Origin of the sequence: Paenibacillus sp. FSL L8-0494 (assembly GCF_038003695.1) — a bacterium.
GTDB classification, from domain to species: Bacteria; Bacillota; Bacilli; order Paenibacillales; family Paenibacillaceae; genus Paenibacillus_AQ; species Paenibacillus_AQ odorifer.
Genome location: NZ_JBBOPQ010000001.1, coordinates 4,726,236 through 4,841,578, shown reverse-complemented (window position 1 = coordinate 4,841,578; position 115,343 = coordinate 4,726,236). Strand labels below are relative to the sequence as shown.

Annotated in this window: 108 protein-coding genes, 1 pseudogene, 3 riboswitches and 1 other annotated feature (2 of these 113 cut by a window edge); of the genes and pseudogenes, 90 read left to right on the top strand and 19 right to left on the bottom strand. The window is 44.5% G+C overall.

The features are described from left to right. The 4 genes from NYE35_RS22010 to NYE35_RS21995 form a co-directional block, all read left to right on the top strand. On the top strand, nucleotides 1–549 hold the 3' end of the coding sequence (locus tag NYE35_RS22010; RefSeq protein ID WP_341122049.1) for an MFS transporter. Its footprint begins 867 nt before the window's first position; the window shows 549 of its 1,416 coding nt (coding positions 868–1,416); its start codon lies beyond the left edge, outside the window; the stop codon is at nucleotides 547–549. A 134-nt stretch (nucleotides 550–683) separates the two neighbouring features. After that, entirely contained in the window at nucleotides 684–1,451 is a 768-nt protein-coding gene (locus NYE35_RS22005) for an ABC transporter ATP-binding protein (protein WP_341122048.1), read from the top strand. Then, nucleotides 1,441–3,417 carry an FtsX-like permease family protein gene (locus tag NYE35_RS22000; RefSeq protein WP_076297382.1) on the top strand — a complete coding sequence of 659 codons (1,977 nt, stop codon included), beginning with the start codon at nucleotides 1,441–1,443 and terminating at the stop codon, nucleotides 3,415–3,417. Before NYE35_RS22005 ends, NYE35_RS22000 begins: the two co-directional genes overlap by 11 nt. A 46-nt stretch (nucleotides 3,418–3,463) precedes the next feature. After that, nucleotides 3,464–3,685 (top strand): hypothetical protein, encoded by a 222-nt coding sequence (locus NYE35_RS21995; protein ID WP_042190339.1) that lies wholly within the window; start codon nucleotides 3,464–3,466, stop codon nucleotides 3,683–3,685. Between the two features lie 88 nt (nucleotides 3,686–3,773). Here the strand turns inward: NYE35_RS21995 and NYE35_RS21990 are convergent, their stop codons facing one another. Next, nucleotides 3,774–4,781, bottom strand: coding sequence for an ABC transporter substrate-binding protein (locus NYE35_RS21990; protein ID WP_036676075.1), 1,008 nt, complete (start codon nucleotides 4,779–4,781; stop codon nucleotides 3,774–3,776). 213 nt (nucleotides 4,782–4,994) lie between these two features. Between NYE35_RS21990 and NYE35_RS21985 the strand changes: the two genes are divergently transcribed. The 9 genes from NYE35_RS21985 to NYE35_RS21945 all read left to right on the top strand — a co-directional run bounded on the left by NYE35_RS21985 (nucleotide 4,995) and on the right by NYE35_RS21945 (nucleotide 16,854). Next, entirely contained in the window at nucleotides 4,995–6,053 is a 1,059-nt protein-coding gene (locus NYE35_RS21985; RefSeq protein ID WP_036676077.1) for a FecCD family ABC transporter permease, read from the top strand. 62 nt (nucleotides 6,054–6,115) lie between these two features. Continuing rightward, nucleotides 6,116–7,090 (top strand): FecCD family ABC transporter permease, encoded by a 975-nt coding sequence (locus NYE35_RS21980; protein WP_370510596.1) that lies wholly within the window; start codon nucleotides 6,116–6,118, stop codon nucleotides 7,088–7,090. Between the two features lie 42 nt (nucleotides 7,091–7,132). Further along, on the top strand, nucleotides 7,133–8,848 hold the full coding sequence (locus tag NYE35_RS21975) for an ABC transporter ATP-binding protein (protein WP_076104415.1): 1,716 nt from the start codon (nucleotides 7,133–7,135) through the stop codon (nucleotides 8,846–8,848). A 42-nt stretch (nucleotides 8,849–8,890) separates the two neighbouring features. Continuing rightward, a complete protein-coding gene (locus tag NYE35_RS21970) occupies nucleotides 8,891–9,931 on the top strand; it encodes an NAD(P)/FAD-dependent oxidoreductase (protein ID WP_036676089.1) in 1,041 nt (346 codons plus the stop codon). 144 nt (nucleotides 9,932–10,075) lie between these two features. Then, nucleotides 10,076–11,701, top strand: coding sequence for a helix-turn-helix domain-containing protein (locus NYE35_RS21965; protein WP_076101514.1), 1,626 nt, complete (start codon nucleotides 10,076–10,078; stop codon nucleotides 11,699–11,701). A gap of 132 nt (nucleotides 11,702–11,833) precedes the next feature. Beyond that, a complete protein-coding gene (locus tag NYE35_RS21960) occupies nucleotides 11,834–12,847 on the top strand; it encodes an iron-hydroxamate ABC transporter substrate-binding protein (RefSeq protein WP_341122047.1) in 1,014 nt (337 codons plus the stop codon). 156 nt (nucleotides 12,848–13,003) lie between these two features. Beyond that, entirely contained in the window at nucleotides 13,004–14,518 is a 1,515-nt protein-coding gene (locus NYE35_RS21955; protein WP_341122046.1) for a spore germination protein, read from the top strand. Further along, on the top strand, nucleotides 14,515–15,720 hold the full coding sequence (locus NYE35_RS21950; protein WP_341122045.1) for a Ger(x)C family spore germination protein: 1,206 nt from the start codon (nucleotides 14,515–14,517) through the stop codon (nucleotides 15,718–15,720). The genes NYE35_RS21955 and NYE35_RS21950 overlap by 4 nt, the downstream gene beginning before the upstream one ends. 36 nt (nucleotides 15,721–15,756) lie before the next feature. Next, on the top strand, nucleotides 15,757–16,854 hold the full coding sequence (locus NYE35_RS21945; protein ID WP_341122044.1) for a GerAB/ArcD/ProY family transporter: 1,098 nt from the start codon (nucleotides 15,757–15,759) through the stop codon (nucleotides 16,852–16,854). A gap of 6 nt (nucleotides 16,855–16,860) precedes the next feature. On the opposite strand, the gene NYE35_RS21940 is transcribed toward NYE35_RS21945, so the two are convergent. The 3 genes from NYE35_RS21940 to NYE35_RS21930 all read right to left on the bottom strand — a co-directional run bounded on the left by NYE35_RS21940 (nucleotide 16,861) and on the right by NYE35_RS21930 (nucleotide 19,940). Beyond that, a complete protein-coding gene (locus NYE35_RS21940; protein ID WP_036676096.1) occupies nucleotides 16,861–17,091 on the bottom strand; it encodes a hypothetical protein in 231 nt (76 codons plus the stop codon). 142 nt (nucleotides 17,092–17,233) lie between these two features. Further along, nucleotides 17,234–18,193, bottom strand: coding sequence for an ABC transporter substrate-binding protein (locus NYE35_RS21935; protein ID WP_445321973.1), 960 nt, complete (start codon nucleotides 18,191–18,193; stop codon nucleotides 17,234–17,236). A gap of 160 nt (nucleotides 18,194–18,353) precedes the next feature. After that, entirely contained in the window at nucleotides 18,354–19,940 is a 1,587-nt protein-coding gene (locus NYE35_RS21930) for an AraC family transcriptional regulator (protein WP_341122042.1), read from the bottom strand. A 149-nt stretch (nucleotides 19,941–20,089) separates the two neighbouring features. Here NYE35_RS21930 and NYE35_RS21925 point away from each other — a divergent pair, with 149 nt between their 5' ends. The 4 genes from NYE35_RS21925 (at nucleotide 20,090) to NYE35_RS21910 (ending at nucleotide 23,767) form a co-directional block, all read left to right on the top strand. Further along, nucleotides 20,090–20,449, top strand: a complete 360-nt coding sequence (locus NYE35_RS21925; RefSeq protein WP_036676102.1) for a (2Fe-2S) ferredoxin domain-containing protein — start codon at nucleotides 20,090–20,092, stop codon at nucleotides 20,447–20,449. Nucleotides 20,450–20,692: 243 nt separating this feature from the next. Further along, nucleotides 20,693–21,847, top strand: a complete 1,155-nt coding sequence (locus tag NYE35_RS21920) for an AI-2E family transporter (protein WP_036676105.1) — start codon at nucleotides 20,693–20,695, stop codon at nucleotides 21,845–21,847. Nucleotides 21,848–21,866: 19 nt separating this feature from the next. Further along, complete coding sequence (locus tag NYE35_RS21915) at nucleotides 21,867–23,339, top strand: carboxylesterase/lipase family protein (protein WP_076273529.1); 1,473 nt, start codon at nucleotides 21,867–21,869, stop codon at nucleotides 23,337–23,339. A gap of 23 nt (nucleotides 23,340–23,362) precedes the next feature. Beyond that, on the top strand, nucleotides 23,363–23,767 hold the full coding sequence (locus tag NYE35_RS21910; protein ID WP_038572459.1) for a VOC family protein: 405 nt from the start codon (nucleotides 23,363–23,365) through the stop codon (nucleotides 23,765–23,767). A 48-nt stretch (nucleotides 23,768–23,815) separates the two neighbouring features. Here NYE35_RS21910 and NYE35_RS21905 read toward each other — a convergent pair whose 3' ends face one another. Together NYE35_RS21905 and NYE35_RS21900 are read right to left on the bottom strand one after the other, a co-directional pair. Further along, on the bottom strand, nucleotides 23,816–25,318 hold the full coding sequence (locus tag NYE35_RS21905; protein WP_076274169.1) for an N-acetylmuramoyl-L-alanine amidase family protein: 1,503 nt from the start codon (nucleotides 25,316–25,318) through the stop codon (nucleotides 23,816–23,818). Nucleotides 25,319–25,525: 207 nt separating this feature from the next. After that, the gene (locus NYE35_RS21900) at nucleotides 25,526–26,698 is read right to left on the bottom strand and encodes a substrate-binding domain-containing protein (RefSeq protein ID WP_341122041.1); all 1,173 of its coding nucleotides are present in this window, start codon (nucleotides 26,696–26,698) and stop codon (nucleotides 25,526–25,528) included. A gap of 209 nt (nucleotides 26,699–26,907) precedes the next feature. After that, nucleotides 26,908–27,056: riboswitch (FMN riboswitch) on the top strand. Between the two features lie 126 nt (nucleotides 27,057–27,182). Between NYE35_RS21900 and NYE35_RS21895 the strand changes: the two genes are divergently transcribed. From NYE35_RS21895 to NYE35_RS21840, 12 genes are all read left to right on the top strand, one after another. After that, a complete protein-coding gene (locus NYE35_RS21895; RefSeq protein ID WP_076101508.1) occupies nucleotides 27,183–28,139 on the top strand; it encodes a DMT family transporter in 957 nt (318 codons plus the stop codon). Nucleotides 28,140–28,383: 244 nt separating this feature from the next. Beyond that, a complete protein-coding gene (locus tag NYE35_RS21890; protein WP_341122040.1) occupies nucleotides 28,384–31,905 on the top strand; it encodes a glycosyl hydrolase 53 family protein in 3,522 nt (1,173 codons plus the stop codon). 139 nt (nucleotides 31,906–32,044) lie between these two features. After that, nucleotides 32,045–33,790, top strand: a complete 1,746-nt coding sequence (locus NYE35_RS21885; RefSeq protein ID WP_341122039.1) for a sensor histidine kinase — start codon at nucleotides 32,045–32,047, stop codon at nucleotides 33,788–33,790. Nucleotides 33,791–33,808: 18 nt separating this feature from the next. After that, the gene (locus NYE35_RS21880) at nucleotides 33,809–35,449 is read left to right on the top strand and encodes a response regulator (RefSeq protein ID WP_341122038.1); all 1,641 of its coding nucleotides are present in this window, start codon (nucleotides 33,809–33,811) and stop codon (nucleotides 35,447–35,449) included. A 107-nt stretch (nucleotides 35,450–35,556) separates the two neighbouring features. Continuing rightward, a complete protein-coding gene (locus NYE35_RS21875) occupies nucleotides 35,557–37,275 on the top strand; it encodes an extracellular solute-binding protein (RefSeq protein WP_036676124.1) in 1,719 nt (572 codons plus the stop codon). Between the two features lie 233 nt (nucleotides 37,276–37,508). Further along, nucleotides 37,509–38,399, top strand: coding sequence for an ABC transporter permease (locus NYE35_RS21870; protein WP_036676126.1), 891 nt, complete (start codon nucleotides 37,509–37,511; stop codon nucleotides 38,397–38,399). 27 nt (nucleotides 38,400–38,426) lie between these two features. Beyond that, nucleotides 38,427–39,305: a carbohydrate ABC transporter permease gene (locus tag NYE35_RS21865; RefSeq protein ID WP_076104427.1), complete on the top strand. Its 879-nt coding sequence runs from the start codon at nucleotides 38,427–38,429 to the stop codon at nucleotides 39,303–39,305. A 318-nt stretch (nucleotides 39,306–39,623) separates the two neighbouring features. After that, on the top strand, nucleotides 39,624–40,280 hold the full coding sequence (locus NYE35_RS21860) for a stage V sporulation protein AA (protein ID WP_036676129.1): 657 nt from the start codon (nucleotides 39,624–39,626) through the stop codon (nucleotides 40,278–40,280). A 2-nt stretch (nucleotides 40,281–40,282) separates the two neighbouring features. Next, nucleotides 40,283–40,708 carry a stage V sporulation protein AB gene (locus NYE35_RS21855; RefSeq protein WP_036676132.1) on the top strand — a complete coding sequence of 142 codons (426 nt, stop codon included), beginning with the start codon at nucleotides 40,283–40,285 and terminating at the stop codon, nucleotides 40,706–40,708. A gap of 576 nt (nucleotides 40,709–41,284) precedes the next feature. Then, the gene (locus NYE35_RS21850; RefSeq protein WP_076104482.1) at nucleotides 41,285–42,985 is read left to right on the top strand and encodes a spore germination protein; all 1,701 of its coding nucleotides are present in this window, start codon (nucleotides 41,285–41,287) and stop codon (nucleotides 42,983–42,985) included. Nucleotides 42,986–43,111: 126 nt separating this feature from the next. Further along, nucleotides 43,112–44,446: a diaminopimelate decarboxylase gene (gene lysA, locus NYE35_RS21845; protein ID WP_036676133.1), complete on the top strand. Its 1,335-nt coding sequence runs from the start codon at nucleotides 43,112–43,114 to the stop codon at nucleotides 44,444–44,446. A 145-nt stretch (nucleotides 44,447–44,591) separates the two neighbouring features. Further along, nucleotides 44,592–45,023 carry a peptidylprolyl isomerase gene (locus NYE35_RS21840; RefSeq protein WP_036676135.1) on the top strand — a complete coding sequence of 144 codons (432 nt, stop codon included), beginning with the start codon at nucleotides 44,592–44,594 and terminating at the stop codon, nucleotides 45,021–45,023. A gap of 55 nt (nucleotides 45,024–45,078) precedes the next feature. On the opposite strand, the gene NYE35_RS21835 is transcribed toward NYE35_RS21840, so the two are convergent. Next, nucleotides 45,079–45,834 (bottom strand): YwaF family protein, encoded by a 756-nt coding sequence (locus NYE35_RS21835; RefSeq protein ID WP_076141324.1) that lies wholly within the window; start codon nucleotides 45,832–45,834, stop codon nucleotides 45,079–45,081. Between the two features lie 243 nt (nucleotides 45,835–46,077). On the opposite strand from NYE35_RS21835, the gene NYE35_RS21830 reads away from it, so the two are divergent. After that, on the top strand, nucleotides 46,078–49,545 hold the full coding sequence (locus NYE35_RS21830; protein ID WP_341122037.1) for a collagen binding domain-containing protein: 3,468 nt from the start codon (nucleotides 46,078–46,080) through the stop codon (nucleotides 49,543–49,545). A 16-nt stretch (nucleotides 49,546–49,561) separates the two neighbouring features. Here NYE35_RS21830 and NYE35_RS31480 read toward each other — a convergent pair. The 3 genes and pseudogenes from NYE35_RS31480 to NYE35_RS21820 form a co-directional block, all read right to left on the bottom strand. Further along, nucleotides 49,562–49,756, bottom strand: a pseudogene (locus NYE35_RS31480) (stalk domain-containing protein); the annotation flags it as partial. Between the two features lie 231 nt (nucleotides 49,757–49,987). Further along, a complete protein-coding gene (locus NYE35_RS21825) occupies nucleotides 49,988–51,091 on the bottom strand; it encodes a sensor histidine kinase (protein ID WP_341122036.1) in 1,104 nt (367 codons plus the stop codon). Further along, complete coding sequence (locus NYE35_RS21820) at nucleotides 51,088–51,798, bottom strand: response regulator transcription factor (RefSeq protein ID WP_341122035.1); 711 nt, start codon at nucleotides 51,796–51,798, stop codon at nucleotides 51,088–51,090. The genes NYE35_RS21825 and NYE35_RS21820 overlap by 4 nt, the downstream gene beginning before the upstream one ends. 459 nt (nucleotides 51,799–52,257) lie before the next feature. Here NYE35_RS21820 and mscL point away from each other — a divergent pair, with 459 nt between their 5' ends. From mscL to NYE35_RS21715, 21 genes are all read left to right on the top strand, one after another. Further along, nucleotides 52,258–52,653, top strand: a complete 396-nt coding sequence (mscL, locus tag NYE35_RS21815; protein ID WP_036676141.1) for a large-conductance mechanosensitive channel protein MscL — start codon at nucleotides 52,258–52,260, stop codon at nucleotides 52,651–52,653. A gap of 188 nt (nucleotides 52,654–52,841) precedes the next feature. Then, nucleotides 52,842–53,015: riboswitch (FMN riboswitch) on the top strand. 217 nt (nucleotides 53,016–53,232) lie between these two features. Further along, nucleotides 53,233–54,333, top strand: coding sequence for a bifunctional diaminohydroxyphosphoribosylaminopyrimidine deaminase/5-amino-6-(5-phosphoribosylamino)uracil reductase RibD (gene ribD, locus NYE35_RS21810; protein ID WP_341122034.1), 1,101 nt, complete (start codon nucleotides 53,233–53,235; stop codon nucleotides 54,331–54,333). A 55-nt stretch (nucleotides 54,334–54,388) separates the two neighbouring features. Next, the gene (locus NYE35_RS21805; RefSeq protein ID WP_036676145.1) at nucleotides 54,389–55,057 is read left to right on the top strand and encodes a riboflavin synthase; all 669 of its coding nucleotides are present in this window, start codon (nucleotides 54,389–54,391) and stop codon (nucleotides 55,055–55,057) included. A gap of 62 nt (nucleotides 55,058–55,119) precedes the next feature. Next, the gene (locus NYE35_RS21800; RefSeq protein ID WP_051490904.1) at nucleotides 55,120–56,373 is read left to right on the top strand and encodes a bifunctional 3,4-dihydroxy-2-butanone-4-phosphate synthase/GTP cyclohydrolase II; all 1,254 of its coding nucleotides are present in this window, start codon (nucleotides 55,120–55,122) and stop codon (nucleotides 56,371–56,373) included. Between the two features lie 36 nt (nucleotides 56,374–56,409). After that, nucleotides 56,410–56,877, top strand: coding sequence for a 6,7-dimethyl-8-ribityllumazine synthase (ribH, locus tag NYE35_RS21795; protein WP_036676377.1), 468 nt, complete (start codon nucleotides 56,410–56,412; stop codon nucleotides 56,875–56,877). A gap of 136 nt (nucleotides 56,878–57,013) precedes the next feature. Continuing rightward, nucleotides 57,014–57,805 (top strand): segregation and condensation protein A, encoded by a 792-nt coding sequence (locus NYE35_RS21790; RefSeq protein ID WP_036676147.1) that lies wholly within the window; start codon nucleotides 57,014–57,016, stop codon nucleotides 57,803–57,805. After that, entirely contained in the window at nucleotides 57,774–58,376 is a 603-nt protein-coding gene (scpB, locus tag NYE35_RS21785) for an SMC-Scp complex subunit ScpB (RefSeq protein ID WP_036676149.1), read from the top strand. The genes NYE35_RS21790 and scpB overlap by 32 nt, the downstream gene beginning before the upstream one ends. A gap of 181 nt (nucleotides 58,377–58,557) precedes the next feature. Then, nucleotides 58,558–59,265: a DUF2953 domain-containing protein gene (locus tag NYE35_RS21780; protein ID WP_340940682.1), complete on the top strand. Its 708-nt coding sequence runs from the start codon at nucleotides 58,558–58,560 to the stop codon at nucleotides 59,263–59,265. Between the two features lie 89 nt (nucleotides 59,266–59,354). Further along, nucleotides 59,355–59,843 carry a GerW family sporulation protein gene (ytfJ, locus tag NYE35_RS21775; protein ID WP_036676154.1) on the top strand — a complete coding sequence of 163 codons (489 nt, stop codon included), beginning with the start codon at nucleotides 59,355–59,357 and terminating at the stop codon, nucleotides 59,841–59,843. Nucleotides 59,844–60,092: 249 nt separating this feature from the next. Beyond that, nucleotides 60,093–61,292 carry a D-alanyl-D-alanine carboxypeptidase family protein gene (locus NYE35_RS21770; protein WP_178420405.1) on the top strand — a complete coding sequence of 400 codons (1,200 nt, stop codon included), beginning with the start codon at nucleotides 60,093–60,095 and terminating at the stop codon, nucleotides 61,290–61,292. 36 nt (nucleotides 61,293–61,328) lie between these two features. Next, entirely contained in the window at nucleotides 61,329–61,994 is a 666-nt protein-coding gene (locus tag NYE35_RS21765; RefSeq protein WP_036676157.1) for a nucleoside recognition domain-containing protein, read from the top strand. A 7-nt stretch (nucleotides 61,995–62,001) separates the two neighbouring features. Continuing rightward, entirely contained in the window at nucleotides 62,002–62,535 is a 534-nt protein-coding gene (locus NYE35_RS21760; RefSeq protein ID WP_036676158.1) for a spore maturation protein, read from the top strand. Nucleotides 62,536–62,595: 60 nt separating this feature from the next. Further along, nucleotides 62,596–62,940, top strand: coding sequence for an N-acetylmuramoyl-L-alanine amidase (locus NYE35_RS21755; protein WP_036676164.1), 345 nt, complete (start codon nucleotides 62,596–62,598; stop codon nucleotides 62,938–62,940). 20 nt (nucleotides 62,941–62,960) lie between these two features. Then, on the top strand, nucleotides 62,961–63,719 hold the full coding sequence (locus tag NYE35_RS21750) for a pseudouridine synthase (protein WP_036676166.1): 759 nt from the start codon (nucleotides 62,961–62,963) through the stop codon (nucleotides 63,717–63,719). 120 nt (nucleotides 63,720–63,839) lie between these two features. Then, nucleotides 63,840–64,361: a redoxin domain-containing protein gene (locus NYE35_RS21745; RefSeq protein ID WP_038572444.1), complete on the top strand. Its 522-nt coding sequence runs from the start codon at nucleotides 63,840–63,842 to the stop codon at nucleotides 64,359–64,361. Beyond that, entirely contained in the window at nucleotides 64,361–66,046 is a 1,686-nt protein-coding gene (gene resB / locus NYE35_RS21740; protein WP_076141320.1) for a cytochrome c biogenesis protein ResB, read from the top strand. Before NYE35_RS21745 ends, resB begins: the two co-directional genes overlap by 1 nt. Next, nucleotides 66,043–67,305 (top strand): cytochrome c biogenesis protein CcsA, encoded by a 1,263-nt coding sequence (gene ccsA, locus NYE35_RS21735; protein ID WP_036676173.1) that lies wholly within the window; start codon nucleotides 66,043–66,045, stop codon nucleotides 67,303–67,305. The genes resB and ccsA overlap by 4 nt, the downstream gene beginning before the upstream one ends. A gap of 76 nt (nucleotides 67,306–67,381) precedes the next feature. Then, nucleotides 67,382–68,098, top strand: coding sequence for a response regulator transcription factor (locus tag NYE35_RS21730; protein WP_036676174.1), 717 nt, complete (start codon nucleotides 67,382–67,384; stop codon nucleotides 68,096–68,098). Continuing rightward, nucleotides 68,099–69,535 (top strand): ATP-binding protein, encoded by a 1,437-nt coding sequence (locus NYE35_RS21725; RefSeq protein ID WP_036676176.1) that lies wholly within the window; start codon nucleotides 68,099–68,101, stop codon nucleotides 69,533–69,535. A gap of 118 nt (nucleotides 69,536–69,653) precedes the next feature. After that, the gene (gene glpK, locus NYE35_RS21720) at nucleotides 69,654–71,147 is read left to right on the top strand and encodes a glycerol kinase GlpK (protein WP_036676178.1); all 1,494 of its coding nucleotides are present in this window, start codon (nucleotides 69,654–69,656) and stop codon (nucleotides 71,145–71,147) included. Nucleotides 71,148–71,161: 14 nt separating this feature from the next. Further along, nucleotides 71,162–71,377, top strand: a complete 216-nt coding sequence (locus NYE35_RS21715) for a DNA-binding protein (protein ID WP_036676180.1) — start codon at nucleotides 71,162–71,164, stop codon at nucleotides 71,375–71,377. Between the two features lie 76 nt (nucleotides 71,378–71,453). Here the strand turns inward: NYE35_RS21715 and NYE35_RS21710 are convergent, their stop codons facing one another. The 6 genes from NYE35_RS21710 to NYE35_RS21685 all read right to left on the bottom strand — a co-directional run bounded on the left by NYE35_RS21710 (nucleotide 71,454) and on the right by NYE35_RS21685 (nucleotide 77,833). Continuing rightward, nucleotides 71,454–72,446 carry a ketoacyl-ACP synthase III gene (locus NYE35_RS21710; protein ID WP_341122033.1) on the bottom strand — a complete coding sequence of 331 codons (993 nt, stop codon included), beginning with the start codon at nucleotides 72,444–72,446 and terminating at the stop codon, nucleotides 71,454–71,456. A 54-nt stretch (nucleotides 72,447–72,500) separates the two neighbouring features. Further along, nucleotides 72,501–72,851, bottom strand: coding sequence for a hypothetical protein (locus tag NYE35_RS21705; protein ID WP_076101486.1), 351 nt, complete (start codon nucleotides 72,849–72,851; stop codon nucleotides 72,501–72,503). A gap of 207 nt (nucleotides 72,852–73,058) precedes the next feature. Beyond that, complete coding sequence (locus NYE35_RS21700) at nucleotides 73,059–73,427, bottom strand: carboxymuconolactone decarboxylase family protein (RefSeq protein WP_036676184.1); 369 nt, start codon at nucleotides 73,425–73,427, stop codon at nucleotides 73,059–73,061. Between the two features lie 10 nt (nucleotides 73,428–73,437). After that, nucleotides 73,438–75,078, bottom strand: coding sequence for a thiamine pyrophosphate-binding protein (locus NYE35_RS21695; protein ID WP_341122490.1), 1,641 nt, complete (start codon nucleotides 75,076–75,078; stop codon nucleotides 73,438–73,440). A 155-nt stretch (nucleotides 75,079–75,233) separates the two neighbouring features. After that, nucleotides 75,234–75,330, bottom strand: a riboswitch (cyclic di-GMP riboswitch). 174 nt (nucleotides 75,331–75,504) lie between these two features. Further along, nucleotides 75,505–76,755 (bottom strand): methyl-accepting chemotaxis protein, encoded by a 1,251-nt coding sequence (locus NYE35_RS21690; RefSeq protein ID WP_036676188.1) that lies wholly within the window; start codon nucleotides 76,753–76,755, stop codon nucleotides 75,505–75,507. A 121-nt stretch (nucleotides 76,756–76,876) separates the two neighbouring features. Beyond that, a complete protein-coding gene (locus NYE35_RS21685) occupies nucleotides 76,877–77,833 on the bottom strand; it encodes a helix-turn-helix transcriptional regulator (RefSeq protein WP_036676190.1) in 957 nt (318 codons plus the stop codon). A gap of 159 nt (nucleotides 77,834–77,992) precedes the next feature. Here NYE35_RS21685 and NYE35_RS21680 point away from each other — a divergent pair, with 159 nt between their 5' ends. Further along, nucleotides 77,993–78,826: an SDR family NAD(P)-dependent oxidoreductase gene (locus NYE35_RS21680; RefSeq protein WP_036676191.1), complete on the top strand. Its 834-nt coding sequence runs from the start codon at nucleotides 77,993–77,995 to the stop codon at nucleotides 78,824–78,826. Between the two features lie 354 nt (nucleotides 78,827–79,180). On the opposite strand, the gene serA is transcribed toward NYE35_RS21680, so the two are convergent. Both serA and NYE35_RS21670 read right to left on the bottom strand, forming a co-directional pair. Continuing rightward, on the bottom strand, nucleotides 79,181–80,773 hold the full coding sequence (gene serA / locus NYE35_RS21675) for a phosphoglycerate dehydrogenase (protein WP_036676193.1): 1,593 nt from the start codon (nucleotides 80,771–80,773) through the stop codon (nucleotides 79,181–79,183). Nucleotides 80,774–81,016: 243 nt separating this feature from the next. Next, nucleotides 81,017–81,247, bottom strand: a binding site (T-box leader). A gap of 110 nt (nucleotides 81,248–81,357) precedes the next feature. Then, entirely contained in the window at nucleotides 81,358–82,263 is a 906-nt protein-coding gene (locus NYE35_RS21670; RefSeq protein ID WP_076101483.1) for a hypothetical protein, read from the bottom strand. Between the two features lie 115 nt (nucleotides 82,264–82,378). Between NYE35_RS21670 and NYE35_RS21665 the strand changes: the two genes are divergently transcribed. Genes NYE35_RS21665 through NYE35_RS21655 form a run of 3 tightly spaced genes read left to right on the top strand, consistent with a single transcriptional unit; the run spans nucleotide 82,379 to nucleotide 84,209 of the window. Next, on the top strand, nucleotides 82,379–82,972 hold the full coding sequence (locus tag NYE35_RS21665) for a CPBP family intramembrane glutamic endopeptidase (RefSeq protein WP_341122031.1): 594 nt from the start codon (nucleotides 82,379–82,381) through the stop codon (nucleotides 82,970–82,972). Continuing rightward, nucleotides 82,969–83,373 carry a hypothetical protein gene (locus tag NYE35_RS21660; RefSeq protein ID WP_038572439.1) on the top strand — a complete coding sequence of 135 codons (405 nt, stop codon included), beginning with the start codon at nucleotides 82,969–82,971 and terminating at the stop codon, nucleotides 83,371–83,373. Before NYE35_RS21665 ends, NYE35_RS21660 begins: the two co-directional genes overlap by 4 nt. A gap of 23 nt (nucleotides 83,374–83,396) precedes the next feature. Then, nucleotides 83,397–84,209, top strand: coding sequence for a metallophosphoesterase (locus tag NYE35_RS21655; protein WP_341122030.1), 813 nt, complete (start codon nucleotides 83,397–83,399; stop codon nucleotides 84,207–84,209). A 151-nt stretch (nucleotides 84,210–84,360) separates the two neighbouring features. Here the strand turns inward: NYE35_RS21655 and NYE35_RS21650 are convergent, their stop codons facing one another. Further along, entirely contained in the window at nucleotides 84,361–85,248 is an 888-nt protein-coding gene (locus tag NYE35_RS21650) for a polysaccharide deacetylase family protein (RefSeq protein WP_370510595.1), read from the bottom strand. 103 nt (nucleotides 85,249–85,351) lie between these two features. On the opposite strand from NYE35_RS21650, the gene NYE35_RS21645 reads away from it, so the two are divergent. From NYE35_RS21645 to NYE35_RS21475, 35 genes are all read left to right on the top strand, one after another. Then, entirely contained in the window at nucleotides 85,352–85,723 is a 372-nt protein-coding gene (locus NYE35_RS21645) for a hypothetical protein (protein ID WP_036676200.1), read from the top strand. Nucleotides 85,724–85,957: 234 nt separating this feature from the next. Further along, entirely contained in the window at nucleotides 85,958–86,572 is a 615-nt protein-coding gene (locus NYE35_RS21640) for a genetic competence negative regulator (RefSeq protein WP_036676203.1), read from the top strand. Between the two features lie 153 nt (nucleotides 86,573–86,725). After that, complete coding sequence (gene prsW, locus NYE35_RS21635) at nucleotides 86,726–87,421, top strand: glutamic-type intramembrane protease PrsW (protein ID WP_076104440.1); 696 nt, start codon at nucleotides 86,726–86,728, stop codon at nucleotides 87,419–87,421. 322 nt (nucleotides 87,422–87,743) lie between these two features. Then, complete coding sequence (gene ypeB, locus NYE35_RS21630; RefSeq protein WP_076104441.1) at nucleotides 87,744–89,102, top strand: germination protein YpeB; 1,359 nt, start codon at nucleotides 87,744–87,746, stop codon at nucleotides 89,100–89,102. Nucleotides 89,103–89,236: 134 nt separating this feature from the next. Beyond that, the gene (locus NYE35_RS21625; protein WP_036676209.1) at nucleotides 89,237–89,890 is read left to right on the top strand and encodes a flagellar brake protein; all 654 of its coding nucleotides are present in this window, start codon (nucleotides 89,237–89,239) and stop codon (nucleotides 89,888–89,890) included. A 206-nt stretch (nucleotides 89,891–90,096) separates the two neighbouring features. Further along, the gene (cmk, locus tag NYE35_RS21620; RefSeq protein WP_339814714.1) at nucleotides 90,097–90,807 is read left to right on the top strand and encodes a (d)CMP kinase; all 711 of its coding nucleotides are present in this window, start codon (nucleotides 90,097–90,099) and stop codon (nucleotides 90,805–90,807) included. Then, entirely contained in the window at nucleotides 90,804–91,391 is a 588-nt protein-coding gene (locus NYE35_RS21615) for a lysophospholipid acyltransferase family protein (protein WP_036676211.1), read from the top strand. Before cmk ends, NYE35_RS21615 begins: the two co-directional genes overlap by 4 nt. Nucleotides 91,392–91,566: 175 nt before the next feature. Beyond that, nucleotides 91,567–92,889 (top strand): 30S ribosomal protein S1, encoded by a 1,323-nt coding sequence (gene rpsA, locus NYE35_RS21610; RefSeq protein WP_170914203.1) that lies wholly within the window; start codon nucleotides 91,567–91,569, stop codon nucleotides 92,887–92,889. A gap of 176 nt (nucleotides 92,890–93,065) precedes the next feature. Then, a complete protein-coding gene (der, locus tag NYE35_RS21605; protein WP_036676212.1) occupies nucleotides 93,066–94,391 on the top strand; it encodes a ribosome biogenesis GTPase Der in 1,326 nt (441 codons plus the stop codon). Between the two features lie 12 nt (nucleotides 94,392–94,403). Next, on the top strand, nucleotides 94,404–95,021 hold the full coding sequence (plsY, locus tag NYE35_RS21600; RefSeq protein ID WP_036676213.1) for a glycerol-3-phosphate 1-O-acyltransferase PlsY: 618 nt from the start codon (nucleotides 94,404–94,406) through the stop codon (nucleotides 95,019–95,021). After that, entirely contained in the window at nucleotides 95,014–96,054 is a 1,041-nt protein-coding gene (locus NYE35_RS21595; protein ID WP_036676214.1) for an NAD(P)H-dependent glycerol-3-phosphate dehydrogenase, read from the top strand. The genes plsY and NYE35_RS21595 overlap by 8 nt, the downstream gene beginning before the upstream one ends. 66 nt (nucleotides 96,055–96,120) lie before the next feature. After that, nucleotides 96,121–96,396, top strand: coding sequence for a stage VI sporulation protein F (locus tag NYE35_RS21590; RefSeq protein WP_038572437.1), 276 nt, complete (start codon nucleotides 96,121–96,123; stop codon nucleotides 96,394–96,396). A gap of 197 nt (nucleotides 96,397–96,593) precedes the next feature. Further along, nucleotides 96,594–96,773: a DUF2768 family protein gene (locus tag NYE35_RS21585; RefSeq protein ID WP_341122029.1), complete on the top strand. Its 180-nt coding sequence runs from the start codon at nucleotides 96,594–96,596 to the stop codon at nucleotides 96,771–96,773. Nucleotides 96,774–96,807: 34 nt separating this feature from the next. Further along, entirely contained in the window at nucleotides 96,808–97,176 is a 369-nt protein-coding gene (locus NYE35_RS21580; protein WP_036676220.1) for a 2Fe-2S iron-sulfur cluster-binding protein, read from the top strand. A gap of 30 nt (nucleotides 97,177–97,206) precedes the next feature. After that, a complete protein-coding gene (locus tag NYE35_RS21575; protein ID WP_341122028.1) occupies nucleotides 97,207–97,953 on the top strand; it encodes a hypothetical protein in 747 nt (248 codons plus the stop codon). A 451-nt stretch (nucleotides 97,954–98,404) separates the two neighbouring features. Further along, the gene (gene spoIVA / locus NYE35_RS21570) at nucleotides 98,405–99,883 is read left to right on the top strand and encodes a stage IV sporulation protein A (protein ID WP_036676222.1); all 1,479 of its coding nucleotides are present in this window, start codon (nucleotides 98,405–98,407) and stop codon (nucleotides 99,881–99,883) included. Between the two features lie 377 nt (nucleotides 99,884–100,260). Continuing rightward, nucleotides 100,261–100,533 (top strand): HU family DNA-binding protein, encoded by a 273-nt coding sequence (locus NYE35_RS21565; RefSeq protein ID WP_036676223.1) that lies wholly within the window; start codon nucleotides 100,261–100,263, stop codon nucleotides 100,531–100,533. A 115-nt stretch (nucleotides 100,534–100,648) separates the two neighbouring features. Further along, a complete protein-coding gene (gene mtrB, locus NYE35_RS21560; RefSeq protein ID WP_051490908.1) occupies nucleotides 100,649–100,897 on the top strand; it encodes a trp RNA-binding attenuation protein MtrB in 249 nt (82 codons plus the stop codon). Between the two features lie 92 nt (nucleotides 100,898–100,989). Continuing rightward, complete coding sequence (locus NYE35_RS21555) at nucleotides 100,990–101,532, top strand: hypothetical protein (protein ID WP_038572433.1); 543 nt, start codon at nucleotides 100,990–100,992, stop codon at nucleotides 101,530–101,532. Between the two features lie 115 nt (nucleotides 101,533–101,647). After that, on the top strand, nucleotides 101,648–102,517 hold the full coding sequence (locus NYE35_RS21550; RefSeq protein WP_036676391.1) for a heptaprenyl diphosphate synthase component 1: 870 nt from the start codon (nucleotides 101,648–101,650) through the stop codon (nucleotides 102,515–102,517). Nucleotides 102,518–102,526: 9 nt separating this feature from the next. Then, a complete protein-coding gene (locus tag NYE35_RS21545) occupies nucleotides 102,527–103,273 on the top strand; it encodes a demethylmenaquinone methyltransferase (protein WP_036676394.1) in 747 nt (248 codons plus the stop codon). Beyond that, nucleotides 103,266–104,138, top strand: a complete 873-nt coding sequence (locus NYE35_RS21540; RefSeq protein WP_036676227.1) for a UbiA-like polyprenyltransferase — start codon at nucleotides 103,266–103,268, stop codon at nucleotides 104,136–104,138. Before NYE35_RS21545 ends, NYE35_RS21540 begins: the two co-directional genes overlap by 8 nt. After that, the gene (locus NYE35_RS21535) at nucleotides 104,138–104,740 is read left to right on the top strand and encodes a UbiX family flavin prenyltransferase (protein WP_036676229.1); all 603 of its coding nucleotides are present in this window, start codon (nucleotides 104,138–104,140) and stop codon (nucleotides 104,738–104,740) included. Before NYE35_RS21540 ends, NYE35_RS21535 begins: the two co-directional genes overlap by 1 nt. Before the next feature lie 4 nt (nucleotides 104,741–104,744). Next, a complete protein-coding gene (locus tag NYE35_RS21530) occupies nucleotides 104,745–105,605 on the top strand; it encodes a menaquinone biosynthetic enzyme MqnA/MqnD family protein (protein ID WP_076101474.1) in 861 nt (286 codons plus the stop codon). Beyond that, nucleotides 105,602–106,570 (top strand): polyprenyl synthetase family protein, encoded by a 969-nt coding sequence (locus NYE35_RS21525; RefSeq protein WP_036676233.1) that lies wholly within the window; start codon nucleotides 105,602–105,604, stop codon nucleotides 106,568–106,570. The genes NYE35_RS21530 and NYE35_RS21525 overlap by 4 nt, the downstream gene beginning before the upstream one ends. A 99-nt stretch (nucleotides 106,571–106,669) precedes the next feature. Continuing rightward, nucleotides 106,670–107,113 carry a nucleoside-diphosphate kinase gene (gene ndk, locus NYE35_RS21520; RefSeq protein ID WP_036676234.1) on the top strand — a complete coding sequence of 148 codons (444 nt, stop codon included), beginning with the start codon at nucleotides 106,670–106,672 and terminating at the stop codon, nucleotides 107,111–107,113. Nucleotides 107,114–107,140: 27 nt separating this feature from the next. Then, the gene (locus NYE35_RS21515; protein WP_036676236.1) at nucleotides 107,141–107,944 is read left to right on the top strand and encodes a CheR family methyltransferase; all 804 of its coding nucleotides are present in this window, start codon (nucleotides 107,141–107,143) and stop codon (nucleotides 107,942–107,944) included. Nucleotides 107,945–108,049: 105 nt separating this feature from the next. Beyond that, nucleotides 108,050–108,211 carry a hypothetical protein gene (locus NYE35_RS21510; protein ID WP_169744788.1) on the top strand — a complete coding sequence of 54 codons (162 nt, stop codon included), beginning with the start codon at nucleotides 108,050–108,052 and terminating at the stop codon, nucleotides 108,209–108,211. 192 nt (nucleotides 108,212–108,403) lie between these two features. Continuing rightward, entirely contained in the window at nucleotides 108,404–109,573 is a 1,170-nt protein-coding gene (gene aroC / locus NYE35_RS21505) for a chorismate synthase (RefSeq protein WP_341122026.1), read from the top strand. 2 nt (nucleotides 109,574–109,575) lie between these two features. Then, nucleotides 109,576–110,679 carry a 3-dehydroquinate synthase gene (aroB, locus tag NYE35_RS21500; protein ID WP_341122025.1) on the top strand — a complete coding sequence of 368 codons (1,104 nt, stop codon included), beginning with the start codon at nucleotides 109,576–109,578 and terminating at the stop codon, nucleotides 110,677–110,679. Next, on the top strand, nucleotides 110,673–111,047 hold the full coding sequence (aroH, locus tag NYE35_RS21495; protein ID WP_036676241.1) for a chorismate mutase: 375 nt from the start codon (nucleotides 110,673–110,675) through the stop codon (nucleotides 111,045–111,047). Before aroB ends, aroH begins: the two co-directional genes overlap by 7 nt. Before the next feature lie 432 nt (nucleotides 111,048–111,479). After that, complete coding sequence (trpE, locus tag NYE35_RS21490; RefSeq protein ID WP_036676243.1) at nucleotides 111,480–113,045, top strand: anthranilate synthase component I; 1,566 nt, start codon at nucleotides 111,480–111,482, stop codon at nucleotides 113,043–113,045. A 41-nt stretch (nucleotides 113,046–113,086) separates the two neighbouring features. After that, nucleotides 113,087–114,127 (top strand): anthranilate phosphoribosyltransferase, encoded by a 1,041-nt coding sequence (gene trpD / locus NYE35_RS21485; protein WP_178944283.1) that lies wholly within the window; start codon nucleotides 113,087–113,089, stop codon nucleotides 114,125–114,127. Next, on the top strand, nucleotides 114,117–114,947 hold the full coding sequence (gene trpC / locus NYE35_RS21480) for an indole-3-glycerol phosphate synthase TrpC (protein WP_339210377.1): 831 nt from the start codon (nucleotides 114,117–114,119) through the stop codon (nucleotides 114,945–114,947). Before trpD ends, trpC begins: the two co-directional genes overlap by 11 nt. Beyond that, nucleotides 114,940–115,343, top strand: the 5' portion of a protein-coding gene (locus tag NYE35_RS21475) for a phosphoribosylanthranilate isomerase (RefSeq protein WP_036676248.1). Its footprint extends 274 nt past the window's final position; the window shows 404 of its 678 coding nt (coding positions 1–404); its start codon is at nucleotides 114,940–114,942; its stop codon lies off the right edge, out of view. Before trpC ends, NYE35_RS21475 begins: the two co-directional genes overlap by 8 nt.

Here is a 115,343-nt window from a genome sequence, read left to right as displayed (position 1 = left end):
TTTTTTATTTTGAGCTATTATATGCAATTTGGTTTGCACTATAGTGTTCAAGATACGAGTATGGTTTTCTTGCCTATAGGGATAGGCTTTTTTCTGACTTCCTTAATCTCGTCTCGAATGGTCAAAAGATGGGGGATGAGTGTTCTTAAGATAGGAGCGCTGATGATGGGTAGCTGTAGCCTGCTGCTTATGTTAGAGCTAAATGTGGACGTTACGCATCTGCTGGACCCTCGTAATATCCTAATATTATTGATATATGGTTTCGGTCTCGGAATGGCTACTACGCCCCTAGTTAACGTCACGCTTAGTTCAGTACCCACAAAGATCACGGGCACGGGTTCAGGCTTGATCACTACCTTTATGTATTTTGCGAATTCGTTAGGAGTGGCGTTAATCGGTATTTTATTCTCCGCTTCGCTAAAGCATTCTCTTTTGGAAGCAGATCTGGCGGATTATGTAAGGGCGTTTTCCTTCTCATTAGCAGCAATCGGAGGACTTGCTTTTACTGGTTTTCTTTGCCTTTGTTTTTTGCGGGAGCGGAAATTATAGAGGAGGTATCCTGCTTTTTTTGCGCTGTGAGCAATCTAACAAACGAACGCCCTTCTTAGCTTTATAGTAATACCGAGTGATTGAATTCCATTTAATGTAACTCAATCCAAACCTATCAATGAGAAGGTGCTAGGATGTCCATACTGCAAGTAGAGAATCTCTCAAAAGAATACAAAGGAAAAGGCAAAACGAATCGGTATCGAGCGCTGAACGGGATTAGTCTTAGTGTGGATAGCGGCGAGTTTGTGGCGATTATGGGACCCTCGGGGAGCGGAAAAACGACACTTTTAAATATACTAAGCGGAATCGACACGGAGTATAGTGGGGTTGTAAGAATTGCAGAGACTAGTATAAATGAGATGTCCAAGAACGAGCTTGCGCTTTTTCGCCGGCAGCGTATGGGATTCGTTTTTCAGGATTACAATCTGCTGGATAGTCTGACCCTACGGGAAAATATCATGGTGCCCATGGTGCTGGATGATCAAGAGGTAGAAGATATCAATGCCAAGACAGATGAGACGTTATCGCTATTTGATCTGGATGAGGTGAAGGACAAATATCCTTATATGGTTTCAGGGGGGCAACAGCAGCGGACGGCGATCAGCAGGGCGATTATTAATCATCCAGATGTGATTTTTGCGGACGAGCCGACAGGGAATTTGGATTCTAAATCCTCGAGTACGGTGATGAAGACCTTCGACAAGCTCAACACTCTAAAAGGAGCAACGATAGTGATGGTCACACATGATCCTTTTGCGGCCAGCTATTGTAATCGCGTGCTTTTTATCAAAGATGGGAAGGCTCTACTAGAGATTGCTAGAGAGAATAAAGAGCGCAGAGCATTTTTTTTTCTGATTCTGGAGAACCTGGCCTTTATTGGAGGGGGAGAAGATGACCTTTAGGAGAATGGCATTTCAGATATTTAAGGCGAATCTTAGAAGATATTTGTTGTTTTTCTTATGCAGCAGCTTTACAGTCATGATCTTTTTTACATTTTATTCGCTGTACAGTAATCCTGATTTTAATGACCCTTATCAAGTGAATGGGATGGTGTCAGGTAATTTATATGCTCCTTTTTTGGTGATAAGAGTGTTTGCTGTTCTGTTTATTGTATATGCGCAGATGGCCTTTTTGAAATTCAGAAAAAGCGACTTTGGGCTATTAATGGTACTTGGAATGACAAGCCACAATATCCGCAAAATCATTTTGTTCGAGAATAGCATGATCGCTTTAGCCTCGATTCTCACTGGTTTAGGTGCAGGGACGGTTTTCTCCGGTATTTTTTTCTTCATTGTTTCGCTGTTAGTTAATATTGGGGACAGTGCTTTTATACTGACGCTGGATAGTTATCTGTATACCATTAAATTCTTCGCGGTGATTTACATAGTTGTGATTGCAATCAATTTGCTATTCACTTTGAGATACAGCATTTTACGTCTTTTAAAAGAATCCAGAACCGCAGAACGCAACCTGATTCATGGGAAAATCACCGGAGTCATCGGAGTTTTACTGTTGGGAATCTCCGTTTATAATATGCTCACTCATTACAACCCTTCCGATGCTCGCATGATGTTAATAAATCTGGGAATTAGTATGTTGGGCGTTTATTTGCTGCTGTCAGGACTTGGGGACTGGATGAAACTTTTTATATCGCGATCAAGCAGAGCATATCACAAGCACCTGCTGTTTAGTTCCAATTTGATCTATACCCTTGGTCGCTCCAAAGTAGTGCTTTCTCTCATCACCTTTCTCGTCTTCATCACGATTTCTCTAAGCGGGATTATTTTTTATTTGACCTGGAATGCTGAGGAAATTCCGGTTGCAAACAATCCATATGATATTGCCTATTCAGAAGTATTCGGAAAAAATAGCATCTCACCAAAAATACTAAGTGAGATCACGGATCATGGCGCTACGCCGCTGCTTTCACACCAAAAGCTGGAGTATATCGACTTGTTTAATTTTAAAATATTTCTGGACCAGAATATAAACGCATTAATCGGCTCTGATTATCATGTGGAGAAAGATCACTTTCTAAATCTGGCCACAGTTGCACAAGGAGAAGAGTGGAAGAATCAAAGACCGGAAATGCCCACCTTTGACCTGACGCTTGCTTCCGGGAAGCATACGCTGTATTCACAAGGTATCCTATTTAACATGGTATTTAACCCTGTGCCGAATTTAATGAATGGTCTTCATATCATTGTAAACGAAGAGGATTATATGGCGCTGAAAGCGGAAAATAAAAAAGCGATCGGTATCCTTCAGCTCCTGAATTTTAAGGATTGGAAAAAAACTGCGGATATAGATGCTAAGTTAAATGCCGCTTTAGCCAAATATAACAAAGACAATACAGAGTCCTGGTATGGCAATGAGCGGCAAGAGGCCCTCGTATTTTCTACGAAGTCTAGAATAAGTGACTATCTACAGTTACAGGAGTCTGGCCGATTTGGAATCTTCGTAATTTCATTTGTTGGTTTAATATTTTTCGGCGCCTCCGGGATAGTGCTGCATTTCAGTATTCAGACCGATTTAGAGCGTGAGCGGATCAAATTCAGGAAGCTGAACAAGATTGGAATTACTACTAAGGACGTGGCTCGTATTATAGGCGGCCCTTTAAAAGTGCTGTTTTTTCTCCCTTATGCATTAGGTATTGCATTGTCTTCTTTTTATGTTGTTGGTTCTTCCAGGGTTGAAATGTCTACAGCTCTGGAGCCGATGTGGTTTTGTTTGTTAGTAGGCGGAGCGTATCTTTTATTTCAAGTCCTCTTTTATCGTATATACACTAAAATATACACTCACAATATGCTGGCACATATTAAGCTACTCGATATTCCCTTAATAGAACAAAATGAGATTTCAATTTAATCCCAAATATGATAATATTGGTGCACAAAACGTGGGGGGATTCCATTTGAAAAAGATTTTTTCCAGAATTGCAGTCGCATTAATGATCTTGACCCTTGTTGCGATAGTCACTTGCTTTTATATTGGTGAATTCACCTATGCGTATGGATTAATTTTGGTGCTGTTTTTCGTATTTGCGGGGATGGGGCAGCTCTATAAGCTTAAAAATGATGAGTATATGTACAAAAAATTAAATAACACCGATGAGTATAATGAATATACTAGATGATATAAATTTAACAGAAGCTTATTATGTATAGCCAAACACCCCACTTTAGACAGTGCCTAAAGTAGGGTGTTTTTGTATGTGCCTATGTTTATTTCTTACCGTTGCGTTCAAGAATCATATCTACGAACAGATCAATCTGTGCGGTAATCGCAATCGGATCATAGCGGTAGTAGGTATCAAAATCATTGTAGAATAGATGATCGTTCTTCGCAGCATCAAGTCCGTTCCAAACTGGAGATTCCTTCAGTTCTTTCAGCTTATCTCCTTTTTTGTCAGGATCATAAGTGGTGAGGAACATGTAGTCAGCTGCATATTCTGGCAATAGCTCCATGGACAGCTGCAACGTTTGGTTGTCATTGCTGTTCTTAGTAGGCATTTTTAGCTTAAGTGCGTTATAAAGGGCTTGTCCACCCCGGCCAGCATTATTTCCGAAGGTCCATAGCTCACCTTTATCAGTCAGCTCATAGATTCCAAAAGTATCATTTTCATTTACGACACCTTTAAGCTTCTCGCGGCCTTCAGCAGCCTTTTTCTCAAAGTCAGCAATAAATTGTTCAGCTTTGTCAGGCACACCTACAATGTCACCGAACAGTTTAACAGTTTCATAGATATTTGTAGCAGTTCCGTATGGAATATGAATGGTTGGAGCAATTTTGGATAAAGCATCGTAGTTATCATCATACATAACGACGATTAGATCAGGTGTAAGTTCCAGAGCTTTCTCGGCGTTAACTGGAGCACCGACATCTTGTGTGTTTGTGAGCAGGTCTTTCAAGAAGGGATTATCAAAGGTACTAGGTTCGACACCTACAACATTTGCTCCTACGGAGAGCAACTCCCCACCATAATAATCTGTAATAATCCGCTGTGGTTTTACAGGTATTTGCACAGTACCTTTAGTGGTTTCATAGCTACGCATTTCAGCAGCTGAAGCCTCAGGAGCAGTCGTTGGCTCTGTGCTCGGTGCTGTAGTTGCTTCTGTTGTTTCTGTTGGTTTATTAGATGAAGCATTGTTTGTTCCCCCGCAAGCTGTCACAAATACAGACAATAACATTATGAGTGCCAGGATGGGGAAGAGGGTCTTTCTTTTTAGCATGATAAACCTCCCTATATATGTGTACCAACAAATAATAATGAGAATCATTATCATTATTATTTTCAATTTGAACTTTATCAAATCCTAGAATTCCTGTCAATGCAATAAAATAAATGCCTCCTATTAAATCTATCTATTGCCAAACCTAGGAAGGCTCATTTACAATAGCATAGTGATAATGAGAATCAATTTCATAGAAATAGGGTGGCATTCATGAATCAACAGATATCTTCCAAGATTAGACCTAATAAAGGGTCAGCCATACAAGAGTTCCGTTCACGTCCTTGGGCTGCCACGTTAATCTTGGTTGGCGGTCTGGTACTATTAGCACTAGGTATCGCTGTTTCAGTCTCCTTTGGAGCGGCTGATATTAAACTTTCTGTGGTGTGGGCAGCTGTGTTTCACTTTGATCCGGAGATCATGGATCATCAGATTATTAGAGAATTACGATTACCCCGTGTACTTGGCGGGGCAATGATAGGGGCCAGCTTTGCAGTTGCGGGTGCCATTATGCAGGGAATGACCCGAAATCCACTCGCAGATTCAGGTTTGATGGGCATCAACTCAGGCGCAGGATTTGCGCTGGCGCTTTGTTTTGCATTTTTCCCGAATCTATCGTTTATGTATTTAATCCTATATTCCTTCATTGGTGCCGGAGTAGGGGCTGGGGTTGTGTATGGGGTCGGATCATTGGCCAAGGGAGGGCTGACTCCTGCTCGTCTGGTGCTGGCAGGTGCTGCTTTTAGTGCACTGCTGTCAGCGCTGAGTGAAGGGGTAGCTTTATATTTTCACATTGGGCAAGATTTGGCTTTCTGGTATGCGGGAGGCGTGGCTGGGACGAAATGGATTCAGCTTAAAGTCATGTTCCCTTGGATAGGAGCAGCGTTAATTGGGGCTATGGTAATATCCCGATCGATTACAATGCTCAGCCTAGGTGACGATGTTGCTAAAGGGCTAGGCCAGCGCACAGGGCTTGTTAAGCTGGCAGGGACTTTAATCGTATTGATTCTGGCTGGATCATCAGTTGCAGTAGTAGGAGCCGTTGGGTTCATTGGACTAATTATTCCCCATTTGACCCGTTTTTTTGTAGGTGTGGATTACAGATGGATCATTCCATGTTCAGCTATTCTTGGCAGTCTGCTTGCAGTATTTGCAGATTTAACAGCACGGATGATTAATCCCCCTAATGAAACGCCGCTTGGAGCAATTATTGCACTGATCGGTGTACCTTTCTTCCTTTATCTTGCACGTAAAGAAAGGAGGGAACTGTAATGATAGAGAAAACTTCATTCGATTCCTTCCAAGCCGCCAAAAATAAACGTGGCTTAGTTATAATGATTATTTTAGCTGTACTGATTGTTATTGCTTTTATTATTAGTATGAATACAGGATACATACGTTTGACACCTATGGAGCTGCTTAATACGTTATTCGGTAAAGGGACGGATAAGCAAGAGTTAATCTTGTTTCAATTTCGGCTACCGCGTATTGTGATCTCCGTTCTGATAGGCGCAGGTTTGGCTGTATCCGGAGCTGTGATGCAGGGCGTCTTTCGTAATGCTTTGGCCGACCCCGGCATCTTAGGGATTAACGCTGGTGCAGGAATTATGGTTATGCTGTTAATATCTTTTTATCCGACGGCAACCGCGGCTCCGGTGTATCTGCTGCCTATGGTGGCGTTTGTTGGTGCGGGAATTACTGCTGCCTTGATCTATGTCTTAGCTTATAAACGGCATGAAGGAATAAAACCCATGCGACTGTTGCTGACCGGTGTAGCGGTTGCAGCTGGAATGAGTGCAGCGATGATCGTGCTGACTCTTCGGCTGGATCCGGAGAAGTATCAGTTTGTGGCTACTTGGCTTGCGGGAAGTATTTGGGGCACAAGCTGGAAGTTTGTACTTTCTTTACTACCGTGGATCGTAATTCTCGTGCCGTATGTCATCTATAAAGCAAGGGTAATGAACGTCCTTAATTTGGGTGAACAGACAGCTGTAGGACTTGGGGCTGCTGTAACGAAAGAACAATTCCGGCTTCTTGCGGCTGCGGTTGGTCTAGCTGCGGCAAGTGTTGCTGTGAGTGGTGGGATTGGCTTTGTCGGCCTTGTCGGCCCCCATTTGGCGAGACGACTAGTTGGACCCAAACATCAGCTCATGCTGCCAACCTCAGCGCTGCTCGGCTCACTGCTAGTCATTATAGCGGATACCATTGGGCGCTGGATCTTACAGCCATCTGAGATCCCCACTGGAATTGTTGTTGCTGTAATTGGAGCGCCATACTTCTTGTATTTGCTAGCCCGTACTAAATCTTGATGAAAGAGGATGGTCAATCACCGGAAGGAGCGAATTTTTACAATGTTGCGTCGTTTTTTTGCTTACTATAGACCCTATAAGGGATTGTTTATTCTTGATTTCTCCTGTGCTATTGCTGCTGCACTGCTGGAACTAGTCTTCCCACTGGCGGTTAACCGGGTAGTGGATGATATGCTGCCAAGTGGGAATTGGAAATGGATTCTCTATTCTTGCCTCGGTTTGCTGGGGATATATATCGTCAGCGCCTTTATGCATTTTGTCGTTACTTATTGGGGGCATAAGCTGGGGATCAATATCGAGTCGGATATGAGAAAAAAGCTATTTGATCGTGTGCAGAAGCTCTCTTTCAACTTCTTCGATAATAACAAAACAGGCCATTTGGTCTCGCGGATGACAAATGATCTGATGGACATCGGTGAGATTGCCCACCATGGTCCTGAAGATTTATTCATAGCAGTGATGACGCTGCTTGGTGTATTCGGTATCATGCTTAGCATCAATTGGCAATTAGCTATTCTAACCTTTGTAATTGTCCCGCTGATGATTTATTTATCCATGTACTTCAGTCGCAAAATGTCCAAAGCGTTCCACATCATGTTCGCGGACATTGCTGACTATAACGCACGCGTAGAAAACAATGTAAGTGGGATCCGTGTTGTGCAAGCTTTTGCTAATGAGAATCATGAAATTTCCCGTTTTGCAGTTAATAACGAACGCTTCCGTATTACGAAGCTTATGACCTATCGAATTATGGCTTGGAATTCATCCTTTAGCTTTGTGCTTATGAAACTGGTCTCATTATTCGTACTCGTGTGCGGAACCTATTTTGTAATCCAGAAGCAAATGACTTACGGTGAATTTATTGCTTTTGTGATGTTGTCTAATGTCTTCTTAGGACCTTTGCAACAGATTAACTCGGTCATTGAGACCTATCCTAAAGGGATCGCTGGTTTCAAACGTTATCTTGAACTGCTGGAGACGGAGCCAGATGTTGATGACGCAAAAGACGCTAAGCCAGTGTCTCATCTGTCAGGGAATATAACCTTCCAGGATGTAGCTTTTGCTTATAGTGATAAAGAAAAGGTACTAACCAATGTGAACTTATCGATTTCGGCAGGAGAGACGGTTGCACTTGTGGGTCCATCCGGTGCTGGTAAGACGACACTTTGCAGCTTGCTGCCACGCTTTTACGATGTAAGCGAAGGCAACATCTCTATTGATGGAATAGATATTCGCTCCATGACGTTAGAATCACTTCGTTCCCATATCGGGATTGTACAACAAGATGTATTCCTGTTTGACGGAACCATCCGTGAGAACATTGCTTACGGCAGATTGGGAGCTTCCGATGAAGAAATCTGGGAGGCTGCGGGACGCGCTCAGCTGGAAGAACTGATCAAATCTCAGCCTGCTGGGCTGGATACAATGATCGGTGAGAGAGGCGTCAAGCTTTCTGGCGGCCAGAAGCAGAGGTTGTCCATCGCCCGGATGTTCTTGAAGAATCCGACGATTCTCATTTTGGACGAAGCAACCTCTGCATTGGATACTGAAACGGAGTCCGCTATACAAGAGGCCCTCGCCGAGTTGTCTGAAGGACGCACAACACTTGTTATTGCTCATCGCCTTGCAACGATCAGAAATGCGGACCGTATTGTTGTCGTTGCGGAAGGCGGCATCGCAGAACAAGGTAAGCATGAGGAACTGCTGCAGACTGCCGGAATATACAGCCGATTGCATGAAGCGCAGTTTGGAGCTTAAGTAGCTGAAGGGATCACTAGAATATAATTTTGGAGGGACACGATGAATAAACAACTGGAATTATACGATGTAACCATTATTGGTGGCGGACCTGCTGGGATGTATACAGCTTTTTATAGTGGAATGAGAGACTTGAAGACAAAGTTAATTGAAGCGAAGGATGAGCTCGGAGGAAGAATGCTTATTTATCCCGAAAAAATGATCTGGGATGTAGGAGGCGTAACCCCAACTCTTTGCCATCAACTGATCGGTCAGCTCAAGGAGCAGGCTCAAACCTTCGATCCGACTATTGTGCTGGGTCAGCAAATTATGAATCAAGAGAGACAAGAAGATGGGACGTACATCTTGACCTCTTCTACTGGGGAACAACATTGGACCCGCACAGTCATTTTGGCAATTGGTTACGGAATTCTACAGATGGCAAAGCTTGAAATTGAAGGTGCAGATCGTTATGAGGTGACGAATCTTCATTATACCGTTCAAGAGCTGGAGCCGTTCCGCGGTAAAAGAGTGCTAATCTCCGGTGGAGGCAACTCCGCAGTAGATTGGGCGAATGAATTGGAGCCCATCGCTGCAAGTGTGACGATTGCGCATCGCCGCGAACAGTTTGGCGGACATGAGAAAAACATTGTGCGGATGAAGGAATCCTCAGTCAATGTCCGTGCGCCATATGCAGTAAGCCAATTACACAGCAGTAATGGTGAAACGATAGATCAGGTTACGATCAGCCATATAGAGACAGGTGAAACAGAGCAGTTTGAAGTGGATGCTGTCATTGTGAATCATGGTCTGAAGAGCGATTTTGGTCCGTTAAAAGAATGGGGCCTTGATATGGGCGAGTGGTGTGCGAATGTAACTGATAAGCTGGAGACCAATCTTCCGGGTATATTCGCAGCAGGTGACTTTGTGGATTATGCGAGCAAGGTTCGTTTGATCGCAGGCGCTTTCACTGATGCGGCTCTGGCGCTTAATAGCGCAAAGCTGTACATTGACCCGACCGCGGCCAAAGTCGCTTACGTATCTTCTCACAATGAACGGTTCAAAGAGAAGAATAAAGCGCTTGGAGTCGTTGACGACCACTAAGGATAGAGGCTTCTCAAACCATAAAATCTGAAGTTTTATATAAAGCGTATAGGAGATCTTATCCATTTCGAGCGGAGAGAACCCTTATACGCTTGCTTTCTATTTTATGGGTTATTAAGTCTAGCAGTCTGGAAGGGAGCAGGAATGAAGCTATCAAATAATAACCCGGTTCATAGAATTTATCTGTTAAAAGAGGCAGGGAAACGCCAATGCGGCGGCGGTCACATCAATAAACCCCAGATTGCCCAGTCCCCACTCTTCCTGACACCAATAGAAGCTATCGTTCAAATAACCATAGAAGGAGAGACAGTAGCTCTTAAAAATGGTGAAATTCTTTTTCTAAGCACAGGTGTGACTTATCAAATTGATGCTCCATTAGAGACTGTTATCTCTGTTCTAGCAATCTCCTATGAGGTATATGGGCTAAGTAATAGCACGGAGCAAGAATTGGTCTATGGACTTTGCCGTGAAATTTTTCCGGTCAATGGGATTTTACCTATACGTACGACGAATAAAATAACTCGCTTATTCAGCGAATTAGAAGACGTTGCTGCCAATAATTTAGAAGTACAGGCAGATAGAATTCAATCCTTGCTGCATCAGCTACATCAACTGCTCGTAGAGGCTGACGCTGAAGCAGACATTACGGATAGTTCATATTTCAGAATGCTCGCTTATATCCACCAGAATTTCCAAAAGGAGATTACGCGGGAGATGATGTCTCGAATGATGGGCTTCAATCCTCGTTATTTCTCAGTATGGTTCCGCAAGCAGACGGGTTGGAGCTTCACCGAATATGTAACTCATTTAAGAGTAAATAAAGCGAAAAAACACTTGATGTCCAGCAAAGCAACAATACAGGAAATTTCGCAAAAAGTTGGCTATACAGATGGACTATATCTGAGCCGCAAATTCAAGCAAGTCACCGGGATGACCCCAACAGAATTCCGTTTACGTCCCAAACCGAAGCGGATAGTAGCGTTACAATTTTTAGGGGATTTACTTGCGCTGGGAGTGAAGCCTGTCGCGGTTGAAGAAGATGTGATGAACTACTCATTGCTTTTGCTGCCGGAACTGGCGGGTGTGCGATCATTTGAGTTGCAGGGATGTCCGGCGGAAGCGGACTGGTCTGGGCTAGAAGCCGATCTAGTTATTGCACCGACCTATCTGAGCCCTCGTCAGCTTAAATGCATGGAAAAGTTGGGTCCACTAGTTACTGTGGAGTGTGATAAAATGGACCGCCTGGAACAGATTCGTTTATTCGGCAGACTGCTGGGAGAAGAGGAGCGGGCAGAGGCATGGATAAGGCACTATCATTTGAAAATAGATTTGGCCAAGCAGCGTTTGTCCTCATTAATTGAATCTGGTGAAACGGTAGCGGTGTATGAGATTAGGCAAGATAACAGTATTTATATCTGGAATTATACAGCCCGAGGGGTGTACAATCTGTATCCAATGCTGGGGGTAACTCCACCGGACAAGGTAAGGTCAGATGTTCTGGAGCGGAATGATCATTTATGCATCTCACTGTCGGAATTGCCAATATACGCGGCTGACCATATGTTTGTGGTTGTATCAGGACAAGAGGACTGGATGTCGAGAACACGTAAACGCATTAGTAAAAGCGCGGTTTGGCGCAATCTTCCAGCATTCAGGAATGAATGCATATATTACCTGAAGCTTGAGGAATTTTGGGGCAGCGAAGGGCTTGCGCTCGAACGCCAGCTGGAAATACAGACAGATTTGTTAACCGGCCATAAATTAAGCTGACAATCGTCCATAGCTAAATTGATGTATTAGCGTGTATATATGTTTTCCCGCGGAGACGGTATATTAAACAAAGATCTTAATGATATTGATTATCAATATCATAATAATATAAAGTCTCAAGGGGGATTTACATTGTACAGAATTATATCGTTAGGAAAAACAAGCATGATAGCTGTTATGCTTACGCTGGTGCTGCTGTTGAGCGCATGCGGACAAGCTGCTAATCAGGGGAATGCTCCAGCTAGCACGTCGGCTACTAATAATGATTCTGTAGTTGCCAGCACGGAGCCGGCTGCTGATGCAGAGTATTGGACGTACGAAAGCGACAAAGGCCCGGTGCAGATCCCACGCAATCCACAAAGAGTTGTGATTCCGGTACAAGACTTTATTGGTGATCTTCTGACGCTTGGCGTGACGCCCATTGCCGTTGCCGGGAATGACATCTTGAACCATCCATATTTCAAAGAGGCGCTGACAGGTGTAGAAGTAGTAGGCGATGACATGACGGTGTCCCTGGAGAAAATAACGAGCCTCGAACCGGACTTGATTATCACTTATCAGGAAGATACCTATGAGCAAATCTCTAAGATTGCTCCGACTGTCTTTATTCCTTGGGGCAAATACGACTATAAGGAACGATTGATCGAGATCGGGAAAATCTTGAACAAGGAGCAGCAGGCTGTAAAGTGGGTGGCGGATTTCAATCAGAAGCTGGAAGCGAAAAAAGCGGAATTGGCTGATCTGATCGCAGCTGACAAAAAGGTGGCGATCTTTGAAATTGCCGGTAAAGAGCTGTATTTATACGGTTCGTCATATGGGCGCGGTGGAGAGATTATATATAACGGATTGGGGCTGCATGCACCTGATCTTGTCCAAGAGGCAGCCTTTAAAGAAGGCTGGGCTTCCCTCTCATTTGAAGCGTTGCCCGAGTACTTAGGTGAAGCTGATTATATCTTCCAAGGCTTCAGCCGTGGCGTGGAGCAGGATAAGCTGGACATTCTGGACAGTGTCTTCTGGCAAAGCCTGCCTGCTGTTAAGGCGGGTCATGTATTCACCTACGACCTTAAAACATATTATCTCTCCGATGCTTATGCGCTGGACAAGCAGCTGGATGAGATAGTTACGTTGCTGAAGTCTCTTCAATAAGTTAATTTCAAAAGAGTAAAAAGGGATGTTCGCTGAGCTATAGTAGCTCAAGGACATCCCTTTTGCGTATTTATATTCCAAGTTAAGGGAGGTTATAGATTCCATTTGTTGCATAAAAAAGCGGTGTAGAACAAATAGTATGAGCAGGAGGTGTTAATGATGGACCCCTTTAACTCTACTATTTTGGACGATAATCTTAAAGAGCTTCAAGAAAGGCTTGGCCATAGCCCTGATATTGTTATTCGTAGAATTAAATCCACTACCACACAGGTTGAGGTAGCTGCCGTATATATTGAGGGATTAATAGAAAAATTGATGGTCAACGAGTTTGTGGAGCATGCGATGTCGTTCGATAAGCTAGGTGAAGAAAACCCGGTGGTAACATCCGCTGAAGATATCTTTTTGTATATGAAAGAAGTGGCGAGAGGGATCGGAGAAGAACAGCCACTTGAAGATTGGGATGTGCTTTTTGAGGCTTTATTCTCTGGGGATACCATTCTTTGGGTCAACGGGATAAGGGAAGCTATCAGAGGGAATACAAGCGGCGGTGAGGTTAGAGCGGTATCGGACGCTACAACTCAAGTAGCCATTCGTGGCTCCAAGGAAGGCTTCACAGAATCTATTGGGACGAATATCTCTCTGGTGCGCAGGAAAATAAAAAGCCCTAATCTCTGGGTGGAGTCGATGAAGATAGGTGACGTCACGCAAACGAATGTATCTATTATGTATATTCATGGAATCGTCAATGATAATACCTTAAAGGAGCTCAGAAATAAGCTGCAAAGCATTGATATAGACGGGATTCTGGAATCTGGATACATTGAGCAATTTTTAGAAGATACTCCCTTTTCTCCATTCCCAACATTATATAATACGGAACGTCCTGACAGTGTTGCAGGAAATCTTTTAGAAGGACGAGTTGCTATTTTTGTGGACGGGACCCCGTTTGTGCTGATTGCACCTACAACCTTTTTTATGTTTTTACATGCCGTAGAAGATTATTACCAGCGTTATGATATTACGACTTTGATCCGATTATTGAGATTTATTTGCCTTGTTATTTCGTTATTTGGCCCAGCGTTATTTATTGCAATTCTAAACTTTCATCAAGAAATGATCCCAACGGCCTTACTTATTAATTTTGCTTCACAAAGGGAGGGGGTTCCATTTCCGGCTTTTATTGAGGCTATGCTGATGGAATTTACCTTTGAGATTATACGTGAAGCAGGAATTCGTATGCCATCCCCTATAGGCCAAACTGTGTCGATCATTGGGGGCTTAGTGTTAGGACAGGCAGCCGTACAAGCCGGTATTGTCTCTCCTGCAATGGTTATTGTAGTTTCACTTACAGGAATATCCAGCTTTGCTACTCCCGCTTTTAATATGGCTCTTTCCATACGTATCTTGCGTTTCATCATTATGTTTATCGCAGCCTTTATGGGGCTTTATGGAATAACGATCTTTACTTTTATTTTGGTTGCTCATATGTGTAGCTTGAAATCGTTGGGTTTTCCGTATATGTCTCCATTTGGTCCTTTTATCGCTGAGAATCAGAAGGACTCGATCTTGCGTGTGCCCTTGAAATATATGAAAACTCGGCCGCGTCTTGTTAGCCAAAAAAATAATACTCGACTTAAGGTGAATGATGGGAAGCCGGGGAGTGGCAAATGAAGGTCGGATGGATGATGCGTTCATTTATTTGTATATGCTGCTTAATGTTGCTGACAAGCTGCTGGAACAGTCGGGAATTAAACAATTTAGGCATTGTGACTGGTATAGGTGTGGATAAGGTGCCGAATAAAGAGGAATATCATGTTACTTTTCAGATTGTGAATCCATCCTCAACAGCCACAAGTGCAGGAGCTAGCACCGGACAACCCACGGTCACTATTTATTCTTCTACGGACCGTACGATCTTTGGCGCTTTTCGCAAGACTTCAAAAAAGGCGGCAAGACAGATGTTTTTTGCACACACGCAGCTATTAGTTTTAGGCGAATCTACAGTGAAGAGCGGTATTGATGGGATTTTTGACATCTTTGAAAGGTCCCATGAGCTGCGGCTCAACACGAATGTTATTGTAGCCAGAGATACGGAAGCATCCTCTATTCTGAAACTATTGCTTCCCGTAGAAAGCCTGCCTGCAATTGGGATTATTAAAAAGAGTAAAAATACCGCTAGAATATATGGAGAAAGCCGGGATATCAATGTTTTTGAGCTAATTAATGGTCTCAGTGGAGAAGGGTCAGTGGTGATATCCGGAGCCAGAATTCTTGGAGACGCTGAAGAAGGAACTAAAAAATCCGGGATGGAGCAAACTAAAGTAAAAGCACTTGTCACAATGAGCGGGCTTAGCGTATTGAAAAAAGGGGTTTTTCAGGGGTGGCTGGATGGCCCTCTTGCTCGGGGGGCACTATGGGTACAGAACGAGATTAATGAAACCAGTATTAATGTAGATTCAAATGAGGTTAAAGATTCGATAGCCGTTAACATTAATTATTCAAAAACAAAAATTAAGATTGAACTCCGCAATAAAGTACCCGTCATTCATGTAAATGTTGTGGAAGAGGGGACGCTTAGTGAGGCACAGAGTTATATTGAGCTAAGTGATAGAGAGGTAATCGTTCAGTTGGAACAACAAGTGGCTCTTAAAACTAAACAGGAAATAACCCAAGCCTTACAGGCTGCTCAAACTATGAAATGCGATATTTTCAATTTCGGGAATGAACTGAAGCGCACAAATCCAAAAGCATGGGAGACTGTTAAGGACGATTGGGAGTCAGTGTTCGCGGAAGCGGAAGTGGATGTTTCTGTAGATGCCTATATTCGCAGTGTTGGAATGAGATTAGAGCCGAAATTGTTAAAGGAAAAATGAAAGTGTTCAGTGAGAAAGGTGGGAGAAGGCCACTTTATGAAAAAAGAAACCATCAGCGCGAGTCAATTATTTGCTTTGATTTTTTTGTTTGAATTGGGAACGGCCCTTGTGGTACCGATTGGACTTGAAAGTGGCCATGCTGTCTGGATTGCTATTCTGTTAGCTTTGCCCGGTGGACTTCTTTTGTATTTGATTTATGTTTATTTATACCGGCAATATCCGGGCATGATTATTAGCGGGTATACAAGAAAGATACTGGGCAATGTATTAGGCTGGCCGTTAAGCTTAACATACATTCCAATCCTTCTCTTCAATGGCTCTCGAAATCTGCATGAATCAGGTGAGTTGTTAATAGCTGCTTCTTACGACAGAACACCCGTGTTCATCATTTATGCAATGATGGTTGTTGCGGTAATTTACATCTTAAATAAGGGGATTGAGGTGTTTGCGCGGGCGGCTGAGATTTATATGCTGATTATAATATTATTGGGCTTGACCAGTTGCTTTTTGGTTATTGCCGCCGGACTTGTAAAACTAGATAACTTGTTTCCGTTACAGGCCTCGGATTGGAAGAATGCATTGAAATCAGCCTATCTAAATATATGGCTATTTCCGTTCGGGGAGATGGTATGTTTCACTACGATTTTACCTCATATCAAAAAAACCAAGGTAGCAAAAAGAACCGGAATCATCGCAATGACTTTATGCGGATTATTACTCAGTTTTACCCATGCCATCGAAATATCCGTTCTAGGAACAGAAATCTACAGTAGAGCCAATTTTCCGATGTTCACTACGATAACGTTAGTAAACCTGGCCAATTTCATTCAACGTTTGGACGCGCTTGTGCTCTTAACCTTAATCATTGGAGTCTTTTTTAAAATGTCAGTATATTGCTACGCTGCAATGGTAGTCACCGCGGATCTATTCAAGGTGCAAGACAGCAGAAAGCTCGCCGTTCCCGTTGGTATTGTTGTTTTGTTCGGGGCTTTTATTAGTTCAGCGAATTATCCGATACATATGGACGAAGGAAGGATATTTCTGAAATATATTTTGCCGTATTTCTGTGCCGCTGTACCTATTCTCTTGTGCATCGTTCATTACATCCGCAGAAAATTAGGGAGCATAGGTTAGTTTATTTTATTTGATGGATTTATTGCTTCTATTTCGGATAGAGGATGTAATTGTAATAACAAAAGGTAAGGAGATAAAAACGAGCATAGTTATTGATTCCTGTATGCTTGTAGCTGCAAAGGAGTCATAGATCGTCCGCATTGAAGCGGTGAGGTTTTCTCCTGATAAAAGGTCGATGATTACTGCCATCAGCAACCCCATAAAAGCAAGCATGAAATATAGTAATAGTAATTTCATATTGATCAACTCCATTTGCTAGATTAACCTTAGGCTAAATGTATTATTACCTCTTGAGTGTTTTTGTAGTCAAAAGAAATAACAAATCCCCTACTGCTCCAACGTTGTTGGAAGCAGTAGGGGATTCTAATTTAAGCGCATTTTATTGTGTAAGCCAAGCAGCCAGTTCTTCGGTCTGGGATAACACGGCAATTGGATCATAGTACCAAGACCGTTCTTCTTTCCATACATAGAGATGGCCATTTTTTACAGCGGGTAGGCTACTCCAGATTGGATCAGCTTTGTAATCAGCTTCTGTACGGTTATTGGAAGTTAAGATAATATAATCTCCTGCGTATTTAGCGAGTGCCTCTGTAGAGATTTCCGCCCATTGCTTCTCCATAATTTCTGCGGCCACAGCTGTAGGGGGCTTACGACCCAGCGCCTGATAGACAGGCTGTCCGCCTCGGCCAAAGTTATCGCCATAGGTCCAAATGGATTTTCCGCCGTCTTCCATGATGGAAAATGTTGCATCTGCAGGGATTACTTTGTCTACTTTGGCTTTAGCTTCAGCTATCCGTTTGTCGTAATCTGCAAGCCAGCTTTTGGCTGCCTCTTCCTTACCAAGGAGTTCTCCGAAATAGGTTAATTCGGCATGAGCATCTTTCAGATCACCATATGGCACAACGATGGTTGGAGCAATTTTGCTTAGTGCTTCATAGCTTTCAGCTTGTCCAGAAATAATCAAATCAGGATTAAGTGCGATGATTTTTTCAGGTGACATTTTGCCGTAAGTTCCAGTGTCTGCAACTCCAGTAAGTGCCTCCTTAAAATACATATTCTCCAGTGTTAATCCGGGAGCACCAACAGGAATGGTATCTAGCGCAATCAGACTGCCCAGATATTCCTCAGCGACAATCCTTTTAGGTTGAACAGGGATTTCAATATCACCATTTATAGTAGTGACCTTTTTAAGAGCAGCTGTTTCCGTAGTTTCTGTTGGTTGACTAGTTTCGGTAGGTACTGCAGTTGCCGATGATGTGTTGCTGGTGTTACTGCCTGTATTCCCCACAGAATTATTGGAATTCCCGCAAGCTGATATGACTAGAATTAATGCCAGCATGAAGGGAAAAAGAAGCCAATGGGTTTGTTTGGAGCTATTTTTTCCTGGATTATGCAATTTGTTGTTCCCCCTATGTATATTGATTATCATTCTCAATAAGAACTTTACAAGCTTCACCGGGTATTTACTATGGACGGATATGATCTCAGCTTATGCAAATTTATGATGTCATTACCCGTAGCAATTCTTGAAGCTGTGCCTGTGAGGACAGTGGGTCAAATCCGCAGAACATATCAGCCTGGTTCAGAATATATACCCGTCCGTTTCGGACTGCATCTAATTGCTTCCAAGCTTTAGAATGTAGTAGGCGAGTAAAACGTTGTCTTCCCTCAGATGATGAAGGGATGCTAGTGATAATAATATGGTCAGCAGGAAACGATACGATATCCTCAATAGATGCCTCTAAGTACCCGGAATCTGTGATCCCTTTTTCAATAATTACGGAGGGGGGCTTGAAGCCAAGATCACCGTATAGAATTTGGCAACCTCTGCCGAAGCTGCTACTGAAACAGTAGGCGGATCGGGAGCTAACCTCCCACACGATAGCCGTACCTCTCTCCATTCCTATTGCATGGTTTAATAACCCGTTGGCGGTAAGACAAAGTCTGTCATAATGACTTAGCCACTGTTCAGCACGCTGTCGTCGATTCACAACCTCGGCAATCAGAGCAAATTGCTCTCGCCAACTCATTTGCATAAAGGGCAGCTCAATAACCGGAGCAACAGGAGTCAGAATCTTATTGTCGGGTAGACTGTAGCCGATAATGACATCTGGTTTTACCGCAGCTACTGAGTCATAGAGTAATGAAAATTTACCTTCGCTCATTTGAAGCTGTTTGGAAGCGGGAACTTGTTCCAAGCTATGTTGCCATTCGGAATAAACCCCGAGTTGAGGCATGATTTCCAGTACTCGCAGGCTAGCGGTGTGATTATAGTTCAGGGCAACGACCCGTTTATTCTTATTCTGGTAGGCTGTAGGTGAAACGCCAACAAACTGCTTGAATTTTCGGCTCAAATAAGTTCCCTCTTCGTAACCAACCTCATGTGCCAATGTTGTCAGATTGGGAGAACTGGTGAGGATTCGTTGCTGGGCTTTACGGATTCTTAGTAGTGTAATATAAGCACTGAAGGATAGACCTATTGATTTGCGAAAGGTTCGCGAAAAGTGCTCGGGGCTCACTTCAGCTAAAGCAGCCATTTGATCCCGCGTGATATCTTCATTGTAATGAGCTTCTATATACTCAGTCACCCGTTCCATCCAACTGCTTGATCTTTCTTTATGGGATGTCAGTTCACCATGAAGCTCCACGATGAACTGGGTGAATAGCTGCTGGACCCTAAACGGCTTTTGTTTATCAGCGTCTATCCAGGCACTGTAAAGCTCACCTGCCAAGGCTATCAAACGAGTGGAGGCATGGTGGACAGGGGAGTTGTCATTTATAAAAATGTCCTCATTTTTACTCTGGAGTATACAGGAATACTCAATCCATATCCCCTTTAACTGTAATTCAGGTTCCATCTTCAATAAAGAAGAACTACTAAGGGCTATTAAGCTTCCGGCCATGACCTTGTGTATCTTACCGTCTATTTCAAGAAAACCTTTCCCATCCCAGATCATCATAAGGCTGGAATTAGTAGAAGAAATGTTTGAGGCTGTGTAGTTGGTTATTCCCGATAAGCTGATGACCCGAAGGGGCATATAAAAAGGATGGGATGGATAAGGCATCCCGTCGGATTGGATCTGCATGTAGTAATCCCCTTCTTTTCATTGATAATCATTCTCATTTATAGTATAACAGTCTTTCTTACTATTGACTATAATGATGCTTATGATAGTGTTTAAAATAATCCACGAACGGAATAGGGTTAGCTGATAAGAAGGGGTTGAAGTCATCCATGACGACCTGGAATTTACAAGGAACTGTAAGTCACTTATTAATATGTAACGGTAGCAGCTGCAAGAAACACAAAGGTGAAGAGGTAGCTGAAGCGATAGAAGACGAGATTGAGAAGCAGGGCGCACAAAGTCTTATACATACGACTGTGACCCGTTGTAATGGAAGATGTTCAGATGCTTGTGTGGTGATCGCTTATCCCGAAGGTGTGTGGTACAAAGAGATTACACCTAAGCTGGCGAAATCATTAGTGCGGAAACATTTGCAGGGGGAGAAGCTTGAAGATCACTTGTTATACACCTATGATGGACAATTGATTGCTTCAAATGAAAAGGGCGCTAAAGGGAAAAAGAAAAAATAGCAAGGCTTGTAAGTACCTTTTAGCTGCGCTTCTAACCCTGTACAGATGAATATCTCGTGCAGGGTTATTTATTTATAAACAGGGGAGGATTATGATTGAATTGGATTATAACCAGACTCGTAATAGGACTGTGTGCTTAATTAAGGACATCAAATTTGACTTGCAGGGCTAACGTTGACTATGCTATTAAAAAGTGAATGAAATAACACAGTATATATGATGGTTTATAGGGGAGAGGGTACGATGGAGAGGCTGCAGGTGTGGCCAGAGAAGTTCAAAAAATTTTTTCTGAATAATAAATTTGTAGTAGTGCTGCTCATTATGCTGCTGGTTGGAATTAATATTCTGGTATTCTCCAAAATACCGTTTATTTTTAAGCCGATATCAGTATTGCTGCACACCGTGGCCGCACCATTATTACTGGCAGGTATAGCTTATTATTTGCTGAATCCGTTGGTAGATCGGATGGAGAAAAGATCCCGAATAAAACGTGTATATGCAATAATCATCCTATATTTGTTGATTGCTGGACTCATCACGCTGGTTTTGTTTATGGTCATTCCAATTATACGGACTCAGCTATCAGGTTTGATCGACAATTTTCCAAGGTATAGTGAATTAATTCAAGAACGGTTTATGGATCTGACCGGAACGGAGTTCTTTGGGCAAGTTCAAGATAGTATCGGAACGAACCTTAGTGAGATAACATCTAAGATTACGGCGTGGGGCAGTTCTTTTCTGAATAATGCCTTGACGGGTGTTGGCAGCTTTGTAGGAGCCCTTACAGAGATTGTCTTGGCGGTTGTAACGACGCCATTTATTTTGTTCTACTTGCTTCGCGATGGAAAAAAATTGCCGGATTATATTCTGAAGTTTGTACCTACTTCTCTGCAGCCGCAGACTCGTATGGTCATGTCGGAGATGAACAGTCAGGTATCCTCTTACATACGCGGGCAAATTATTGTCAGCTGCTGTATTGGTCTGCTGCTCTATATTGGCTATTTAATCATTGGTTTGGAATACTCTCTCGTTCTGGCTATTGCTGCTGCTTGTACAGCAGTTGTTCCTTATCTGGGCCCGGCAATCGCGATTACACCTGCCCTAATTGTGGCGATGGTCACTTCTCCATTTATGTTGTTGAAGATGATTATCGTGTGGACAGCTGTTCAGCTGATTGAAGGGAAATTTATCTCACCACAGATCATGGGCAAGACGTTGAAGATTCATCCGATAACCATTATTTTTGTAATTATATTCGCAGGTAAAATGTTTGGAATTCTGGGGATTATCCTTGCAGTTCCGGGTTATGCGGTACTTAAGGTGGTATTTACACATCTTTTTGAATGGTTCCGGTTTCGATCCGGCTTATATAAACAGATTGAAGAGAATAAGGAATAATGTGGAAGGGTGAAATGTAATGGGAGCACCAATAGCAGTAACCTCTTATGGTAAGCTTCAAGGAATACAGGAGGGGGACGTGAACATTTGGCGCGGGATCCCTTTTGCAGCTCCACCTGTTGGAGAACTTCGGTTTCGTGCACCACAGCCACCAGAAGCCTGGGATGGGGTTAGAGATGCTTCTGAATTTGGTCCAGTTAGTCATCAGCCAGCGGATACGAGAGGTACTCGGTTCGGTGGCAAGACGCCGCTTCATTCCGAGGATTGTCTGTATTTAAATATTTGGGCGCCAGCAGTTCATGATGAGCCCCTGCCTGTTATGTTCTGGATTCACGGGGGGACGTTTGTGACCGGGGCTGGAAGTCAGCCGCAGTTTGACGGCACAAGCTTCGCTGAACGCGGTAAAGTAATCTTAGTGACCATTAACTATCGGCTGGGTCCATTTGGATTCATGAATTTGTCTCCATTTGGTCATGGGCTTGCTTCTAATCAAGGATTATTGGATCAAATCGCCGCGCTGGAATGGGTAAAGCTGAATATTGCTGCTTTTGGCGGGGATCCGCAGCGGGTAACTGTATTCGGAGAGTCAGCAGGGAGTATGAGTATCGCAGCCCTTTTGGCCATGCCAGCAGCGAAGGGGCTGTTCGCTGGTGCGATTATGCAAAGTGGAGCTGCTCAGACACTGCCTTCCGAGCAGGGGAAGTACATTGCAGCTGCACTACTAGCTGAATTAGGGATTGCTCCAGATGGAGATGCCAGTCTTCTGCAAACATTTTCTTCTGAACAAATTATCGAAGCAGCCGCAAGAATGACTAAAAAATTAACGGGTGGCTCAATAGGTATGTTATTTCAGCCTGTCATTGATGGGGATACACTTCCTGTAGAACCTGCACAGGCTGTGGCAGAAGGATCGGCACAGGGTATTCCGCTATTGATCGGAACCAATCGTGATGAGGGCAACTTGTTCTTCAGAGAAGAATCGCCTGAGGCAGACTTTGACGATTCACTCAAGGCGCTGGAGCAGATGATGGGTACTGGGAGTCTGAAGGAGATTGCGAACCATTATTCATCCTCATGGGAGGGACAAGCCGAAATTCTAACGGATCTTTACTTCTGGGGAACCTCGGTGTCCCTGGCAGAGAACCAACTGAAATATGCACCTGTCTGGATGTACCGTTTTGACGGCACGATCCCAGGTCATCCATTGTTAAATAAAGCTGTGCATAGTGCAGAAATCGTCTATGCCTTTAATAATCTATCTCATCTAACCCATCTTAGGGCAGAAATTAATCCAACGATGCAGAAGTTGGCTGAAGTTATGCATGATGCTTGGATTGCTTTCGCTCATCAAGGAAATCCAGCTACAGCAGAGAGGTTATGGCCGAAATACAATCTGGAGGAACGGGCTACCTTGATCTTTGATGAAGATACGCATGTAGCTTATGATCCTGAGTCAGAGAAACGCAAAAGAATTGTCACTATGCTGGCTTAAGAAGATTGAGAGGCTGAATAAAGATGCAGGTAGAAGGCTTTAACCATGTGACCGTAAATGTCAGTAATTTAGCGAATTCCCTGAATTTCTATACAGGAGTTCTGGGCCTTCAGCTAGTTCATAGAGGTAAAACTGATGCTTATCTGGAATGGGGAAGTGCCTGGATATGTCTTCTTGAAAAGCCTGATTATATGGCGATTGCAGATAAAGTAGTTGGGGTAGACCATATCGCTTTTAGTATTGCAGAGGAACATTTTGAGGAAGCCGTCCAAGTATTGCAAACCCAGAATGTGCCCATAATTAGAGGGCCAATCAAACGGGGAATAGGCTGGACGGTCAATTTTCTAGATCCGGATGGTATACAGCTAGAGCTACATACCTCGAATCTGCGGGAACGAATGAGTGTTTGGAACACAACTACCGAATAAAAGATGGGTGTCCTATCAGCCTGCATGGCTAATGGGACACCCATTTTTTTAACGACCTAAATATTCTTTGATTCCTAAAACTACTGCTTCGGCTATTTTATTCTGGATGTCCGGGGTAAAGAGTAATGCTTCATCCTTGGTATTGCTTAAGTAACCACATTCTAATAATATTGCAGGCATTTTGGTTTCTCTTGTTACATGATAGTTAGCTTGACGAACCCCTCGGTCCTGCAGTCCTGTAGCAACTGCGAGGTATTTGTGAACGGTTTGAGCGAATAATAAGCTATCATTACGTGTGTAATAGGTCTCTGTGCCACTAGGATTACTTTTACTGCCCGCCGGAATACTATTGGCATGAACAGAGATAAATAGATCGGCTTTTACATTGTTGGCGAGGTTAGATCTGTCCTGTAGAGTTGGGTATGTATCGCCACTGCGCGTGAGTATAACCTCGATATTTGGTTCTTTCTTTAGTAATTCTGCAATTTTCAGTGCTGTCGGCAAGGTGAAATCTTTCTCTTTAAGCTTGTTAACACTTGAACTCCCTGGATCTTTCCCTCCATGTCCTGCATCAATGACGATTATCTTCTTGTCTGTGTTGCCGGTAGAAGGTGGAGGAGTTATAACCGGTACTTCTGGTAAGGTGGTTTCAGGAAGCGTAACGCTAGTCCCATTAAGATCCACAATAATAAGTCCATCATTAGCATTTATCAGACTGTAGCTATTAGCGCTGTTTAGATCAATGACGATCCGAATGGTCGATGGGGAACTGCTGAACAATGAATAGCGAACGGCAGAGACATTAGGATAGTCGGTAACCGTTAACTGTCCGCTTTGGTTCTTTCCTACGGAAAGATTCTGATGGAAGTCGGTTCCAAAGCCAGTATTCGGTAAATCCACGACAATTCGGTCTTTGTCTGTCATAGTGAACACGGTAGGTTTTATACTGCCGTTCACTGCAATAACCAGCTGGTTATTGATGAAGCTAAGATTGGTGACTGCAGCCACTGAGCTATTCCCTTCAGTTGCTGTATTCCCGGTTGATCCGCTCTCCGAAGGTGCTGTTGGAGTGGGTTCTGGAACCGTAACTTCCGGATCGCTTCCCCCAACCTCAGGCACTGGAGAGGTTAAATATACGGTTTTGGTTACATTGTCCCAACCGACAGTAGTTCCTGTCTGTTCCCCAACAAATCTTAAAGGAACAAGGGTTGTGCTGCCACTGAGAAACGGAGGGTTGTCCAGTTTGACTTGTTTCCCTGAAGCTTCTGCCATCGTATTATCCACGATCAGTTTTAAAGTAGTTCCCTTTTGCTCAATGATCGCTGTCTTGGCCACATTATCCCATTTCACGGTATAACCAAGCTGCTCCGCAACAACGCGAAGAGGAACCATTACACTGCCATTTACAATTTGTACCTGTGCTTCTTTGGAAATCTTAAGATCGTTGCCGTCTAGGTTGATGTGTGTTTCCGTAGAGCCGGCATAACCAGTTCCTGGATGAACCAGCACCAACAAAAGCAGCAGTAACGCCAAAAAACCAAACTTTTTCATCTGCAATCCCTACCATCCCCGTTTATTGGTCTCTAGCAATTCTTACTTTTTCTTCCTTTGATGCCGTTTAAGGCTCGTATAAAGTATAAACGACAATAGTTTCCAAAAGTTGCGCTCTACAAGCGATAAAAAGGAAAATTTTCGGTATAAAAATAGAAAAAGAGCCTTCCCAAACATTTGGGATAGCTCTCATTCGCTAGAGATATGTTATTTTAACGATGTATAACCTGTTTTCTCTACCAATTTCTGACCTTGAGAAGATTGAATCCAATCCAGAAAGGGTTGAATATTAGGGTTGTCGCTTCCCGCGGTCACTGCATAAAATTCTGTTGCCAATGGGTACTGTCCACTACGAATACTTTCCTTATCTGGTTGGATACCATCGATGGCCAGCAGGGCTATTTCCCCGTTCCGATTCATTTCTGAGGCGTAAAATAAGAAGCTGTAGCCCAGTGCATTTTTATAGTTTCGATAGCTGGAGGTTTGTTGAATGATACCGCTCATAATATCCGCTACGTCTTCTTGAGGCGGCTTCATGAGTGGAGTGTCCTTCATAAACTTTTGCAACATCGTCTGGCTTCCACTATCTTCAGGCCGTTGAAAAGCACGGATTCGGTTATTAGCTCCGCCTACATCTTTCCAATTTGTGATCTTGCCTGCGTAAATATCTTTAAGTTGAGCGGTGGAAAGTCCGGTTACGTCGTTTCGTTTGTTTACAAAAAATACGAAGGCCTCGCGGCCGATCGGCGTAAGCTTCAGTTCGACACCTTTGCGCTTAGCTTCTTTTTGTTGTGCGATTGACGGAGCCGCTACAAATATAATATCGGTTTCTCCTTCAATCAATCTCTTGTAAGCTTCAGGTGTGCTGCTGCAAATTACTTGACTTGTTTGAAAATCATACGGATTATAATAACCCTCAGGATAAGTAGTTTGAACGAAAGCTGAATACAGTGGATAAAGTGCGGTTGCGCCGTCCAATCTTGGAAGATTGCTATCGATATGATAGGAAGAAGGTTCATCCAGATTCACTGCTTTGGTCTTCTCAGCAAAGGGTTCATATTGTAGCAGATTAACCTCCCGATCATCGACCATGGCAATTCTGTTGACGTACGCTTGCTTGATCTCATATCCTGCGGTCGCGAGCAGACTAAGTCCGAGGATAGATAACAATACAATATAGCTTGTTTTTCGTGACAACACATTAAATATGATAAGTACAACATAGATGGCTAATACGATCGCTAAGATTGCCACAAGTGGGGTATAAAACAGCAGTCCTCCGTAAAGCGCAGTAATTATAGCACCTATGAATCCTAAAAAAGCTATTCCTCCAACGGCAAAGATGGAGAACAATAACTTCGTCCAGAATGCTTCTTTCATAACAACCTCCTCGACATGATTACTAAACTATGGAAAAATCAACATATTTTCATTATACAGAAGTTTTTTGGATGAAGCAGTAGAACAATTACGAACAAACATGTAATAAAATGCTGCGAAACATGAAAGTAATGTGTACATTTTCATAAAGTACTGGACGAATGGCAAGAAGAGGTTTATTCTGAGATTGTGAAAAAAACAACGGAATACAAGATTCTCGGGGTAGGGTGAAATTCCCGACCGGCGGTAATGTTCAAAGTGAACTGAGCCCGCGACTCACTTGTTCTGCTTGCAGAGAAGTGACTGATCTGGTGTAAATCCAGAGCCGACGGTAAAGTCCGGATGGGAGAGGATCATAAGATAAAGACGCTAGGAGTCTATCCTTGTACGTCTTTATTGATAATGCCCCCGAGTTTACCTTTTTGGTAATTCGGGGGTTTTTGGTCTCTTATCGAGGGTTTGTATCGACAAGGAGAATGAAATTATGAGTAATGTTACAGCTTCATCATCAACTAAGGTTGGCAGTACATCAGCGCTACGCAGTGGATTTTGGCTCGTTGTGATTGGTGCAGCATTATGGGGCGTTGATCCGCTCTTTCGTATCATCCTGTTAAAATCTTTGACCTCCTCGCAAATTGTTCTTCTGGAGCATGTGGTGCTTTTCTTGGCTGCTTCACCTGTTCTTTGGCGTCACCGGGCGGAGCTTAAAGGAATTGGATTTCGCCAGATTGGTGCTTTATTGATTGTTTCATGGGGAGGTTCTGCCGGGGCGACAATCCTATTTACGATGGCACTTTCCAGTGGGGATTTGAATGCGGTGCTGTTACTGCAAAAGCTTCAGCCAATATTCGCGATCGGTCTCGCTGCTTTAATTCTTAAAGAACGTTTGCCTAAAAATTTCGGACCACTCATTGTGTTGGCACTGGTAGGAACCTATCTGCTGACCTTTGGCTGGAGTATCCCTTTCGGACATGTGAATAACTTTATTGGGGTTAGCAGTCTGATGGCCTTGGGAGCAGCTGCACTGTGGGGCGGATCGACAGTCATGGGACGTTATCTGCTCGGTTCTATGAAATATGAGACAGTGACTTCGCTGCGGTTTATCCTTGCGCTTCCTTTACTGTTCGTTATCACTACGCTAGAAGGTGCACCGTGGCAGATTCATGGCGGGTTTGGTGCATCGGCAGCCATTGCGATTAATCTATTGCTGCAAGCTTTGCTGCCAGGACTTCTTAGTATGTTGTTGTATTACAAAGGGCTTAGCACGACCAAAGCTTCCTTCGCCACATTAGCTGAACTCAGCTTTCCTATGACGGGAGTAATCATCAACTGGATCGTGTTCCAACAGCTGGTCACTATCCCGCAGATTCTCGGATTTGCCTTGATCTGGGTCGCTTTATTCTTTTTATCTAATCAACAGTCCAAACCACAAACGCTCTGAGCAGATTGAAGTGGAATGGTTCTACCTATATAAAGATGATTCGAAGCCGTATGGCTTTCGGATCATCTTTTTTTGTATGTGATTTTACTCCTTGCTTAGATCAAATCGACTGCAAAAACTGCTGAAATGTTTCTAATGTAACATATAGCAGAATTAATAAAGCGTTTACAATTAGGGGGTGCACAAAATGACTGTGCCGCTGAGTACATAATCCATGATTAAATTATTTAGGAGGAAGTAGACATTGAAGAAATCATTTATATTATTTATGATTCTGACCTTTCTTATTTCCCCTTTTACGTTTGGGCCGTCTGCTCAAGCGGCAGGAGATGAGAATATTGCCCTAGGTAAGCCTGCAATATCAGATAGTGAGCTTGCAGGGTATGAAGCGGGTAACGCAGTAGATTCCGATGAATGGAACACACATTGGACGGTGAATGACGGGGGCTTTCCTCATTGGCTGGAAGTAGATTTGCAAGGTGCATATGATTTGTCAGGTGCAACCGTCATCTGGAATGCATGGAGTTACATTAATCAATATACGATTGAAGTATCACGTGATCATAAGGTATGGACAACAGTTGTGGACAAAAGTCAGAGCAGCAGTGTAGAGCAAACTCAGTACAATGCTTTTAAGCTGCGGAATGTTTCTTATGTAAGGGTCAACCTGACTGGCATCAACGGCGGAAAATGGGCAGCCATTAATGATCTGAAGGTCTGGGGTGTTCCCGCAGCCGGCCCGCCGCATGAGCCGGCACAGGGTGAAATACAAACTGTACTGCCAGTACGGTTGGACACGGAAATTGGGCAAGCCCCTGAGCTTCCAAGTGTTGTAACTGTGGTATATAGCAATTCTGACACGGAGGATGCTCAGGTTACTTGGGATGTGATCCTGCCAGCAGAGTATTCCCGTCCCGGAACCTTTACAGTAATCGGTTCTATCTCAGGTACTGTGCAGAAGGCAGTGGCGAAGGTAACAGTAGTAGGTGACAGCAGCACGCCTATTGTCGGATTTGAGAGCATAAATGTCAGCACAATTACGGATGTGCCTGCTTTATTGCCATCAGCGGTAACGGCTATATACGAAGATGGGTCAAGCAAACAGCTGCCTGTAACCTGGGATGACCTTACTGAGGCGGAGTACGCGGTTGAAGGAACTTACAGCGTAATGGGGAAAGTTGCAGGGACAGACCTACAACCCACAGCTGATATTCAGGTTACTCCGCTTGTGCTGCAATCCGGGTTCATAAAAGGTGCGGACATTTCCACACTGGAAGCGATTGAGGATGCCGGTGGAAAGTATTACGACAATGGAGTAGAAAAGGATTTGCTGGATATTCTTAAAAGCCGGGGTGTAAATTACATTCGGCTGCGTTTATGGAATGATCCTCAGGAAGCTGGCGGCTATAATGACCGTGAGCATGTTGTGGAAATGGCGCAGCGCGTCAAAGCCAAAGGGTTTAAGCTGTTGCTTGATTTCCATTATTCTGATTTCTGGGCTGACCCCGGAAAGCAAAACAAGCCGGGAGCATGGGCGGATTACTCCTATGATGAATTGAAGCAAGCGGTATATGACTATACCAAAGATGTTATGGATGAGCTAAAGGAAAAGGGAGCTTCACCCGATATGGTCCAAATCGGAAATGAGATTAATGGTGGCTTGTTATGGCCTGACGGCAAATCCTATGATCAAGAGAATGCTTTTGAGAAGGTTGTTCCGCTTCTAGAGAGTGGAGTGAAGGGAGTTAGAGACAGCCAGAGTGCAGATCAGGATATCAAAATTATGATCCATCTTGCTGAAGGTGGCAAAAATGATATGTTTCGTTGGTTCTTTGACGAATTAACGAAGCGGAATCTTGATTATGACGTGATCGGCGCGTCCTTTTATCCGTATTGGAGCGGAACGATGGATAGCCTGCAGTTTAACTTGGACGATATCTCTAAACGATATGGTAAAGAAGTGATTGTGACGGAAACCGCATATCCTTACACGTTGCAGGACGGCGACAACTTTGAGAATAACATCGCCCGCCAAGATCAGCTAGACGGCAGTGGCTTCCCAGCTACGGTTGCAGGTCAAATGGCTGAGGTCAAAACAGTAATGAATGTATTGTCCAAAGTACCCGATGGTAAAGGAACAGGCTTGTTCTATTGGGAACCAGCTTGGATTCCAGTGCAAGGTGTAGGCTGGAAGGTAGGCGAAGGAAATGCTTGGGAGAATCAGGCAATGTTCGATTTTGCAGGGAATGCACTCTCTTCATTAAATGTCTTCAAAACCCCGGTGGCCGGTGAGGGGGGCGAAGAGGAACCCGGAACGGGAGGGAATCCCGGCACTGGTGAGGAACCCGGAACGGGAGGGAATCCCGGCACTGGCGGGGAACCCGGAACGGGAGGGAATCCCGGCACTGGTGAGGAACCCGGAACGGGAGGGAATCCCGGCACTGGCGGGGAACCCGGAACGGGAGGGAATCCTGGCACTGGCGAGAAACCCGGAACGGGAGGGAATCCCGGCACTGGTGGGGAACCCGGAACAGGAGTTAATCCTGATCCTGTCATCACGGTCAGAGATTCAAGCGTTGTAAATTCAGCAAATAAAGCAGTGGTCGAACATACAGCGGCAGGACAACTTCAGGTGAAGGCACAAGCAGGAATTTCCGGCATAGCTGATATCACGCTAAGTATAGAGGATATCAATAAGGCGCTGTCGACGCTTCCGGCGGATGAAAAACTGGTTATTTCTGTTCTGCCATCGACGGGAGAGCTTAAGGGAGCAGTCGTTCATCTTCCGTTGAGTTCTATACTAGTGCAGGGCAAACATCCTCAAATAGTAATTGTATATGGTGCGGCTTCTATTACGGTTTCTACGGAAGCTAGTGCAGGAATTATAAAGACGGGAGCTAAGGAACTAACGCTCTCACTGGTTCAGGTAGCTGCGCCAACCTTGCCTTCAGCATTAGCAACTGGAGCAAAAGACTACCCGGCCTATAACATCCATGTGTCAGTAGACGGGACTTCTATCGATGTTTTCAAAAAAGGAGCAATATCGGTAGCCTTCCACTACAAGCTGAAGCTCGGGGAGCAGAGCCAGCGGATTGCTGTTTATTCGATACTTGCTGATGGAAAACTCGAAGTTATCAAAGCTGTGCGTTACAACCCAACCGCGGAACAGATTATGTTTAATCCAAGTCATTTCAGCATTTATGCTGCGGGGTACGCAGAGGTGGGGTACACAGATTTAAAAGCAGCAGATTGGGCCACGTTAGCGATTGAATCCTTGACGGCTAAAAGGATCGTGCAAGGAATAGGAAACGGGATCTTTAATCCGCAAGGGGAGGTTACACGCGCTGAATTTGTCAGCATGCTGCTGTCCGCGCTGGAGCTAAAAGCAGAAAGAGGAACAGGCAGTTTTAAAGATGTGAACCTTGATGCGTGGTATAGCTCTGCTGTGATTACTGCTGGGAAATTGGGTGTTGTACAAGGACAAGCGGATGGCACTTTTGGCCCGAATGATAAATTGTCCCGTGAAGAAATGGCAGCTATTTCGTATCGTGCGCTTAAGTTGGCGGAGAAAGTGAACGGTCAGACGGATGTGAACGTTATTTCTTTTAAAGATAAAGACCTGATCTCGTTGTATGCCAGTGAAGGGATCACAGCGCTTGCGCAGGCTGGGATTATCAATGGATTCGAAGATGGCAATTTCCGTCCGCAAGCCTATACAACACGCGCTGAAGCGGCTTATATCATACTCAATCTTTTGCAGCAATAATAGGCAGACAGGCAATAACTGTGCTCGAAAAGGCAGTTAGGGCCTGTCTTTACCACATTTTTTAGATATTTATCTTTTCGCAAGTAGGGATTGTTTGTACAATAGGGGCTATGACATTTGAGCCGGAGAGTGAAAGAACGTGTATAGATATAATTTATTTACCAAAATCGTGTGTATCATGGTCATTATGCTGATCCCGATAACCATCCTTTACTTCTATTCCAATAAAACGACCACGGATGTGCTGCGTACGGAGTTAAATACTTCGAATAATAATCAGCTTAGTTTTTTTCTGAATCAGGTAGAAAGTAATATGGAGTTATTGTCCTCGTGGCCGATTCTGCTGATCCATGATCCTGATATCCTCAGCCTTAAGGACACTTATCTGGAAAAAGGGCGTTTGAATCTGGATACGATAAACCTGATCAAACGGATTCAGACCAAAATCAGCATTCAAGAAAGCTCCTCCAATTGGAAGAGTAAGCTGTATTTATACTCCCCGTCCATTCATCGTATGGTATCTGAAAATGATGCGAAGTTATACGAAGATGAGGATCTGAAGCGGGAAGTGAAGTCGGGCTGGCATGTGGAGAAGATTGAAGGGCAGGAGGGTGACCGCTTCGTATTCTCGTGGTTTTCTTTTACACCTTTTATGTCAGAATTCGCTCCGGAAAAAGTCAAAACGGTTATGAAGGTAGAGTTCGACAGCCGGAACATAGAAGATATGCTGGATAAATTCAAAAGTGATGGCAGAAGAGACCCTTTTTATTATAAGCAGGGAACAGGACTTATTTTTAACCGCAGTGCCGACAAGGTGTTAGCTAAAGAATTGGTAGACAGGCTGGAAGAGACCCAGCTGAAGCCTAGTGAGAACCGCACGGTCAAAATAGAAGGTGAATCCTACAGTGTAAATATCGTCTATTCGGACAAAATGGGCTGGTATTTGATCGACTATATGCCGCTGACTGAAATCCTACATCCAATCCTGACCTCTAATCGTTTATTTTATTTTGCGATCAGTGCTTTGTTGTTAATGAGCTGTCTCGTAGCCTATCTGTTATATGTTCAAGTGCAGGTGCCTATAAGGTTATTGGTTGGAGGCTTTCAACGGTTGAAGCAAGGGGATTATTCTGCGCGAGTGGAGATTAAAGGGAAGAATGAATTCAGCTTCCTGTCCGGCCGGTTTAACAGTATGGTAGAACAGATTCAGATGCTGATCGAGAATGTGCTGATGGAGAAAATCCATGTTCGCGAAGCCCGCTTAAAGCAGCTTCAATCACAGATAAATCCACATTTTTTCTATAATTGCTTCTCCTTTATTACAAGTATGGCGAAGCTCGATAATATGGGGGCAGTCGTTGGGATGTCGCATAATTTGTCCCGATATTACAGATACACCACTCGTCAGGAACGTGATTTGGTTGCGCTGTCTGAAGAGGTGGAATTTGTGAATCATTATCTGGAGATCCAGAAGATGAGGATGAGCAGACTTCGTTATGAGATCAATATCCCACCGCAAATGCGCAAAAGAGAGCTTCCGCCGCTCGTACTGCAGCCTTTGGTGGAGAATGCGGTTATACATGGAATTGAGCCCGTCGCCAAAGAGGGACTGGTGCGGATTACGGGTTCATGTGTAGGCAGAGAAATGACGCTTACGGTTGAGGATGATGGTCAGGGCATGACGCCAGAGGGAATTATAGAACTGGAAAATAAACTAAGCAGGGCGATGGATGAAGAAATGGGCTGCGGTTTATGGAATGTGCATCAGAGAATGCGGCTGCGTTTTGGGGAGACGTCTGGCTTGCGCATCTCGCCTTCTCCGCTTGGAGGATTACAGGTGACACTGCAGTGGTTGCTGCCCAACACAGACAATGAAATGGAATGACATCTAGGAGGAGAAAGAATGATAGAGCTGTTGTTAGTTGATGATGAGCCCTATGTTACGGAAAGTTTAGCCCGTACTATTCCATGGGCTGAAATCGGGGTAAAGCAGGTGCATCAAGCGGCATCGGGTGCTGAAGCTCTGCAAATTATGGAACAGCAGGCTATAGATATTATGGTTACTGATATTTCAATGCCAGGAATGACTGGCCTGCAATTAATAGAAGCCGTAGGCGAGCAATGGCCAAATATTCGGTCCATTTTATTGACGGGTTATTCCGATTTTCAATATGCGAAAAAAGCTATTCAACTGCAGGCATTTGATTATATTTTGAAGCCGGTAAGTGATGACGAGTTTATCAAAAGCGTATCCGGTGCGATTGAATCTTTGAAAGATGAATGGGAAGCCCATGATAGATATCATTTGCTGCTGTATAATCGCAAAGCCGATTACAGTGTTTTGCGGGCTAATCTGATGCACGAATTGCTTCTCGGCAGGGTGCTGTCCGAGCGGACGCTGGCCATTAAGCTGAAGGAATATGAAATCTCCTTCCAGCCGGACGCTGAAGCAGCGATGCTGCTGATTCAGCTTGGTAAACATTATGCCGCCATGGATCACCATTCGGTTTCTCTAATGGAATATGCGATCGGTAACATTGCCGAGGAGCTTTTTAAGGAGCAGTTCCATGTCTGGTTCTGCAAAGCGCCGCATGATTGCTTGATTCTGCTTGTTGAATTAAAGCCGGCAGTTCAGCAGGGATTGGAGCAAATGGCTAACTATGAAGCTGCAAGGCAGCAAGTCCTAAAAGCGGTGATCGCGAATTTCCAAATTAGTGTAAGCAATTACCTCAAGGGTGAGATTTCACTGATTGTAACGGAGTGGTTCACCTTTCCAGAGGGGATGACGGCTGCCTATCGAAGCGGTCTTAGCTCGATGTATTTGGCAGCACATGATGAATCCAGTTCCGTGCTGTTTTTGGATGATCGCCAGCATCAGGAGACGATGAGCATCAAATCGCTCGAATGTCTTTATCGTCCACCTACACTCATTCATCTGTTGGAATCCAAACAATGGGATACAGCAAGGCAAAAAATTGCTGACGTGTTCCGGGATATGGAGAATGCACGGTTTTCTAGTGAACATCTGTACGAGGTCTTTCTATCGATAACGAATGCATTTATGTATATAGCGCATAAGAGTGGCCAGTTCATCTCCAAGATTGATCAATACGCTTTAGATCCGTTGTTGACGCAGAGTATTATTGTTTCTTTTGATAAGCTTAAAGAATGGGCGTTTGATATGCTCGATAAGCTTCAGAAGGAGCTATCCGAAAGCGATCAGAATACGAAAAGTTATATTATCAAGCAGGTCCATGAGCTGGTAGGAAACCATTCGGGTCATGAGCTGTCCGTCAAAACCATTGCCGATCATGTATATTTGCATCCTGTCTACTTGTCCAAGATTTATAAGGCTGAGACTGGGGAAGGGCTTGGGGACTATATTATTCGGATGCGGATGGAACGGGCACTTTATCTGCTTAAAAATACGAATAAAAAAATCTATGAAATCACCTCTGAGCTTGGATATCAAAATCCGCAATATTTCAGTAAGATGTTCAAAAAACACTACCATATGACACCAAATGAATTCCGGGACGGATAGAGGTTGAGAAAGGTGCAGAAACCTTGTTTAAATGACGTATTCGGGCTTAGAATCGTTCCCTATAATTAAATTGTAACCAACACTTATGGAATCCAAGGGGGAACAAAATGAGCGCGATGAAGAGAAAAAGATGGCTGCCGCTCCTGTGTATGAGCATGCTTTTGGCGGGTAGCCTTGCGGGCTGTTCAGGCAATAACGCTGCTAATAGTAAAGACACTGCTGGAGATAAAACAGCTGGTGAAGCGACTGCAAATACAGCTTCCAATTCTGAAAACGCCTACAAGGATAAATACGATCCTGAGGTGACATTTACAACCGCATGGGGCGTGGACCCTGAGCTTAAATTCAAAAACGGTGAAAGCATTGAGAATAACGTGGCTACAAAATGGGCTAAAGAAAAATTCGGCATCAACATTAAGTCCCTTTGGTCCATCACAGATACGAACGGCGCATTTGGTACGAAGCTGCGTTTATCCATGTCTTCAGGTCAGGACATGCCTGATGTCGTAACCATCGGTACAGCCGACAACACGATTGCACAGGATTTGATCGATTCCGGCATGTATGCTGATGTAGGAACTTTGTTTGATAAATATGCTTCAGATACATGGAAAGAAGCGATGGCACAGGATCCTAACGTTTGGAACCAATACAGCCGTGATGGAAAAAGAATGGGTCTGCCTGTTCTCGATTATGCATATAACCATGATTACATTCTGTGGATCCGCCAAGATTGGCTGGATAAGCTGAATATGCAAGCACCGAAGACGATCGATGAGCTGGAAAAAGTGATGGATGCGTTCAAGAATCAGAACCCTGATGGCTTGGCACCAGACAAGGTAACTCCACTTAGTATCGGCTTTAAAACAACGATGAACACTTGGATGGGCGACCCTTCTTGGATCTTTGGTGCTTACGGAACCTTGCCACAGCAATGGAATCTAGATGCTGATGGTAAATTAGAATACGGCTCTGTAAATGCTGGCATGAAGCAAGGGCTCGAAAAACTGAAGGAATGGTTGGATAAAGGTTATATTCCTCAGGAAGCGGCTCTTTGGGATGAGAACAAAACTGCCGAACCAGCAGTTGCGGGTACAGCAGGTATTCTCCCGGGTCCTTACTGGATGAGCGGCTGGCCGCTTCAGGATACCGTGAAGAACTCTCCAGATGCAGTATGGGCTCCAATTGAAATTCCAGCGGGTCCAGATGGAAAGGTTATGCGTCATGGTACACAATTCACTAACGGTGTAACTTTGATCAGCACGAAAATGAAAAATCCTGAAGCCTTCTTTACTTATCAAAACTACCTGTTCGATAACTTTGCTAATCCAACGCCAGGCAGTGAACTGGATAACGGCCTTTTTGCAGGATACGACTATGAGCTAGATGCGAACGGTAAGATGATCGAAAATGATAAAATTGCTGGCGGTTATGTGAATAGCGTTCGTTATATGCTGGTTCGTGACGGTGCCCGGATTCCGGATGCCCAAATGAAAGCACTCCTTAACCTGGCAGATGGCGCAGAGCCAACAACCCGCCTGGAGAAAGACGTAGCTGTGAATTATGGTAAAGATACCCCAGCTGCTGCAAAAGTTCTGCTGGCGCAAGAGGATAAATCCTTTAAGAATATGTTCACAGGTCCTACGACCGAAACTATGAAATCGAAGATGGACTATCTGAACAAAATTGAGAACCAAACGTTTAATGAAATCATCTATGGCAACAAACCGCTGGATGCATTTGATTCCTTTGTAGCGACCTGGAAATCAGGTGGTGGCGATCAAATCACTAAAGAAGTTAACGAATGGTATGACAGCGTAAAATAAGGTTTGGATTTAGTTTGGCTAGGTAAAAAGCAGCAAACGGGACCGTCTCTTCAGCCGTAGTAATAGCTTTAGGGAGGGTCCCTGTTTGCGTTTGGAGTCCTCTTTTTTCTATGTGATAAAGAGATTGCTTTTGTACCATATATATTGGTTTTGCTCGCTATTTGAGGAATTCGGGCGTTGCTATAATTTGAGTATGGTTACAGAAGAACTTGACACGATATGGGGGACCAAGGATGAGAACACTAAAAAAAACATGGCCTTTTCACTTGATGTTATTGCCGGCGATGATATTCCTGATCATCTTCAGCTTTATTCCAATGGGCGGAATTGTGATGGCATTTCAGGATTATAAGCCATGGCTGAAAATTTCAGGCTCGGCATGGGTTGGATTGGACAATTTCCGTTATCTGTTTGAACGTAATGACAGTATGCAGGTCATTTGGAATACATTGATTATTGCTGTTCTAAAAATGATTTTCAATCTGGCTGTACCGTTTGTGTTCGCCATTTTGTTAAATGAGATTCGCAAGGTATACATACAGCGCACTATTCAGACGCTGGTTTACTTGCCTCACTTTTTATCTTGGGTTATTCTCGGCGGGATATTGCTGGATTTGCTTGCTACAGATGGTTTTGTCAATCAGATCTTAGGCAGCATGGGCTTCAAACCCATCTTTTTCTTAGGGGATAACAACTGGTTCCGGTTCACAGTTATTCTCACAGATGTGTGGAAGGAATTTGGTTATAATACGATCGTCTTCCTAGCTGCTCTAGCAGGAATCAATCCTTCATTATATGAGGCTGCTGAAATAGACGGCGCTAACCGCTGGAAGCAGACACGTTTTATCACAATGCCATCTCTATTGCCAATGGTTGTGGTGGTAGGTACCTTGGCTCTCGGAAATGTATTGAACGCAGGGTTTGACCAGATTTTTAACCTCTACAATCCACTGGTCTATCAGAAAGGCGATATTATTGATACCTTCGTGTACCGCACGGCTATTCTGAATGGTGAGATGGGCTTTGGTACGGCAATCGGACTGTTTAAGTCGGCCATTAGTATGATCCTAATTCTCGTCTCGTACAGTTTGGCTAAGAAGTGGGCAGGATATCGCATTTTCTAATCTACCAAAGGAAGAGGGAGACAACTTATGTATTACAAAACAAGAGGTTATCGTATATTCAATGTGTTTAATACTTGCTTTCTAATCCTGCTCGCACTGATGTGTATTGTACCTTTGATTCACGTGCTGGCTGTATCCTTTAGCGCGAAGTCGGCAGCTGACGCCAATTTGGTAGGATTATGGCCAAAGCAATTCTCTCTGGAAGCTTATAAAAAGACAGTAAACAATCCAATCTTCCTACACTCCATCTGGGTATCTGTACAAAGAACCATACTCGGGACTGGACTTACACTATTAATTACTTTTCTGGCAGCCTACCCGTTGTCCAAAGAAAACTCAGCCTTCAAGGGCCGTAATGTCTACTCTTGGTTGTTCGTTTTCAGTATGGTGTTCAACGGCGGATTGATTCCATTTTACATTGTGATTCAAAAGATTGGTTTGATGGATTCCTTCTGGGTACTTGTTCTGCCAGGTGCGGTAAATACGTTCTTGGTGATTCTGATGCTGAACTTCTTCCGTGGTATTCCAAAAGATCTGGAGGAGGCCTCGCTTATAGACGGAGCCGGACATTTCCGTACGTTGTTCAGCATTTACTTGCCGATTTCTTTACCATCGATCGCTACGATTGCCTTGTTTAGTATGGTGTTCCATTGGAACTCCTGGTTTGATGGACTATTGTATTTGAATAATTCCAAACAATTTCCACTGGCGACATTCCTGCAGACGGTTATCATTCAACGGGATATGAGCTCCATGAGCATCAATCCAAAGGAAATGGAGCTGATCTCGCAGACGACGGTGAGAGCCGCGCAAATATTTATCGGAGCCGCTCCAATTTTGATCGTATATCCTTTCCTGCAAAAATATTTTGTTAAAGGGATGACACTTGGTTCTGTAAAGGAGTAGCAATGATGACAACCACATTTATCAATGGAATGGATATCTCGTTTCTGGATGAAATTGAACAGGCACGGTATGTTGGATTACTTGCGATCTAACTGATGAATTGGCAGAAACAAGAAGACAGCTTAAGGTTAATTACCTTGAGCTGTCTTCTTTTTAATTTCCAGAAGAAGGATTGGCCTTTCCTGATACCTATAAACAAGCAACATTTCAGTATTTCAGGAAATTGATTCAGAGCAGCAAGAGTAAAAATAAGGCTTTACTCCCATACTACCGTTATCTTGGACCTGAGCTTCACCATAACCTTTAGGAGGAATGCGGATGAAACAACATTCTGCTCCCACCATCTATATACAGCTTAAAAATCGGGTGATGGTTCCCAAGGGTAAAGGTGTCACATTGGGTGATATTGCTTTTTTGATAGCGGAGCCTGAGCTGAAAGAGTCGTTGGAGACAATTCTCTTAATGAAGCCGGAGCAAAGTGACGGCAATCTGATTTTGATTGATCTGTTGATGGTTATCCCCCGGATATATGAACTTATACCGAATGCGGACATTGAACCGATCGGTGAAGGGAGGACGATTGTGCAGATTGAGAGTCAGGTGGAGAGACGGAAACCTTCGGTGGCGATGTTTGTTTTAGTGTGGCTGCTGCTTTTCTTTGGGTCTGCTCTGACAATTATGAACTTTCATGCTGATGTAAATATGCTGGAGGTACAAATTCGAATTGTGGAGATGCTAACGGGTCATCGGGATGAGCATCCCTATATATTTCAGATTGCTTATTCTCTGGGCATCGGGTTTGGGATGGTCATTTTTTTCAACCATTTATTTAAAAAGAAGTGGAACGAGGAGCCTACTCCGCTGGAAGTGGAAATGTATCTGTATCAGAAGAACATCGACCAATATGTCATCAATGAGGAATACAGCAAGATGAGGCGCCGAAGTGAAAACCAATCTGAGAATACGGAGGACTGAAGATGACGGCACCCATAGCACTGGGACTAAATTTGCTGCTGGGCATTGCGGGTGGTATTGCTGTAGGCGGCGGAGTGATCGCTCTATTTGTTGTGCTCGATATGGTGCCGCGTCTGGCGCAATTAACCTCTTCTTACGATAAAGTTCATTGGTACGAAGGCGCGATGGTAGGTGGATCTTTAGTAGGTACTGTTAGTGATTTTTGGAATTGGAAAATTACCTCAGGTCCTCTAGTTGAACTTGGTGTAGGACTATTTGATGGGATTTTTGTCGGGATGCTCGCTGCAGCATTGACCGAGGTATTAAATGTGCTGCCGATACTCGCTAAACGCTTGAATATGACACATTATCTATTCGGTCTGTTAATGGCGATGGTGAGTGGGAAGGTCGCGGGTTCTTTGTTCGACTGGTTTGTATACCGACAGTAAACAGGGGGTTAGGAAATGAGCAAGTTTATTCACAGCGGTGATTCTGCACCGGAAGATGATCATCTGGAAGATAATGCTGCAGCTGCTGCAGCAATGAAGACAACTGCAGCGGATCTAGTTGCAGATCACACAGAACCTGTAGGAGCTTCAGCTATCGGGGAAAGTGAAGATTCAGCGGAAAATTCTACAACAACTGAAACTAGCCAAGACCAGGAGGATGCAGAGGCGTCAGCTGAATTAGGCACTGAGCTGCAAGACGCAGATGCAACTGCGGAGCAGGGAACAGAGCAGCAGGATGCAGCAGATGCCACTGCGGAGCAGGGAACAGAGCAGCAGGATGCGGAAGCGACTGCCGAGCAGGGAACAGGGCAGCAGGATGCAGCAGATGCCACTGCGAAGCAGGGAACAGGGCAGCAGGATGCAGCAGATGCCACTGCGGAGCAGGGAACTGGGCAGCAAGATGCGGAAGCGACTGCGGAGCAGGGAACAGGGCAGCAGAATGCAGAAGCATCGGATGAGCTCGGCAATCAGGAGCCCAATGAGCCGAGTAAAGGTTTTTTTGCCAGGTTATTTGGTATGGATTCAGAGGATTCGGAATCAGATGATGAGGCACAGGATCAGAATGCTCAGGCAGCAGGAGGCACAGATAACGGTACCGGAACCGGGGAGGGTTCTCAAGCTCAACCGAAGCCTTCGAAGAAGCAGGCGAAGCAGCAGACTCAGAACAAAGGGAAAAATAAGCTGCAAGACAAACGCGATAGTGAGCATTCTAACTCATTAAAGGAATCCGTTATTTATTGGCAAGGCAATGATCATATCCCAGGTTCTCTACAAGAAACAAAAAACACGCTGACCGAAGTGATGGGACTGGGATCAAGTTTTGATGTGACGTTTAGAGAAATGTCCTTTGGGGGACATAAGACAGCTTTACTCTGTTTAAGCGGATTCACCAACGAAGATGTAACGGATGAAATTCTGAAACGACTAACCTACCTTTCTTCAGAAAATTTGTCCGCAGGTGTGTTAGGTAGCTTTATGAACGAATACATCCCTCATATTCAAGTTGAAGAGGGTAGTGTATTAAGTGAATGTTTCGATAAAGTATTAAAAGGAATGAGCGCACTATTTATTGAGGGCGAGAACAAAGTTATCCTAATGGATACTCGATCTTACCCAATGCGAAGTCCTGATGAACCCTCGATTGATCGGGTGGTACGTGGTGCGCGTGATGGTTTTACAGAAACCCTGCTTAGTAATATTTCACTTGTAAGAAGACGGATACGTGATCCGGGGCTGAAGCTTGAAATGTTTCAAGTGGGACGGCGGACACGGACAGATGTCTGTGTGGCTTACATCGATGATATCGTTGATAAAACACAGGTTACGTCTGTCATCGATAAAATCAACAGCATCGATATCGATGGTATTCCACTGGCGGATAAGCAATTGGAGGAAGCGATTATCGGCGGAGGGTGGAACCCTTATCCTATGGTGCGTTATTCTGAACGCCCTGACGTTGTTGCCTCCAATTTATTGGAGGGACGGGTCATATTATTCGTGGATACCTCACCCATTGTAATTGTTCTTCCGACCACCTTTTTTGATCTTTGCCAGCATGCGGAGGAGAATCGTCAGACTCCTTTTATGGGGACATATCTGCGGTGGGTCCGTTTCATCGGCATCTTCGCCTCCATGTTCCTGCTCCCGTTATGGATGCTGCTTGTTATCCATCCTGAGTTAAAGCCTGCTATGCTGGATTTTATCGGGCCGCAAAAGACAGCGAGAATTCCTATTCTCGCTCAGTTTCTGATTGTAGAGCTTGGGGTTGATTTACTGCGGATGGCCGCCGTGCATACCCCAACACCTTTAGGCTCAGCGATGGGTTTGATTGCAGCCATATTGATTGGTGATATAGCGGTGCAGAGCGGTCTGTTTGTAAACGAAGTAGTACTATATATGGCGGTAGCCTCAATCGGTATGTTCGCGACTCCGAGTTATGAGCTGGGTCTGGCGAATCGTATAGTCAGGCTTGTGTTATTAATTGCCGTAGCGGCGTTCCAGGTACCAGGCTTTATGATTGGCACGACGTTGCTGACTATCTTCTTAACCACTCATCGGTCCTATAACTCCTCATATATGTGGCCGTTTATACCCTTTAATGCAAAGGCAATGAGTGAAATTCTATTGCGTAAACCGGTCCTAAGTTCGAAGGAAAGACCGTCTTTTAACAAAACCAGAGACAATACCAGAATGCCGCCATCTCAAGAGAATGAGTAACAATCGTAGGAAAATACAAAACTACTGCAAATTAGTCCATTCAATGGAGTTCCCACTGTCTGTTATACTGAATACACTAAGACAGGGTGGAACCTTGATATTCCACAGAAATTGGAGGACTAAAGAATGTTTCTACACGGTACTAGCCGCATTAACGATGCTGGGCATTTGGAGATCGGCGGATGTGATGTAACTGAATTGAAAGCGGAATATGGAACCCCGCTATATATATTGGACGAGCAATTGGTTAGACAACGTTGCCGGGAATATATGGATGCTTTTAAAGCCTCCGGCCTTGGTTTCCAAGTAGCTTACGCAAGCAAGGCGTTTTCAGTAATGGCAATGGTTCGTTTGGCTGATGAAGAAGGTTTGTCACTGGATGTTGTATCTGACGGCGAACTATATACAGCTTTGCAAGCTGGCTTCCCGGCAGAACGTATTCATTTTCATGGCAACAATAAGACATCTGAAGAGATTGAAATGGCGATTGATGCCAAAATCGGCTGCTTTGTAGTCGATAATCTGGTAGAGCTTAACCTTTTGCAGTCCATTGCCGCACGTAAAGAAGTTAATGTGAACATCTTATTGCGGGTGACACCAGGTGTAGAAGCGCATACTCATGAATATACCGCAACTGGCCAGACGGATTCCAAATTCGGTTTTGATATCGGTAATGGATCGGCCTATGAAGCAGTGAAAGCAGCAGTCAGCAAAAAGAATATCACGCTGCTTGGTGTGCATTCCCATATTGGTTCGCAGATCTTTGAGACCGATGGTTTCCAGCTGGCTGTTGAGCGTGTGGCAACTTTTGCCCGCAGTGTTAAAGAAGGCTTGGAAGTGGACTTCCGTGTAGTCAATCTTGGCGGAGGTTTCGGCATTCGTTATGTTGAGGGAGATACCCCACTACATGTTTCTGAATATGTTGCAGCGATTACGGATGCAGTGAAGACTCATTTTGCGGGAATTTATAGTGCTTTGCCGGAAATTTGGGTGGAGCCGGGCCGTAGTATTGTTGGAGATGCAGGTACTACATTGTACACTGTAGGATCTAACAAGGACATTCCTGGCGTGCGTAAGTACGTTGCTGTTGATGGTGGAATGACCGACAATCCACGCCCTGCTTTGTATCAGTCTAAATACGAGGCATTGCTTGCTAACCGTGCTAACGAAGACGCAACTGAGACTGTCTCCATCGCTGGTAAATGCTGCGAGAGCGGAGATATGTTGATCTGGGATGTAGAGCTGCCGAAGGCTGAAAGCGGCGACTTGTTGGCTGTAGCCTGCACAGGCGCGTACAATTACTCCATGGCCAGCAACTATAACCGTCTTCGCCGTCCGGCTTTAGTATTCGTACAGAACGGACAAAGCGATCTTGTAGTGCGTCGTGAAAGCTATACTGATCTTATTGCCAACGATATTGTTCCAGAGCGTATCGCCAAACAGACAGTTGTTGCTAAGTAATAGCCTGCTGCTGTAAGGTGGGTAAGGTTGAGCAGCATACAGAGCAAGCAGGAAAGTCTCCTGCTTGCTTTGCTTTGTGCGTGGTTTCATAGTAATATAATTGAGGTATTCTAAATTTGTTAATTTTGAAAGGGGTCATTTACATATGGCAAAGCAAGCGAAAATCACTCTAGAAAATGGCGGCGTAGTGCTGCTGGACTTGTTCGATCAAGATGCACCTAACACTGTAGCCAACTTTGAAAAGCTGGCAAAAGAAGGTTTCTACAACGGATTAACATTCCACCGTGTTATCCCTGGTTTCGTTGCTCAAGGCGGATGCCCTAACGGAACTGGATCTGGCGGTCCAGGATACACAATCAACTGCGAAATTAACCCAAACAAACACGAACGCGGAACACTTGCTATGGCACATGCGGGTAAGAACACAGGCGGAAGCCAGTTCTACATCTGCTACGCTCCACAACCACACTTGGATGGAGTACACACTGTGTTTGGTAAAGTAGTAGAAGGCATGGATCTTGTTGATGCTTTCAAAGGACGCGACAAAATGACTTCGGTAGAAATCATCGAAGCTTAAGATTTAATAGTTAAAAAGCCAGTCTCCGAATATCGGGGCTGGCTTTTTTGTGTTGTTAAAGAATCCGCCTAACCTGTGTACGCCGCGAATTGCGCCGTTCTGGCAGCCAGAAGAATATCAAATACATGGCAAGAAACACAGTGAAGGCAAACAGCTCTTCAACAAGCAGGTAATAAGGATAAGGTCCAAAATAATCCAATACGGAATAGGTGCTAGGCTTCTGGGATAGGAACATGTAGTTTGAGCCTAGGAAGTAATTAGCAGTCCAGATGCAGGCAGCCACAATATTGAGGCCAAGCATGGTGATGAGTAACGATCTCCAAGTCGGCTTGTAGCCCTCAATCCAGGTCATATAAAGAGACGCCAGAATAATAGAACCATGAGCTATAAAAAACAGGAGAAAGCGGAAATGAGGGAACGGATAAACTAGGTTAGGGGTAAGCAACGCAATAAATGCTCCGCCGATCCCGGCAAAGTAGAGAAAGGAATAAAGGGTTCGACTGCGTGAAATTAACATGATAATAGACAGCAGTAGAGTGATTCCACAGAGCTCGAACGGTAATGAGGAGCTGGAGCGCCAGAAGTTCTGAGAGATGTACCACATTTGCAGCCCGGCTTCTGAGACTACAAGTAGAATGATTAGCAGCAAACGCACACTTTGCCGAAGTCTTGAATCTGCACGAATTTCAAACCGTAAGCTATAGAGCAGTAGACAACTTAACGTAATGATAGACAGCGCAACCCAATGCGAAGATGAGAACATGATGAAATCCTCCGCGTGCTGGCGATCAAAAAAAGATGAAAGCTGCATAGACATACCTCCTTTGAACGTGAAAACATCCATCAAAAATAAAGTTTGAGAATTTTAATAATATTGATTCTAGATATCCATAAATTGGGTATATATGTATATGTTCTGTCAACTCCACCACATAAGGAAGACTTTTCATTATATTAACATAAGATGGGGCGCTGGGTGCGGAATTACATATGAAGCTTTTGAACAAACAGGGGTGGAAAACAATTAGAACAAGAAAATGGAGGCAAAAAGAACATGTTTAAGAAAAAAATAAGTGTAATGGTCATTATTTTGATGCTTGTGGCACAATATGCCTATGGCATCGGATTTGCTCCGCAAGTAAAAGCGGCTGCGATTGATGACGAAAGAAATATCATCACCAGTGTTTCGATGGCTGTTTACGGGCCAGATGGAATCACAGTCACGAATAGCGTATACGAACAAGATGCTAATGTTACCTTGGATTATAATTGGTCTCTTCCTAAAAATCATAATTACAAGCAAGGTGACACTTTTACTTTTCAGCTTCCAGAACAGTTCCAGCTATTTAATGATTTTAACGGACCCTTAGTCTCTGAGGATGGAGATGTAGGGAGCTTTGAAGTCAGGCAAATTTCACATGAAGTGATAATGACTTTTAATGACTACATAGAAACGCATGATGACGTGCAGGGAACGCTGCGGTTAAATACTAAATTCGATAAACAGAAAATCTCGGGCAGTACTATTCAGAATATTTTATTTCCCGTGAGCGGCGGTATTCAGACAGTGACAGTGAATTTTAAACCAAGTGTTGGATCGACTATAGAGAAGAGAGGTATTCCCGAAGGCTTCAATGCGAACCAAATATTATGGACTGTTGATGTCAATAAGTCTTTGGAAGCCGTGGGGAATGCCATTGTGACGGACCCCATCCCTTCAGGCTTATCATTAAATACTCCAGTCACTGTGAGCGTGTATCAACTGAGCATTCAATTGGATGGTTCAGTAACGGAAGGAGCATTGCTCGACACAAGCAAATACTCTGCAGAGCTCTCCGGAGGGTCACTGATTGTCCGTTTTAAGGAGCCTGTGATTAAAGAGGCTTACCGTATTGTATATTCCACAGGGATTGCTAATGACCATCAGCTAAGCTTCACCAATACTGCAACTTTTTCAGGAGATGGGCAAGAGCCTGCCAGCTCCTCTGCCACAGTGAATGTAGAACGTGGAGGAAGCTTGAAAAAGTATTCCACAAGCTATGATGGGGGCAAGCAGATCATTTCCTGGGCAATTGAATATAACTACAGTGAAAAGAACATCCCGCAAGGAAACGCTGTGTTAACAGATTTGTTCGATGATTCTCAAGAGCTGGTAGCCGATTCATTAAAAGTATATGCTGTGCAGCTGGATTCTTCCGGTGGTGCAACGTTAGCCAAGGTTTTGACAAAGGATGTTGACTACACGGTTGTTTCCACCTCAGACGTTCATAAGGCTGGATTTGTATTGCAATTTGTACACGATGTTACTTCACCATATCGAATCGAATATAAGACAAAAGCGATAAAGCGCGTGTTTGAGGATGTCACCATAACTAATACAGTCTCCGATAGTACGTATAGTAATCAGGCTACCCGATTAATCCGGTCTTCCATTCTTTATAAGACTTTATCAACCGTAGATTATCAGAATAAAACATTGGGCTGGAAGGTCACATTGAATAGTGACAATTACCCGATGAGCCATGTTGCAGTTACCGAATCCTTCCCATTTGGCGGCCTAAAGTTTATTCCGGAATCACTGGTGATTAGAAATCTGAATGGAAATGTTTTAAATCCGAATAACTATAATCTAGTATACAACTTACCTGTCGAGCCTAATAAAGGCTTCAAGGTAGTGTTTAATTCACCAATATCTGGACTTTACACGATTAGCTATTCTACAGAATTTAACAAGGATTGGATTTGGGCTAAAACTGAAAATTTCAACAACAAAGTTCGCTTAGACTGGATGGACTCTACTGAAGCCTTACGCACGATAGAAGCAGAAGGGTTATTCATTCCTAGACCTGAAGCGAAAAACAATGGATTTAAAGGGGGAGCCTACGATGCTTCAACTAAAGAAATTACTTGGACGATAGGCGCCAATTATAACGGCAAAACCCTCGAAGCTCCGGCGCTTGCAGATATTTTAAAATCAGGCCAGACCTTGGTTCCTGGTTCACTTAAAGTTTACACTATGAATATTGCAAAGAATGGTGACCCTACCATGGGTACAGAAGTGAATCCTAATAAATATACCCACAGCGTAAATAGCGATAATGAATTAAAGGTTATTTTTACAGATAAGATTAACTCCGCTTTCTACATTGAATTTAACACAAGTCTTGAAGGGCAAATAATAGGCACTACTATTGATAATAAAGCTAATCTCTATGATGGAACAAAAGTGGTTTCCAAAGATTTGACCGCCTCCGTAAAAATTCCTTTTGGAGAGGATTATGTGCTGAAGGACGGCACACAAAACGGGGATAAAATCGACTGGAGCCTGCAAATTAACCGGGGGCAGTCTACTGTAAAGGATGCTTTAATCAAAGATACTCCTAGTGCTAATCAAATTTTGCTGCAGAATTCATTCCATCTATATCCTACGGCTGTAGCTGTGAACGGAGATATCACGAAAAGCGGCCCTGAATTGATTCAGGGTATTGATTATAGCGTAGTTATTACAACGGATGCCGATGGAAAACAATCCTTTGAGTTAAGCTTTGCCAAGGAAATCAGCAGGGCTTACATTCTCGAATATCAATCCCTGATTGTGGCTAACACTGGAGACAAAGTAATAAATACTGTACATTTCAGTGGTTTTAACGGCAGCGAAATAAGTAAAGAGACCTCCAAAGAAATTATTGTCGGGGTCTCCAGCGGTTCTGGCACAGGCAGCGGGGTTAGAGGCACCCTCAATATTAAGAAGCTAGATGCTGAAGATAACTTAAAAGCGCTTGGTGATGCGACTTTTGCATTGTATCGACTAAATGGAGCGGAACGTGTATTGATTAACAGTCTAACTACAGATGCAGAGGGTACAGCTATATTCAATAAAATATGGCTGGGTAGCTATGTATTGGTGGAGACAGCAGCTCCAAATGGTTACGTGCTCGATACATCCGAGCATCCAGTGGAGATTCGTTCCTCGTCAGCGATTCAACTGGTGATTACGAATCAAAAAGCAGTGGAGCCAACGCCTACGGCAACACCAGAGCCAACCGATGCTCCAACAACAACACCAGAGCCAACCGTAACACCTGCACCATCAACAACGCCAGAACCGACGGTTTCTCCATCACCAGAAGCGACTGCTGCACCTACACCAATCCCTACAAGCAGCACATCTGGAGGTTCGGTGGTACCCACGTCTACAAGTTCGCCCGTACCAGGGGTAATTATTAATGATCCAGCTGTTCCTGCTGGTCCTGGAATTGCCGCCGATCTAGGATCCGCGACATCAACCGATGAGGGAATTCCTGAGCAAGAGATAACCGAAGATGAAATTCCTTTAGGAGAAGTTGATATCGCCGATGAAGAAGTACCAAAGGGTACGGTGAACAATAGCACTTCGGTTGCTCCTCAGCTGCCGAAGACAGGTGAGAATAGTCCAATGCCACTGTATCTGTCGGGAATTGGGTTGATAACGATAGGCTTTGTTTTGAACCGAGTATTTAGACGTAGGGGTAAGACGGAGTGATTGAGATTAGTGTGATTTAAGATTTTATGCAAAAGCACCCAGCATGATAAATGCCGGGTGCTTTTGTGCTTTTTTTGAAAATTTTATGGCTGATTCTTAAGTGTACCGGGACTAAAACTTTTCCTCCTGGCAGTAGCGGCGCAGCATCAATGGTGAGAGCTTTCCCGTTCACGAGTGCTTTGACACTGCCCACAGTCATAGTAACGGTGTTCTCGGCGTGCTTAAGCTAAAGATCAGTAGCGGTCGGCGATGCTTAGCTTCGCGGTATGAATGAAATGGCCCCTAGCATAGTTAAATAAGATGGATAATAATATTAGAGGAATTCCTCACTTATAGCAGAGTTGGTATGAAATCACTATAAGTCAGAGATCTTAAGGCTTTATGTTATGAAATCTTATCATTTTCTTAATGGATGAGATTGTACAAAAAATCCCTGCAAGCATCATTCGCTCACAGGGAAAGAGGTTTCAAATTCAGTTTGTTTGCGTGTGCTTTTGGCTGTAATGGTTCCGCCGTGAAGTTCTGCAATACTCTTGGCTATGGCGAGCCCTAAGCCACTTCCGCCTGTCTCTCGGGAGCGGGATTTATCGACACGATAAAAGCGTTTAAATAAGTGGGGGAGGTCGGATGCAGGGATAGGAGTACCATAATTCGTACATACAGCAACTATTCTACCGTCTTTTCTAACAACAGAAATGTCTAGAATTTTCCCTTCCTTTCCGTATCTTACGGCATTGGTAAATAGGTTCTCATACAATCGCACCAGCTCGTCCGCATCTCCGTTGATGATCAGAGGAGCTGTATCCGTATGAATGCGGTAGATCATATCTGCTTGTTCCAGTACGGGTGCAAATTCCTCAATCAGCTGTTCGAGCAGCTTGCCGAGATCTACAGGCTCAATATTTAGCGGTAATCCGCTGCTGCTGACGCGTGTGTATTCAAATAAATCGTCGATTAGCTTTTTAAGAGTCAGAGATTTCTCATAGGCAATATTCACATAATAACGCAGCTCAACCTCGTTTTTATAACGATCCTTCTCCACATATTCAAGGAATCCGAGAACAGAGGTTAGTGGGGTTCGGAGGTCATGGGACACACCTGTGATTAGGTCATTTTTGGCTTTTGCAGCGGCTCGTTCTTCCTCTATAGCAGATTTTAGCTTGCCAGCCATTGTGTTCATATTTTCAGCGAGCTTTCCGAGTTCATCCGTACCTGATACCGGCACCTTGAAAGACAAATTGCCATCCGCAATGGCCTGAACTCCGCTCGTAATGTTATGAAGATTCTTAGTTGTATTTCTGGACAGTTTTAGGATGAAAAAAATAAATAAAGGAATCCCTATAAGAATTACAACTGGCGTTGATCCAATGGTATTGATCACCCAGAGAATGAGTCTGACTCCCCAAAAGGAGCGTGAAGGATTTAACCACAGCAATAGTGAAGTGCCATAATAGCCGCCCATTAAGATTAAAGCGGTGAGTGCTAGGCTCGTTAAGCTGAAGCCAACTATTTTCCAGGATAGGGTATCGAATCGTTTAAAGTTCAACTAGAAGGACCTCCTTTTTCCAGTTTGTAGCCAACGCCCCATACCGTTTTTAAGTATTGTGGTTTACGCGGATTTTCTTCTATTTTTTCTCTGATTTTACGAATATGCACCATGAGTGTATTGGTGCTTTCCAGGAATTGTTCTTTCCATACTTTGGCGTAGATCTGCTCCATGCTTAGGACTTGTCCTCTATTACGGGCGAGCAGCTCTAGAATCGCAAATTCTCGCGGGGTAAGTTTAACTGGCTGATCATCCACACTAACTTCATGCGTAACCGAATTAATAACCAAGCCATCAATGATGATTTCATCCTGTTTGGCGTTTAGATCTGCCATGTAATTTCGAGTTCTGCGCAGCTGGGATTTAACACGGGCAACTAACTCCAGCGGACTAAAAGGTTTCGTAACATAATCATCTGCACCTACGCTAAGTCCGGTGATTTTATCAAGTTCCTGCCCTTTAGCAGATAACATGATGATCGGAAATTTTTGCGTTTCACGAATTTTAATACAAGCCTCAATGCCGTCCATATTAGGCATCATGATATCAAGAACCATTAGGTCTATAGTCTCTCTATTGATAATTTCGAGTGCTTCCAGCCCGTCTCTGGCAGTTAACAGCCGATAGCCCTCGTTCTCCAGATAGATCTGCATTAGTTTAATAATCTCGGCTTCGTCGTCCACCAATAGCAGCGTTCCGTTGTGCATTTCTCAGCGTCCTTTCTTGCTTGTAAAGCAATCTTGCTATAAGAAGTATACAACATTTTCTTGTTTGGAAGCCTCATTTGAAGACCAGTGAAGGCAAAGGAACTGTATAGCAGCTAATAAATTAGTGGAATAAAAGACCAAATCCCCCACAGCATTATGCCAGTTTGTTTTTTATTTTAGCTTGCTCTGATCGCTGTGCCTCAATCCATGTTTTGATCTGTGGATAATACATTCCCAGCCATGCCCCTAACATGCAGTTCTGGAATCTTTTTTAAGAGTTGTCATGATAGAAATCTTCCTTTCTTGTAGTGCTTAAACTCTATTTAACAGGAGACTTCTTAACAACGCTGGCAGATAAAAGTAAAGGGAAACTTAATAGTTTCTTAACAAGTCTTAAGAATTAGGAAGCTACTATGCTATAATAATTTCAAATTAAATATGTTGGGGGTAATTTGGAATATGTGGAAGGAATTTAAAGCTTTTGCCTTGAAAGGAAATGTTCTTGATTTAGCGGTTGCGGTCATTATTGGAGCTGCATTTGGAAAGATTGTAACTTCATTAGTAAATGACATTATTATGCCAATTGCAGGTTTGCTTACTGGTGGGATAGATTTGAAGGATCGGGTGCTTGAAGTCAGTACGGACCTGAAAATACCTTATGGACTATTTTTACAATCGGTTGTGGATTTCTTTATTATTTCATTTTCCATTTTTCTGGTTATCAAGCTGGCCAATAAATTTCAGCGCAAAGAAGCCGTTAAAGTTGAAGTGGTGGAGACTCCAGCACCTGCAGAGGATATCGTGCTGCTTACGGAAATTCGTGATCTTTTGAAACAACAAGAACGTGGTTTGTAATCATGAAATATAACCAAGAAGCGCCAGGAGTCCTTGTCCTGGCGCTTCTTGGTTTCCTTTTATAAACTCAGTACAATCTATAATCTAGTTACAAATTTTAAGTAAATATAATAAACGCACTTGCATTTCGCTGGTGTAAGTGATAATTTTGTTAGTAAGGAAAACTTGAACCTCAATTAAATAAAGGATCAATCCTTCAGGGCAGGGTGTAATTCCCTACCGGCGGTGATGCTGTTGTAGAAGTAACTTATTAAGTTCATCTACAGTGCTCAGTCCGCTACCCGGCTCGCGTTGTTGACGCGAACGGTGGACCTGGTGAAATTCCGGGACCGACAGTATAGTCTGGATGGAAGAAGGAGAGGTTGACCGCTTGTCTGCAATGGACTGGCGGATCGCAGTGTTTTCATATAATCATGTGCGATATTTCACAATACCCGTCGATTGACGGCTATTTAAGCACACTTTTATTTGGACTGCCGATTAACTCTCGCATAACCCATCTTGAACTCCTCCTGGAGAATGAGATGGGTTTTTCTGTTTTTTTAGCTTAAGAATTGACAGAGTGGATAGGAGGAAGAGATGGACAACATGAATGATGAGTTTTATATGTCGCTAGCATTGGATATGGCAGAACGTGCCCAAGGGCAAACGGGAATTAACCCTGTTGTTGGCTGCGTTGTGGTGAAGAATGGAGCAATGATTGGACTCGGAACTCATTTGCAGCGCGGTACGGGGCATGCCGAGGTGCACGCTTTGAATATGGCAGCTGGGCAGGCACAGGGCAGTACGGCATATGTCACACTAGAACCGTGCAGCCATTATGGAAAAACTCCACCTTGCAGCCAAAGGCTGATCGATGAAGGGGTAGCTAGGGTTGTAGTTGCTTGTGAAGACCCGAATCCTCAGGTGGCAGGAAGAGGAATCCAAATGCTGCGTGACCAAGGGATTGAGGTCGAAGTTGGTTTGCTGCGTGATCGCGCGCTTCGATTGAATGAGCGTTTTATCAAATATATTTTGACAAAACAACCTTTTGTTACGCTGAAGAGTGCTAGCACTCTTGATGGCAATCTGGCTACCAAATCTGGTGACAGTAAATGGATTTCGAATGGGGAAGCGCGGGAGATCGTACATACGCTGCGGCATCGGCATCAGGGCATCATGGTCGGTGTGAATACAGTGATTGCTGATAATCCCTCTCTGACAACAAGAACAGAAGTGCCTGGCATTAACCCGACGCGGATCATCATTGATTCCGGGCTACGTATTCCTCTGGATTCGGCAGTTGTATGTGATGGTCTAGCGCCTACACTTATTGTAACAACCGATGCTGCAGATCCTGCTAAGAAGGCTGCACTGCTGAAAGCAGGTGTTCAAATCGTTGTATGCGGAGCAGGTCCAAGAGTGGATCTGAAGGCGGCCATGATATCCCTTGGCGAAATGGAAATTGGCTCTATTTTGCTTGAAGGCGGGGGAACGCTGAACGGTGCGATGCTGGAATGCGGGCTAGTGGATCGTGTGATTCTCTTCTTCGCTCCAAAAATTGTCGGTGGTGGTACAGAAGCGAAAGGGACTTTCGTATTCCCGGGTGTAGAGCTGATGAAGGATGCGATCTCACTTGAAGGATTGGAAGTAAAAGTGCTAGGAGATAATGTATGTATCAGCGGTACTCCGGTACGCTAACAAAAGCTATGCAAGAAGTGAATTTGAGGAAGTAATGCTTTTTAGGAGGGATATCATGTTCACCGGATTAATTGAAGAGGTTGGTGTTTTGCGCAGTGTCTCCGCCGGTGGGGAAATGATGGTGCTGAATATTGCCGCTTCGGTCATCATGGATGATCTAAAAATCGGTGACAGTGTGTCCGTCAATGGGGTTTGCCTTACGGCGACAACTTTGGGCGATCATTCCTTTACAGTGGATGTAATGCCGCAGACCTACCGGAATAGCAACCTGAAGGAACTGAAGCCCGGCAGCCGGATGAATCTGGAACGAGCGATGGCAGCTGGCGGGCGTTTTGGAGGACATATTGTTCAAGGACATGTTGATGGCACTGGCATTATTAAGAGTGTAAAACGTGATCAAAATGCTGTCGTATTCGAGATTGCACCGGATCGTAAATCACTATTTAAATATATTATCCCTAAGGGATCGATCACGATCGACGGCATTAGTTTAACTGTAGTGAAGACTACGGCCTCATCGCTGGCAGTGTCCATTATTCCGCATACGTTAGGGGAAACAGTACTGACGCACAAACGGGCCGGGGATAGTGTAAATATCGAGTGTGACGTACTTGGCAAATATGTAGATCATCTGTTGCATTATGGCTCAGCCGCCCAAGATGAAGAAGGCGAGAGCCGCTCCGGGATTAGTCATGATTTTTTGGCGGCGAACGGGTTTGTTTAAATAAAGAGTTTGCTTACGAAGAAGGGAATAATCTTTCGTAAAGCTTTTAGGAGGATAGGATCATGAGCGAGCAATCGAAAAAGGAAAGTGTCTTGGATCCGATTGAAGATGCTATATATGACTTAATGCGCGGTAAAGTCATCATTGTAGTGGATGATGAAGATCGTGAGAATGAAGGGGATTTTATAGCCCTTGCTGAACGGGCGACACCAGAGGTCATCAATTTTATGATTACTGAGGGACGTGGATTGGTTTGTATGCCTATTACCCAGGAGCGTGCGGCAGAACTTGAACTGCAAGCCATGGTAACCCACAATACCGATAATCACGGTACGGCTTTTACCGTATCTGTTGACCATATTGATACAACCACTGGGATCTCTGCGGGGGAAAGATCTTTGACCGTTAAGGCCATGATCGATCCAAAAGCAAAACCTGCTGATTTCCGCAGACCGGGGCATATGTTCCCGCTGATTGCGAAAAAAGGTGGCGTTCTGCGCCGCTCCGGACATACGGAGGCTGCTGTTGATCTAGCGCGGATGTGTGGCGCTTATCCAGCCAGTGTCATTTGCGAGATTATCAAGGAGGATGGCTCAATGGCCCGCTTACCTGATCTAATCGAAATTGCCCGCAAGCATGATCTTAAGCTGATCAGTATCAAGGATCTTATTCATTATCGCAATGAAAAAGAACAACTCGTTACTCGCGAGGTTTCAGTACGTCTTCCTACCGATTTTGGGGATTTCCAGACCATTGCTTATACAAATGAAGTCGATGATAAAGAGCATGTAGCTTTGGTAAAAGGCGATATTTCCGGCGATGAGCCAGTGCTTGTACGTGTACATTCCGAATGCCTGACTGGTGATGTATTCCACTCCCATCGCTGTGATTGCGGCCCGCAATTTGAAGCTGCACTGCGGCAGATCGAAACTGCCGGAAGGGGCGTGTTACTCTATATGCGCCAAGAAGGCAGAGGCATTGGCCTTATCAATAAGCTTCGGGCTTACAAGCTGCAAGAGGAAGGACTTGACACTGTAGATGCGAATCTAAAGCTTGGTTTTCCAGCAGATCTGCGTGACTATGGAATTGGAGCACAGATTCTGAAGGATCTGGGTGTGCGCCAAATCCGTCTGCTCACGAACAACCCACGTAAGATCAAAGGGCTGGAGGGTTATGGATTGGAAGTCGTTGAGCGCGTGCCGATACAAATGCCGGAGAACAAGGACAACACCAACTATCTCCACACGAAGCAAGCGAAGCTTGGACATATGCTGTCTTTTGACGATATTGAACAAAATGAGGATTCGAAAGCTTAACCATACATTATAAAAAACGAAGGGTAGATGATGGATATGCCGAAATATTTAGAAGGACACTTAGTTTCTGAGGGGTTAAAATACGGAGTTGTTGTAGGACGTTTTAATGAATTTATTACCAGCAAGCTTTTGTCAGGTGCACTCGATGCCTTTAAACGCCATGGTGTCGGTGATGATGAAGTGGATGTTGCTTGGGTTCCAGGGGTATTTGAAATTCCATTGATCGCGCAAAAAATGGCTGAAAGCGGCAAATACGACGCTGTAATTACCTTAGGAACGGTTATCCGTGGTTCCACTACACACTATGATTATGTATGTAATGAAGTTGCCAAAGGAGTAGCCGCTATCAATCTTAAGACCGGCGTGCCGACCATTTTTGGCGTAGTTACTACTGAAAATATTGAACAGGCCATCGAGCGTTCAGGAACTAAAGCAGGCAATAAAGGTTGGGATGCTGCGACTGCTGCGATTGAAATGGCGAATCTTAACAAACTGTTTAAGTAAGTCAGCTATTGACGAATCAGTCGAATTCGTGCTTATTTATAGTATAAGAAGAAAGCATGGATTATAAGAGCCCTTTCTACTTGTGTAGCGTCCAGACGGGCGCTGCACTTTACTTTTTTTGGCGGGAGGATGCTTCGTGACTGTATTGTACAAGCTGGAGACGTTTGAAGGTCCGCTGGATCTGCTCTTGCATTTAATTGATAAGGCGGAAATCGACATCCAGGACATTCCGGTCGCCGAGATCACCGAACAGTATATGGAATACCTGCGTAGCATGCAGGAGCTTGAATTGGATATTACGAGTGAATTTCTCGTGATGGCCGCTACCCTTTTATCTATAAAGAGCAAGCTATTGCTGCCCAAACCACCGGTCATTGAGATCGATGATTTTGAATATTACGAAGAGGATGAATTTGATCCACGAGCTGAACTTGTTCAGCGACTGATTGAGTATCGTAAGTTCAAGAGTATTGCTGTACATCTAATGGATATGGAGAGCGAGCGGAGCTTGATTTTTACGAAGGAGCCTGAGGATTTGGGTCCATTCGTGCCAGAAGAGATTGATCAAACGCTAAAAGGACTACATACCTCAGACTTAATAGCCGCTTTTCGTAAAGCGCTAAGTAAGGCTGCCAGAAGGTCTTCTTACCAGCGGATCACCCGGGATGAAATATCGGTAAAAGATCGTATACGTGATGTATCAGATGCGCTGCAGCGCAGAGGAACAGGCGGTAAGCTGCATTTCTCCGCACTGCTTCACGATGAAATGGCACGGCACGAAATCGTAGTTACTTTTCTTGCGATTCTGGAACTGATGAAAATGAAGGCGATTTTTTGCTACCAAGAGAAATTGTTTGATGACATCGTAATGGAGTGGAGAGGAGGAGAACACTTCAATGGATTACAAAACGCTGAAATCGATTATTGAGGGCCTGCTGTTTCTATCAGGGGATGAAGGAATCTCTGTACGCCAAGTGGCTGAAATTACGGAACAGCGCCCAGAGCTTGCGGCCGGAGCATTAGAGGAACTGAAAGAAGATTATGTAGCACAGGAGCGGGGCTTACAGGTAGTGCAAATTGCCGGGAACTATCGGCTGGCTACATTGCCTGATCATGCCCACTATTTTGAGCGTCTGGCCTATTCACCATCCAGATCAACCTTGTCTCAGGCTGCCTTAGAGACTCTCGCAATCGTGGCTTATCGCCAACCGATTACGCGGGTGGAGATTGAAGAAATCCGGGGTGTGAAGTCGGAACGCGCAATTCATACGCTGAATAACAAGGATTTGATTCATGAGGTTGGTCGTGCGGAAGCGGTAGGCCGGCCAATTCTGTACGGGACGACTAAATCCTTCTTGGAGAGCTTTGGTCTTGCCAGTCTAAAGGATCTGCCGGAACCAACAAACTTTGAGTCCACGGATAATTTGGAAGAAGAGACACAGCTATTGTTCAATAAGCTGGATACTCAAATGACTTTTGAGGATGTCGAGCTGCCTTAGTTCGTACGAGAACGCTAATAATTGTATTGAAGGGACTGCCCTTAAACCATTTATGTGGTTTGGGACAGTCCCTATTTTTATTTAAGCTTATATTTTTTATACAAACCCCGAATTTTTTCCAGCTTAAATTGCCATACTAAACCAAAGGTTCCCATTATTAAGGTTTCTTGGAGGTAAATACGTGACGTTATGGCTTGCAATTCCCCTCGTTTTGCTTGTACTGGCAATGATCCTGGTCCTGTCTTCATCTATCGATTTCCGCATACGGTGTTATAAACATGGAAAAAATGACCTGCTCGAATTAGATATTACCTCTCTTTTTGGTCTGATAAAGCTTCACTATGAACTTCCCCAATTGGTCTTTAAGGGATTGGAGCAGGGTGTGTGGGGAAAGTTTAAAGAGACAGGGACTGCGACGACAGGTGTAGATACCGTAAAAGAAGAGATATTCGATAAAGAAAGAGTAATGCACTGGCGCGACAATGTTAACCAAGCTGTAAAATCTACACGCGGGTTGAAGGAATGGTTAAAAGAGACTGTAGCTCATGTGAAAATATCAAAGCTCGATTGGTCCACCGATTTCTCTCTTGGTGATGCAGCAGATACTGCGACCGCATCGGGAGCGGTTTGGGGCCTGAAGTGGAGTATTGTTGGTTTTATTTCACAGTGGGTGAAATTGCAGCAGCACCCTCGAATTTTTGTTAAGCCTGTTTTTGAAGATGAGCTTTGTTTTGCAATGGAGTTTGTGTGTAAGGGGGAAATGTCAGTCGGCTATACTTTGTATGCCTTAATGCGGCTATCTCGGCGTGTCTTGCGTGAAAAAGGCGGGATCGGCCATTGGAGAAATCTGCTGAAACAGTTGCGACAGGAACCACAAGGGAAAGTTTAAAATGAAAGTTACATACAAATGGGCGGATGTGGGGATGATATACGCTGTAGAAGAAAGAGAAATCGTACTCAATTAAAGGAGGAAACAATATGAGCGACCATCCTATTCAAGGCCTAATGCAAACAGCGATGGAAAATATCAAGGGCATGGTAGATGTGAATACCATTGTCGGAGATCCAGTACAAACCCCTGACGGCAGCATCATCCTGCCTATCAGTAAAGTTGCCTTTGGATTTGCTGCTGGTGGTAGTGATTATCGAGTAGAAGATTCTATAAGTGGTTCAAGCTCCCAAGGTGGAGTCAAAATGCTTCCATTTGGTGGAGGTAGCGGGGGAGGCGTCTCCATTCGACCGATCGCTTTTTTAGTGGTAGGTAAGGATGGTGTGAATATTGTCCCTCTGGACAATCAAACTCACCTGTTCGAAAAAATCATCGATGCAACACCAGGGCTCATCGACAAAATTCAAACCATGTTCCAAACCAGCAATGCTGCAGCTCAAACGCCGCCAACACCCGCCACACCAGCAGCAGCACCTGTTAAAACCGATCCAAGTACATCTCAATCTTCAACTCATTAGGTACACATAATTCTACAAATAGCCTCGGGGATATCGCCATACATCAGGCGGTGTCCCTTTTTTGACGTATCAGAAAGGATATTTTGTTTCCGCAAATTACCTGAGAAAATATCGAAGCAAGGCCTCACGTTGTGGGGATATTTTGTGTGGAACATCCCAAGGAGTGGACATACCCTAAGGCTGGTCCGCATACACTTGTACAACATAAACACTTTTACTTAAGATCCGATAAGAAGCCGGAGGATGAACATGAAGACAATAACCCGTAAATGGCCATTCGCCTTAATATTGTGCCTTTCGCTGCTGCTTCTGGCGCCGCTATCTTCAATTCAGGCCGAGAACAGCTCTATCTCTACACATGCAAGAGCAGCGGCACTGATTGATGTGGAATCCGGGCGTATTTTGTACAGCAGCCGTGGGGATGAGCCTATGCTTATTGCCAGCTTGACCAAAATTATGACCGCCCTCGTCGCCATTGAGAATGGTGATTTAGCCTCTAAAGTCAAAGTAGGAAAAAATGCCTATGCGAAAGAAGGCTCTTCTATTTACTTGCAGCAGGGAGAAGAGATGACGCTGGAAAATATGCTGTATGGCCTGATGCTGCGCTCAGGGAATGATGCAGCAACGGCGATCGCAGAGCATATCGGTGGTTCTGAAGAAGGTTTTGTATACCTGATGAACGCTAAGGCTGAGGAGCTAGGGCTAACCCATACTCATTTTGCTAATCCCCATGGTCTTGACGCTGAAGGGCATTATTCAAGTGCCAACGACTTGGCTGTTCTGACCGCTTATGCTCTTCATAATCCTGTATTTAAAGAAATTGTGAAGACGCAGGAGAAAACTGCAGACAATCCAAATGAGAAATGGGATTACAAATGGAGAAACAAAAATAAGATGCTGTATTTATACGAGGGAGCGGACGGTGTAAAGACAGGTTATACCAAAAAAGCACTGCGCTGCCTTGTCAGCTCTGCCACCAGAAACGGCCAGCAGCTTGTTGCAGTTACTATAAATGACGGCGATGACTGGAATGATCATGCTTCCCTGCTAAACTTCGGGTTTAATCACTATCCGCTCAAAACACTGATCGAACGTGGTGATGCCGTGACGGGCTATAACTTTGTAACCTCCAAAACCTTTGCTTATCCACTTGGACAAGGTGAACAAAATAGAGTGATCACGAAACTTGTTTTGAATCAGAAGGAAACGGTCTCAGCCGAAGCTACGCGAGCAAATTTTGGATTGCAAGGGGCGCTTGTGCTGGAGCTGGGCGGAAAAGAAATAGGTCGCGTGCCGGTGTATACTCCTGAGAATCTGCCTCCTGAGCAATCTGCTTATATGAAAAAGTATAGTCCCACACTAGCCCAGTCTTATCCGGCAAACAATTGGTTCCAGGCGCTGGGCAGTGCGCTGAAAGCTCTATTTGAAATGGGAGCGAGTTCGAAATAAGAAAATGGGCTGATGAATGAAGAAGGAGGCGTATCCATGATTAACGGGATTTGGCTAGGAATGATCATCATCGGTTTTCTGTTCGCCGCCGTTAACGGCAGAATGGATGAGTTTACAGCCGCCGTATTCGACGGAGCCAAGAGTGGGGTAACGGTTAGTTTTGGCTTAATCAGTGTGCTTGTGTTCTGGCTTGGAATCATGAAGATAGCAGAAGATGCAGGTTTGCTTAAAAAGATTGCCAAGGTGCTTGGCCCTGTCGTAGCTTTTTTATTCCCTGATGTGCCGAAAGGGCATCCTGCCATTGGATATATTCTCTCCAATATGAGTGCTAATCTGCTGGGACTAGGCAATGCCGCAACGCCAATGGGCATCAAGGCGATGCAGGAGCTGCAAAAGCTTAACCCTGATAAAGAGACCGCCACACCAGCCATGTGTACTCTTCTAGCACTTAACACAGCAAGCATTACGCTTATCCCAGCCACACTGATTGCCATCCGGTTAAACTATGGTTCAGCCGATCCCGCAGGCATAGTAGGTACAACACTTGCAGCAACGGCCGTGGCGACACTTGCAGCGATTGCGGCAGACCGGTTTTTCCGAAGGCTGACTTTACTGCGCAAACCGCCGAAGCCCCCTTCAGCAAAGTCTGGGGTTCCTCCTTTGACGAAGACAACACTCCCTAATTCCTCATTGAAAGGGTGAACGTGATTTGTACCAGTTCATCAGTCTCATATCGGCATGGGCGATTCCGGTCATGATCACGTTCATCCCGCTCTATGCTTTTACGCGCAAAGTGCCAGTCTACGAATCCTTTGTTGAAGGCGCGAAAGATGGGTTTGGCACGGCCATTGCGATTATTCCCCATCTTGTGGGGATGCTGGTTGCGATCAGTGTTTTTCGCGCTTCTGGTGCGCTGGACTTTTTCATGGGTTTCATTTCCCCTGCCCTGCGTGGGCTTGGTGTTCCTGCCGAAGTATTGCCGCTTGGTCTTCTGCGGCCGCTTACGGGGACTGGGTCGCTTGCCTACACTACGGATCTGATCCGTGTGCATGGCCCGGATTCTTTAATTGGTATGATTGCTTCCACCATACAGGGGAGCACAGATACAACGCTTTATGTTTTGACCGTTTACTTTGGAGCTGTAGGCGTACGGAATGGCCGTTATGCGCTTAAGGTTGGTCTGTTCTCCGATGTTGTCGGCTTTGTCGCTGCGATCGCTGTGTGTCTGCTATTATTTGGATAGTCACCCCATTGCCCCCCTGAACATATGCTATTGCAGCAATGTGGAGGGGGGCATTCCGCAATGAACTATAAAGGTTTTATTCTGCATCATTCTAGCTGTACATCCATTAACGGTAAAGGTTTTGACTTCTGGGTAGGAGTGGATGGCGCAATTTATGCAGCACCGCTACTGACAGATCCGGAGTATATTCATATTTGTTTGGAAGGTGATTTTGGTAAGGAAGTGGGCGATCCTCCAATATCCGGAAGGAAGGAGCAGCTTTTTGCAACGGCTAAACTCGTTTTAGAATTAGTAGAACGCTACCAAATCTCCCCTTTAATCATCGAACCCCACAATAATTCCTGCCCAGGAGCATTTTTTCCTTGGAATGAACTTGTGATTTATCCCTCTGATGGTTATCATTGATCTGAGGTGACTAGTCGAATATGGAAAGATTACAGAAAATTTTGGCGCAGGCCGGTGTGGCGTCCAGACGTAAGTGTGAAGAAATGATTTTGGCCGGTAAAGTGGAAGTCAACGGGGAACTCGTAACTACGCTTGGCACGAAGGTGGACCCCGCAACAGATATTATTAAAGTTTCCGGTAGACTGATCCGGGGCGAGAACAAAATCTATATTATGTTCAACAAACCTAAGGGAGTTATCACAAGCGCTTCCGATCCAAAGGGTCGTAAGGTTGTAACTGACTACCTAAAAGGAATTACTGAACGGGTTTACCCTGTAGGCCGGCTCGATTACGATACGGAAGGTTTGCTGCTGCTGACAAATGATGGGGACTTTGCTAACTTGCTAACCCATCCGAAGCACCATGTACCTAAGACGTATCATGCTACGGTCAAGGGTATACCGCATGGTACTGCATTGGACAAGCTGAAAGCTGGCATTAAGCTGGAAGATGGCATGACAGCGCCTGCGGAAGTAGAGTACAAGGATATTGATGAAGCAAATAAAGAAGCGGTAATCAGCATCACGATTCACGAAGGACGTAATCGTCAGGTACGACGCATGTTTGATGCGATTTCACACCCCGTACTCCGTCTGAAACGGATTTCATTCGGGGATATTATGCTGCAAAATCTCAAACGTGGCTCATACCGTCATTTGACCAAGGATGAAATTAACCATCTGCAGCAAATTGCCAAAGCAGGATTGCTTAAAGAAAGAACTCCACGTAAAGAGTCATAAAGACACAGAATATTCACAATTAAACCCCCTAAAGCTGTGACGAAATTCGCTATAATGTTCATAGGATGTTCACACCTTACAACATAAGTATGAGTTGCGTCACAGAAGGGGGCTTTACGTGTGGGTAAAGCAAGAAAACCAATTCAAATCGTGATTCTGTTTCTAATTGTTATAGTGGGCGGTTATGCCATCGGTTCCTCTGTATTTGGGGGAAGCGGCAAACCAGAGGAAGGGAGCAAAGCACCTTCCTTTGATTTGCTTGGGCTTGACGGTCTGGCTCATACCCTAGACGAATATAAGGGCAAGACTATTGTGCTTAATTTCTGGGGCTCTTGGTGTGCACCTTGTGTCAAAGAAATGCCGGCTCTCCAAGCGCAATGGGAGAAATGGAAGGACAAGGACGTAGTGGTCTTAGGCATTAATGTGGGCGAAGACCGGATGACTGTCGAGAATTTTGTGAAGCAAGTAAACATCGATTTTCCGATTTTGATGGACACTGGACGTGATGCTGTACGAAGTTATGGTATTTCTCCGCTGCCAACTACCTTATTCATTAATTCCAAGGGTAAAATTGACAACATTCATATCGGCCAGCTTGATTTGAATTCACTTGATGATCAAATTGGGAAGCTGGTGGATTGATGAGTGAACGCGAGGCATTTATAACCAATACCAAATGTGAATGTGGCCACCAGAACCCTGTAGGCACTGTTTTATGCGAAGCATGCGGGAAGCCGTTGGGTAAAGAATCAGACTGGGGCGAGAATTTGGAAATGCGTTACGATGGCGTAGCTCGCCGTTCTCAGCGCGTTAACCCGGGGATTATTGATCGGGTGTGGAACTTTTTCTCTTCCGTCAAAATAGCGATCTATCTGATCGTGTTGACACTTATAGGCTCTATGTTAGGGACGATTTTCCCGCAGGAGAGTACTTTTCTTAATATCGATGCCTCAATTTATTACAAGCAAGAGTACGGAACAGCCGGATATATTTATCACAAACTTGGACTTTCACATACATACGAATCCTGGTGGTTTGTAACTCTACTCGTAATGATCGGCGCTTCACTTGTGATCTGTAGCTTGGACCGAGTACTTCCGCTCTATAAGGCCTTAACCAGGCAGAAGATTCGGAAACATCGTCAGTTCTTAACTCGGCAAAAAGCTGTGTTAGTAACTGAAGTACAAGAGGAACCAGAAGCTTGGGTAGCCCGGGTAATTCAGCCAATGCGTAAAAAGGGCTATCGCGTGAAGACGGATGGAGGAGCTCTGCTGGCAGAGAAACATCGCTTCAGCCGCTGGGGACCTTATGTAATACATATTGGCTTAATTATTTTTTTACTTGCTGTATTAGCAAGAGGATTGCCGGGACTGAACATGGATCAGCATCTTGCTTTCCCGCAAGGGGAGATCACACAGATTCCGGACACCACCTATTATTTGAAAAATGAGAAATTCACCGTGGAGTTTTATACGGAGGAAGAGATGCCTGAGGAATTTCGAGGCAAAAAAATACTTCCAAAGCTATTCCAGACCCAAGCTGTGCTTTATGAATGCACCGCGGATTGTGGAGACCCTTCGAAGGAACCACAGCTATCCGAGGTGACGAAACATGATATCCAAGTAAATTCACCTTTGGATTATAAAGGATTGAAAGCGTATCAGTTTGATTATGATCTGACCCCGGTGCTGCGTTCGGTACAGCCTGAGCTTAAGAATTCCACCACTGGCGAGGCGTTCGGCAAATTTAAGCTGGACATGAAGAATCCTCCGCGGGCAATTCAGGCGGGTCCTTATACTTTAACTTTGAAAGAAAAGTATATGGATTTTGGTCTAAATGAGGATGGACAGCCGATTTCCAAATCACCTTATCCGAATGCACCTGCTTTTTTGTTCCTGATACAAGGTCCGGATCTCCCGGCGGAAGGGCAGCAGTATTTCTATTTTCCTAAACAGGTGGATAAGACGCAGTTTCAACAGGCTGCCATTAACGATAAGCTTGGCGGGAGCAATAGATTTCTTGAGCTTGAAGTGGACAACATGAGCGACGTTGATTTTTCGGAATCGACTACTTACTTGAATATACGTATTGATCGTGCAATGCCGTTTGTATGGCTAGGTGCAGCAATCGTGATGCTGGGTTTAGTGCTTGGCTTCTACTGGCAGCATAGACGTATCTGGCTTACCGTTGCTAACGGGGAGCTTATCCTCGGAGGACATACGAACAAGAACTGGTTCGGTTTCCGCCGTGAGATCGTTTCTATTTTAGAAAAAGTAGATCTGGTAGTCGATGAAAAATCATTAGATAATGGAGGAGGCCTTTCATGAGCTTGCTCGACATCAGCAGCGCTGTCTTTATTGCCGCATTTTTATTATACAGCGGTTCGTTTATGTTATTCACTATCGCCATCATGGGTCGCAAGTGGTCAGGCCGCAAGCCGGAGGAACATACCGCACGTTGGGGCAAAATTGCTTTTATTTTCTCTTCAATAGGTCTTATCTTTCATCTTATTTATTTCTTTACACGTTGGGCGGGCTCAGGGCATATTCCGGTCAGCAACATGTACGAGTTCATGACTTTTTTATCGATGATGGTCATGGTTGCCTTTACTGTGATGTACGCTATTTATCGTAAGGTAATCTTGGGTCTCTTTGCAGTTCCAATCAGTATTATTGTGATGGCTTATGCCGCAGTATTTCCACAGGAAGTACAGCCGCTGATTCCATCTCTTCAATCGAACTATTTAAAGATTCACGTAACACTGGCTGCACTAGGTGAATCCTTCTTCGCAGTAGGGTTTGCGGCGGGACTGATGTATCTGCTGCGAACAGTCAATTTTTCCAGTAAAGAGAAGGCGGATCGCAAGCAACAGAGGCTGGTCGAATTTACTCTCTTTTCAATCATTGTTATAATTGGGTTTCTGGGTTCTGTTTTTGCATTCCGCGGAGCAGGCTACGAAACTGTTTTTGTCCGTCCGAACGTTACGATTGACAGCCCCGGGCAGGAAAATAGTACAATAGAGAAAGTGAGTTATCGAATGCCGCCGATTGTGGCACCTCACAATAGCGAAATTGAGAGCTTCCAGTCGTTTCTTGGCATAAAAGAACCACTCTTTGAGGCACCATCTTGGATGAATGGTGTAAATGCTGGACGGAAGTTTAATACTGTAATTTGGTCACTCCTTTCCGGATTAATCCTCTACGGAGTTCTTCGCTTGATCGTACGTAAACCGCTGGGCACTGCTTTACACCCAGTGATGGACGGAATTGATGAGGGCGATCTAGATGAGATTACGTATAGGGCGATAGCCATTGGCTTTCCTATTTTCACATTAGGCGCTTTGATCTTTGCAATGATATGGGCGCAAATCGCTTGGGGAAGATTCTGGGGATGGGATCCTAAGGAAGTCTGGGCGCTTGTCACTTGGCTCTTCTATAGCGCTTATCTTCATTTACGTTTGGCTCGTGGATGGCAAGGAAGAAAATCTGCCTGGCTGGCTGTGCTTGGCTTCCTGGTCGTAATGTTTACTCTGGTTGGCGTTAATTTAGTCATCGCCGGACTTCATTCTTACGCGGGGACGGACTGAGCATAGTTTACCTGTTAACGTTGCACAATGGTTTAAAGATTACGTTCTACTGTATTGATGAAGGGGTTGTAGTGAAATGGCAGATCATTTAAACAGAATTCTGGTAGTGGATGATGAGGAACGTATTCGCCGCCTGCTAAAGATGTATCTTGAAAAAGAAGGTTATGAAATCGATGAAGCGGAAGACGGAGAAATCGCTCTTCGTAAAGCAACAGCAAATGACTACGGTCTAATATTGCTGGATGTTATGCTACCTGGCATCGATGGGATGGAAGTGCTGACAAGACTCAGAGGAGTGAAGTCAACACCGGTGTTAATGCTTACAGCTAAAGGCGAAGAGATCAACCGTGTTCAGGGCTTTGAGATGGGCGCAGACGATTACGTTGTGAAGCCCTTCAGTCCACGTGAAGTCATTTACCGGGTGAAGGCTATTATGCGCCGTTCTTCGGCAACTGCTTTCTTGTCCAAGGAGAGCAATTCCAGCAATAACATTGTATTTACTCATCTTATTATTGAGCATGATGCTCACCGTGTGACTGCTGGTGGTGAAGAAGTGAGTTTGACACCTAAAGAATATGAACTTCTGCATTATTTGGCTATTTCGCCGGATAAAGTATTTTCTCGTGAAGAACTGCTTAAGGATGTCTGGAATTATGAATTTTTCGGAGATTTGCGTACTGTAGATACTCACGTAAAACGCCTTCGTGAAAAACTGAATAAAGTATCACCGGAATCCGCAGCGATGATTACGACCGTATGGGGCGTAGGCTACAAACTAGAGGTACCTAAATAAGTGAACTTCTGGAGAAGTCTTGTCGGCAAACTGTGGGTTACGATCATCTGCCTGGTCGCTGTCGTACTTATTACCTTGGGGTTATTTTTGCTTCCCTACATAGACAGTAACTTTGCCAATTCCGGAGATATCAAACGTTTATTTATGTATACTTGTATGATCGGATTTTCTTTGACTACATTTTTTGCGTTATTTTTGTTTACCAAAATCACTCAGCCGATGCAGCGTGTCATTGAAGCTGCGAATAACATTCGCCGGGGAGAATACGGAACAAGGCTTACGCTTGTCACAAGTGATGAAATTGGCCAGTTGGCGACTTCCTTTAACCATATGGCTGAGGAGCTTGAAGAGAATATTCGCAGTCTGCATCATGAGAAGGGGCATTTATCTAGCGTACTGCGCAGTATGAGCGATGCTGTGATCACCTTTGATATTGAAGGGCAGATTATTTTGACCAATCCGCACGGCCAAGCTCTGCTAGAGAGCTGGAGCGATTTGCAGTGGGAACATGCGAGTGATGCTGAGCTCCATCCCGAAACGTCTGAGAGCAGTGTTCCGCCTCCCCTGCGTCCTTTATTTTTAAGCACCCTGAAACAAGGTGGCGATGACCGCTCCAATGTACATGTGCGGCAGGGCGTCTGGTCTGTTCATATGGCACCATTATATTCTGAAGGCAGCATCCGGGGAGTAGTTGCTGTACTGCGGGATGTGACGGAAGAGGTGCGTCTGGAAAAGATGCGCAGAGACTTCGTTGCTAACGTCTCCCATGAAATACGCACTCCGTTGTCGATGATGCAAGGGTACAGTGAGGCTTTATTGGACGGGATGGCTTCATCCCCCGAAGAAAGCAGTGAGCTGATCCAGGTCATTCATGACGAATCACTGCGTATGGGGCGTCTGGTTAAGGATTTGCTTGATCTTGCCCGAATGGAAGCCGGACATACGGATATGATGAAAGCTCAGGTGGACATGAATGAACTGCTGGAACGAGTCTACCGTAAATTTTCTGTACGTGCCAAAGAGCGCGATATCCATCTTCACTTGCAGCAACAGAGCGATATTGCTGTTCTGAAGGCAGCGGATGAGGATAAACTGGAACAAGTCCTAACCAATTTACTCGATAATGCTTTCCGCCACACACAGGGTGGCAAAAAAATCACAGTTCATACAGGAACTTGTGTATTAGAAGGTCGTCGTTATCTTGAGATTAAAATTCAGGATGAAGGGGTGGGAATTCCACCAGAGGATCTGCCGTATATATTCGACCGCTTCTACAAAGCTGATAAGGCGCGTGTACGGGGAGAATCAGGTGGAACAGGACTTGGGCTTGCGATTGTTAAAAATATTGTAGAGTCGCATCACGGGACCATCTCCGCTTCAAGCAAACTAGGCGAAAGTACAACCTTTACGCTAAGACTTCCTGTCGAAAAACAGTAATTCCAAACACAATGTGTGATAGCGCCTCTGACAGCAGAGGTGCTTTTTGTTGAAACAAACACATTAATCTTGTTCATCGTGGAACATATCTTGTAGGTTTTGCTTGGGAGGGCATAGAATGATTTTATCTTTAGACCAAGGTACTACCAGCTCACGAGCCATATTGTTCGATACGGAGGCTAAATGGGTCTCACAAGGTCAATATGATGTTAAGCAATCCTTCCCCCATCCAGGCTGGGTAGAGCATGACCCTGAGCAAATCTGGGAGTCACAGCTCGCAGCGGCAAGAGACGCGATTGCGCGGGGTGGCATAGCGGTTGAGGAGATCTCTGCCATCGGAATAACCAATCAGAGAGAAACGGCTTTAATCTGGGATAAAACAACGGGCAAACCGATATACCCTGCGATCGTGTGGCAGGACAGGCGTACTGCAGAGCAATGTGAAGAACTTAAAAGTAAAGGGCTGGAGCAAGTTATTGCGAGCAAGACGGGCCTTGTTGTAGATGCTTATTTCTCAGCTACCAAAATCTCCTGGATACTGGATCACGTGGATGGTGCCCGAGAGCGGGCGAATCGAGGGGAGCTTCTGGCAGGTACGATCGACAGCTGGCTAATTTGGAGACTTACTTGCGGAGCTGTACATGCGACTGATGTTACCAATGCCTCACGTACGATGCTGTTCAATCTTCATGAACGGTGCTGGGATGAAGAGCTAATGCAAGAGCTTCGTATTCCGCGTACCATTCTGCCAGAAGTAAGAATGTCTGGCGGCGAATTTGGAATAGCAGACAAACAGTGGTTTGGGGCGGATATTCCAATTCGCTCTGTACTTGGAGATCAACAGGCTGCATTGTTTGGACATACTTGTCTAGAACCCGGCAGTGCCAAAAACACCTATGGTACAGGCTGCTTTATTCTAATGAACACAGGCACAGAAGCTGTAGCCTCCAGCCATGGCTTGTTGACCACTGTAGCTTGGGGTATGGGAGATGAACTCTATTATGCTCTCGAGGGCAGTGTGTTCGTGGCCGGAGCGGCCGTTCAGTGGCTGCAGGAGGGGCTTGGTCTTATAGAGGAGCCATCAGGCTCAGAAGATAAAGCACGGGAAGTAGAGGACAGTGAAGGGGTTATCGTTGTGCCTGCGTTTACCGGACTGGGGGCACCCTATTGGGATATGTATGCCCGTGGAGCCATATTTGGCCTTACTAGAGGCACTACCTCAGGACATCTGGTACGAGCTACATTGGAGTCCTTAGCCTTTCAATCTAGAGATGTAATAGGAGCTATGGAAAAAGACGCAGGCATGCCATTGACCGGCCTTCGTGTGGATGGCGGAGCTGTGCGTAACGATTTGCTGATGCAATTCCAGTCTGATATCCTGGGCAGTGAGGTTACTAGAACCACATATGCGGAGACAACAGCGCTAGGTGCAGCGCTTCTGGCCGGATTAACGTCCGGAGTCTGGACACGTGCCCAGCTAGAGAGCTTCAACAAGGCTGAGTGGGTCTTCTCGCCTGAGATGGGTATAACTGAGCGGGAAGGTCGTTACAACGCCTGGAAGGACGCTGTAGCGCGTACCATGGGTTGGGAGAAGCATGAAGGATATCAGTGATAAAGGGGCTGTATATGTCTATGATTAACGGAACCGAATCTGATCTGCCGGGCGGACTATCTAAGCCGGCGCTTCGAGCCCTGCATGGGGCTGGATATGTTCAGCTTCAACAATTCAGCAAGCTTACGGAGGCAGAGCTTCTGCAGCTACATGGATTGGGGCCAAAGGCGATCGTTCTACTGCGGAGTGCTCTTGCGGAAAAGGGGCTCACCTTTGCAAGTAAGTCCTGATGTTGCGTTCATATTTATAACAAAAAGCGACAAGCTTAGGTGAATCCCTAGCTTGCCGCTTTTTGTTATATAGCTCCTAATATTCAATAACAAATGCTACATTTTGCCAACCGGCGCCCACTGTCCAGAACAGGACTTTATCACCACGTTCGATCTTTCCAGTAGTTACAGCTTTATGTAGAGCAATAAATGGGCTGCTGGTAGAGGTATATCCGAATTCATCCCCTATGTATACCGCTACATTGCGATCAATACCGACTTTCTCACACATCTCTAAGATATTAGGCAATGAAAACTGTGAGAAGCAGGCTGCTTTAATGGCTTCAGGCGCGATATTGTTGTTAGATAGTAGAGTACGAATAGACTCAGAAGCAGCATCTATGCAAATGGAATCATCAAAAGGAATAAACTTCACATTAAACTCTCCAGCCGCTACACCTTGTTTACCCAGTTTAGCCAGGCCTGCGCACGGGAACTTGGAATTATCGCAAACACAAGGATTCGTTTGGTAGATAGAGTCAATGAAACCGACTACATCCTCAGCTTGTTCAAGAATGACTGCCGCCGCTGCATCACCGAAGTTAGCGTAGTAGACTGGATCATTCTTATCGGCATGAGGGGTTACATAATCGGAGCCGATTATCAACGCTCGTTTAATCCTAGGATTCGCTTGCATCTGACGGCTAACCTGTTCCACTGAAGCCGTCATACCCGCACAATTAGCATTGCTGTCAATGCAGATTGTATGGGATGCGCCTTTGATCAAACGGTGAATCATTAATGAGTTGGTAGGAAAGATATACTCAGGAGTTTGACTTGCATAGGCAATAAGGTCGATATCGGCACCTGTGAGACCACTTTTCTCCAGAACATTCCGGGCAGCCTCAAAAGCCATCGTAAGGGAATTCTCATCCGCATCCTTAATACTATACCGTGTAATACGACCTAATGCGGATAATAGACCTCGAATATCAATGCCTTTTTCGTCAAAATGCTTAATGAAAAAGTCGTTACCAACTATATTGCTGGGATGATAGATATCAATGCCTTTAATACGAATTCCGGTCATAATACGCCTCCAGGAAAGCAGTAAAATGTGGCCTACATATTAAGATTAAAAGATCTAGACTGTAACCGCAGAAATGATCTCGATGTTATCGAGTCCAGCTTTACGGCCAAGACGGGAAAGCTGCATTTTGAGGATCGGGTTATTTTCAAGCGTTAGATTTACTTTTACAAACCCATCATTCTTAAACATTACAAAGCAGCTTTCTAAAAGAGGTACCACATCTGGTGCAGTTACATTTAGCTTTCTGCAGTCGATTTTTAGTTCATAGTCAGCTGGAGTAATTGGATTGATAGTTTGTTGATAAGCTTGAATAGATTTTAGACCATCTTCTTCAGAAAATGTTCCATCCAACTCAATGTTAATAACCTTATTTGCAGTGTCTGTCTTCAAAATGAAACTTCCCATGCCTAAATCTCTCCCATAGATTGAATTTGTCCAAAACAGTTCGACTGCAATATCCAGCCCTTTATATATCCACTTAGCTGTTTTATAAAAGTCAAAATTCGACACTATACAGCAAGTATTGGGATATTCCGACTCTATTATAGGCATATTTTTCAAGTGCATGCAATAATAAAGTCGAATTTTGTATATTGTTGTCGAACTGTTGGGTTATTGGATTTCTTCTATGGTTGCAAGCAGGATATTAAAAGCTGTGATGATTCTAGGTGCCCCTATAACGGGTACTAAGTGTAATAGAATACCTTTAAGCTGTTCTACGGTGACTCCAACACGAAGGGCCATGACATAATGAACACCCAGCTGTTCGAATTGACCCATTGAAATTAAAGATGAAATGACTGCAATTTCCTTCCAGTCAGGGGCTATAGTATTACGTTGAAAAATATCGCCATAGGCATTCCCCATAATAAATTCAGCCAAGTCAGGGAAGTGGTCTTTAATTGGAGCTAGTGCTTTTGCGCCATAGTCTCCTGATAGATTCGTGAAGTGGTTGAGACCACTGTTGATATTTTCCTTCATGGTTAGCCTCCTAGTTTAGGTTCAAAGTACGGTGTGCAGTCGGAGGGACTTCATCACGGTCTGTTAGTAGTTCAATAACGGCAACATGGTTTAGAGCTACCGCATCTTTAATTGCAGCTGTGAATTCATCCGCAGTCTCACATTTGTAGCCTTTAGCACCTAGAGATTCAGCGAATTTCACGGCGTCCATTGGTACTTCATATAGAGTTCCATCGATACGACCTGTGGTTTTCTCCATACCCTTAAGAGCCATATCTAGTTGCTTATTATTAACCACGATAAAGATGACAGGGATATCTTTGCAGACAGCGGTGTTAATCTCAGCGCCGAGCATCATGAAACAACCATCACCTGTAATGCAGAGGACAGTTTCTTCAGGAGCTGCAACTTTTGCACCAATAGCCATGCCGATCGAATTACCCATGCAAGCAAAATAAGCATCAAAAACAAAGCTGCCCGGTTTCTTAACCTTGTACCATTTTGCAGCGTGGAATCCATGGCTTCCATCATCAACGAAAATTGAATTATTATAAGGGATCAAATCACTTAAAGTGCTCATTACTGAAGCCAGTGAAAGATTCTTGAGGGTTGGAAGCTCTTCTGAATAATCAGCATTGGCCAAAGCCTCACGTTTGGTGATTGTGCTTGGGTCAATATGATTTAGGCAGTGCACCAAATTATCGCGCAGGTCCCCAGTGACCGGTATCGTTTTGGACAATAGGATTTTTCCGACAAAGGTTGGATCAATATCAAATTGAATTAAAGTTGCTGGATGATTCTCCCGTTTAAGATTACAGATGGTCATATCACTTAAACGTGATCCAAGCACTATAAACAGATCGCTTTTATTCAATAAATCATCCCCGTGGGTCGAACCGCCAACGCCAATAGGACCATGATAGAGCGGGTGATCCCAGACTATAGCCCCTTTTCCACCAGGAGATGTTACTACAGGAATATTAAAAGTTTCTGCGAGTTGAACAAGCTCTTTATGTGCTCCGGAGCGGTTAATTCCTTTACCCGCAATAATCAAAGGATTCTTAGCAGCTTGAATAGCATCGATGACTCTATCGATATTAGCTTGACTAATTAGAGACTCTCTTTCAGGGATTACAATATTGCATTCTTCCAATACTTCAGTTTGTACATCAAAAGGAATACAAAGATGAACAGGACCCCGTTTGGTGAGGGCCACAGAAATCGCATGATTAAAAATAGTACCAAAGTGATCCCCACGTTCAACCAATTTACTGAACAAGGTGGCAGGTCTGAACATATCAGCTAAATCAGCCAGAAAAGAGGTGGAGTCCTGACATTGAGGAATTCCAAGCTCTGTAATGGATTGGTGGCCGGTAATAAATAGGACAGGTAGGTTGTTAGCTTTCGCATGTGCTGCTGCTGTAAGCAGGTTAGTTCCCCCAGGACCCGAAGTACCAAATGCTACGCCTAGGTTACCTGTTTTCAGCGCATACCCTGCTGCTTCGAATCCGGAGCTTGCTTCATGTCTGCCGGGAATAAATTCAATACCGTAATCGACCATCTTTAGAACTATTGGACAAATCGATTTGCCAATGATCCCAAAAGAATGGGTGACTCCTAGGTTACGTAGTGCTTCCGCCATGTAATCTGCGACTGTCTTCAAAAGAAACACCTCACAAGTTTTTTGATATATATTAGTTATTAATCTACCGAATAGATACGATAGATCAATATACTCAAAAAGTAAAAACCTGTGCTCTATAGTAAGCACAGGTTGGTGGCATAAGGCGCCGCTAAGACTGAACAATAGTTCAGCCGTCCTGGTTCCTCTGCAACCTGGCAATCATGGCCTCAAACGAAAAAATGAGGCTGTAGATCCATGGTTTTGCGTCATCCTCTTTCGAGGATTTTGCCAATATTAATTTATAGTTGATAAGAATAATTTTCCTTTACAATATATTCCTCATTAATTTTTGTCAACATAATCCGCTAAAAAAACTCGAAATTTGACGAAAGTCTTGTCCAAGAGATGAAGTTTTGCCTCGCGAAAAAAACTGCCACCTAAGACTCAGCTTAGGTGGCAGTTGATAGTTTTGAACTAGAATTTAAAGATATGAATGGTTTTTTGCAGATTAAATACGGCCTGGGTCATTTTTTCCGTTTCTTCTGCAACAGACTGCAGGGCATTAATCTGTTCATTCATAGCCGCCGATACCTCTTCAGTGCCTGCAGCGGTTTCTTCGGTGATTGCTGAGATATTCTCAATTGCACTGGAAATTTTCAAGGCACTTTCTAGCATAAGATCACTCTCCGCAGAGAATGAAGAGATTTGCTCGGTAATGTACTGCACGCTTTGTACAATTTGTGCGAAAATATGGGCAGATTGAGTGATCATTTCATTCTGAACCTGCACAACCTCTTCATTGATGGCGATATTATCGATGGCTTGTTTAATATCTGACTCAATGCTGCGGACCAAACCGAATACTTCTTTTGTGGAAGCCGTAGATTCCTCAGCAAGCTTGCGAACCTCTTGAGCGACAACGGCAAAACCCCGACCATGCTCTCCGGCACGAGCAGCTTCGATGGAGGCATTGAGTGACAGCAGGTTGGTCTGCTCAGCGATCTCTGTGATGGTCTTGGTGATCATCGTAATCCCGCGGGCATTTTGTGAGAGAGCTTCAATAGTATCAGCCACTTTTTGTGTAGCCTCTATGTTTTTACGCATGCCTTCAGCCTGTGTATCTACGGATTGGCGCCCTTGCTCAACAAGTTCTAAGGTATGTATTGAACGTCTGTTCATTTCTTTGGTGGAGTTCGTATAATTGGATACTTTGGTCTCAATGTCTTTAATGGATTCTGTCATATCAGCGATATCCGTAGATATTTCATTTGCACCAAGAGCGAGCTCGGTAGAAGAAGAGGCTACTTGTGCCATAACAATTTTCAGGTTCTGGTTCTTATCTTCGATTCCGCGGCTTGCATCCATTACTTGACGGGTGATCTGCGATGCATCGGTCAGAATCTTCTTGAGCTTATCAATCATTGTGTTAAAGGAGCGGCTTACGTCACCCATTGAACCATTTTCGTCCGCTCTGCTAGTGAAATCCCCCTTCGAAATACTGTGAGATACATTAGCAATATCATCAAAAGATGATGTAAGCGTTCTCTCCACGAAGCGAGCAACAGGTAAAGTCAGACCTGCAAGAACAACTACTAGTATAATTCCTACGAGAAATTGACCTAGAATCATTAACGTAACTAAGACAGGAATAGCAAACAGTGCGGCAACGAGGTAACATCCGGCAACAATTCTTTGTTTTAACGGAAGTTTGTGCATCCAGCTCATTGGTAAAATGTCCCCCTTATTAAATTTTATGTAATGGTGTTATTATAGGGGATTTATAGGTCATTGGTCTATAGAGAAGTGTCATAAATCTTCTTTAAGTAGTAGATATTTAGAATTCATGTCAAAATTCCTCATATATTGTGGAAATTGTTTTAATAGCAGACTTTACCATCCCTACTAGTTCGGTAGGAGCTAAAACAATAACTGAAGGAGAAAAAGAGAGTACGATACGACAGGCAGATTCTATAGTATTAAACTCGGCCTCTACGTTCATCCACCCAGTATTAGCAGAGGGTTCTACTAAAGTTATAGTTACATATCTTTCACGTTGTAATTCTTTAAGAATAGACTCATTCACCTTTAATTTCACTACATATTTTGGCAGAGCTGCTTTAAAAGCTAAAGTCGACTGTTCCCAGTAGCTTTTTAAATCAAAAGTCTCAGGTCTGACAAATGATTCATTAGTTGCTTCAGCTTGTATTAATCTTGACACGCGAAAAGTCCGCATTTCACCCTCGGTTCGTGCCACTACATACCAAACTCCACGTTTTGCGACTAACCCAAGAGGTTCAATAAAACGTTCCTTCGTCTCGTCATTCCGTGGGTAAGTGATCTTTACTTTACGATCTTCCCAAACAGCTTCCTGCAGGATAGATAGGAACGGATAGGTCTCGTCGGAAGGGTGCCAGCTGGCACCATCAATATGGATGCGCTGGCTTAGGTAACTGGCTGGATTATTCGTCCTAGATGGCGAAGCAGCCTCCAGCTTGAGTACGGCAGAAGAAAAGTCGTTTTGTATACCCAGATCTTTTAAAATCGAGGAGTCTGCGGACAGCAGCAGAGTAGCAATCTCTGAGGGCTTCATACCCGTTAACGAGGTTCGGTATCCTTCCGTGAGCATCCAGCCCCCTTCGCGTCCCCGTTCGGCAAGAATCGGTATTCCTGCTGTACATAAGGCTTCCATATCTCTAAACACAGTTCGTTCAGACACTTCTAAGGTCTGGGCTAGCTCACGGGACGTCATCTTTCCACGATTTTGCAGCAAAAGTAAGATGGATAACAAACGATCGGCTCTCATTAAGGGAACATTCCTCCTCCTAATAAATGTTAGTCAGTTCTTAATTAATTATTATATTATATATGTCAGTTGATGTCATATTAAAGAATTATACTTATATAAGGTAAGGATTAAATATAGAACATTTAGAGAAAAACAAATGTAGAAAGGATTGAGAACATGACTTTAAAAGGAAAAGTAGCATTGGTCACCGGAGGCAGCAGAGGTGCTGGTAGAGGAATTGCATTGGAGCTGGCAAGGAAAGGTGCATTCGTTTATATTACGGGCAGAACGACAGAGGCCTCTGGCACAGGGCAAAGCAAGCGGAGCATTGATAACGTGCTTAGGGAAATAAAAGCGGAGGGAGGGTCCGGCAGCGCCATACGATGTGATCATACAAAAGATCAGGAGACAGAGACGGTCATTCGCCAGATTGCTTCAGAGCAAGGGCGGCTTGATATTTTAGTCAACAATGTATGGGGCGGCAACGATTTACTTATTGAGCAGAAGTCTTTCTGGGAGCTTCCAACAGCGCATTGGGACAATATGTTTAATGCGGGTGTGAGGGCACAGTTGGTAACAAATTATTACGCAATACCTTTAATGCGCGAGGCAAAAGCTGGCGGTCTAATCATCCACACAACCTTTTGGGATCATTACAAATATCTCGGAAACTTCTATTATGATCTTTCTAAAAATACACTTGTGCGCATGGCCTACGGGTTATCGATTGAGCTTAAAGAGGACAACATTGCAGTTATTCCTCTTACTCCGGGCTGGATGAGGACAGAGGCGGTGTTGGAGAGCATGAACACGGATGAGGAGCATTGGCATGAGGTTGAAGAATTGCAGATGACTGAATCCACAACCTATATCGGTAGGGCAGCCGCTGCTCTCGCAACCGATCCTGAGGTTATGTCTATGACCGGTCAACCGCAGCAGGTTGCTAAGCTCGCTGAAAAGTATGGATTTACCGACATCGATGGGCGGACTGTTCCCGCATTCTTAGTCTAAACAGCAAACTTGATCTGTTTGATCCCATTTCTGTGTACGAAGCAGTAAAGGACAGAGCTGATCTTAAATGCAGCATTTTCGTATATTTAGGACGCTATCGGTCCCCATAGACGCTATTGATAGGCAAAACACCTGATTTAGCTCTCTTTTTGAGGAATAGCGGCACTGGAGTCCGAAACACTGCTTCAAAGGTGAAGTTATTGCTTATAAGGCCATCTGGGTCCGTAAGTCTCCAGGGGAACTCGATTCGGTGTTGTAAATGAAGCCGAAATAGGTCGACGATCAACAACAAAAGCAGCGAAACTCCTATAAGGGGAGAGTCGCTGCTCTGTTGTTTGATTTCTATCTTATTGCTTACAGAAGAATGATTTCTTCGGCAGTGTTGATTTCTGGCAGGCCAGCAAGCTTCACAAGCACATGAGTAGGTACAGCTTTATCAACGGTCAGCAGCATGATTGCTTCGCCACCAACGATTTTACGTCCCACTTGCATGGAGGCGATATTGACATCATTTTCACCCAGCAATGTGCCCACAAGTCCGATAATCCCTGGTTTGTCGTTATGGGATACGACGATTTGATGTCCTTCAGGAGCGATATCAACTGGGAACTTGTTCACTTGAACAATTCTTTCTCCATAACCTTGCAGCAATGTTCCGGCTACGAGACGTTCTTGGTCGTGATCTGTTTTAAGGGTCACGGTAATCAGATTAGTGAACCCTTTAGTTTTGGAAGCTTTAGTTATTACTACATTAACGTCGCGTGTTTTTGCCAAGTGCATGGAGTTAACGATGTTAACATCCTCAGCGAAGTGGCGGGAGAGCACGCCTTTCACAATATAACGAGTAAGTGGTTGGGTATCGACATCTGACAGATCACCCGCATACTCAACATGGATTTCACGAATAGCACTATCTGTAATTTGGGTAACAAAGCTGCCCAGCTTCTCACCAAGTGTGAAGTAAGGCTGGAGTTTGTTCATTACGCTTGGAGCAACTGGAGGAATATTTACAGCATTGATGAACGGTTCATTACGCAGAATATGCAGTACTTGTTCCGATACATCGATCGCTACATTCTCCTGAGCTTCAATTGTAGAAGCGCCCAAGTGAGGAGTCACGATAATTTTTGGATGCGACAAGAATGGGTGATCTGCTTGTGGCGGCTCTTTTTCGAATACGTCAAATGCAGCGCCAGCAACAATACCGCTATCAATAGCTTCTACTAACGCCATTTCATCAATTACACCACCACGGGCACAGTTGATGATGCGCATTCCCTTTTTCATCACTTCAAATTGCGGGCGGGAAATCATATGGCGTGTTTCCGGAGTAAGTGGAGTGTGCACAGTAATGAAGTCTGCTCCGCGGACTACATCGTCAACGGAAGCTAATTTTACTTCCAGTTTCTCAGCACGCTCAGCAGTTAAGAAAGGATCAAAAGCAAGGATTTCCATGCCGAAAGCTTTGGCACGTTTAGCCACTTCGCTACCGATTCTGCCCATTCCCAGTACACCTAAAGTTTTGCCGCGAAGCTCTACACCCACGAAGGTTTTTCTATCCCAGGTTCCACCAATTGTTTTTGCATAAGCTTGTGGAATGTGACGGGCCAGTGCCATCATCATTGCAAAAGCATGCTCACAAGTTGTAATGGTATTTCCATCAGGAGCGTTGATAACAACAACCCCACGTTGAGTAGCAGCTTCCAGCTTGATATTATCTACACCCACACCTGCACGACCAATGACCTTTAAGTTTTTTCCAGCTTCGATAATTTTTTCAGTTACTGTAGTTTGACTGCGGACGAGTAGACCATCATATTCACCGATGATTGCAACGAGCTCATCTTCACTGAGACCTGTTTTTTTGTCTACAACTACATCTGTTGCGTCCATCAATTGCTGAATGCCCAAATCACTGATTGGATCCGATACTAATACTTTAAACATGGTTTCTTATCCCCCTTAAAGTTGAAAAGCTTTATATGTCGAGGACGCCCTGATGGACTGTCCACAATACCAGAAGGTTCACGAACTAGTAGAGAAAAACATGTAATAATAGTAGATCAACGCGGTGTCGCACAAAAGAAACAGCGTGCAAGAGTACCGCGAAATCGGTAACTTTGGGCATAAGGTAGTATTTATGGGGGATTAGGGAATTAAAAAAACTCCCAACCCCATACTACTGCCGTAGTAAGGGACGAGAGTTATCTTCGTGGTACCACCCTAATTCACTGCAACTTGGAAGAAGCAGCCTCATTGGCCTGCATAGGCCACACTGTTAACGGAGTTGATCCGATTGTACCTACTTTAAGGTTCGATACAATATCTCAGGAGCGCTAAAGATAGCTGTTCGTCACCGGTTTGCACCAACCACCGGCTCTCTGAAGACTTCCAGGATCTTTGTTCCATCATCGGTTTTGAATGATTAATTTTTTCATAATGTAACACGGTATGCAAGTTGTGTCAATAGGCTTTACAAGTAGCGTTTCTTGAAGTGAACTTCATTTTTCGTTATGATTCAATAACTGGTTCTATTCAAAAAAGAACGGAAGCTGAGGTAGTGTCTCCCTGTTATAATACTGTTCCCGCCATTTTATAAAATCCTGTTCCTGCACAGCACCTGTAGAAATCAACAAGGTTACTGAGGACTGGATATCCGAAAGATTTAATGAGTTTGCAGTGCCTGAGTAAATCATATCGTCTATTTTAGCAGTGATGTCCTGAGGATCATAACCTGCAAAAATTCCGCGATTCAACATCATGTCAGCGATAGAAGCATTCTTCAAAAGAAGGGGCATTTTTTTCCACTGAATGAAAGACATCGTTTTTAGTTCGCCAGGTGCAGAAGGTATTTTCTGGTTTGTCTTAGAGCCCCATTTTAGCATAGAATCATAGAAGTTCTTTTGTGCTAACAGACCGTACTTCACGGCGCCAGTTGTAAATTCATCATTTTTCAATAACTTTGCGGTCTCTGCACCAGATGCACTAGTAGAGACTTTGCCGGAGGCTTTAGAAAATAAAGTTAAGCTTTTGAGTACATTGACCTGTGACTGATGTAATAGAGGAGAGTTAGTGAAAATAGAATCTTGATTAACTCTCTCATATTGCTGGTCTGCTAGAATACTTAGATTCTTCATTACTGCCGCATTCATACGAGCATCTGTGCTGCGCGCTAACTTATCTACTTGAATGTTCCAATTCCGCTTGAATTCCCGATAGGGCAAAAATACGTTATGATAGAAAGTAACCAGATCCTGCTGTTGATAAGAGCCCGTGAATTCTACTAAACCATTCATACTTGATTGATTGTCATATTTGGCTTCAGTTTTGTCTGCGCCAACCTTGACGCCAGTAAAAAATGCGGCGAAGGCGCAAACTAGGAAAAACAAAAAAACTAGCGTGTATAACATTTGATTGCGGGACTTACGTTTGCTCATAATAAATGCTCCTTTTTCTGGGGGGATTATCCTATGTATTATGTATTGATAGCAACACTATGGACGGTTTCTCTCTCGGAGCTGCCCGAAAAAAATAAAGAACAGGCAGGTCACGATGAAAAAATTCAAATTTGGCGAGATTAAGGTTAAAAAGGTAGAACCAGGCCAGTTGACAGACCGTCTTCTGCTGCTCAATCTCTATATCACTCAGGGGCTCACATTAATTATCGGTTTGATATGGATATTATTTCAGAAAAGAAATCCTTTTCAGCTATTAATTATTCCAGAAAAAGTACATTTTGTGGCATGGGGCCTCGGACTTGCTGCTGCAATGCTAATTGTTGACTATTTATTGACACATATTGTCCCTGAGGAAAGCATGGATGATGGTGGAATAAACGACCTTTTATTTCGAAATCGCCCTGTGTTTCATATTATCGTCATAGCAGCAATTGTATCGGTATGTGAGGAGCTCTTATTCCGCGGTGCCATCCAATATTCCATTGGCCCTTATTGGACGAGTATAGTATTTGCTCTTATTCATGTCCGTTATTTACGTCACTTTGTACCTACCGGCTGGGTGTTCTTAAGCAGTTATGGTCTTGGATATATTTACATTCAATCGGGCAGCCTCTGGGCCCCTATACTATGTCACTTCTTCATCGACCTGATCTCAGGTCTGGTGATCCGCTATAGGAGGGAATCATGAGTGAGGAATTAAGCCGGGTAAAGTCTCGACAAAAACAACACAAAAGTGAAAGCAAACATCCTGGCAAAAGTAAAAAAGAGAAGCGGACTTCGGAGGCTGTAAAAAAGGCTACTCCTGAAAAGAAGTCTACTCCTATAAAGAAAAATGCTACCGCTCGGGTCTCTACGGCAACTTTATCAAGAAAAGCTCGCCGCCCAGCAGGTTCTGCAAAGCGCTCTTCCACAGGAAGTAAAGAGAAGGACGAAGAATCTGTTCCTTCTCGTTCAGATACTTATTCTTCAGAAAAAGTTCGTCTAAGCAAGATGTTTGTGAACTCTTTGATTTTTATCTTTGTTATTTTGCTAATAGGGCTGCTTTGGTGGGGAATTGAAGGAGCGCCTCCGCTGAGTACATTATGGTGAGTACATGGGCATGGGGAGTGGTCTTGGCCATTCTATTGATAGCTGCGGCTGTTGTTATAATCATGGTGATCAACGCGTTTAGAAACAGAATTATTACCGAGGAAATAATGCTAGATTCGCTACCTGAAGAGTTCGATGGATTTCGTATCTTGTTTATAACAGATATCCATCGCCGCCGCCTTCCGTCCGCGCTTCTGATGCCATTAAAGGGTGGAGTAGATGTTGTCTTTCTGGGAGGAGATCTAACGGAAAAAGATAGCCCTTTAAATCGTCTTGTCGATAATATGACTCTAGTTACTTCTATTGCATCTACCTATGTAGTGCATGGAAATCATGATTATCGGGCTAATATTACAAGGGTGGATGAGATTATTCAGGACAGTGGTGCAAAACTGTTAATGGATGAAAATGTGGCTTTTGAACGTGAGGGAGCTAAACTTTGGTTAACCGGAATTGATTTTCCGAAAAATGGGGGCAAAACTCCATACCGTCCTTTTCCGCAATTAGCCACAAACACTTCTGCTGAAGATACCTGTCGTATAATTCTTGTACATGATCCGCTTTGGTTGTCCAAGCGCCAAAGTGTGCCAGCGGACCTGATTCTGGCAGGTCATACGCATGGGGGCCAGGTGATCCTTCCGTTTGTGGGTCAAAGACATGTTGAGCATTTCTATCATAAATATGACGCTGGAAAGTTTAGTTGGCCAAGAGGTGACGGTTCCGCAAAAAATGCGCTGCTGCTGATCAGCAGAGGGTTTGGAACAGCACATCTGCCAATTCGCTGGGGCAGTCCTGCTGAAATGCATGTGCTGACACTGCGTAAATCAACCCAATAGTGCTTGCTCTTTCCAGTAAGAAAAATAGGTAGCGTAAAAAAAGGGGGGTCCAAAGCCATGCAAATGGCTTTTGGAACCCCCTTCTATTTTTCGTTTGATTTGAAACATTTGCACTGACGAAGCAATTATCGGACATGTACGGATAATGAGATCAACGCATTTTTAGCTCAATGCTGCGCGGATCAACAAAGCTGTAGCCTTTGCCCTCAAGTGTAGTGAGCAGGGTATCCAGACCTTCAACGGTCCATGGTAGCTCATGCATCAGGATATTACTGCCAGAATGCAGCTGATCGGTAACATTGCTGATCAATTTTTCTGTCTTACCCGTTTCTTTTTCTTTCATTTCCCAGTCAAGAGAGCCTACAGACCAGGTCATGTATAACATTCCATTCTCGGCAGCGACCTTCTTGCCAACATCCCCGCCAGCACCATGTGGCGGACGGAAAAAGTGAGGAGCTTCTCCCAGCGTTTCTTTGACAATATTTTGAACATCTTCGATTTGCTTTTTAACCTCAGTATAGGACTTGTCTTTCAATACAATATGATCCCAGCTGTGGTTGCCGATAATTCCACCGCGGTTATGTATTAACTCCAGAAGCTCAGGATGCTCCTTAACACGATAACCATTCACGAAAAAGATGGCTTTAGCTTGATGTTTGTCCAGAACATCCATCAAAGGGTTAATCATTGCCGCATCTTTAGGACCGTCGTCAAAGGTGAGCAAAACCACTTTTTTATTTGTAGCTTCCTCATTAGGGACGATATCGTAATTTTTGTTCATATGGTACAGCAGTGGAATTTCAGCGGATGCTTCGCCCTTACTGGCTGTACTATTTCCTGTAGTACCTCCATCTGCTGTTGCTTCAGGGGTAGGACTGGCTGTTGCTTCAGGTGATGGCGCCGTAGTTTCTGCGCTTTGTGTAGCTGCCGCCGTGGGCGGATTGTTTGAGGCATTTGTTTCCTTAGCTGTATTTCCATTTGCACCGCTGTTGCCACAGGCAGTAAGCAACAAGGTAGCCAATAGGAGCACTGATGTCATTTTACCCACTTTTTTCAACTCGCTTTCTTGTTATTAGGTTGTATGAGCCGGAATCTTTCCGCGAACACTAAACATGATTTTACCATACAAGGAGGCTGGAAATATGAATACTTCGTCATTTTTATGCGGGGTGCTGATGGGCGCCGCAGCCAGTATGATTATGTCCAAAAAGCGGAATTCTTTAATGTCTTCGCTAGGGCAATCGGGTGGTTCCATGAGTGGAGCTGCAGATAAAGCAAAAGAAAAAATAATCGGTATGGCCACGACTGGTTTTGGTAACACTGCTGTTTCAAGCAGTAATGCTCAAAGTAACGGTTCAAGTAGCGGAACCACTGAGCATAAGACTGAATCACCAGTGAAGTCGAAGGAATCCAATCTTAAATTGTTAAAGGAATTCATTCGCAGCAATCCTGAAGTGAAGAGCGAAGTAGAGCAGATTCTTAAAGAAACGCATACAACCATACCGGGATTGTAACCGTAAAGGACTCCATCAGAATCATTTTGGGGATGAAATATTCCGCAGAATGATTCTTTTTTATTATTCAGGGCTCTGAAAATGGTTTATTCAATAGAGAGGATTTTATATATTTATTTACGTGCATTTATCTCGGCAAAATGATAACATACTTACATAGTAACCATTTTTGGCTCATTACTCGGGACTCATCATACATTATAATAAATGAGCTTGCAAAAGGAGGATCCTGTCATGAGAATAGAGCGATTAAGTCAAGATAAGATACGGATTTTCCTCACTTTTGACGACCTGAGCGAGCGGGGCATCCAGAAGGAAGACATGTGGCAGGAAGTTCCTAAGGTTCATGACCTGTTTACGGAGATGATGGATCAAGCATATAGTGAACTAGGTTTTGATGCCACGGGTCCGCTTGCCGTAGAAGTTTTCGCATTGCCCGCGCAAGGTATGGTCGTTATAGTGACCCGAGGAAAATATGATCACCATCAGTACGGTGCGTCCGGGGAAGAAGAATTGCCAGAAGAGATTTATGAAATGGAAGTTACTCTTGAACAAAGCGACTCCATTGTATATGCATTCCGCGATTTCGAGGTTCTGGTTGAAGCGGCCCATGTGCTCATCGGTAATATTACTTCCCAGGGGAAACTGTATTCTTATAACAATAAATGGTATCTGTATTTCGATCCAAAGGAATTTGAAGAAACGGCGTTGTCAGGTCTTGTTGGCGTACTAGCTGAGTTTGGAGATTCCTCACCGGTCACAGAAGCTGTTCTCGATGAATATGGGAAAACAGTGATGCCGGAGAATGCGGTCCAGTTATTGTGCACTCATTTTAAGCGTCAGGAGTAATTAGGCAAGATCTAGGGGCTGATGACCATTGTTTAGGCCGATCAGCCCTAGTCTTGTTGTTGGTGATATGTCGGTCATTCTTGTATCAAAGTTATCATCTACCTTGCTGTGTAACGGCAGTAATAGGGTTTAGGGGTGTAGGGAGGTTATTCGGTGCTCGTGTTATCGGTTATTTCGTCGGCAGTGGCGCCGGGACTTGCTCTGTTGACCTTTTTTTATCTGAAAGACAAGTATGATCAAGAACCGCTTCATGTAGTCATTAAAGTATTCTTGCTCGGCCTTCTGATTGTGTTTCCTGTCATGATCATTCAGAGAGGGCTGATGCTGGGACTAAATGGCGGTCCGTATGTGGAGTCGTTTCTCATATCCGCTGGCGTGGAAGAATGTCTAAAGTGGTTTGTGCTTTACCATATGATTTACAATCATACCGAATTTGACGAGCCATATGATGGGATACTATACGCTGTGGCGATTTCGCTCGGCTTCGCAACAATAGAAAATGTAATGTACGCTTGGTATAGCAACGCTTCAATCGGATCAATGTTTCTGAGAGCACTTCTTCCGGTTTCTGGACACGCTATGTTTGGTGTGATCATGGGCTACCATATGGGGAGGGCGAAGTTCTCAAAAGGTGTTAAGACCCGGAGAATTCTGTTTTTTTCGCTACTGTTGCCATGGATGTGGCATGGGATATATGACTTTATTTTGAGTACGACAGCTAACTATTGGATATGGTTTATTGTGCCTCTGATGGCTATCCTATGGTATGGAGGTATGGGAAAGGTAGCTAGGGCCAACAGCCGTTCTCCTTTCCGCTTTCTGAAACGTGAAGAAGAGGTTAACCTATAATCGAGATGGACACACTTATATTCGAAGGGCAGTTCCTAGTAAGGAATTCCAGAGAGGAGAGAGGTGTCTTTTTTTGCGTATAAAAGTACGTATCGTTTGCAAACAGTGCGGTGAGACCTACATATTAAGAGGGATTAAAGAGCATGGTATCATTCAAACCGGCTTTAAACAATGCCTTTGCAGTAATAGCAGTGGCTTTGAGATTGAAGAAAGAGCATGAGCGGACGTTATAGTCACATGGTGTAGCAACTTCAGTGCATAAGACTCCTAGTTTATTGTCAAACTAACGCCAATAAGCTATCGAAAGGAGTCTTGTAGCCCTATGTACAAAAGATTAAGTGCTGTAATGTTCCCGCTGACCGCGCTGCTGCTGATTGGTGCGCTTGTGTGGGGTTATCAGGAGAACCAGGAGAAGAATTCAATACTAATTAAGGCGGAAAACCAATATCAACGCGCCTTTCATGATTTGTCCTATCATGTGGACCGTCTTCATGGTGAGCTTGGAAATACGCTTGCGGTTAATTCTGCTTCTAACGGGATGCACCGCAAAGGACTCGTCAATGTGTGGCGGATGACCAGTGAGGCCCAAAATGAGATTAATCAGCTGCCGCTGACCTTGCTGCCATTTAGCAAAACAGAGGAGTTTCTGTCCAAAATCTCCAACTTTTCTTATAAAGCCGGGATTCGTGACTTCACTAAAAAACCTCTGACAGATGGAGAATTGAGTAATCTAAAAGCATTATATAAGAACTCGGGAGAAATCTCTAAGGATTTGCAAGAGGTACAGAATAAAGTCATTGGCAACCGGCTGCGCTGGATGGATGTTGAAACGGCATTGGCAACAGAAAATAAAGCGGAGGACAACACGATTATTGACGGTTTCAAAACGGTGGATAAACGTGTTGGCGCATACCCTGAGCTAGACTGGGGCCCTTCAGTAGCAAGCATCTACGATAAACGTTCCGTCAAAATGCTCGGAGGTAACCCCGTGACTGCCGAAGACATCAAACGTAAGGCATTGAAGTTCGCGGATGCGGGCTCCAACGCTAAAGTCGATGTTAAAGAAAATGGGAAGAACACCGAATGGCCATCCTATACGGCAACAGTTAATGGTTCGAATGAGAAGCACACCATCAGTATGGATTTCACAAAAAATGGCGGATTGCTGATCTCTTATTATGATAACCGTGAGATTGGACCTGCCAAGGTATCTATTAAAGAAGCAGTTACCAAAGCCGAGAAGTTTCTTGAGAAAAAAGGATATCCCCATATGACTGCAGTCAGTGCTGATCGTTATGATAATATCGGGAATTTGACCTTTGTGACCAAACAGAATGATGTATTGATTTATCCTGAAAAAATGACTATTCGTATGGGGCTGGATACAGGTGATACCATCGGTTTTGAGGCCAGCGAATATGTTAAAGAGCATAAGGACAACCGTCAGCTTCCAAAACCAAAGCTTACTCTTGCTGAGGCGAGAAAATTTCTGAATTCTGATTTCAGGGAGCAATACAATCGCTTGTCCTGGATTAAAAATGATGATTCCGTCGAGGTCTTGACTTACGAGTTCGGTGGAGGGGTCAATGGCTCAAAGTATCGTATTTATATTAACGCTGAGGATGGAATTGAAGAGTCTGTGGAAGAAATCAGACCTTCTTCGGGGTCTGAGGCAAAATAAAAGGGAGGGCGCATCCAGCAGTTGGGTGCGTCCCTTTTTTTTGCAATATCTATAAAATATATCTGACTGGCTGATATTCCCATGCTATAATCAGGCTTAGTGATAATTACTAAACTGATGTGGCGGTGACATCTTTGTATCCTAAAATTAACGAATATCTATACATACAGGTTGCTTCCAGTGACGCTGCTGAAGCAGAAGTTGAATATAGATCAAGAATTGCAGAGACGGAAGAAGACGCATTTCTGATTGAAATTCCTATGCAGGAGAGCAATGGTCGTCTAAAAAGGCTCTTTATGGGGGACGAGCTTTCGGTCTATTTTTTAACTGAGGGTGGCATTAAAAATTACTTTAATACTTATGTGCTGGGCTTTAAAGAAGATGTAATTCGTATGGTCAGGATTCAAAAGCCGGAGACAGATTCGATTTTCAAGATCCAGAGAAGAAGCTTTTTCCGAGTGAATGCTGATCTAGAGCTAGCTGTGAAGGATAGCCTTGGCAAACGCTTCCTGGTTCGCACAGATGATATTGGTGGCGGAGGAATCTCCTTCTTGGTGGATAACCAAGTAAAGCTGGAGGTTGGTAATAAATTGTCCTGCTGGGTACTGGTTCCTTATCGAAACGGAAGCACGGAGCATGTCAATTTTGAAGGTGAAGTAGTGCGCATTAAAAAGCTTGAGAATGGACGTCTTTTAGCCATGTTGAAATTTGTCGCTATTTCAGATTTGGAACGCCAGAAAATTATCCGTTATTGCTTCGAACGTCAGTTTGATTTCCGCAACAGATAAGCATTTTTAACAGCTCTATTAAGCTGTCTGATTTTGCACTGAAGTATAAACTGTGGTATAATTTTATAAGTCGCAGGCAATGCCTGCTTTTTTCTTGATAATATCATCAAGCATAACAATTTATGTGTGCTCCTTGATATTGCAGGAATAGTTTTCGTAACGCTAGATGCTTTTTTATGAAAGAGTGTTTGAGGAGGAATGCCCCGTTGGATAGGCAGGGTACACATACTTATGACAGAATAAACGTCGCCATCGACGGACCTGCCGGGGCAGGCAAGAGCACTGTAGCCCGATTGGTAGCCCAGAAGTTGTCTTATATCTATGTCGATACTGGTGCAATGTACCGGGCAATCACCTGGTATATGATCCAAGAAGGCATTGAACCGGAAGATCAGCAGCGAGTGAACGAGAAGGTTCACGACATGGTGATTGAACTTATTCCGGAACGAGACATTCAGAAGGTGCTGATTAATGGGGAAGACGTGACCCCACATATTCGGAGCCTTCAGGTTAGCGGCCTTGTGTCGCAGTATGCGAAGATCGAGGATGTAAGATCCAGACTGAGTCAATTGCAGCGTCAGATGGCGCTTCGCAAAGGCGTGGTAATGGATGGCCGCGATATCGGTACAACCGTGCTGCCGGATGCCGAGGTAAAGATTTTTATGACGGCAAGTGTGGAAGAACGAGCTCTCCGTCGTTATAAGGAACTGAGAGACGCGGAATCGGTGACGCTTCAGCAGCTTGAACACGATATTGCAAAGCGGGACCGTCTGGATGAAGGACGGGAGATTTCACCGCTGCGCCGTGCAGAGGATGCTATTCTTCTGGATACGACCTTAATGAATATCGATCAAGTTGTGGAGGCCATTGTATCCCACTGTAGATCTCATGTTGACGGGGAGAGAAATCATTTATGATTTATGCAATTTGTGTTGGATTGCTTCGCTTGATTTACGCAATCCTTTTCCCGCTTAAGATTGTGGGGAAAGAAAATGTGCCAAAGGAGGGCGGGGTACTGCTCTGCGCTAACCACATTAGTCTGCTTGATCCAATGACTATTGGAATTAAGCTGGACCGTCAGGTAAAGTATATGGCTAAGGCTGAACTGTTTGAGGTTCCGGTGCTTGGCTGGCTCATTAATAAATTGGGTGCTTTTCCGGTGAAACGTGGCGGCGTAAGCAAAGAATCCATAAAGACGGCCCTTAACACACTTCGTAATGGTAATGTCATGGGTATCTTCCCGGAGGGTACGCGTAACTCTGATGCCGGAGTGGCCAAGAAGGGTGCTGCTAGCTTTGCACTTCGAAGTGGCGCAGCAGTTATTCCAGCGGCTATTATCGGCCAGTATAAACCCTTTCGACGCATGGTCGTTGTCTACGGTGCTCCTGTAGACCTTAGTCAATTTGCCGGTGCGGGGAGCGAATCTCTCGAGGCTGTTACCGATGTCATTATGGATCGCATCCGTGAGATGAAAGAGACAGGTAAACCAAGTGCTAGTTAAGGGATGAGCAGAACAATAAATTTTGCTCAATGTTTTGATTAAATAACGGCATAGCCGCTATTTTTTGGAACATACTATCATCAAGTGTAAGTGGCAATATCAAGCATTGCTTGTTTTGAACTCTGCTATACGCAGGTTTAAATAAATGGGGTTTTGAATCGAGGAGGCTAATCACATGTCTGAAGAAATTAAAAATCAGGAAGCTGCGGAAAAGAATGAATCCGTAGAAGCGGTGGATTCCGCTGTGACAGAAAATAACGGAGCTGTAGAAGAAGTTGCTGCCGTTAACGAAGAAGAAGTGACTAACCAAGCTGACTTGGAAATCATTTCTCTGAAAAAAGGCGATACCGTGAAAGGAACAATCGTCAAAATCGAAGATAACCAAGCTTATGTAAGCATTGGATATAAATACGACGGTGTGATTCCAATTCGCGAATTGTCCGCAGTACAACTGGACAACGCTGCTGCAGCAGTAGAAGTTGGACAGGAAGTAGAATGTAAAGTTGTCAGCATCAACGACAACAAGGAAAGCCTTGTTCTTTCCAAACGTGCAGTTGATAGTGAAAAATCATGGGAAGATCTTGAGAAATACTTCGCTTCCCAAGAAGCTTTCGAAGTTACTGTGGCTGACGTTGTTAAAGGCGGCCTCGTAGCTGATGTTGGAGCTCGTGGATTTATCCCAGCTTCCATGGTAGAGCGTCACTTCGTTGAAGATTTCAGCGATTACAAAGGCCGTACCTTGCGCGTTAAAGTGAAAGAACTTGACCGTGAGAACAGCAAAGTAATCTTGTCTGCTAAAGAAGTTCTTGAAGAAGAATTCGAAGCTAACAAGCTGAAAATTATGGCTGAACTATCTGAAGGCCAAATCATCGAAGGTACAGTACAACGTCTGACTCAATTCGGCGCATTTGTTGATGTGGGCGGAGTTGACGGTCTTGTACACGTATCTGAAATCGCTTGGAGTCACGTAGAGAAACCTTCTGATGTAGTATCTGAAGGTGATAAAGTACGTGTTAAAGTATTGAAGGTTGATCCTGAAAAAGGAAAAATCAGCCTGAGCATCAAAGCTGCTGCTCCAGGTCCTTGGGACTCTGCTGCTGGCGAAATCAACATCGGTGATGTTGTAACAGGCGTTGTAAAACGTCTTGTGAACTTCGGAGCGTTCGTAGAATTGCTTCCGGGTGTGGAAGGTCTTGTGCACATCTCACAAATCTCCCACAAACACATCGCTACTCCACACGAAGTATTGAAAGAAGGACAAGAAGTTCAAGTGAAAGTTCTGGACTTCAATCCATCCGAGAAACGTGTTAGCCTGAGCATCAAAGAAACTGAAGAAGCTCCAGCTCCATCTGCTAGACCTGAACGCAGCAATAGCAGAGACAGAGCTCCTAAAGAAGTTCTGAACAACCCTAACGTTTCCCTTAGCAACGAAGGCCTTAGCTTTACGCTTGCTGAACGTTTTGGTGATAAGCTGGACAAATTTAAGGGTAATAACTAATCCCTAAACGAGCTTTTGAATATACGGGTAAAGTAATCGGCGAGCCCTCGATACGGGGGTTCGCCGATTGTCTTTTTTTCGGAACCGGCAGGATTGATGAGAGTTAACATGATTGTTAGCCAATTTAAATGTTTTTTGCTATGATGAGTAACGTAAGGATGACAGGAGGAATGAATATGGCAAGACCCGTTGTGGCAATCGTTGGGAGGCCTAACGTCGGGAAATCGACGATATTTAATCGGCTGATTGGCGATAGATTAGCCATTGTAGAAGATAAACCGGGGATTACACGTGACCGGATTTATGGTATTTCAGATTGGAACGGTAAGTCGTTCAGTGTGATTGATACCGGAGGTATTGAAATTGATGGAGAAGACACAATTCTGAAATCAATCCGCGTTCAAGCGGAGCTGGCGATTGAAGAAGCGGATGTTATTGTATTTATGTGTGAGGCAAAGAGTGGTGTGACGAATTCAGATGAAGAGGTAGCTCAGATTCTGTTCCGTTCAGGTAAACCGGTCGTTCTTGCCATCAACAAAGTGGATAATATGAAGCGTGCGGATGATATTTATGAGTTCTATAGCCTTGGTTTTGGCGATCCAATCGGAATTTCTGGTAGTCACGGAACCGGACTCGGCGATTTGCTAGATGCTGTAGTTGAGCGCCTACCTGAGAAAATAGATGATGAATACGATGAGGATGTCATTCGTGTAGCTTTGATTGGCCGTCCGAATGTAGGGAAATCCTCTTTGGTCAACGCGATTTTGGGCGAAGAACGTGTTATCGTCAGTGATATTGCAGGGACAACAAGAGATGCTATCGATACTCCTTTTGAACGTGATGGGCAACGTTATGTGCTTATCGATACGGCAGGTATGCGTAAAAAAGGCAAGGTATACGAGAACATTGAGAAATACAGTGTTATGCGTGCTATGCGTGCGATTGAACGGGCTGATGTGGTCCTCGTTGTAATTAACGGCGAAGAGGGCATCATCGATCAGGACAAGCATATTGCTGGTTATGCACATGAAGCTGGTAAAGCATCTATTTTTGTTGTGAACAAATGGGATGCCATTGTGAAAGACGATAAGACTATGCAAAACTTTGAGACTAAGATTCGTGACCATTTCTTGTTTATGAGTTACGCACCGGTTGTCTTTTTATCGGCCTTAACCAAACAGCGTTTGCAAAAACTGCTGCCTGTTGTACAGCATGTATCTCAACAGCACGCACTGCGCATTACTACACATTTGGTGAACGACGTTGTATCTGATGCAATCGCGATTAACCCTCCACCAACTGACAAAGGCCGTCGCTTGCGTATTAACTACGTAACGCAGGTTGCGGTGAAGCCGCCTACGATTGTGGTGTTCGTGAATGATCCATCGCTGATGCACTTCTCCTATGAACGTTATCTGGAGAATAAAATTCGCGCAGCGTTTAATTTCGAAGGAACACCAATCCGTCTCTTTACACGGCGCAAATCCGAAAACGAAGGTTAGGGGAGAAGAAGTGTGGCGCTTGAACTTCTGGTTATCGTTGTAAGCTATTTGCTTGGTTCTGTCAGCTTTAGTGTACTGCTTGCAAAGTTGCTAAAGGGAATTGATATCCGTCAATACGGAAGCGGAAATGCGGGGGCTACCAATACACTGCGTGTATTGGGTAAAGGTCCTGCAATATTAGTGCTGTTGCTGGATGTGCTGAAAGGGGTTGCCGCTGTATGGTTAGGAACCTGGGTCGGCGGATGGGGAACCTGGGTTCCGGCTCTTTGCGGAATCGCTGCCATCATCGGACATAATTGGCCGCTCTATTTTCGTTTTCGTGGGGGGAAAGGCATTGCTACTACGATCGGTGTTATGGCTACGCTTTGTTTATGGCCAGCGCTGCTCGCCGGTATCATCGCCATCCTGTCTATCTTTATCACACGTTACGTGTCCCTTGGCTCATTAATTTTTGTAGCACTGACACCAGTGGCTTTATTGTTGACAGGATTTACACAACCTGTGCTCTGGACCAGTATTATTATTGCGGTCTTCGCCTTCTGGCGGCACCGGACGAATATTGTAAAGATCGTAGAAGGCCGTGAGAACAAGATAGGCTCAAAAGTTAAAGGAGGGAATCGTGTTGTCTGATAAAGTTACCGTACTTGTAGCGGGGAGCTGGGGAACTGCGCTGGCTAGTGTGCTGGCTGCAAACCACTCGGAAGTTTATCTGTGGACACGCAACTCTGATCAAGCTGCCGAGATCAATGGCTCTCATACGAATAATAAGTATCTGCCTGGCATCGCTCTGCCAGCTAACATTATTGCAACTACGGATATGGAAACGGCAGTGTCCGGTTCTAAGGCGGTTGTAATTGTGGCTCCGTCTTCAGGAATGCGGCAGGTTGCTCGCAGTCTGAAGCCATTCTGGAAGGATGACATGTTATGTGTCCATGCTACGAAGGGTTTTGAGTCGGAAAGCAATAAGCGGATGTCTATCGTAATTGCAGAGGAACTGGGCTGTGACGAAGGGCAGATCGTTGTGCTCTCCGGTCCAAGTCATGCAGAGGAAGTTGTACGTCTGTGCCCTACAACAGTTGTAGTTGCTTCACCTGATGACAAGCGTAGCGCCGAAGCGCAGGAATTGTTCATCAACAACGATTTCCGTGTATATACGAATCGTGATCAGGTTGGAGTAGAGCTTGCCGGTGCTCTTAAGAATATTATTGCCCTTGGTGCAGGCCTATCCGATGGCCTTGGATATGGGGACAATGCTAAAGCAGCGCTTTTAACCCGTGGACTCGCTGAGATCTCTCGGGTGGGAGTTGAGCTTGGAGCCAATCCTTTGACCTTTGCCGGACTTGCCGGAATTGGCGATCTTGTTGTGACAGCTACTAGTCAGCACAGCCGTAACTGGCGCGCTGGGTCCATGCTTGGTCAAGGTAAGCCGCTGGCCGAGGTGCTGGAATCCATGGGGATGGTAGTCGAAGGTATTCGTACTACCGAAGCAGCTTATGCAATTTCGCTCAAACTGGGTGTGCAGATGCCGATTACGGATCAGATTTATCATGTGCTCTTTCAAGGAAGAAGCCCACGCAGTGCAGTTGAAGCCTTGATGGGTCGTGATCGTAAACCTGAGCTTGAGTCGATCTCCCAGGAAACTTGGGAGCAGTGGCATTCCTGATCCTGTTCACCTTTTTCCGCAAATTCTCATATGTTGTAATGGGGATTGACGGAGGAGGGATGAAAAGTGAGCAGAGATTTTTCCAAGGATGCATTGAACGCCATTAATAAAAAGGCGGGCAAGAACATTACGGAAAGTGCCGTCAAAAAGCTAGCCAGTACGGTAAAGCCAGGAACTACGCAGAATGAAGCCCAGCTCCGCCAGTTAATTAAGCAGGTGTCATCAATGGCGAAAGTGCCGGTCAGTGAAGCTACTGTGCAGGAGATTATCAATGCCGTTAAAAAAGGCGGCGCAGGTTCCAGCACAATGGAGTCTTTAATGAAAATGATGCTTAAAAAATAGCTTTATGTTGGGTGAGCAAAAGAAAACGGATCAAAGAATGATTCCGTCGTCTTTTGCTTTTTTTTATATTTATGATAATTCTCATAAAGCGCATTTTATTTAAAATAATACATAAAAAATGATGTTTTTTTACAGAAAAGGATAAGGTCATGATATAATAGTCCCTAATAAATTACAGGCGAATGGGGGCTTTGACCATGGATCCGATGATAAAAATGTGGTTATCCCTGATTGCGATGCTGATTATGGGATTATCAGTATTTCTTATAACTTTTGCTCGGAGCAAAACCAAGGGCTTGCTTAAGGCTGTACTGTCTATACTTGCTTTTGTCATCATGTTAGTGGGCCTATTGGGCGGAGTTGTTTCAATTATGTAAGCAGTTACATAGTGTTGAGGAAGGAAGTAACATCATGAAATCTCAAAAAGGAGTTACCGTTGTATTTCAACCAGAAGGCCGTAAAGCTGTTGTGAACCGTGGCATTTCGTTATTAGAGGCTGCTCGTAAAGCAGGAGTGCCAATAACAACTAGATGCGGAGGCAAAGCAGGCTGTCTGATGTGCAAGGTTACAGTCGCGAAGGAAGAGGCTGCTGCAGTAAGGCCTCCCGGTGATATTGAGCGGCGTAAGCTTGGATCGGCCTTAGAAGAAGGAACGCGTCTGGCCTGTCAGGCTGCCGTATGGAGCGACGTAACCGTTCAGGTGCCGGAAGATCCACTGAAGGCTGCGGTGCGCCGTAAGCTTGAAGCAGCGCGGCGTGGGGAAGAAGATGAGCTGTGGTAGCGTAAGAATGTCACCGTGGGAGGGACTCGGTTGGAGTTTATAGGATATAAAATGAAACTGAAGGCAGGGGCCAAGATTTTGCTAGGGATGGTATCGCTCGCGCTTACGCTTTCGGGCTGTCTATACCCAGGTGAAGAGAAGCGGGCTAGTGTTAATTATCGGGAAAGTGTTAAACGGATACAAGCAGCCGTTGATGATTATCAACAGGAGGAAGGGGTACTGCCCATTCTTAATGCGGATGAAACTACTCCAAGGTATGAGAAGTTCCGTATCGACCTGGGGAAGCTGAATAATAAGGGATATTTGGATGATATACCGGCTACCGCCTTTGAGCAGGGTGGAAGTGCTTATTTTCTTATTTTGAATGAGGAAATTGATCCTGTGGTGAAGGTGATGGACCTTGTTACGGTTCAAAAGGTGAATGACGTGCAACGACAGGTTAACCGCTATAAATCAGCTCATGGCGGCAACCTGCCTGTGCTTGATGAGCTATATCCCGGATTGTATACCATTAATCATAAGCAGGCGGGTACAAGCTCTATAACGTTAACTAGTGTCTATTCCGGTCAAGTTCTTGATTTTATCCTGGATAAGGATGGAACTGTCTACGTAGATTATGTTTTTGATATCATGGCTGCCGTCGATAAGAAGGGTGGAGAGCACGATAAGAATCAGGACTTGCGACTGGATCTGGAGGAAGCTTCATATTACGTTCCCGTGAAGTCTTTGCCGTATCTATGGATTAACAATCAGCCAATCCCGCAGCCTCCAAGTTAGAGTGAAAGTTTAAGAGCGTCTAAGCTTCGGTTTTATCCGGGGTATTAGGCGTTTTTTTGTTTATATCCTTTTACACCAAGTCCTGTAATCTCAGCATCCACTAAAAATAGTTCTATCAAAGAATCCTAGCTCATAAGATGGATGAGTAAGCTTCCGGGCGTCAGACGCCTTGCGGCGCGCAGACTTAACTTTTTTGAAATTACATTGGGAAATGCGCGAATACGGGTCATAAATTCGTTCCGGATACATATGATGATACTAGTCCAAATGCATGTCCGAGCATTCGGAGTTTAGCGCGGGGCAAGTACGTCCCGGTCGAAAGCAGCTAGGCTTCGGGCGGGCATACGATAAGTCCGGTTGATGTCCTGCAAGGGTCAGATTACCGGCGGAACGCGAAGTCGATGCTCTTCAGGCATTTTTTCTTCGGAGTAATATGAGGAGGGGATCTCTTTTGGAAAAAGTGGATATTTTCAAGGACATTGCCGAGCGTACCGGCGGAGACATTTATCTTGGCGTCGTCGGCGCGGTTCGCACGGGGAAATCGACATTTATCAAGCGCTTCATGGAAACAATTGTCCTGCCAAACATCACGAATGAGGCTGATCGAGTAAGAGCTGTGGATGAGCTTCCGCAAAGCGCAGCAGGCAAAACGATTATGACGACAGAACCGAAGTTTGTGCCTAACAACGCAGTCCAAATCAAGGTTGCGGAAGGGCTTGAGGTTAATGTTCGTCTGGTAGACTGTGTGGGTTACGCTGTAGAAGGTGCAAAAGGCTACGAGGATGAAAATGGACCACGAATGATCTCTACACCTTGGTTTGAAGAGCCTATTCCTTTTCAGGAAGCGGCAGAAATCGGGACACGTAAGGTTATTCAGGAGCATTCAACGCTAGGTGTAGTGGTAACAACAGATGGTACGATTGCAGAAATTCCGCGGAACTCGTACGTGGACTCTGAAGAGCGCGTCATTGCAGAGCTGAAGGAAGTGGGTAAGCCATTTGTGCTTGTCATTAACTCCACCCGGCCACGCAGTGAGGAAGCGCAGCAGCTCCGTAACGAGCTAGCCATCAAATACGATATCCCAGTTATGACGCTAAGCGCCGCAAACATGAGCGAAGATGACGTAACTGGTGTGCTGCGGGAAGTGCTTTATGAATTCCCAGTGCATGAAGTAAATGTAAACCTGCCAAGCTGGGTTATGGTGCTTGGAGAAAACCACTGGCTGCGTAGTAGTTATGAGAACTCCGTTCGCGATACGGTAAAAGACATTCGCCGCTTGCGGGATGTTGACCGCCTCGTATCTCAGTTCACCGAATATGACTTTATTGATAAAGCTGGCCTAAGTGGTATGAACATGGGTCAGGGCGTAGCAGAGATCGACCTGTATGCTCCAGAAGAGCTGTACGATCAAGTTCTGATGGAAGTGGTCGGGGTTGAGATCCGCGGTAAAGATCATTTGCTCCAGCTTATGCAGGAGTTCTCGCATGCGAAACGAGAATACGACCGATTCTCAGAAGCATTGGAAATGGTCAAGACTACAGGTTATGGTATCGCGGCTCCATCCTTAGCCGAAATGGCGCTCGACGAGCCAGAACTGATACGTCAGGGCTCTCGCTTCGGGGTTCGCTTAAAGGCTACTGCACCGTCCATTCATATGATTCGGGTGGATGTGGAGTCTGAATTCTCGCCAATCATCGGAACGGAAAAGCAAAGCGAAGAGCTGGTTCGTTATCTGATGCAGGACTTTGAGAATGATCCTATTAAGATTTGGGAATCCGATATTTTTGGCCGCTCCCTGCACTCCATTGTTAGAGAAGGCATTCAAGGCAAGATAGCTATGATGCCGGATAATGCACGCTACAAGCTGCAAGAAACGCTTGGCCGCATTATTAACGAGGGTTCCGGCGGACTTATTGCAATTATTCTCTAAGCTGAATATAAATAAATTCAAAGAGTGGGAGAAATCCTGCTCTTTTTATTTGTATATATCCTAAAACTTGATTCCTAGTTCCTATAATAACGGTGAATCTGACTCAATTATTCTGATGAAATAAAGACCTAAACTGCTCCTATAGGTCTAACAAATTAGATCGAATTTAGATAAATATGCACGGATAGATGATAATTTCTGCTCCTTTTTTGAGTAACAGCTTGAATTTATGGATGGGCTGTATTACTATAAGTTTGTTGCGCTTCAAGGTCTAAGGGCGCCAAAGTTAAGTTTTAAACGGGATTATCACGTATATTTTACGTTGAAACGGAAACAGTGTATGATACCGGAGAATTTACTCAGGGAGGTGAGAAAACATGAATAAATCAGATTTGATCAATGTAGTTACAGAAGCAACTGAACTTCCCAAGAAGGATGCTACTAAAGCTGTAGATGCGGTTTTCGAAGCAATTACAGAAGCACTGCAAAGCGGTGATAAAGTACAACTGGTTGGATTCGGAAACTTTGAAGTGCGTGAGCGTTCTGCACGTAAAGGCCGTAACCCGCAAACTGGTGAAGAAATCGAAATTCCTGCAAGCAAGGTACCGGCATTCAAACCCGGTAAGGCGCTGAAAGACGGAATCAAATAAAGATTTCTACATACCTATCCCATAGTCTTTTAAGAACAACTATGCCGCCCTCCAAGGCGGCATTTGTTTTTTGAAATATTATGAACTGTATAATAGGTTTAGAGGAGGATGAGTGATGATGGATAAAAATACGGGTACTACTCCGCTTCCAACGGGCAGCGACTATATTGTGGTTAAAGCTAAAGATAATGGCGTTCAGGTCATTGGGCTAACCAGAGGTACAGATACACGTTTTCATCATACAGAGAAGCTGGATAAGGGCGAGGTATTGATTGCCCAGTTTACTGATCATACCTCAGCGATGAAGATTCGCGGTAAGGCTGAAATATGGACAAAGCACGGACAATTGGAAAGTGAAAGCTGAAAAGCAGGCATAGCCTGCTTTTTTTCAAAATATAGTAAAGATAAATGATCGTATTAGCTAAGAGTGGGAATTATGGATAAGGAGGCGTGTTCATGAACAAGGCCTGGTGGGTCGGAGCCGTATTACTCTTGACTGCAACCTCTGCTGTAATATTGCCCAAAGTGGCAGATATGGATTCTACCTTACAGCAACGCAATGGTGCAGTAGAGACTTTTACTGGCGGCCATAACACAGTGCTAGACAACGATAATCTTGTTGATGTTCTTGGCGCACTTCCATTGACCTTATCCATTGATAGCGTAGGCTGGGAGGATCACGTTCTGTCACTGGATTTAAAAGTGAGCGGAAATGATCATGAACCCCAGGAGCTTTATCGAAATATGGCGCAGGCTATTTCTTTTGCTTTTCAAGAAACCTCGAATGTGGATCAGCTTTTGCTGCGCATCGTGGTCATGGATAAATGGCTGGATAGCCGCCGGCTGCTGCTAGCAGGGGATATCAGACGCACGGAGTGGTCGGCTGAACTCCAGAATGAACTTCAGTCTGCGGGTAATCTCCCCATATCCGAGCGACTCAAGACGGGCTTCCGTATTAGTGAGACTGAGCTCTGGAAGAAGCAGTTCATTTATCCTTGAGAAGAATAAAAGAAACTCAGTCGTACCACAGTGCGTGACAAAAAAACATGTGATATAATAGACAAGATTGTGAACAAAGGAATTATTATTAATGTCAATGGCTTCGGAGGCTGAAATGAAACCGTACTGCATACCGCAACTGGCAAAACCCTACACCGACTACGACATGATTCAGAAGCATACGGATTTGCCGCCGTTTTCTGATGGCCGGGGTCATTTGTTATATATTTTTCTAAACCATGGATCTTCTGTTAAAGGAAATGCTGGTGAGTTGTATACGCTCGTAACAGCACTTATTCAACTTGGACTAGATACACATGAGGTAATTGACCGCTCGAATGATAGACGCGGTGGAGATCCTATGCGTTCCCGTCAATTAAAGGTATTGGCTGGCGATTATTTCAGTAGCTGGTTTTACCATCTGCTTGCAAAGAGTGATCAAATTGAGATGGTTGGAATCTTGAGTAAGGCGATTGCTGATTTCAATGTCTTGAAAGCGAACCTCTATGTGAAGATGAGAGGAATCCGTCTTTCGGCTGAACAATACTTGCGGCACATGGTACAGCTCAATATGCGGCTGTTCCTTTCTTTTACGCCCATGATCGAGAATTCCTTAGTGGAGTTGTGGGAGAAGTTATTGACAGAATTCAGTCAGTGCGAAACTGTTGCCATAGAGCTTCAGCGTTGTGATAACCTTGAGAATGCTAGCAATGGTTATTGCTACTGGAAGATGCTGGAGTCAGCGACAGAGGAAGAACGCAAACAGCTTCAAGACCAGAACCTTGATCAGAAGGACTGGAAGATGCTGAAGATGAAATATAAATGTGATTCTCTGCTGACGGACAAGCTCCATCAGTCGATTCAGTCGATTCAGGGACTATTACAAAGCGTTAAAGACGAAAGCCTGCTTAGAGAGCTTGAGATAGCGCTGGATCGTATTCTCCTGCAGATGAAAGTCTCAGGACAAGCAGCCGTGGAGGGTTAGTGGATGACTATGGACAAAACTACAACTGCTGTGGGTGATAACAGCAAGCCGAAGGAACAGTTTGTGCACTCGGTGTTTGAGAGTATTGCAGGTAAATATGATTTGATGAATGATATCTTAAGCTTTCGCCGCCATAAGGCTTGGCGCAAGTTCACGATGAAGAAGATGGGCATGAAGCGCGGGGATTCAGCTGTAGACTTATGCTGCGGCACTTGCGATTGGAGCATTGCCTTGGCAGAAGCCACACAGACAGGGAATGTGATAGGACTTGACTTTAGTGCTGGCATGCTTGAAGTGGGGCGCCGTAAGGTGGAGGAGCGCAAGCTTCAGGACCGGATCTCTCTCGTACAGGGCAATGCTATGGAGTTGCCTTTTGAAGACAACGCATTCGATTATGCAACGATTGGTTTTGGACTCCGCAACGTACCGGATCTTGTTCAAGTGCTGAACGAGATGAAACGCGTGGTAAAACCCGGAGGAATGGTGGTCTGCCTGGAGCTTTCCAAGCCGATGAAACAACCGTTTAAAGGTATCTATTTCTTTTATTTTCAGCGTGTACTTCCATTGCTGGGCAAGTTATTCGCTAAAAGGTATGAGCAATACAAATGGCTGCCAGAATCGCTGGCGCTGTTCCCTGACCGGGAGCAATTAGCTGCTATTTTCCGTGAAACCGGACTGCAAAAAGTGGAATCCTTCCCCTTGACCGGAGGCATCGCGGCATTACATATTGGGCTCAAGGAGAACGGGAATGTTTAAGAAAATCGGTATCTTTTTACAAATGATCAAGTTTGAACATACGGTATTTGCTTTACCTTTTGCTTTTATGGGCGCTTTACTTGGTTCCGTTGTCATGTCTGGCACGCTACCTTCCTGGAGCCAGATTGGTTGGATCGTAGTGGCTATGTTTGGGGCACGGAGCGCTGCTATGGGGCTGAATCGACTGATTGACCGGATAAGTGATGCTAAGAATCCTCGCACAGCGGGAAGGGCTATTCCTGCAGGATTATTGAAGATCGGTGAAGTCGTCATTTTTATCGGCATTTCGTTTTTCTTACTCTTTTGGGCAGCCTTTAAGCTGAATCCTTTGTCGGCCAAGCTCTTGCCAATCGCAGTTTTCCTTCTTGTTATTTATTCATTTACGAAGCGCTTTACATGGGCTTGCCATCTTATCCTCGGTCTGACCATTGCGCTTGCACCTTTAGGCGGTTGGGTAGCTGTGACCGGTAGCGTGAATTGGACTTCAATGGTATTTTACTTCACTATTGTGTTTTGGACTGCAGGTTTTGATGTAATTTATTCTTGTCAGGATGTTGAGTTTGATCTAAAAGAGGGCTTGAAGTCCATTCCGGTTCGGTTCGGGGTTCAAGGTGCACTCATTATTGCCCGCGTATTTCACATTCTCACGGCGATTGGATTCGTATCGTTGCTGTTTATGACGGATTTAAGCTGGTGGTATGTAGCAGGCATGATCATCGCATATATTATTCTCTTTTATGAGCATTACATTGTATCTCCGAGTGACCTGAGCCGTCTGCAGACTGCTTTTTTCACTATGAACGGCGTATTGAGCATCGTAGTGTTCTCTTTCACTTTGATTGACTTGGTGGTGCAGTTCTACTAATGACGCTTACTAAACCGAAAAACATCGTGGTTGGAATTACAGGAGCAAGCGGTGCGATATATGGTGTTCGTCTAACTGAAACCTTGCTGTCACTAGGCTACTCCGTGCATTTGGTAGTTAGCAATGCGGGCTGGCGCGTATTTAAAGAAGAACTTGGCTATATCGCATCAGACCGGGAGGGCTTTTTGAACGAAAGGTTCAAAGGCTATCCCGGTTCTCTGCTTTATCATCCTGTTGCGGATATCGGCGCATCCATTGCAAGTGGTTCGTTTCGTGTGGAAGGGATGATTATTATGCCTTGCTCTATGGGAACATTGTCCGCGGTAGCGAATGGGACCTCTGATAATCTGATGACACGTGCTGCTGACGTTATGCTCAAGGAAGGACGCCCACTGGTGCTTGTTCCTCGTGAGACTCCACTGCATGCTATTCATCTAGAGAATATGTTGAAGCTGTCCCGTCTGGGAGTTCGGATGATTCCCGCAATGCCGGCTTTTTATTTTGGGCCGCAAAGTATGGATGATCTGATTAATTTCATGGTGGGTAAAGTGCTTGACAGCTTTAATATTGAACACAATTTATTTCGAAGATGGGGGGATTGAAAGGATGGACAATAACAGCCACACCATCATCGGCAAAATCAGCTATACCAACTCATGGCCGGTATTTCACAATTTTCATCCCTCTGCATTAAAATATCCTGCAGAGATGGTGAGTGAGGTACCTGCCATTCTTAATCAGGGGATGAGCCGTGGAACTATTCATGTAGGTGCTTTATCCTCTTTTGCTTATGCTGAGGCCAGTGACAAATTATTACTACTACCTGATTTATCGGTTAGCGCGGACGGTCCTGTGAGATCAATATTCCTTTTTTCCAGGGTGCCATTTGCTCAGATTGGTAGCGGTAAGATTGCTGTTACGAATACTTCTGCAACCTCGGTAAATTTGCTGAAAATTTTAATGGAAAAAGCTTTTGGCAATAAACCGGAATATATTAGCGCTAATCCTGATTTGGATGCCATGATGCATGAAGCGGATGCCTGCTTATTAATTGGTGATAATGCTATTAAAGCCTCATGGCAGGATCAAGGTTATATCGTTACTGATCTAGCTGAGGTTTGGAAGGAATGGACGGGCTTAGGGATGACCTTTGCGGTCTGGGCAGTGAACCGAAAGGCTGCTGAGGACAAACCGGAGGCTATTTCTGAGATTGCAGAGGCTTTTGCCGAGAGTAAAATGCGGGGATTGAGAGATTTAGATCCTATTGTACAAGCAGCTTGTTCTAACATTGGAGGAACAAAGTCTTATTGGGAAGGGTACTTCCGCAATTTATGTTATGATTTTGGAGAAAGGCAGCAGCAAGGTTTGAACCTCTATTTCCGCTATGCCTATGAGATGGGCCTGCTGCCGCAGGAAGTGAAGATGGAGATTTGGAGCCATAAACTGTTGACACGGGTGAAAGAATGAAACGACTGCAAATATTCGGATTGCTGAACAGAGATATGGATCAGATTGAAAAAGAGCTGTACCGCAGTGTACAGGGGGATGACGATCTGCTTACAGAAACCTCCCTGCATTTATTAAAGGCAGGCGGCAAAAGATTACGTCCCGTATTTGTCCTGATGGGCGGGAAATTCGGTAAGTATGATCTGGAAAAGCTGAAACGGGTAGCGATACCGTTAGAGTTGATCCATAGCGCTTCACTGGTCCATGATGATGTGATCGACGATGCAGAATTGCGCCGTGGTGAACTCACCGTAAAAGCAAAATGGGGCGATAAAATTGCCATGTACACTGGTGACTACATATATGCAAAAGCGCTGGTTATGACTACGGAGCTGAAGAATCCACGAATTCATCAAATTCTGTCTAAGGCGATGATCGAAATGTCGATCGGAGAGATGGAGCAGATTCGTGACTTTTTCAACAGTGAGCAAAGTGTACGTCATTATCTACGGCGTATCCGCCGCAAAACAGCCCTGCTGATTGCAGTTAGCTGCCAACTCGGCGCACTTGCTGCTGAGGCAGATCCAGAAGTAGCTCGCCTGCTTTATAATTATGGATATAACGTGGGTATGGCGTTCCAGATTCGTGATGATTTACTGGATCTCTCAGGCACAGAGAAACAGATTGGTAAACCTCCGGGCAGTGATATGCGTCAAGGAAACATTACACTTCCAGTGATTTATAGTCTTGAGGATGAGCGGCTGCGCGAGTCATTGCTTGAGGAACTGAAGTCTATACGTGAGGGCCATAGCACGGTAGGACGTGCGATTGATCTTATACTTTCCGGAGACGGAATCGCCCGCTCTGAGGAGCTCGCTTCACGTTATATTGACAAGGCGCTGGCGGCGCTGGAACAATTGCCTAATAATAAGACTAAGCGCAATCTGCGTGATATTGCTTATTTTATAACAGGAAGAAGTTATTGATCTTCTGGTGAGATTGAAATTAAACGTTTCCAGAAAGCAATGTTTCTGTTAAGATAGCGTCAAAACAACCCTTCAAATGGGAAAATGGAGAGTGCTTCTATGGAAAAGACGTATCTGATGGTCAAGCCTGATGGAGTTCAACGTGGATTAATAGGGCGTATTGTTACCCGCTTTGAGGATAAGGGGTTTAAATTGGTCGCTGCTAAGCTGATTACAGTTAGTGAGGATCAAGCGAAAAGACATTATGCTGAGCATGCAGGCAAAGACTTTTTTTCGGAGCTGGTCTCTTTCATCACTTCAGGTCCAGTGTTTGCAATGGTATGGGAAGGCGATGATGTTGTAACGTTATCCCGGACACTCATAGGCAAGACAAAAGTTGGAGAAGCTCTGCCAGGCACGATTCGTGGCGACTTTGCCAGCCATACACCACTTAATCTAATTCATGGATCAGACTCGCCTGAAAGTGCAGAACGGGAAATTGCTAATTTCTTTGCTCCAGATGAACTGAATCAGTATAACAAAGACATCGCAGTCTGGATGTAAGGTCCAGGTGGGAGGCAGGGGATTAACATGTCTGATCGTAATGTTGCAGCATTAACAACAGATCCGGATTATAGCGGATTTATTCACAACGTTAAACAAAGCACCGGAATTGATCTGGCTCAATATAAAGAAGCGCAGATGAAGCGGCGTTTGACGACTCTTCGAATGAAGAATGGGTATCATACCTTCAGTGATTTTTTTGCAGCGATGATGAAAAATAAGGACTTATTTTATGAATTTTTAGATCGAATGACGATCAATGTCTCTGAGTTCTGGCGGAATCCGAATCGCTGGGAAGTTTTGCGGGATATTATCCTACCTGACCTCCAGCAGTCGGGCCGCAAATTAAAGCTGTGGAGCGCGGCGTGTTCCACTGGCGAAGAGCCTTACACGCTGGCTATGATTTTGTCGGACAAGAATATATTGGCGCAGACAGGCATTCTTGCCACTGACATTGATGATGGCGCTTTATCCAAAGCAAAGCAAGGTCTTTATTTGGAACGTTCTTTAAAGGATGTGCCGAAAGACGTGGCAGCACGTTACTTTACACCGGAAGGCCCTGTTTTCAAGGTCAGCGATTCACTTAAGAAAAACATAGATTTCCGCAAACAGAATCTGCTCTTGGACAAGTTCGACGAAGGTTTTGATCTTATTATTTGTCGCAATGTAATGATCTATTTTACTGAAGAGGCGAAGAACAAGCTCTATCATAAGTTTTCGGCTAGCTTACGTCCGGGTGGTTATTTGTTTGTGGGCAGCACAGAGCAAATCTTTACACCGGCTCAATACGGTTTTGAATCGACGGAAACTTTTTTCTATCGTAAAAAATAAATATTTTTTGCTCCTTCGCCATTAACTTCAAAGGTATACTTTCGCAAAAGTTCAGTGATACTGGATAGTAGAATCTGTACGCTAAGTGAAAGGAAAGTTAAACCGATGGACAAAAGCAAGGTCATTGCCGCGTACAAACGAGGCTTTATCACCGTTCGTGAGTGCGGGCAAATTCTCGGTGTGGAAGAAATGCAATTGGAGCGCCTTCTGCAGCTGGAAGAGCGTAAGTCTACATTCCCTCCACCAAGTCAGCGGCTCGGCAGCTAACAAGCTGAGGACCCAGCCGAGGAGCGCCATTCATACTCTTAAGGGTATGGATGGCGCTTTTTATTTCGATATACATAGAGTGTTTCTAGGGAGAGCCCTTTCTTGTCAAAGCGGATTCCCTATACTATAATGAGCAAAGATCATAGGATTTTAGCGGTTTACAGTTTAAAAGTATAAAAGGGGGAAGACATCATGAGTTTACGCTATTTAACAGCGGGGGAAACGCACGGCCCCCAGCTAACGGCTATTATTGAGGGATTGCCAAGTAATTTAACTTTGGATTTTGAAGAGCTTAACTTTCAATTGCATCGTCGACAAAAGGGATACGGACGTGGACGCCGCATGCAGATTGAGAAAGATACGGCACAAATAGTCGGTGGAGTACGTCACGGCTATACTACAGGTGCTCCGGTAGCCTTGGTAGTAGAGAACAAGGATTGGACTCACTGGAAGAACATAATGAATATTGAACCTATTCCAGGCAGTGATGAAGAAAAACGCCGGGTAAATCGGCCGCGTCCTGGACATGCAGATTTGAATGGTGGATTGAAGTACAATCATACGGATCTTCGCAATGTTCTGGAGCGCTCCAGTGCCCGCGAAACAGCAGCCAGAGTTGCATGTGGCGCTGTAGCCAGACAGCTGCTGGCAGCTTTTGGTGTGAAAGTAGCAGGTCAAGTCATTCGTATTGGTGAAATCGAGGCACCTGCTAATGATCTGCCTATCGATGAGCTGATTGAACGCACAGAACAGTCCTCTGTCAGAGTTGTCGACAAAGAAACGGAACAGAAAATGGAGGCTTACATAGATCAAATCAAGGAAGAGGGCGACTCCATCGGTGGAATCGTTGAATGTATCGTCGAAGGACTGCCCCTCGGACTTGGCAGCTATGTACAGTCAGACCGGAAGCTGGACGGGGCGATCGCTGGGGCAGTGATGTCGATTAATGCCTTCAAAGGCGTTGAAATCGGCATTGGGTTTGAAGCAGGTAAATTGCGTGGATCGCAAGTCCATGATGAAATTATGTATGAAGCTTCTAAAGGATACTATCGCGCAAGCAATCGTTTAGGCGGTTTTGAAGGCGGGATGACGAATGGTATGCCGATAGTGGTTCGTGGTGTTATGAAGCCTATTCCTACCTTGTATAAGCCACTTCAAAGTGTAGATATCGATACGAAAGAACCTTTTACAGCTCAAGTAGAACGTTCGGATGCATGTGCAGTTCCAGCGGCATGTGTGGTTCTGGAAAGCGTAGTGGCATGGGAAGTTGCCAAAGCTTTTCTTGATAAATTCGGCGGGGATTCTCTCGAAGAAATTAAAGCGAACTATGAAAACTATCTTGCACAATTGGAGAGTTATTAATCATGCGTACGATCAATGTAGATTTAGGAGATCGTTCTTATCCAATTCACATCGGTAGTGGTCTGCTGCAGAACATTGGCCAGTACTGTGCTGAGGCTGGACTGTCCACTCGCAGCCCAATACTGGTTGTGAGTGATAGTGAAGTAGCTCCACTGTATTTACCGTCGCTTGAAGAAGCTCTACGTCAGCAAGGCTATACCGTAGTCAGCCACATTATGCCGGCAGGGGAAGCATCCAAATCATTAACCGTGTATGAAGAGGTTATGACGACCGCGATTCAAGCGGGACTGGATCGCAACTCAGCTGTGTTGGCTTTAGGTGGCGGGGTTGTTGGTGATTTAGCTGGTTTTGTAGCAGCTACCTACATGCGCGGAATAGGATTTCTACAAATTCCAACGACGATTCTAGCCCATGACAGCAGCGTAGGCGGCAAAGTGGCTGTCAATCATCCACTAGCCAAAAATATGGTTGGTGCGTTCTATCAACCTTCGCTGGTGCTTTACGATTTGGATACCCTTCGCACGCTTCCGCCACGCCAAGTCTCTTCTGGCCTGGCTGAAGTAGTGAAGCATGGTCTGATTATGGACAAAGAATTCGCATATTGGTGCCGTGAACATGCTGATGAGCTGCTTGCTCTGAATGCTGAAGCACTCGGCTATGCCCTTGAGCGCGGTTGTGCAATCAAGGCTCATGTCGTAGCGAACGATGAACGTGAGCATGGACTTCGGGCGATTCTGAATTTAGGACATACGATCGGACATGCTATTGAAGCGGTTGGCGGATATGGCGTATTTTTGCACGGTGAAGCGATTGCGATTGGTATGGCGGGTTCGGCGCTACTGGCTGTAAAGCTTGGACATGATCGATCCATTTATGAGGATACAGTATCTATGTTATCTGCACTTTCATTGCCTATACAGCTTCCTTCTGAATATGATGAAGAGGAGCTAATGGAAGCAATGATGCATGATAAGAAATTCAAAGAAGGCAGTATGACTTTTATTGTGCCTGATGCCATAGGAGCCGTAAGCATTGTAAACGATGTACAGGAATCGCTTGTGCGAGAGGTTCTCGCAGAGCTTAAAAAGGAGGGGAAACCGTGGTAAATCGAGGGATTCGCGGAGCAACTACCGTGATTAATAACGAAGAAACAGAGATTTTGCGTGAAACCGTTGTGCTGCTGCGGGAGATCGTAGAACGTAATGATGTTATAGCTGAGGATATTAGCAATGTATGGATTACGATGACCAATGATCTGGATGCTACTTTTCCGGCAAGAGCCATTCGTGAGATTGAGGGCTGGGAAATGGTGCCACTTATGTGTTCAACGGAGATCCCTGTTAAAGGCAGTCTGCCGATGTGTATCCGGTTAATGGTGCAGTTTAATACGGATAAATCACAGCGTGAGATCCGCCATGTATATCTGAATGAAGCTCAGAAGCTTCGTCCGGATTTGTCGCAGAGTAAGTCTTAAATTTGAGTTGTGGGTTGTCAATGACCCTTGTCATCATGTATAGTGTAATTAGCCGAGTATAGAAGAGTTTAGTTGAGTTGAGATGAGTATAGTTGAGCAGAGTGCAAGAAATTTTTGCGAATATAAGAAAGTATAAGCTTTGTTCTATACATTCTTATATTTCACGCATATACGCTTACCGTCCTTATAAGGACGCTGAAGACGTTTATGCCTGATTAGCAGTTTTTGTGTACGCAGAGTCTTTATTTTGATATGTACTGGAGTGTTATTTCACATCCGTGATGTATCTTATTTAGAGATAAGTCTGTAGGCACAACATAACGATGCTGATCATTGCTCAAAAACATATACTTACTTACACAAATCCTCTACTTTGGTAGAGGGTTTTTCTGTGTTTCGGAAAGATTTATATAACTAAGGGGGCATCTAAAAATGACGAATCCAAGTGTTCAAGAGGTGGTAAAGCTGTCGCAGGATTATAATCTGATTCCTGTTGTGAAGCGGCTGCTGGCTGATATGGAAACACCTATCCGGTTATTCCAACGTTTTGCTGAACGTGACCGCGCGTTCTTACTAGAAAGTGTAGAGGGCGGCAAACAATGGGCCCGGTATTCGTTCATCGGCAGCGATCCCTTTTTAATGATATCGGGAAAAAAGGGTGCAATTAACGTAGAGATCGACGGTAAGAAAAAACAGCTGCATGGAAAGCCGATTGAGGAGCTTAAAGCACTGCTTCGTTCATACCGTAGCCCTAAGCTGGATGAGATGCCGCCATTTACTGGAGGAGCTATCGGATTTTTTGGATATGATCTGCTGCAATATTATGAGAAGCTGCCTGAGCATCCAGTAGATGATCTCCAAATGGATGATATCCGGTTTATGTTCTGTGATCGCATCATTGTTTTTGATCATGTGAAACAACAAATTCTCCTAGTTGGCAACCTGCATGTTAAAGACGGTGATACGGACTCAGATATCAAATCTAATTACGAAAGCTTAAGTCGTAAGCTTGAGGATATGGCCGAAGAGCTGCAAAAGGAAGGGCCAAAGGAAAATGTGAACCGCCGCAGCATTCCGCAGGATATTGAGCTGGGTGAGATTCATTCCAACCTGACTAAAGAACAATATATCAACAACGTAGAACAAGCGAAGGAATACATTCGGGCTGGCGATATTTTTCAAGTGGTGTTGTCGCAGCGCCTGCATATTGAAACGGAGGTTTCTCCACTGCATGTATACCGGATGCTCAGGACGCTTAACCCATCTCCATATATGTATTATTTGAAAATGGATGAAGAGATTATTGTTGGAACCTCACCGGAAGCGCTCGTAAAGGTAGATGGAAACCGTGTGGAGACACGGCCGATTGCCGGAACAAGACCAAGAGGTGAAAGTGAAGCTTCGGATCGTGCTTACGCCGCGGAGCTGCTGGAGGATGAAAAAGAACGTGCAGAGCATTTGATGCTAGTTGATCTAGGTCGTAATGATTTAGGAAGAGTGTCCAAATTCGGTTCTGTAAAATGTGATTCCTTTATGGAAATTGAAAGATACTCTCATGTCATGCATATGGTATCGAATGTGTCAGGCACGCTTAGCGAGGATAAAGATTTCTTTGATGCCTTTCTCTCCTGTCTGCCAGCCGGTACTGTCTCAGGAGCACCTAAGCTACGGGCAATGGAGATTATTGCTGAATTGGAGCGAGAAGCCCGTGGTGCTTATGCGGGGGCGATTGGATATTTGGGATTCTCGGGAAATATGGATTCATGTATCACCATCCGTACAATCATCTTCCGTAAGGGCAGAGCATATGTGCAGGCTGGGGCGGGTATCGTTTGGGACTCGGTTCCGGAGAAAGAGTATGAAGAGACGGTGAATAAAGCGAAGGGCATGCTAAAAGCTATTCGTATGGCAGAGGCTATGTTCCCACCCGAGATAAAAGAGAAACAAGTCATCAATCAAGATTACATGTACACATATACCCCTGAACAGGTGGTTTGATTAATATAAAAGATTACATTAAGGCTGGGAGGATGAACATTATGGATGCAACAAAATTGATACAATCAGGAATCGCTGGACTAATCGAAGGCAAAAGTCTGACACGTGGAGAAGCACGGGATATAATGGGTGCAATCATGCTGGGAGATGCTTCTCAGGCGCAAATCGGATCACTGCTGACCGCTTTACGGATTAAGGGAGAGACCGTGGAGGAAATTACGGGGTTTGCGGAAGCCATGAGAGGTTTCGGCACACCTGTCCTTACTGAAAAAGCGCGTCTGCTAGATACATGTGGTACGGGCGGTTCCGGCATCCATAAGTTTAATATTTCTACCGCCTCAGCGATTATTTCATCAGCGGCTTCTGTACGAGTTGCCAAACATGGCAACCGCTCAGCTTCCGGTAGAGCAGGAAGTGCAGATGTACTTGAAGCTTTGGGCGTCAACATTCATCTGAATGCGGATCAGGCTCGGGAATGCTTGGATCGAATCGGCATTTGTTTTTTATTCGCGCAAATCTATCATCCTTCGATGCGGCATGCGGCGGCACCGCGTAAAGAGCTTGGAGTGCGGACGATTTTTAATATGCTTGGTCCGCTTACGAATCCCGCGGGTGCTGACCGTCAGCTGCTGGGGATTTATGATCGGAATAAGACAGAGACGGTGGCTAATGTACTGAAGGAGCTGGGGTCCAAGCGTGCGATGGTTGTCAGCAGCTTGGATGGTCTGGATGAAATCAGCATCTCGGCCCCTACATTAGTGTCTGAGCTAAAAGAGGGCATCGTAACCACGTATGAGGTAACGCCAGAGGCATTAGGTCTTAACAGACATCCACTGGAAGCTGTGTTGGGTGGAGATGCAGCTGAAAATGCGGCGATTATTACCTCGGTCCTTCAAGGGCAGATTAATCCTTATCGTGATATCGTTCTTGCTAACGCCGGAGCCTGTATATATGTTGCTGGTCTGGCAGATACCATGGCCGGAGGCGTAGAGAGAGCAAAAGATGTAGTGGATTCAGGCAAGGCACTATCCAAGCTTAATCAGCTTGTAGCTATGACGGAGGAACTTAATTATGTATCTTGATAAAATTGTCGCGACTAAGATTAAAGAGGTTGAATTGCTCAGTAAAAACTTTTCGTTGGCACAAGCAGAGCGTGATATTGCGCTTCTTTCGGCAACAAGAGGCTTTCGTAAGGCTCTGACCCAAGGGAAGAACAGAGATATGGGCTTGATCGCTGAGGTGAAGAAGGCTTCTCCTTCCAAAGGGTTGATCCGTGAAGATTTTGATCCTGTTTCCATTGCAAAAGGATATGAAGCTGGAGGCGCTGATTGTTTATCTGTTCTGACGGACACAGAATATTTCCAGGGCAGCGCAGCTTATCTGCAGCAAGTGAAGGAAGCTGTAAATCTGCCGCTGCTTCGCAAAGATTTTATTATCGATGAGAAGCAAATCTACGAAGCACGTCTTCTCGGAGCGGATGCCGTGTTGTTGATCGTCGCTATTTTGACACCGGCACAACTGTCTCATTTTATAGATATAGCTTCAGGGCTTGGATTGGATATCTTGATTGAGGTGCATGACCGAAATGAACTGGCGGCTGTACTGAGCACAGAAAAGATAACCCAACCTAACGTCCTGCTAGGAATTAATAACCGTAATCTACGTACCTTCGAGACCTCTTTGGAGACAACAGCCGAGCTGGCAGCTCTTGTGCCGCAAGGTGTTCCAGTGATCAGCGAAAGTGGAATTTCCGGGTCAAAAGACATCGGCTACCTAAGAACTACTGGTGCTCACGGAGTGCTCGTTGGGGAGTATCTAATGCGTCAAGCTAACGTAGAGGATGCGGTTAACGGTTTGCTCGGTGAGCTTCCTAACGGAAAGGACCGTGTCCGGCATGGCTGAGACATTAGTAAAAATCTGTGGACTTCAGGACGTTGAAGTGCTAAAATCTATGTTACACTTACCACTAGATTATATCGGATTTGTTTTTGCACCTAGCCGCCGGAAGGTATCCATAGAGCGTGCTGCCGAACTGATTGCAGAACTTCCAAATTGGAAGACTGGTGAAATTCCTAAGGCTGCAGGAGTTTTTGTTAATCCGGAGCTGGATGAGTTGAACGAATTGTTGTCTGTGGTGCATTTAGATGTAATTCAGCTCCATGGACAGGAGAGCCCGGCTTTTTGCCAGCAGGTTCGCCAAGCTTATCCACAGGTTCAGGTATGGAAGGCACTGTCCGTTGCTGATCAAGAGCGGGATAAAGCTGAAAATGAATATACCTTGGAAGATTACGCAGCTGC

Bases quoted from the DNA above. Each gene is read 5' to 3' on its own strand.
- NYE35_RS21980 (WP_370510596.1), top strand. From the start codon at position 6,116: ATGATTATTTTAGCTGTACTGATTGTTATTGCTTTTATTATTAGTATG.
- trpC (WP_339210377.1), top strand. From the start codon at position 114,117: ATGTATCTTGATAAAATTGTCGCGACTAAGATTAAAGAGGTTGAATTG.
- NYE35_RS21615 (WP_036676211.1), top strand. From the start codon at position 90,804: ATGATTTATGCAATTTGTGTTGGATTGCTTCGCTTGATTTACGCAATC.
- NYE35_RS21535 (WP_036676229.1), top strand. From the start codon at position 104,138: ATGACGCTTACTAAACCGAAAAACATCGTGGTTGGAATTACAGGAGCA.
- serA (WP_036676193.1), bottom strand. From the start codon at position 80,773: ATGTTTAAAGTATTAGTATCGGATCCAATCAGTGATTTGGGCATTCAG.
- glpK (WP_036676178.1), top strand. From the start codon at position 69,654: ATGATTTTATCTTTAGACCAAGGTACTACCAGCTCACGAGCCATATTG.
- NYE35_RS21530 (WP_076101474.1), top strand. From the start codon at position 104,745: ATGGACAATAACAGCCACACCATCATCGGCAAAATCAGCTATACCAAC.
- NYE35_RS21685 (WP_036676190.1), bottom strand. From the start codon at position 77,833: ATGAGAGCCGATCGTTTGTTATCCATCTTACTTTTGCTGCAAAATCGT.
- ndk (WP_036676234.1), top strand. From the start codon at position 106,670: ATGGAAAAGACGTATCTGATGGTCAAGCCTGATGGAGTTCAACGTGGA.
- NYE35_RS21975 (WP_076104415.1), top strand. From the start codon at position 7,133: ATGTTGCGTCGTTTTTTTGCTTACTATAGACCCTATAAGGGATTGTTT.
- NYE35_RS21550 (WP_036676391.1), top strand. From the start codon at position 101,648: ATGAAACCGTACTGCATACCGCAACTGGCAAAACCCTACACCGACTAC.
- NYE35_RS21915 (WP_076273529.1), top strand. From the start codon at position 21,867: ATGGGAGCACCAATAGCAGTAACCTCTTATGGTAAGCTTCAAGGAATA.
- NYE35_RS21515 (WP_036676236.1), top strand. From the start codon at position 107,141: ATGTCTGATCGTAATGTTGCAGCATTAACAACAGATCCGGATTATAGC.
- NYE35_RS21820 (WP_341122035.1), bottom strand. From the start codon at position 51,798: ATGCACAACGGAACGCTGCTATTGGTGGACGACGAAGCCGAGATTATT.
- NYE35_RS21565 (WP_036676223.1), top strand. From the start codon at position 100,261: ATGAATAAATCAGATTTGATCAATGTAGTTACAGAAGCAACTGAACTT.
- NYE35_RS21680 (WP_036676191.1), top strand. From the start codon at position 77,993: ATGACTTTAAAAGGAAAAGTAGCATTGGTCACCGGAGGCAGCAGAGGT.
- NYE35_RS21800 (WP_051490904.1), top strand. From the start codon at position 55,120: ATGAGCGAGCAATCGAAAAAGGAAAGTGTCTTGGATCCGATTGAAGAT.
- NYE35_RS21905 (WP_076274169.1), bottom strand. From the start codon at position 25,318: ATGAAAAAGTTTGGTTTTTTGGCGTTACTGCTGCTTTTGTTGGTGCTG.
- NYE35_RS21920 (WP_036676105.1), top strand. From the start codon at position 20,693: ATGGAGAGGCTGCAGGTGTGGCCAGAGAAGTTCAAAAAATTTTTTCTG.
- NYE35_RS21900 (WP_341122041.1), bottom strand. From the start codon at position 26,698: ATGAAAGAAGCATTCTGGACGAAGTTATTGTTCTCCATCTTTGCCGTT.
- NYE35_RS21870 (WP_036676126.1), top strand. From the start codon at position 37,509: ATGAGAACACTAAAAAAAACATGGCCTTTTCACTTGATGTTATTGCCG.
- NYE35_RS21700 (WP_036676184.1), bottom strand. From the start codon at position 73,427: ATGAAGGAAAATATCAACAGTGGTCTCAACCACTTCACGAATCTATCA.
- NYE35_RS21690 (WP_036676188.1), bottom strand. From the start codon at position 76,755: ATGAGCTGGATGCACAAACTTCCGTTAAAACAAAGAATTGTTGCCGGA.
- NYE35_RS21895 (WP_076101508.1), top strand. From the start codon at position 27,183: ATGAGTAATGTTACAGCTTCATCATCAACTAAGGTTGGCAGTACATCA.
- NYE35_RS21880 (WP_341122038.1), top strand. From the start codon at position 33,809: ATGATAGAGCTGTTGTTAGTTGATGATGAGCCCTATGTTACGGAAAGT.
- NYE35_RS21875 (WP_036676124.1), top strand. From the start codon at position 35,557: ATGAGCGCGATGAAGAGAAAAAGATGGCTGCCGCTCCTGTGTATGAGC.
- resB (WP_076141320.1), top strand. From the start codon at position 64,361: ATGAGTGAACGCGAGGCATTTATAACCAATACCAAATGTGAATGTGGC.
- NYE35_RS21965 (WP_076101514.1), top strand. From the start codon at position 10,076: ATGAAGCTATCAAATAATAACCCGGTTCATAGAATTTATCTGTTAAAA.
- NYE35_RS21770 (WP_178420405.1), top strand. From the start codon at position 60,093: ATGAAGACAATAACCCGTAAATGGCCATTCGCCTTAATATTGTGCCTT.
- ccsA (WP_036676173.1), top strand. From the start codon at position 66,043: ATGAGCTTGCTCGACATCAGCAGCGCTGTCTTTATTGCCGCATTTTTA.
- NYE35_RS21510 (WP_169744788.1), top strand. From the start codon at position 108,050: ATGGACAAAAGCAAGGTCATTGCCGCGTACAAACGAGGCTTTATCACC.
- NYE35_RS21755 (WP_036676164.1), top strand. From the start codon at position 62,596: ATGAACTATAAAGGTTTTATTCTGCATCATTCTAGCTGTACATCCATT.
- NYE35_RS22000 (WP_076297382.1), top strand. From the start codon at position 1,441: ATGACCTTTAGGAGAATGGCATTTCAGATATTTAAGGCGAATCTTAGA.
- aroB (WP_341122025.1), top strand. From the start codon at position 109,576: ATGCGTACGATCAATGTAGATTTAGGAGATCGTTCTTATCCAATTCAC.
- NYE35_RS21950 (WP_341122045.1), top strand. From the start codon at position 14,515: ATGAAGGTCGGATGGATGATGCGTTCATTTATTTGTATATGCTGCTTA.
- NYE35_RS21645 (WP_036676200.1), top strand. From the start codon at position 85,352: ATGAATACTTCGTCATTTTTATGCGGGGTGCTGATGGGCGCCGCAGCC.
- NYE35_RS21805 (WP_036676145.1), top strand. From the start codon at position 54,389: ATGTTCACCGGATTAATTGAAGAGGTTGGTGTTTTGCGCAGTGTCTCC.
- NYE35_RS21730 (WP_036676174.1), top strand. From the start codon at position 67,382: ATGGCAGATCATTTAAACAGAATTCTGGTAGTGGATGATGAGGAACGT.
- NYE35_RS21865 (WP_076104427.1), top strand. From the start codon at position 38,427: ATGTATTACAAAACAAGAGGTTATCGTATATTCAATGTGTTTAATACT.
- NYE35_RS21540 (WP_036676227.1), top strand. From the start codon at position 103,266: ATGTTTAAGAAAATCGGTATCTTTTTACAAATGATCAAGTTTGAACAT.
- NYE35_RS21665 (WP_341122031.1), top strand. From the start codon at position 82,379: ATGAAAAAATTCAAATTTGGCGAGATTAAGGTTAAAAAGGTAGAACCA.
- NYE35_RS21670 (WP_076101483.1), bottom strand. From the start codon at position 82,263: ATGAGCAAACGTAAGTCCCGCAATCAAATGTTATACACGCTAGTTTTT.
- NYE35_RS21855 (WP_036676132.1), top strand. From the start codon at position 40,283: ATGACGGCACCCATAGCACTGGGACTAAATTTGCTGCTGGGCATTGCG.
- NYE35_RS21765 (WP_036676157.1), top strand. From the start codon at position 61,329: ATGATTAACGGGATTTGGCTAGGAATGATCATCATCGGTTTTCTGTTC.
- NYE35_RS21640 (WP_036676203.1), top strand. From the start codon at position 85,958: ATGAGAATAGAGCGATTAAGTCAAGATAAGATACGGATTTTCCTCACT.
- NYE35_RS21945 (WP_341122044.1), top strand. From the start codon at position 15,757: ATGAAAAAAGAAACCATCAGCGCGAGTCAATTATTTGCTTTGATTTTT.
- NYE35_RS21970 (WP_036676089.1), top strand. From the start codon at position 8,891: ATGAATAAACAACTGGAATTATACGATGTAACCATTATTGGTGGCGGA.
- rpsA (WP_170914203.1), top strand. From the start codon at position 91,567: ATGTCTGAAGAAATTAAAAATCAGGAAGCTGCGGAAAAGAATGAATCC.
- mtrB (WP_051490908.1), top strand. From the start codon at position 100,649: ATGATGGATAAAAATACGGGTACTACTCCGCTTCCAACGGGCAGCGAC.
- NYE35_RS21715 (WP_036676180.1), top strand. From the start codon at position 71,162: ATGTCTATGATTAACGGAACCGAATCTGATCTGCCGGGCGGACTATCT.
- ypeB (WP_076104441.1), top strand. From the start codon at position 87,744: ATGTACAAAAGATTAAGTGCTGTAATGTTCCCGCTGACCGCGCTGCTG.
- NYE35_RS21940 (WP_036676096.1), bottom strand. From the start codon at position 17,091: ATGAAATTACTATTACTATATTTCATGCTTGCTTTTATGGGGTTGCTG.
- ribD (WP_341122034.1), top strand. From the start codon at position 53,233: ATGGACAACATGAATGATGAGTTTTATATGTCGCTAGCATTGGATATG.
- mscL (WP_036676141.1), top strand. From the start codon at position 52,258: ATGTGGAAGGAATTTAAAGCTTTTGCCTTGAAAGGAAATGTTCTTGAT.
- ytfJ (WP_036676154.1), top strand. From the start codon at position 59,355: ATGAGCGACCATCCTATTCAAGGCCTAATGCAAACAGCGATGGAAAAT.
- NYE35_RS21545 (WP_036676394.1), top strand. From the start codon at position 102,527: ATGGACAAAACTACAACTGCTGTGGGTGATAACAGCAAGCCGAAGGAA.
- NYE35_RS21660 (WP_038572439.1), top strand. From the start codon at position 82,969: ATGAGTGAGGAATTAAGCCGGGTAAAGTCTCGACAAAAACAACACAAA.
- NYE35_RS21650 (WP_370510595.1), bottom strand. From the start codon at position 85,248: ATGACATCAGTGCTCCTATTGGCTACCTTGTTGCTTACTGCCTGTGGC.
- NYE35_RS21750 (WP_036676166.1), top strand. From the start codon at position 62,961: ATGGAAAGATTACAGAAAATTTTGGCGCAGGCCGGTGTGGCGTCCAGA.
- NYE35_RS21555 (WP_038572433.1), top strand. From the start codon at position 100,990: ATGAACAAGGCCTGGTGGGTCGGAGCCGTATTACTCTTGACTGCAACC.
- NYE35_RS21955 (WP_341122046.1), top strand. From the start codon at position 13,004: ATGATGGACCCCTTTAACTCTACTATTTTGGACGATAATCTTAAAGAG.
- NYE35_RS21585 (WP_341122029.1), top strand. From the start codon at position 96,594: ATGGATCCGATGATAAAAATGTGGTTATCCCTGATTGCGATGCTGATT.
- NYE35_RS21705 (WP_076101486.1), bottom strand. From the start codon at position 72,851: ATGGGAAGTTTCATTTTGAAGACAGACACTGCAAATAAGGTTATTAAC.
- NYE35_RS21830 (WP_341122037.1), top strand. From the start codon at position 46,078: ATGTTTAAGAAAAAAATAAGTGTAATGGTCATTATTTTGATGCTTGTG.
- lysA (WP_036676133.1), top strand. From the start codon at position 43,112: ATGTTTCTACACGGTACTAGCCGCATTAACGATGCTGGGCATTTGGAG.
- trpE (WP_036676243.1), top strand. From the start codon at position 111,480: ATGACGAATCCAAGTGTTCAAGAGGTGGTAAAGCTGTCGCAGGATTAT.
- NYE35_RS21935 (WP_445321973.1), bottom strand. From the start codon at position 18,193: ATGCTGGCATTAATTCTAGTCATATCAGCTTGCGGGAATTCCAATAAT.
- NYE35_RS21925 (WP_036676102.1), top strand. From the start codon at position 20,090: ATGACGACCTGGAATTTACAAGGAACTGTAAGTCACTTATTAATATGT.
- der (WP_036676212.1), top strand. From the start codon at position 93,066: ATGGCAAGACCCGTTGTGGCAATCGTTGGGAGGCCTAACGTCGGGAAA.
- NYE35_RS21990 (WP_036676075.1), bottom strand. From the start codon at position 4,781: ATGCTAAAAAGAAAGACCCTCTTCCCCATCCTGGCACTCATAATGTTA.
- trpD (WP_178944283.1), top strand. From the start codon at position 113,087: ATGGATGCAACAAAATTGATACAATCAGGAATCGCTGGACTAATCGAA.
- scpB (WP_036676149.1), top strand. From the start codon at position 57,774: ATGGATTACAAAACGCTGAAATCGATTATTGAGGGCCTGCTGTTTCTA.
- NYE35_RS21860 (WP_036676129.1), top strand. From the start codon at position 39,624: ATGAAACAACATTCTGCTCCCACCATCTATATACAGCTTAAAAATCGG.
- NYE35_RS21850 (WP_076104482.1), top strand. From the start codon at position 41,285: ATGGATTCAGAGGATTCGGAATCAGATGATGAGGCACAGGATCAGAAT.
- NYE35_RS21710 (WP_341122033.1), bottom strand. From the start codon at position 72,446: ATGACCGGAATTCGTATTAAAGGCATTGATATCTATCATCCCAGCAAT.
- NYE35_RS21835 (WP_076141324.1), bottom strand. From the start codon at position 45,834: ATGCAGCTTTCATCTTTTTTTGATCGCCAGCACGCGGAGGATTTCATC.
- NYE35_RS21525 (WP_036676233.1), top strand. From the start codon at position 105,602: ATGAAACGACTGCAAATATTCGGATTGCTGAACAGAGATATGGATCAG.
- NYE35_RS21910 (WP_038572459.1), top strand. From the start codon at position 23,363: ATGCAGGTAGAAGGCTTTAACCATGTGACCGTAAATGTCAGTAATTTA.
- NYE35_RS21840 (WP_036676135.1), top strand. From the start codon at position 44,592: ATGGCAAAGCAAGCGAAAATCACTCTAGAAAATGGCGGCGTAGTGCTG.
- NYE35_RS21930 (WP_341122042.1), bottom strand. From the start codon at position 19,940: ATGCAGATCCAATCCGACGGGATGCCTTATCCATCCCATCCTTTTTAT.
- NYE35_RS21580 (WP_036676220.1), top strand. From the start codon at position 96,808: ATGAAATCTCAAAAAGGAGTTACCGTTGTATTTCAACCAGAAGGCCGT.
- ribH (WP_036676377.1), top strand. From the start codon at position 56,410: ATGCCGAAATATTTAGAAGGACACTTAGTTTCTGAGGGGTTAAAATAC.
- NYE35_RS21985 (WP_036676077.1), top strand. From the start codon at position 4,995: ATGAATCAACAGATATCTTCCAAGATTAGACCTAATAAAGGGTCAGCC.
- NYE35_RS22005 (WP_341122048.1), top strand. From the start codon at position 684: ATGTCCATACTGCAAGTAGAGAATCTCTCAAAAGAATACAAAGGAAAA.
- aroC (WP_341122026.1), top strand. From the start codon at position 108,404: ATGAGTTTACGCTATTTAACAGCGGGGGAAACGCACGGCCCCCAGCTA.